At 61.4% G+C, this 88,341-nt stretch carries 69 protein-coding genes and 1 riboswitch; of the genes, 45 read left to right on the top strand and 24 right to left on the bottom strand.

Going from position 1 to position 88,341, the window contains the following annotated elements; all coding sequences use genetic code 11:
* Window positions 1-155: 155 nt before the first annotated feature.
* Window positions 156-959, bottom strand: coding sequence for an alpha/beta fold hydrolase (locus ACIOVD_RS20440; RefSeq protein ID WP_401129925.1), 804 nt, complete (start codon window positions 957-959; stop codon window positions 156-158).
* Between the two features lie 152 nt (window positions 960-1,111).
* Here ACIOVD_RS20440 and ACIOVD_RS20435 point away from each other — a divergent pair, with 152 nt between their 5' ends.
* On the top strand, window positions 1,112-1,615 hold the full coding sequence (locus ACIOVD_RS20435; protein WP_401129923.1) for a GNAT family N-acetyltransferase: 504 nt from the start codon (window positions 1,112-1,114) through the stop codon (window positions 1,613-1,615).
* Between the two features lie 4 nt (window positions 1,616-1,619).
* On the opposite strand, the gene ACIOVD_RS20430 is transcribed toward ACIOVD_RS20435, so the two are convergent.
* Genes ACIOVD_RS20430 through ACIOVD_RS20415 form a run of 4 tightly spaced genes read right to left on the bottom strand, consistent with a single transcriptional unit; the run spans window position 1,620 to window position 4,881 of the window.
* Entirely contained in the window at window positions 1,620-2,045 is a 426-nt protein-coding gene (locus ACIOVD_RS20430) for a pseudoazurin (RefSeq protein WP_401129921.1), read from the bottom strand.
* Window positions 2,046-2,066: 21 nt separating this feature from the next.
* Complete coding sequence (locus tag ACIOVD_RS20425) at window positions 2,067-2,858, bottom strand: ABC transporter ATP-binding protein (RefSeq protein ID WP_401129919.1); 792 nt, start codon at window positions 2,856-2,858, stop codon at window positions 2,067-2,069.
* Window positions 2,855-3,871, bottom strand: coding sequence for an iron ABC transporter permease (locus tag ACIOVD_RS20420; protein ID WP_159996069.1), 1,017 nt, complete (start codon window positions 3,869-3,871; stop codon window positions 2,855-2,857). The genes ACIOVD_RS20425 and ACIOVD_RS20420 overlap by 4 nt, the downstream gene beginning before the upstream one ends.
* Window positions 3,868-4,881, bottom strand: coding sequence for an ABC transporter substrate-binding protein (locus ACIOVD_RS20415; RefSeq protein WP_159996067.1), 1,014 nt, complete (start codon window positions 4,879-4,881; stop codon window positions 3,868-3,870). The genes ACIOVD_RS20420 and ACIOVD_RS20415 overlap by 4 nt, the downstream gene beginning before the upstream one ends.
* A 144-nt stretch (window positions 4,882-5,025) precedes the next feature.
* A riboswitch (cobalamin riboswitch) is annotated at window positions 5,026-5,218 on the bottom strand.
* 184 nt (window positions 5,219-5,402) lie between these two features.
* Here ACIOVD_RS20415 and ACIOVD_RS20410 point away from each other — a divergent pair.
* The 8 genes from ACIOVD_RS20410 (at window position 5,403) to ACIOVD_RS20375 (ending at window position 13,548) form a co-directional block, all read left to right on the top strand.
* Window positions 5,403-6,035 carry a dTMP kinase gene (locus tag ACIOVD_RS20410; protein WP_401129916.1) on the top strand — a complete coding sequence of 211 codons (633 nt, stop codon included), beginning with the start codon at window positions 5,403-5,405 and terminating at the stop codon, window positions 6,033-6,035.
* A gap of 310 nt (window positions 6,036-6,345) precedes the next feature.
* On the top strand, window positions 6,346-7,719 hold the full coding sequence (locus tag ACIOVD_RS20405; RefSeq protein WP_237234912.1) for an MFS transporter: 1,374 nt from the start codon (window positions 6,346-6,348) through the stop codon (window positions 7,717-7,719).
* 3 nt (window positions 7,720-7,722) lie between these two features.
* Window positions 7,723-9,486 (top strand): dihydroxyacetone kinase family protein, encoded by a 1,764-nt coding sequence (locus ACIOVD_RS20400; RefSeq protein ID WP_401129914.1) that lies wholly within the window; start codon window positions 7,723-7,725, stop codon window positions 9,484-9,486.
* Entirely contained in the window at window positions 9,479-9,949 is a 471-nt protein-coding gene (locus ACIOVD_RS20395) for a ribose-5-phosphate isomerase (RefSeq protein WP_095170034.1), read from the top strand. The genes ACIOVD_RS20400 and ACIOVD_RS20395 overlap by 8 nt, the downstream gene beginning before the upstream one ends.
* Window positions 9,946-10,749, top strand: a complete 804-nt coding sequence (locus ACIOVD_RS20390) for a triose-phosphate isomerase family protein (protein WP_401129912.1) — start codon at window positions 9,946-9,948, stop codon at window positions 10,747-10,749. The genes ACIOVD_RS20395 and ACIOVD_RS20390 overlap by 4 nt, the downstream gene beginning before the upstream one ends.
* Window positions 10,734-11,540: a sugar phosphate isomerase/epimerase family protein gene (locus tag ACIOVD_RS20385; RefSeq protein ID WP_401129910.1), complete on the top strand. Its 807-nt coding sequence runs from the start codon at window positions 10,734-10,736 to the stop codon at window positions 11,538-11,540. Before ACIOVD_RS20390 ends, ACIOVD_RS20385 begins: the two co-directional genes overlap by 16 nt.
* 4 nt (window positions 11,541-11,544) lie before the next feature.
* Window positions 11,545-12,414, top strand: a complete 870-nt coding sequence (locus ACIOVD_RS20380) for a phosphogluconate dehydrogenase C-terminal domain-containing protein (RefSeq protein ID WP_159996045.1) — start codon at window positions 11,545-11,547, stop codon at window positions 12,412-12,414.
* Between the two features lie 87 nt (window positions 12,415-12,501).
* Entirely contained in the window at window positions 12,502-13,548 is a 1,047-nt protein-coding gene (locus tag ACIOVD_RS20375) for a Gfo/Idh/MocA family protein (RefSeq protein WP_401129908.1), read from the top strand.
* 40 nt (window positions 13,549-13,588) lie between these two features.
* Here ACIOVD_RS20375 and ACIOVD_RS20370 read toward each other — a convergent pair whose 3' ends face one another.
* From ACIOVD_RS20370 to ACIOVD_RS20355, 4 genes are read right to left on the bottom strand one after another with little or no spacing between them, the layout of a single operon-like run.
* Window positions 13,589-14,554 carry a D-ribose ABC transporter substrate-binding protein gene (locus tag ACIOVD_RS20370; RefSeq protein WP_401129906.1) on the bottom strand — a complete coding sequence of 322 codons (966 nt, stop codon included), beginning with the start codon at window positions 14,552-14,554 and terminating at the stop codon, window positions 13,589-13,591.
* Between the two features lie 31 nt (window positions 14,555-14,585).
* Complete coding sequence (locus ACIOVD_RS20365) at window positions 14,586-15,686, bottom strand: ABC transporter permease (RefSeq protein WP_177440686.1); 1,101 nt, start codon at window positions 15,684-15,686, stop codon at window positions 14,586-14,588.
* Window positions 15,686-17,266, bottom strand: a complete 1,581-nt coding sequence (locus ACIOVD_RS20360) for a sugar ABC transporter ATP-binding protein (protein ID WP_401129903.1) — start codon at window positions 17,264-17,266, stop codon at window positions 15,686-15,688. Before ACIOVD_RS20360 ends, ACIOVD_RS20365 begins: the two co-directional genes overlap by 1 nt.
* A gap of 3 nt (window positions 17,267-17,269) precedes the next feature.
* Window positions 17,270-18,016, bottom strand: coding sequence for a DUF2291 family protein (locus ACIOVD_RS20355; RefSeq protein ID WP_401129901.1), 747 nt, complete (start codon window positions 18,014-18,016; stop codon window positions 17,270-17,272).
* A 162-nt stretch (window positions 18,017-18,178) separates the two neighbouring features.
* On the opposite strand from ACIOVD_RS20355, the gene ACIOVD_RS20350 reads away from it, so the two are divergent.
* The 4 genes from ACIOVD_RS20350 (at window position 18,179) to ACIOVD_RS20335 (ending at window position 21,983) form a co-directional block, all read left to right on the top strand.
* On the top strand, window positions 18,179-18,907 hold the full coding sequence (locus ACIOVD_RS20350; protein WP_401129899.1) for a hypothetical protein: 729 nt from the start codon (window positions 18,179-18,181) through the stop codon (window positions 18,905-18,907).
* A complete protein-coding gene (locus tag ACIOVD_RS20345) occupies window positions 18,904-20,100 on the top strand; it encodes a hypothetical protein (protein ID WP_401129897.1) in 1,197 nt (398 codons plus the stop codon). The genes ACIOVD_RS20350 and ACIOVD_RS20345 overlap by 4 nt, the downstream gene beginning before the upstream one ends.
* A gap of 50 nt (window positions 20,101-20,150) precedes the next feature.
* Window positions 20,151-20,843, top strand: a complete 693-nt coding sequence (gene nanR, locus ACIOVD_RS20340; RefSeq protein ID WP_095170045.1) for a transcriptional regulator NanR — start codon at window positions 20,151-20,153, stop codon at window positions 20,841-20,843.
* A gap of 351 nt (window positions 20,844-21,194) precedes the next feature.
* Entirely contained in the window at window positions 21,195-21,983 is a 789-nt protein-coding gene (locus ACIOVD_RS20335) for an enoyl-CoA hydratase/isomerase family protein (protein WP_159996029.1), read from the top strand.
* Between the two features lie 16 nt (window positions 21,984-21,999).
* On the opposite strand, the gene ACIOVD_RS20330 is transcribed toward ACIOVD_RS20335, so the two are convergent.
* Genes ACIOVD_RS20330 through ACIOVD_RS20320 form a run of 3 tightly spaced genes read right to left on the bottom strand, consistent with a single transcriptional unit; the run spans window position 22,000 to window position 25,260 of the window.
* A complete protein-coding gene (locus ACIOVD_RS20330) occupies window positions 22,000-22,944 on the bottom strand; it encodes a nitronate monooxygenase family protein (RefSeq protein ID WP_159996027.1) in 945 nt (314 codons plus the stop codon).
* A 55-nt stretch (window positions 22,945-22,999) separates the two neighbouring features.
* Window positions 23,000-24,121 carry an acyl-CoA dehydrogenase family protein gene (locus ACIOVD_RS20325; RefSeq protein ID WP_095170048.1) on the bottom strand — a complete coding sequence of 374 codons (1,122 nt, stop codon included), beginning with the start codon at window positions 24,119-24,121 and terminating at the stop codon, window positions 23,000-23,002.
* A complete protein-coding gene (locus ACIOVD_RS20320; protein WP_095170049.1) occupies window positions 24,118-25,260 on the bottom strand; it encodes an acyl-CoA dehydrogenase family protein in 1,143 nt (380 codons plus the stop codon). Before ACIOVD_RS20320 ends, ACIOVD_RS20325 begins: the two co-directional genes overlap by 4 nt.
* Window positions 25,261-25,402: 142 nt before the next feature.
* Here ACIOVD_RS20320 and ACIOVD_RS20315 point away from each other — a divergent pair, with 142 nt between their 5' ends.
* Window positions 25,403-26,188 (top strand): enoyl-CoA hydratase/isomerase family protein, encoded by a 786-nt coding sequence (locus ACIOVD_RS20315; RefSeq protein ID WP_401129893.1) that lies wholly within the window; start codon window positions 25,403-25,405, stop codon window positions 26,186-26,188.
* Between the two features lie 11 nt (window positions 26,189-26,199).
* Window positions 26,200-26,850, top strand: a complete 651-nt coding sequence (locus ACIOVD_RS20310) for a TetR/AcrR family transcriptional regulator (protein ID WP_401129891.1) — start codon at window positions 26,200-26,202, stop codon at window positions 26,848-26,850.
* Between the two features lie 95 nt (window positions 26,851-26,945).
* Here the strand turns inward: ACIOVD_RS20310 and ACIOVD_RS20305 are convergent, their stop codons facing one another.
* Complete coding sequence (locus ACIOVD_RS20305; RefSeq protein ID WP_401129889.1) at window positions 26,946-29,633, bottom strand: LuxR C-terminal-related transcriptional regulator; 2,688 nt, start codon at window positions 29,631-29,633, stop codon at window positions 26,946-26,948.
* A 158-nt stretch (window positions 29,634-29,791) separates the two neighbouring features.
* On the opposite strand from ACIOVD_RS20305, the gene ACIOVD_RS20300 reads away from it, so the two are divergent.
* The 8 genes from ACIOVD_RS20300 to ACIOVD_RS20265 all read left to right on the top strand — a co-directional run bounded on the left by ACIOVD_RS20300 (window position 29,792) and on the right by ACIOVD_RS20265 (window position 39,833).
* Window positions 29,792-31,204 (top strand): coniferyl aldehyde dehydrogenase, encoded by a 1,413-nt coding sequence (locus ACIOVD_RS20300; RefSeq protein ID WP_401129887.1) that lies wholly within the window; start codon window positions 29,792-29,794, stop codon window positions 31,202-31,204.
* Window positions 31,205-31,282: 78 nt separating this feature from the next.
* Window positions 31,283-32,368 carry a Zn-dependent alcohol dehydrogenase gene (locus ACIOVD_RS20295; protein WP_095170054.1) on the top strand — a complete coding sequence of 362 codons (1,086 nt, stop codon included), beginning with the start codon at window positions 31,283-31,285 and terminating at the stop codon, window positions 32,366-32,368.
* A gap of 67 nt (window positions 32,369-32,435) precedes the next feature.
* Window positions 32,436-33,632, top strand: a complete 1,197-nt coding sequence (locus ACIOVD_RS20290) for an acyl-CoA dehydrogenase family protein (RefSeq protein ID WP_401129885.1) — start codon at window positions 32,436-32,438, stop codon at window positions 33,630-33,632.
* Between the two features lie 10 nt (window positions 33,633-33,642).
* Window positions 33,643-34,785 (top strand): acyl-CoA dehydrogenase family protein, encoded by a 1,143-nt coding sequence (locus tag ACIOVD_RS20285; protein ID WP_401129883.1) that lies wholly within the window; start codon window positions 33,643-33,645, stop codon window positions 34,783-34,785.
* Between the two features lie 42 nt (window positions 34,786-34,827).
* Complete coding sequence (locus ACIOVD_RS20280) at window positions 34,828-36,402, top strand: arylsulfatase (protein ID WP_095170057.1); 1,575 nt, start codon at window positions 34,828-34,830, stop codon at window positions 36,400-36,402.
* A gap of 265 nt (window positions 36,403-36,667) precedes the next feature.
* Window positions 36,668-37,417 (top strand): electron transfer flavoprotein subunit beta/FixA family protein, encoded by a 750-nt coding sequence (locus ACIOVD_RS20275; protein ID WP_095170058.1) that lies wholly within the window; start codon window positions 36,668-36,670, stop codon window positions 37,415-37,417.
* Complete coding sequence (locus tag ACIOVD_RS20270; protein WP_159996012.1) at window positions 37,417-38,358, top strand: electron transfer flavoprotein subunit alpha/FixB family protein; 942 nt, start codon at window positions 37,417-37,419, stop codon at window positions 38,356-38,358. The genes ACIOVD_RS20275 and ACIOVD_RS20270 overlap by 1 nt, the downstream gene beginning before the upstream one ends.
* Window positions 38,359-38,510: 152 nt before the next feature.
* On the top strand, window positions 38,511-39,833 hold the full coding sequence (locus tag ACIOVD_RS20265) for an MFS transporter (RefSeq protein ID WP_095170060.1): 1,323 nt from the start codon (window positions 38,511-38,513) through the stop codon (window positions 39,831-39,833).
* 48 nt (window positions 39,834-39,881) lie between these two features.
* On the opposite strand, the gene ACIOVD_RS20260 is transcribed toward ACIOVD_RS20265, so the two are convergent.
* On the bottom strand, window positions 39,882-42,620 hold the full coding sequence (locus ACIOVD_RS20260; protein WP_401129880.1) for a LuxR C-terminal-related transcriptional regulator: 2,739 nt from the start codon (window positions 42,618-42,620) through the stop codon (window positions 39,882-39,884).
* A gap of 321 nt (window positions 42,621-42,941) precedes the next feature.
* Between ACIOVD_RS20260 and ACIOVD_RS20255 the strand changes: the two genes are divergently transcribed.
* The 4 genes from ACIOVD_RS20255 (at window position 42,942) to ACIOVD_RS20240 (ending at window position 49,372) form a co-directional block, all read left to right on the top strand.
* Window positions 42,942-44,048: an acyl-CoA dehydrogenase family protein gene (locus tag ACIOVD_RS20255; protein WP_401129878.1), complete on the top strand. Its 1,107-nt coding sequence runs from the start codon at window positions 42,942-42,944 to the stop codon at window positions 44,046-44,048.
* A 28-nt stretch (window positions 44,049-44,076) separates the two neighbouring features.
* Window positions 44,077-45,264, top strand: a complete 1,188-nt coding sequence (locus tag ACIOVD_RS20250; RefSeq protein ID WP_401129876.1) for a lipid-transfer protein — start codon at window positions 44,077-44,079, stop codon at window positions 45,262-45,264.
* A 72-nt stretch (window positions 45,265-45,336) separates the two neighbouring features.
* On the top strand, window positions 45,337-45,909 hold the full coding sequence (locus ACIOVD_RS20245; protein WP_401129874.1) for a DUF2889 domain-containing protein: 573 nt from the start codon (window positions 45,337-45,339) through the stop codon (window positions 45,907-45,909).
* Between the two features lie 712 nt (window positions 45,910-46,621).
* On the top strand, window positions 46,622-49,372 hold the full coding sequence (locus ACIOVD_RS20240; protein ID WP_401129872.1) for a LuxR C-terminal-related transcriptional regulator: 2,751 nt from the start codon (window positions 46,622-46,624) through the stop codon (window positions 49,370-49,372).
* On the opposite strand, the gene ACIOVD_RS20235 is transcribed toward ACIOVD_RS20240, so the two are convergent.
* Both ACIOVD_RS20235 and ACIOVD_RS20230 read right to left on the bottom strand, forming a co-directional pair.
* Window positions 49,373-49,837, bottom strand: coding sequence for a PaaI family thioesterase (locus tag ACIOVD_RS20235; protein ID WP_159987321.1), 465 nt, complete (start codon window positions 49,835-49,837; stop codon window positions 49,373-49,375).
* Between the two features lie 139 nt (window positions 49,838-49,976).
* A complete protein-coding gene (locus ACIOVD_RS20230) occupies window positions 49,977-51,125 on the bottom strand; it encodes an acyl-CoA dehydrogenase family protein (protein ID WP_095170068.1) in 1,149 nt (382 codons plus the stop codon).
* A 379-nt stretch (window positions 51,126-51,504) separates the two neighbouring features.
* On the opposite strand from ACIOVD_RS20230, the gene ACIOVD_RS20225 reads away from it, so the two are divergent.
* The 9 genes from ACIOVD_RS20225 (at window position 51,505) to ACIOVD_RS20185 (ending at window position 61,944) form a co-directional block, all read left to right on the top strand.
* A complete protein-coding gene (locus ACIOVD_RS20225) occupies window positions 51,505-52,689 on the top strand; it encodes a lipid-transfer protein (RefSeq protein ID WP_095170069.1) in 1,185 nt (394 codons plus the stop codon).
* A 56-nt stretch (window positions 52,690-52,745) separates the two neighbouring features.
* On the top strand, window positions 52,746-53,183 hold the full coding sequence (locus ACIOVD_RS20220) for a MaoC family dehydratase N-terminal domain-containing protein (RefSeq protein WP_095170070.1): 438 nt from the start codon (window positions 52,746-52,748) through the stop codon (window positions 53,181-53,183).
* A 10-nt stretch (window positions 53,184-53,193) separates the two neighbouring features.
* Window positions 53,194-53,628, top strand: a complete 435-nt coding sequence (locus ACIOVD_RS20215; RefSeq protein WP_095170071.1) for a MaoC family dehydratase — start codon at window positions 53,194-53,196, stop codon at window positions 53,626-53,628.
* Between the two features lie 33 nt (window positions 53,629-53,661).
* Window positions 53,662-54,495, top strand: a complete 834-nt coding sequence (locus ACIOVD_RS20210) for an SDR family NAD(P)-dependent oxidoreductase (RefSeq protein ID WP_401129868.1) — start codon at window positions 53,662-53,664, stop codon at window positions 54,493-54,495.
* A gap of 97 nt (window positions 54,496-54,592) precedes the next feature.
* The gene (locus ACIOVD_RS20205) at window positions 54,593-55,735 is read left to right on the top strand and encodes an acyl-CoA dehydrogenase family protein (RefSeq protein WP_159995998.1); all 1,143 of its coding nucleotides are present in this window, start codon (window positions 54,593-54,595) and stop codon (window positions 55,733-55,735) included.
* A gap of 72 nt (window positions 55,736-55,807) precedes the next feature.
* On the top strand, window positions 55,808-57,370 hold the full coding sequence (locus tag ACIOVD_RS20200; RefSeq protein WP_401129866.1) for a long-chain-fatty-acid--CoA ligase: 1,563 nt from the start codon (window positions 55,808-55,810) through the stop codon (window positions 57,368-57,370).
* Between the two features lie 88 nt (window positions 57,371-57,458).
* Window positions 57,459-59,279: a DUF1302 domain-containing protein gene (locus ACIOVD_RS20195; RefSeq protein WP_401129864.1), complete on the top strand. Its 1,821-nt coding sequence runs from the start codon at window positions 57,459-57,461 to the stop codon at window positions 59,277-59,279.
* A 25-nt stretch (window positions 59,280-59,304) separates the two neighbouring features.
* Entirely contained in the window at window positions 59,305-60,672 is a 1,368-nt protein-coding gene (locus tag ACIOVD_RS20190; protein WP_401129862.1) for a DUF1329 domain-containing protein, read from the top strand.
* An 84-nt stretch (window positions 60,673-60,756) separates the two neighbouring features.
* Window positions 60,757-61,944, top strand: coding sequence for a lipid-transfer protein (locus ACIOVD_RS20185; protein ID WP_401129860.1), 1,188 nt, complete (start codon window positions 60,757-60,759; stop codon window positions 61,942-61,944).
* Between the two features lie 839 nt (window positions 61,945-62,783).
* Here the strand turns inward: ACIOVD_RS20185 and ACIOVD_RS20180 are convergent.
* Window positions 62,784-64,496 carry a hypothetical protein gene (locus tag ACIOVD_RS20180; RefSeq protein WP_095170078.1) on the bottom strand — a complete coding sequence of 571 codons (1,713 nt, stop codon included), beginning with the start codon at window positions 64,494-64,496 and terminating at the stop codon, window positions 62,784-62,786.
* Window positions 64,497-64,688: 192 nt separating this feature from the next.
* On the opposite strand from ACIOVD_RS20180, the gene ACIOVD_RS20175 reads away from it, so the two are divergent.
* The 8 genes from ACIOVD_RS20175 (at window position 64,689) to ACIOVD_RS20140 (ending at window position 75,291) form a co-directional block, all read left to right on the top strand.
* On the top strand, window positions 64,689-65,804 hold the full coding sequence (locus ACIOVD_RS20175) for a CaiB/BaiF CoA transferase family protein (RefSeq protein WP_401129858.1): 1,116 nt from the start codon (window positions 64,689-64,691) through the stop codon (window positions 65,802-65,804).
* Window positions 65,805-65,842: 38 nt separating this feature from the next.
* Window positions 65,843-66,706 carry an MBL fold metallo-hydrolase gene (locus ACIOVD_RS20170; protein WP_401129856.1) on the top strand — a complete coding sequence of 288 codons (864 nt, stop codon included), beginning with the start codon at window positions 65,843-65,845 and terminating at the stop codon, window positions 66,704-66,706.
* 133 nt (window positions 66,707-66,839) lie between these two features.
* Window positions 66,840-67,667 carry a MaoC family dehydratase N-terminal domain-containing protein gene (locus ACIOVD_RS20165; RefSeq protein WP_159998824.1) on the top strand — a complete coding sequence of 276 codons (828 nt, stop codon included), beginning with the start codon at window positions 66,840-66,842 and terminating at the stop codon, window positions 67,665-67,667.
* Between the two features lie 48 nt (window positions 67,668-67,715).
* The gene (locus tag ACIOVD_RS20160) at window positions 67,716-68,876 is read left to right on the top strand and encodes an acyl-CoA dehydrogenase family protein (RefSeq protein WP_095170081.1); all 1,161 of its coding nucleotides are present in this window, start codon (window positions 67,716-67,718) and stop codon (window positions 68,874-68,876) included.
* Window positions 68,877-68,887: 11 nt separating this feature from the next.
* Window positions 68,888-70,102, top strand: coding sequence for a CaiB/BaiF CoA transferase family protein (locus tag ACIOVD_RS20155; protein WP_401129854.1), 1,215 nt, complete (start codon window positions 68,888-68,890; stop codon window positions 70,100-70,102).
* Window positions 70,103-70,115: 13 nt separating this feature from the next.
* Window positions 70,116-70,937: an HpcH/HpaI aldolase/citrate lyase family protein gene (locus tag ACIOVD_RS20150; protein ID WP_401129852.1), complete on the top strand. Its 822-nt coding sequence runs from the start codon at window positions 70,116-70,118 to the stop codon at window positions 70,935-70,937.
* Between the two features lie 1,113 nt (window positions 70,938-72,050).
* On the top strand, window positions 72,051-72,863 hold the full coding sequence (gene ppk2, locus ACIOVD_RS20145) for a polyphosphate kinase 2 (RefSeq protein WP_095170084.1): 813 nt from the start codon (window positions 72,051-72,053) through the stop codon (window positions 72,861-72,863).
* Window positions 72,864-72,903: 40 nt separating this feature from the next.
* On the top strand, window positions 72,904-75,291 hold the full coding sequence (locus ACIOVD_RS20140) for a DUF3772 domain-containing protein (RefSeq protein WP_401129850.1): 2,388 nt from the start codon (window positions 72,904-72,906) through the stop codon (window positions 75,289-75,291).
* Between the two features lie 24 nt (window positions 75,292-75,315).
* Here ACIOVD_RS20140 and ACIOVD_RS20135 read toward each other — a convergent pair whose 3' ends face one another.
* The 7 genes from ACIOVD_RS20135 to ACIOVD_RS20105 form a co-directional block, all read right to left on the bottom strand.
* Window positions 75,316-76,959: a fatty acid--CoA ligase gene (locus ACIOVD_RS20135; RefSeq protein ID WP_095170086.1), complete on the bottom strand. Its 1,644-nt coding sequence runs from the start codon at window positions 76,957-76,959 to the stop codon at window positions 75,316-75,318.
* A 23-nt stretch (window positions 76,960-76,982) separates the two neighbouring features.
* Window positions 76,983-78,767: an acyl-CoA dehydrogenase C-terminal domain-containing protein gene (locus ACIOVD_RS20130; RefSeq protein WP_401129848.1), complete on the bottom strand. Its 1,785-nt coding sequence runs from the start codon at window positions 78,765-78,767 to the stop codon at window positions 76,983-76,985.
* Window positions 78,760-81,309 (bottom strand): RND family transporter, encoded by a 2,550-nt coding sequence (locus ACIOVD_RS20125; RefSeq protein WP_401129846.1) that lies wholly within the window; start codon window positions 81,307-81,309, stop codon window positions 78,760-78,762. Before ACIOVD_RS20125 ends, ACIOVD_RS20130 begins: the two co-directional genes overlap by 8 nt.
* A 31-nt stretch (window positions 81,310-81,340) precedes the next feature.
* On the bottom strand, window positions 81,341-82,414 hold the full coding sequence (locus ACIOVD_RS20120; protein WP_401129844.1) for a WD40/YVTN/BNR-like repeat-containing protein: 1,074 nt from the start codon (window positions 82,412-82,414) through the stop codon (window positions 81,341-81,343).
* Between the two features lie 76 nt (window positions 82,415-82,490).
* The gene (locus ACIOVD_RS20115; protein WP_095170090.1) at window positions 82,491-83,849 is read right to left on the bottom strand and encodes a DUF1329 domain-containing protein; all 1,359 of its coding nucleotides are present in this window, start codon (window positions 83,847-83,849) and stop codon (window positions 82,491-82,493) included.
* A 40-nt stretch (window positions 83,850-83,889) separates the two neighbouring features.
* The gene (locus tag ACIOVD_RS20110) at window positions 83,890-85,902 is read right to left on the bottom strand and encodes a DUF1302 domain-containing protein (RefSeq protein WP_095170091.1); all 2,013 of its coding nucleotides are present in this window, start codon (window positions 85,900-85,902) and stop codon (window positions 83,890-83,892) included.
* Window positions 85,903-86,031: 129 nt separating this feature from the next.
* Window positions 86,032-86,598, bottom strand: a complete 567-nt coding sequence (locus tag ACIOVD_RS20105; RefSeq protein ID WP_159995968.1) for an alpha/beta hydrolase — start codon at window positions 86,596-86,598, stop codon at window positions 86,032-86,034.
* A gap of 354 nt (window positions 86,599-86,952) precedes the next feature.
* On the opposite strand from ACIOVD_RS20105, the gene ACIOVD_RS20100 reads away from it, so the two are divergent.
* The gene (locus tag ACIOVD_RS20100; RefSeq protein ID WP_159995966.1) at window positions 86,953-87,999 is read left to right on the top strand and encodes an AraC family transcriptional regulator; all 1,047 of its coding nucleotides are present in this window, start codon (window positions 86,953-86,955) and stop codon (window positions 87,997-87,999) included.
* Window positions 88,000-88,341: the final 342 nt, after the last annotated feature.

The following is an 88,341-nucleotide window of genomic DNA, read 5'->3' as shown; positions in this document are numbered from 1 at the left end:
TGCTTACTTTTGCGCTGTTCAAAAGTGAGCCGCCGTCAGGCGGAACCATAGGAGGCCATTACCGCAAAAATGGATATGTACTCGGTCTAATCCAAAACCCTGGTGCAACGTCGCACACACAGTTGTGTAGATACCTATGCCGCGATGGGGCCGGTCTAGCTCACGCACGACAGCTGACGGCAAACCGCATCAATCACGGTTTGCGGCTGTTCACGGTGGGGCACATGCATGCAATCGCTGATCAGCAGCACCTCACTGCTCCCGCCAGTCAGGCCGGCATATCGATGGGCATGTTGGGTCGAACCAAACTCGTCGTCTGCGCCGTGGATCACCAGGTGCGAGCATCCAATCGCCGGCAGTCCCTGCTCGATGGTCCAGTCAGCGTAAGTCGGACTAAGCCAGGTCTGCGTCCAGGCATTCAGCACCCATTGAGCCTTTTCGCCGTGATATTTGCGCAGACGCTCGATCTGTCCCGGTTGCTCGAACTGCTCTTTAGCAAGCTGCACGCCCAGAACCGTGCGTTCCTCGACAAAGGCCTGGGACGACTCGGTCACCAGCGCCAGGCAGTGCTCGGGAAACAACGCGGCGCAGTGGGTGGCCATGGCACCACCGACGCTATGACCAAAGGCGATAAAACGCTCGATGCCCAGTCCTGCCCGCACGAGCGGCACGTAGCGCTGGGCTTCCTGGCGGATGAAGTCGTTGGACCAATCGCCAGGATGGGGGTCTGAACGACCAAATCCCAAGCGGTCGTAGGCCACGACATTGCGCTGGGTGGCGCTTGCCAGCAGGGCAGGGAAGTCGCGCCACAACGCCACGCAGCCGAGCGAATCATGGAGCAGGATGATCGGGGCCAGTGGCTGAGCCTGGGCTTGCTTGTTGGGGTACCAGCAGCGTGCGAATACCTGACCGTAGGGCGTGGTCAGCGAAAAGTCTTCGTGGTTGATGGACACCGGCATTGATGATCCTCCTTTTGCCCAACAGGGTGCGGTAGCCTGTTGGCCTGTTTATCCTTTGCTGGCGATCCACGCTGGATGTCTCGCGTAAGTGAGCCAAACGCAGTCTATCCCGGTCTTCCGTGGCAATCACCCCCGAAAATTACGGAGCGCATGTGCATCAAACAGCTATCGAGGTTGTGGTGGCCGCAGACATTCCCCAGGTTCTGGGGTTCGTCCTGGCGGCGCGCTCCGAGCTGTTCCCGAAACTGCGGGAAGCCGGCACGCCGGATGACCTGGCGAATTTTGAGCAGGTTTACCTGCGCGGTGCGGGACGCTTCCTGGTGGCCCGTCATGCCGGGCGAATCGTCGCCTCAATCGGCTATCTGCCCTATGACCGGCGCTTTGCGCACATCGATTATCCCGGGCTGAAGGTGGTGGAAGTCGTACGTCTGTTCATCCTCCCGCAGTTTCGCCGCGCGGGCTTGGCCAGCCAGTTGTACCGCGCCTTGGCGGCATCGGCCGTGGAAGCCGGGGTCGAGGTGATCTATCTGCACACCCATCCGTTCTTGCCGGGCGCCATCGACTTCTGGCTCAAGCGCGGTTTCAACGTGATCCAGGTGGACGCCGACCCGGTATGGCAGACCACCCACATGGAATGTCGTTTGCCGACCGGCTGAAAGCTCAGCGCTGCAGGATGCTGTTCAATCGCTCGAGCGCACGTGGGGGCAGGGCGCTTGGCAACTCCGGCGGTTGGGCTGCAGGCTCGCCCACCTGGATCAACATCACCATGCCCATTGCCAGGTGCGGGGTGCACTGGATGCCGTAGAGGCCAGGGACCTGAAATACCTGTTCCACTACCTGGTTGATCTTGCCCTGGAATGCCTGCGCGCCGGCCGGCAGCAATTCGCTGACCGAGGCGGCGTTATGACCACTCTGGGCAGGGATGAACCGGACCGTGTCGCCAGGCGCCACCTGCAGGTAATCCGGCTCATAGACCATGCTGCCCGCAGCGCCTCGGGTGAGCATTTTTACTTCATGGACTTCGGCGTATGCCGTGGGGCACAGCAACACTGCAGCGAGCAGCAAGGAGCGGGAAACTATACGCATGGTGGGCTATCCATAGACGAGTCAGGAGGCGCGTAATCGCAGGATCTGCGTGCCGTCAAAGGGGTCAGTGAGGTAATGCGCGTGGACCCCGAAGGTGTGTAGCAAGCGTTCTGGGGTCAGCACTTCAAGCGGTTTGCCAAGGGCGACCAGGCTTCCGCGTTCGAGCACCGCCAACCGATCACAGCCCAGGGCCTGGTTAAGGTCGTGCAGGGCAATCACGGTGGTCACGGGCAATGCGTGAACCACATTCAGAATCGCCAGTTGATGCTGGATATCCAGGTGATTGGTCGGTTCGTCCAGTAACAGGATCTGCGGGCGTTGCGCCAGGGAGCGGGCGATATGCACGCGCTGGCGTTCGCCGCCGGAGAGACTGCGCCAGGTGCGGCTGCTCAGGTGAGCCGCATCGACGTCACGCAGCGCTTGCTCGACGATCGCCGCGTCCGCCGCCGACCACGGACTCAAGGCCGACAGCCAGGGCGTTCGGCCCAAGGCCACCGCATCGAATACGCTGATTGCATCGAGGGTGTCAGCCTGCTGCTCGACCACCGCCAGGGTTTGCGCGATGGTGCGCCGCGACAGGGTCTTGAGGTTTTGGCCGTTGAGATGGATGGCGCCCTGGCTGGGCGCACGCACCCCCGCCAGCAGCTTGAGCAGGGTGGATTTGCCGGAGCCATTGGGACCGACCAGCCCCAGGGTCTCGCCACGGTGAATGGCCAGGTGAATGTCGTGCAGCAACTGCGCATCGCGAATGGCAAAGCCGATACCGGAACAACTCAATACACAGGGTTGAGAAACAGACACAGGTGCAGTCATCGGGCATTCCTCCTTCCCACCAGGATCAGCGCGAACACCGGCGCCCCGACCAGCGCCGTGACCACGCCGACCGGAATTACCTGGCCCTTGATCAGCGTGCGGGACAGCACATCGGCGGCAATCAGAAACACCGCCCCGCCCAGCGCACTGGCTGGCAGCAGACGGGTATGACCAGTCCCGAGCAACAGCCTGGCGGCGTGGGGAATCACCAGCCCAACAAAACCGATCGAGCCGACAATCGACACCATCACCGCCGTGACCAACGCCGCGCAGCTGATCAACAGCAACTGCACGGGACGCACCGCAATGCCGAGGGAGGCCGCGGAGTCTGCGCCAAAGGTGAAGGCATCCAGCGCGCGGCGGTGCCACAGGCACACCGCAAGACCGGCCAGCGCCACCGGCACGGCCAGCCACACGGATGGCCAGCGCACGCCACTGAGATTGCCCAGCAACCAGAACATGATGCCGCGTGCCTGTTCGGAGCTGGCCGACTTGGTGATCAAAAACGCCGTGAGTGCGTTGAACAGTTGTGACCCGGCGATCCCGGCCAGGATGATCTGCCCGGTAGTGCCCGGTGCGCCACTGGCACGGCCGAGCAAAACCACCACGGCGAAGGCCAGCACTGCGCCGGCAAACGCCCCGGCCGACATTGAGATCGCCCCGGCGCCCAGGCCCAGCAACGCCACCAGCACTGCGCCTGTCGACGCCCCCGCGGAAATCCCCAACAAGTAGGGATCGGCCAATGGGTTGCGCAACAGCGATTGCAGGATCACCCCGCAAGTCGCCAGCCCCGCACCGCACGCCGCCGCCACCAGTGCGCGGGTCAAGCGGTAGTTCCAGACGATGCCTTCGTCGATGGGGTCCAGGGCATAACCGGCGGCCCACAGCTTGTTGGCCAGCACCTGGAACACCACCGTCGGTTCAATGCTGGTTTCGCCGATGGTCACACCGGCAATCAGCGCGATCAGCAGGGTCGCCAGTGCCAATGAGGTACGCAGTAGCATCGCCGTCATTGCGCCAGGTCGTAGCTGTTGAGGGCAGTAGCCAGGGTTTCAAGGCCGTCGAACATCCGCACGCTGGCCTGCATGGCCATGGCGTCGAGGATAATGATGCGGTTGTGTTTGACCGCGTCCATGTTGCGGGTCACCGGGTCGCTGCGCAGGAATTGCAGTTTCTTTTGATAGTCGTCAGCTGGAAAACGCCGACGATCCATGCGCGCGATGACCAGGAAGGTCGGGTTCGCCTTGGCAATGGTTTCCCAGCCGACGCTTGGCCACTCTTCGTCGGACTCCACCACGTTGCGCACGCCCAGGGTATTGAGCATGAAGTCGGGAATACCCTTGTGTCCGGCGACATAGGGATCGATATCCAGGCTGGCGCTGGAGAACCAGACCAGCGCGCTGGTGTGCTTCAGGTCTTGGTTCTGCACCGTGGCCACCGATTTGGCCAGGCTGGCTTTGAGCTGCGCGTTCAATTGCTGCGCACGCTCCTGGACATCAAAAATCTCCCCTAGCTGGCTGATGCTCTTATAGAGACTGTCGACCCGGAACGGCGCCAGGCGAGTACCGTCGGCCCCCACCAGGTTGTCCTTGGACTCACAGTCCGAGGGCATCAGGTAGGTCGCAATCTTCAGCTCGTCAAACTGCTCCCGTGTACCCACCACCCCTTGCGGACCTACCATCCACTCCAGCTCGACGGCGACCAACTCCGGGCGCTTGCCGATTACCGACTCGAAACTCGGGTCGTTATCGGCCAGGCGTTCGATCCCGGCGTTTTGCGCCTGGTACTGGGGCAACACATCGTTGAACCACAGGGAAGTGCCGACCAGTTTGTCTCCCAGCCCCAGGGCAAAGAGCATTTCGGTCCCGGCCTGGCCAATCGTCACGGCCCGAGCCGGGGCGTGGGCGAAGGTCTGTGTGCTGCCACAGTTTTGCAGCGTCAGCGGGTACTGAGTGGGCGCAGCCTGGGCCAGTGAACAAAGACCCAGGCCCGTGGCGAGGGCGACAACGCGGGGCAGCAGCATGATGCAATCTCCATTTGAACCGTACACGGAGCAGGGGTGTAGGGCCTGGAAACACATCAACGAGCGCTGCCGAAAAACCGGGCAGGGGTCGATCACCAAAGTGACGCACGCGCAAGGATGCCCCTCCCGGACACCCCGCCGGTTAGTGATTGTTGCGTCGCCGGCAGGTCTCCTGACTGATGCGTCATGGCGTGCTCCAGCCTTCCCGGGTGATCCCAGTGGCAGTTAAGGAGCAGGCTCAGCACCTACAGTTGCGGGGGCAGTTCCGTTTGATGCGTTGCGCGCATCACGGATTCCCTATTATTCCCAAGTGGAAACCGGCGGCGGCATGGTAGTCGATTGGGGAGTTGGAGGCGAACCTATCAGACACCCTGGATTTTCAGGCCCGTTAGCCAGCAATCAGTTTAGAGTGTTGATCCATGCCAGTTCACAAGCTCCCTCCATTCGATTCCCATAGTCGCGCCAAGCGCTTCCAGCGAACGAACCGGGCAAAACAACCGTATATCAATCGTTAGTGAAGAATGAATCGTCCGCTGTTTGTTTCTCTAGATGGGCCCAAGGGAACCGGTAAAACCACACTGTTGGAGGCCGTTACGAAAGTACTGCGGGCAGACAACAAAAAGGTGATCCGACTTTGCGAGAGTAAAAGCGATCCCTACAGGGGTGAAACCATGGCCCTGGTAAACCAGTTCGTCAGAAATCCCATACGGGATCTGGAATGGGAGATTTGTCAGCGCTTTGCCGATAGTCGCCGCTGGATTTCCCAGCACGTGCTGACCAAACAGCCACTGGACAGCATCATCCTGATCGATCGCTGGTACCCGTCCGATGCCGCGTTTCGCCGGCAGATCCCGTTTGCAGAGATCCTGCAGTTGAACATTGATCGAGGCGTGCAAGTGCCAGACCTGCATGTCGGGGTTGTTACCGACCCAGAGGTTTCATGGGCGAGGGCCGCGGCACGCCAGCGTGGGCTGAGCAGTACCGTGATCCATAAGCTGGAAGAACATGTCGCTTGTACCCAGGCGTTCGAGCGCGCGATTGCAGATCACGGCTGGTTTTTGTGCCGCAATGAAGGAACGATCGAAGTCGCAACGATGCAGGTGGTTGCGCAGATCCAAAGGGTCCTTCGCAGCTCTGTAGACGCCAGTGCTTAGCACCTGGGCAGATGCTTGCTTTGTCAGCGCGAACCCTCGGCGTTGCGTGTTGACTCTGTTCCGATGAATGGCAAAAGGCTCGGAAAATAGCGCTGGCTGCTCACGCTTAGGGCGCCGATGAGGTCTTTTTTTGGTCTGGTATAGAGATCATACCATCATCACAGTATACAAATGAAAATCCCCGTGTTAGAAATTAGCCCAAGCCCTCGAGCTTCGTTGCTGAAGCCAGGCCCAGGTTTGGATCGCCGCCTTTCAGCGGTCCTAATAAGAACGTCATCTCATCACACCAGTCCTGCCAAAGGACCTGTAGATGAGCCGGAGAACCGCAATGCAGAACATCTCCGCATCTCCGGCCGAGCAATCGGCTATCCGTAAGATCTCGCTGCGCCTGGTGCCTTTCGTGGCACTGATGTTTTTCATCAACTTCCTCGACCGCACGGCGATTTCCTTCGCCGGACCCAATGGCATGAATCAGGACCTTGGTCTGAGCGTCATCCAGTACGGCCTGGCATCGGGGATCTTTTTCATCGGTTACATCCTGCTGGAAGTGCCAAGCAACCTCGCACTGCACAAGTTCGGCGCGCGTAAGTGGCTGGCGCGGATCATGGTGTCGTGGGGCATCGTTTCGCTGTTGTTCACCTGGGTGAGCAGTATCGAGGGGTTGTACACCCTGCGCTTTTTACTGGGGATCGCGGAAGCGGGCTTCTTCCCTGGAGCGATCCTGTTCCTCAGCCTGTGGGTGCCTGCCCGCTATCGCAGCAAGATCCTCTCGCTGTTCTATCTCGCCCAGCCGCTGACCATCGTCATCGGCGCACCGTTGGCCGCGTGGTTGATCGGCCATGACGGTCTGTTCGGTCTGTCCGGCTGGCGGGTAATGTTCCTGGGGGTGTCGCTGCCGGCCATCGTGGTGGGCTTGATTGCCTGGTTCTATCTGGTCGATCACCCGTCCCAGGCCAAGTGGCTGAACGCCGATGAAAAAACCTGGCTGGTCGGCGAACTCGACCGCGAGCGCGTCGATGTTCGTCGCAGCCCACACCACATGGGTGTCCGCGCGGCAATGCTCAACGGGCGAGTCTGGATGCTGTGCCTGATCTATTTCGGCTTTATCTACGGGCTGTATGCGCTGTCGTTCTTCCTGCCCACCATCATCGGCGGTTTCCAGGCTCAGTTCGGCACCACGTTCACGGTATTCGAGAAGGGCCTGATCACCGCGATTCCGTATCTGCCGGCGGCTCTGGTGCTCTACCTCTGGTCCCGTGATGCGACCCGTCGTGGCTGCCGCACCTGGCACATCGCGCTGCCCGCATTGACCGGCGCAGTGAGCATTCCGCTGGCCATGGCCATGGGCTCGCCGACAGCCACCGTGGCCGTGGTGACGATTACCGCCTGCTCGATCTTCGCTGCGCTGCCCAACTTCTGGACGCTGCCGACCCAGTTCCTCACCGGGGCCTCGGCTGCGGCTGCTGTGGCACTGATCAACACCGTCGGCAACGTCGCGGGCTTCTCTGCGGGCTTCATCACTGGCGCCCTCAAGGATTACACCGGTACCTACGCGGTTCCGATGATGGTGGTCGGCGCACTGATGCTGATGTCCGCGGTGCTGATGGTGGCGCTCGGCACGCGGCGGCGGGTTGTCGATGCAGCACCGCTGGCCGCTACGCAACAGGTCCTCCAGGGAGAATAAGAAATGACCCGTTTGTTCAATGAACCTTCAGCCTTCGCCAGTGAGCTGGTGGAGGGGTTTGTCGCCGCGCACCGCGACAAAGTACGCCAGGTGCCGGGCGGAGTGATGCGCTGCACCCGATCTCAAGAGGGTTCGGTTGCCGTGGTGATCGGTGGTGGCTCGGGGCATTACCCGGCGTTCGCGGGACTGGTTGGCCAGGGCCTGGCCCACGCGGCAGTGATGGGCAACCTGTTCGCCTCGCCCTCCGCGCAGCAGATCTACGCTGTCGCTCGTGCCGCGCAGACCGGCGGTGGGGTGTTGCTGGGGTATGGCAACTATGCCGGGGACGTGCTGCATTTCGGCCTGGCCAAGGATCGACTTAACGCCGAAGGCATCCGCTGCGAGGTGATCGCGGTCACGGACGATATCTCCAGCGCTTCCAGTGACGAGCTGCACAAGCGTCGTGGCATTGCCGGTGACCTGGTGGTGTTCAAGGCGGCGGCCGCGGCGTCCGAGGCGGGATATGACTTCGATGCTGTGGTGCGTGTTGCACGGCATGCCAATGCTCGCACCCGCTCGCTGGGTGTGGCGTTCTCTGGCTGCACGTTGCCGGGCGCCGACCATCCGTTATTCGACGTGCCGCAGGGCCAGATGGCGCTGGGCATGGGCATTCATGGTGAACCCGGGATTAGCGAAGGCCCGGTGCCAAGTGCCGATGAACTAGCCGAGGTTTTAGTCTCGTCGCTACTCAAGGAGCTGCCGCAAGGTATCGCCGAGGTGGCCGGGCAGCGTGTAGCGGTCATCCTTAACGGCCTTGGCAGCGTCAAGTACGAAGAGCTGTTCGTGCTCTATCGACGGGTCGCGCAACTACTCGAAGCCAGCGGGCTGACCGTGGTCGAGCCTGAAGTGGGTGAACTGGTCACCAGTTTCGACATGGCGGGTTTGTCGCTGACCCTGTGCTGGCTGGACGAGGAGCTGGAAGGCTTTTGGTGCGCACCGACATCGACCCCGGCTTATCGCAAGGGCGTGACCAGCGTTGCCGAACGCTTGAGCGAAGAGCACGCGCCCGTGGTAGCGGTAACGGTGATTCCACCCTCCAGCACCAAGTCTCGGCGCTCGGCGCATTGCGTCATGCAGGCGCTGGAGGCAGCGCAAAAAGTGCTGATCGAACAGGTCGATGAACTCGGCCGTATCGATGCGGTGGCCGGCGACGGTGATCATGGCATCGGCATGCAGCGTGGAATCATCGCCGCCGTCGGCAGGGCGCGCGAAGTCCTGGCCATGGACGCGGGTGCCGGGACCTTGTTGCGCATGGCCGCCGATGCCTGGGCCGATCAGGCCGGTGGGACGTCGGGGGCGATCTGGGGCGTACTGCTGACCGCGCTTGGCACCTCGCTTGGGGATTGCCTGGATCCAGACGCGAGGTTAGTGGCCCAAGGGATTCGCCAGGCGAGCGACGGCATTCAGCACTTTGGCAAGGCGCAGGTGGGCGACAAGACCATGGTCGACGTCCTGGTGCCGTTCAGTTCAGCGCTGAGCGACGCCGCCGCCCGCGGCCTGGAGTTGCATCACGCCTGGCAACTGGCTGCCCAGGTGGCCGCCGAGGCAGCAGCTGCCACCGCCAACTTGCGCCCACGTATCGGCCGCGCCCGCCCTCTGGCGGAAAAAAGCCTCGGCACGCCGGATGCCGGCGCCGTGTCGCTTTCCCTGATCATCAATGCCATCGAGCCCGTCCTGCGGGCCGGCACGCTGGCGCCCCGTCGTATCGAGGAGACAGTTCATGAATAACCCACTGCGCATCGTCATCGGCTCGGATGACGCCGGTTATGAATACAAGGAAGCGCTCAAGCGCGACCTGCTTGCCAACCCGGATGTCGAGTTGATCGAAGACGTCGGCGTCGACAGCCAGAGCCACACCGCGTATCCGCTGGTGGCCATCGCGGCTGCGGAAAAGGTCGCATCCGGTGCGGCTGACCGTGCGCTGCTGATCTGTGGCACCGGGCTGGGCATGGCCATCTCCGCCAACAAGGTGCCGGGGGTTCGCGCAGTGACCGCCCATGACAGTTTTTCGGTGGAGCGCGCGGTGTTGAGCAACAACTCCCAGGTGCTGACGCTCGGTCAACGAGTGATTGGCCTGGAGTTGGCTCGGCGCCTGCTCAAGGAGTGGCTGACCTATCGCTTCGACGAGCATTCGGCGTCTGCGCAGAAGGTCCAGACCCTGACCGATTACGAGCGGGTCAGCGCACGATGAGCACACCCGTCATCACGCTCGGTGTCAGCCTGAAGATGTATTTCGGCTATCGCCAAACCCTGGAATGGTGCCAGGCCATTGCCCGGCAACTGAGCGCCCATGCCGATGTGCGCAGCGCAGCGATCGAGGTATTCGTGATTCCCAGCCACCCGACGTTGGCGCCTGTGCTGGAGATCTTCGACGGGTTGGCCCGGGTTGGTGCGCAGAATCTGTTCTGGGAAGATCAGGGCGCCTACACCGGTGAAGTCAGTCCGCTGATGCTGCGTGAGATGGGCTGCAGCGTCGCCGAGATCGGGCACGCCGAGCGACGTCGGTACTTCGCCGAGACCGATCGGCAGATTGCCGACAAGACCGCCGCGGCCTGGCGCAATGACCTGACCCCGGTGCTGTGTCTGGGCGAGGAACGTCACGGTCGGGTGCAGGATGCGGTGCAGGTGTGTCTGCAACAGCTCGATGCTGCATTGGCCTCGGCCCGCCAGGCCGGTCTGAGCGGCGAGCTGATCCTTGCTTACGAACCGCAATGGGCCATCGGCGCGGCTCAACCAGCGTCCGCCGAGTACATCGGTCAAGTGTGCCAGGCGTTGCGCAATGCCGTGGCCGGGAGCGGCACTCGGGTGATTTATGGCGGCAGCGCCGGCCCCGGATTACTGAGCCAGTTGGGTGGCCAGGTCGACGGCCTGTTCCTGGGGCGCTTCGCCCATGATCCAGGCGCTTTTCAATCGATTCTCGACGAGGCGGCAAAGCTCTGCGGCCCTACGTCTGCCCGTGAAATGGAGGGCGCATCATGGCAATCGGCCTGAGTACCTATTCGTTCTTCTGGCGTGCCAGCGAGCGCGTCCCGCAACCGCTGTATCTGCCACAAATGCTGCAGCAGACCGCTGAGCTGGGCGCCGGGGTATTCCAGATCTGCGACTACAAGGCGCTTGAAGCATTGAGTGCCAGCGAGCTGGGCGACCTCAGGCGCCAGGCCGACGACCTCGGACTGGTGCTGGAACTGGGTACTCGTGGCCTGGACACCGAACACCTGCGCAAGTACCTGAGTATCGCCGAGGCCCTGGATGTGCGCGTGTTGCGCAGTATGTTCAACAGCAACAGCCTGAAACCGACGCCCGAACAGGCCTTCGAACTGCTGCAAAGGGTAATGCCGCAGTTCGTCGAGCAGGACGTCAAGCTGGCCCTGGAGACCTACGAGCAAGTGCCGACGCGCACCGTACAGGATGTCGTCGAACGTATCGACAGCCCGTGGCTGGGTATCTGCCTGGACCCCGGCAATTGCGTGGCAGCGCTGGAAAATCCGCGCGAGGTCATCGACATGACCGCGGAACGGGTACTGAACCTGCACGTCAAGGATTTCGCCTTTTCCCGGCGCGATGGCTGGGTCGGTTTTACCTTCGCAGGATGCCCCATGGGCGAGGGCCTGCTGGACTACGCCTACATGCGCGGCAAGGTTCGACCGAACAGCCGGCATATCAACCAGATCATCGAACACTGGCTCCCCTGGCAACTCGACGCGGCCACCACCTGCGCGCTCGAAGACCAGTGGACCCGACATAACCTGAACTACCTGAATGCAAAGCAAACCGAGGAATGACCCCATGACATACGAACTCAACAAAATTGCGATTGTGGGTGCCGGCGGCAAGATGGGCATGCGCATCTCGCAAAACCTGCAAGGCAGCCATTACAGCGTTGCCTACTGCGAAAACTCGCCCAAGGCTCAGGAGCAGATTGTCGCGGCGGGGCGTAGCCTGTCGGCCACCAACGATGTCGTGCCGCAGGCCGATGTGGTGATTTTGGCCGTGCCCGACGTGGCCCTCGAAGCCGTGTCGGCACAGGTCGTGCCACAGATGAAGAGCGGCGCGATCCTGCTGACCCTCGACCCGGCGGCGTCCTATGCCGGGCTGCTGGCCCAGCGCGATGGCATTCACCAGGCCGTGGCGCACCCTTGCCATCCCTCGGTATTTCTGGAGCGCTACACCAAGGAAGAACACGCCGATGCCTTCGGCGGTAACGCGGCGGTGCAGGATGTCTGCGCCGCGTTTGAAACCGGCAATGACAAGCAGCGCTCGGAACTGGCCAACATCATCGCGGTAATGTACGGCCCGGTTGGCGAAGTGCATTGGGTAACCGTCAAGCAACTGGCCTATCTGGAGCCAACGCTGGTGGAAACCGTCGCCTGCATGGTCGGTAGTTTCATGAAAGAAGCGCTGGACGAGACCATCAACCGCATCGGTGTCCCTGAAGCGGCGGCCAAGGCCATGCTCTATGGCCATATCCAGATTGCGCTGGCGGTGTCCTTCCGCAGCACCAACCCATTCTCCGATGCCTGCATGATTGCCATGGAATATGGCCGCGAGAAGATCATCAAGCCGGACTGGAAGAAGATCTTCGACGAGAAAGAACTCGACCTGATCATTGCCCGCATGTTGAAAATCGATGCAGTGCGCAAAGCCGATGCGGCTTGATCCATACTGAAAACCAAGTACTTTTTGACGTCCGGGCGGTGAACACCTCCGGGCGTCTTTTTTTATCTGCAGCCAAGGAGATGAACAATGGACCGTCCACCGTTGCGTGGTGCGTTGATCGGTTGTGGCTTTTTCGCCCTCAATCAGCTGCGCGCCTGGCAGGACCTCAGTGGCGTGCAGATCGTCGCCCTGTGCGACAGCGACCCGCAACGGCTAGCGGCCTTCGCCGAACATGCGCCGGACGCGGCGACCTATACCGATGCGCAGGCCATGCTGGGCGAGCAGGAACTGGATTTTGTCGACATCGCGACACCGACCTCGGCGCACAAGGCGCTGGTGCTGATGGGCGCCGAGGCGGGTGTCGATATCATCTGCCAGAAGCCGTTTGCGGCAACGCTGGACGATGCCCGGTTGATGATCGACACCTGTGCGGCCCTGGGTGTGAGCTTGACCGTGCATGAGAACTTCCGGTGGCAGGCGCCGGTTCGGGCAGCGATCGAACAGCTGCGCAGCGGGGTGATCGGCACCGCCTTTTTTGGCCGCGTGAGTTTTCGCAGCGGCTTCGATGTCTATCGCTTGCAACCTTACCTGGCGAAGGCACCGCGCTTCATCATCGAGGACCTCGGCGTGCATGTGCTGGACATCGCCCGGGCGTTGTTTGGCGATGTTTCGCGACTGACTTGCGAGACCCGTCGGGTCAATGGCGCAATAGCGGGCGAGGACGTCGCAACGGTGCTTCTGGCGCACGAACAGGGGATGACCAGCGTGGTGGACTTCAGCTATGCGACCCAACTGGCCAGTGACCCGTTCCCGCAGAGTCTGCTCGAGGTGGACGGCGATCGCGGTTCGTTGCGCCTGCTGGCGGACTTTCGCTTGCAGATCCACGACGCCCAGGGGAATGTCGAAACACTGGATGTCTCGCCGGATGCGCCAACCTGGAGTGATGCCCCCTGGCAGCCGATACAGGAAAGCGTGCTGCGCTTGCAGCGTGAGTGGTTGGCTGATCGACGTGGCAACCGGGAGTCGGAGACCTCGGGTGCGGATAACTTCAACACCCAGGCGTTGGTGGAGGCTGCGTATGAATCTGCGAGCACAGGAACGACGGTGGTGCCCGCCAGGTTTGTAGCCGCTTGAACAGGGATGTCCCCACGCACCGCGTGGGGACATTGGCCACTCAGCGCATGCCGAATCCGCCCTCACGCACTTGCTTGCTGTTGTCTCTGGAGACCATTACGCAATCCACCGATTGCTTCTCGGGTTTGTCGGTCTTGCCGGTGCGCAGAAGTTGATCGGCCTGTTCCATGGCCATCGCCGCCATTTGCGTCGCCTGTTGCAGGCCGGTGGCGATGATCGGGCCGTCACCGGCAATCTGCCGGACGACATCGGGGTTGCCATCGATGCCGACGACTTTCACTTCACCCTTGCCGGCGTTCTTCAACGCCGCGGCGGCGCCCAGTGCCATGGTGTCGTTGCCGGCCAGGACGCCGACGATGTTCGGGTGAGCCTGGATGATCGATTGCATGACGTTGTAGCCCTGGGTCTGGTCCCAGTTGGCTGACTGCTGCGAGACCATTTTCAAATCCGGGATCTGGTCGAGCACGCGATGGAAACCTTCCGAGCGGACATGGGCGTTGACATCGGAAGTGCGCCCGATCAGCTCCACATATTCACCCTTGAACCCGACCTGCTCGGCGAAGTATTCCGCAACTGACGTCGCGCATTGTGAGTTGTTGGAAACGATCTGCGCCGTGGCAATGCCGTTGGCGTTGACTTCCCGATCGATCAGGAACACCGGAATCTTCGCTTCCTGTGCGCGCTTCACCGCTGCGATGGAGGCGTCGGAACCGGCGTTGTCGAGAATGATCGCAGAGGCGTTGTCGCCGATGGCGGTCTGCACCAGGCGTAATTGGATGTCCGGATCGTCCTGATGCACCAGCGCGTTGGTGCGATAACCGAGCTTCTTGGCCGCCGCTACGGCAGTATCGGATTCGGCCTTGTAAAACGCATTGCTGTGCGACGGCGTGATGACCACGATCAGATGATCCGAGGTTTTGAATTCTGCGGCGGTGGCCGCCAGCGGCAACATCGACGCGGACAACATGGCCAGGGAAAGCAACTGACGGGAGAAGAGTTTTTTCATTGTTGTAGTCATCCCTTTATGTGATTGAAAGTCACGCAGTGGTGCTCGGCGTACCCCGATCTTCCTGGGCTTTGGCCTGGCGTTCTGCGCTTGATTTTTCGACACGGCGTTGCAATTGGTCGACCACCACGGCCAGTACGATCACCGCGCCGGTAATAACGGTCTGCCAGAAGTCGGAAATACCCACCAGTACCATCCCGTTGCTTAGCACCCCGAGGACAAAGGCGCCGATGATCGTGCCGCCAATGGTACCTACACCCCCGAACAGCGAGGCGCCGCCCAGCACCACCACGGCGATAGCGTTGAGTTCGTAGGAGGTGGCGATGGCCGGGTTGGCGGCGCCCAGGCGCGAGGCAATGATCAGCCCCGCCAGGGCGGCGCAGAAGCCGGAGATAGCGTAGGTGCCAATCTTCACCCGACTGACCCGCACACCCGACAGCTCGGCGGTGCGTTCGTTGCCGCCAATGGCGAACACCTGGCGACCAAAAACGGTCTTGCGGCTGATGTACACGGCCACCAGGGTCAACAGGATCATCAGCCAGATTGACACCGGCACGGACAACAGCCGCGCAGTGCCCAGCAGCAGGAAACCGCTGTTGTTCAGTTCGGCCTGGCCCGTGAGGTCGCCATACGTGGCTCCACCGGACACCAGTTGCGCCGCGCCACGGGCCATGTACAGCATGCCCAGGGTCATGATGAACGGCGTGACTTTCAGGCGCGTGATGAACCAGCCGTTGACCGCGCCCACCAGGGTCCCCAGCGCAAGGCTCAGAATACACACGACCGGAATGCTGAAAAACGCCGAGACGCCCAGCCATGGCAGGCGCAGCCCCTCGGTGATCAAGTAGCCGGCGACCATCGCCGCCAGTCCCGCCACTGCGCCAACGGACAGGTCGATGCCGGCAGCAAGGATGACGAACGTCATGCCGATACCCAGGATTGCGAACACCGCCACCTGCTCGGTCACGATGACCAGGTTACGGGCCGACAGGAACGACGGCGCAATGGAGGAGAACAGCACCACCAGCAGCGCCAGCGCCAGGTAGGCGCGCAGTCGGAGCAGCAACAACGGTAGGGAGCGCATGTTCAACGCGGTAGATTTTCGGGCAGGCATGGAAAGAGAATCGGCCATCATGCAGTTTCCTTTTCAGTGGGCGCCAAGGCTGTCGAGTCCTTGCGCGAGACTTGCGACCAGCCCACCAGTGTGGGTTCGTCCAGTTGCTGGCGGGTTAGATTGGCGGTGATGCGGCCCTGACACATCACCAGTGCCCGGTCTGCGCCACCGATGATTTCGGTCAGGTTGCTGGAGGCATAGAGAATTGTCAGGCCGTTCTTCGCCAGGCTATCCAGCACCTCGAACAGCTCGCGCCGGGCCTTGATGTCGATCCCGCGGGTCGGCTCGTCGAGCAGCAACACATGGGGTTCTGTAAGCAGGTTCTTGCCCACCACGACTTTCTGCTGGTTGCCGCCGGACAGTGAAGAAATCGCGACGTCGGCATGCTCGGCCTTGATGTGCAGTTCGCGAATCATCCGTGCCACGTCGTCGTCCATCGGCTGGCGAGCCAGACCGTCGGCGCGGCTGTAGCGGGTTAGATTGGCCAGCAACAAGTTGTCGCGCACGCTGGCGCTGGCAACCAGCCCGAGCTTCTGCCGGTCCTCGGGCACCAGGGCAATACCGGCGCGTATGCGACCGGCGATATCCTGCGCCAATGGCAGGGTTTGGCCGTTGATCTCGATGCGTCCGCCGATGGCGCGTCGCAGACCGATCAGGGTTTCGAACAGTTCGGTGCGGCCTGCGCCCATCAGCCCATAGAACGCGACGATCTCGCCGCGTCGTATGCTGAACGAAACCTTGTTCAATAACAGCGAACCTTGATCGCTCGCCACTTCCAGGTCGCAAACCCGTAGTACGACAGGTGCCAGTTGATGCACCGCAGGGTCGGTGCCAGTGCGCAATTGGCTGTTCATCTGGCTGCCGATCATGCGTTCCACCAGCCAGTCGATGGTGACGGTGTCGCGCACACCAGTGCCCACCAGATGGCCGTCGCGCAGGACAGTGAAGTGGTCGCCGATCTCGATCAGTTCATCCAGGCGATGGGAGATGTAGATGATCGAGACGCCCTGACGCTTGAGGTCGGTGATCAGCGAAAACAGAATACCGACCTCGGCTTCGCTCAGCGAAGAGGTGGGTTCGTCGAGGATCAGCACCCGCACATCACTTACCAGCACTTTGGCGATCTCGACGATCTGCCGCTTACCGATGCTCAGATCCTGCACCAGCGCATCGACGTCGATGTCTTGGCCCATGCGCTGCAGGGTGGCGTGCGCCAATTGGCGCTGCTCGCCGTGCAAGACCCGACCAAAGCGGGTGCGTCGCTCTTTGCCGATGAACATGTTCTCGGCAACGCTGAGGTTCGGGCACAGGTTGAGCTCCTGATGCACGATACCGATGCCACGGGCCATGGCTTCGCGGGGACTGTTCAGCGTCAATGCCTGTTCGCCGGCGAACATCTGCCCGGAAGTCGGCTGCTCGATCCCCGCGAGGATTTTCATCAACGTCGATTTGCCGGCGCCGTTCTCGCCAATCAGCACATTGACCTTGCCATGCACCACATCAAAATCCACGCCTTTGAGCGCGGTAGTGCCCTGGTACACCTTGCGTATCTGCCGCAGGCGCATGGCTAGCGTGAGGGCGGGGGAGTGCGCGTTCATCGGCTACTCCTCCACCGTCAGGCTGACGGGCACGATGCGGATTGTGGTGGGCGATTGCAGGTTGAACACACCACTGAACGTGACCGTCTTGCCTGCGAGGCTGGCGGCCGGAACTTGCCCGTAGGCACGGGCCAATGCTTGCTTGTTGAGGGCGGCGGCCACGTCGGCGTATTGGGTCTGGTTGGTAAATGCGTTCAACGACATATTGCTGGCGACATCGCGCAGTGCAGTGCTGATGACTAACGGGCCGGTCAGCAGTTGAATCTTTTGCCCGACCAGCTCAGGGTTGTCGGGGAACTCCAGCGTGAGCAGCCCCAAGGGTGACTTCAGGTTGGCCTCGGCAACGCGCGCGGTGCCGCTGATCACGAAGTTTTTTGTCGCGCCTGGATGGGGAACGGCGAAACGTGTGGCTGCATCAGCAGGGTTTGCGGCGATGGCAGCGAGCACGGTTGGCAGGTCGACGGCGTCCTTGTCCAGCACCGGTTGCACGTCGCTGGCCCATTGCTGCTCGACAAACTGCTCGGGATTAAAACTGTTGATCGCGAATTTCTGGTTGAGCCCTTTGGCGTTGGCGCTCTGCGCCGTGTTGAGTACGACTCGGCCGGTGGCCGGATCAAGGGGGCGCAGGCTGACGAGCGGGCCGCCAATCAACGTCGTGGCCACCAGCGCTGCAGCCACGACAGCCACTATCGCAACAGCTGGGACGCCTCGGGAAAACCCCGAAGGTTTACCGGATACAGTCAAGCCCATGCAGATCTCCTCGCCTCAAGGCGATTTTTTTGTACTTGTTAGGAGGTTCAGTCATCACTATATATCATCATCATACCAGTTCAAGGTAGAGTCTTTTTCCTAAGCTTGTGCGCATTGGGTCCTACCTTGATGCCAACCATAACCAGAGCAGGAATCTCGTCGATGAGCTCATCGCAAGCCCAGGATTACCGTCTTTACGGCACTTCGCAGCCGCCTGCCGAAGGGCAGCAAGTAGCGATGCTGGACCTGACCTTTGTTGCCGAAGGTGCGCAGTTACGGCGCTTTTGTGTCGACCAACGGGAGATCATGCGCAGTGTCGGCCTGGTGATACGTGATGAATTCTGGGGGACGCATCACCTGCTCCAGCAACACCTGGAAACCCGCTCGGAGCATCGACAATGGTGGCGAAAGGTCGAGGGGATAGTGGCTTCTAACGACGACAAGCCGGTGCTGGACTGGCGATTGGAGATGGACATCCGTGGCGACAGGCTATCGATCAAGGCCGAGTTGCGCGCGCGCCGGGATTTTTCCACCTGCCGCGCCGGGTTGATGCTGCTGCACCCACTCGACGGAGTCGTCGGAGCACCGGTGTCTGTGATCCATAGCGATAACCAGCAAGAAGAGGGCGTCTTCCCTGACCTGATCAGTGCGAGTCAGCCTTTTTTCGATATCGCCGGCCTGGTGCATTCACCTGCGCCCGGCCTGGTGCTGGACTGGCGCCTGAGTGGCGATGTGTTTGAAATGGAGGACCAGCGCAATTGGTCCGATGCCTCGTTCAAGACTTATAACCGGCCGCTGGCGTTGCCTTGCCCGTACGTCATTGAGGCAGGTCAGCGCGTCGAACAGCGCATCGAACTGACCGTGCTACGCAATCAGGACTACCGGCCATGAGCACCATCCGCATCGCCATCGAAGGTACATCCGCACATCCGTTGCCTGCACTGGGCCATGGTCTGTGGGTCAACCACCTGGAAGACGTGGACGCCGTTCAAACGCTGATCGAGCAACTCGGTGGTGCGCACCTGGAGTTGCTGGTCGATCTTCGCCAACCCGGCAGTCTTGAACAGCTGCGCGACGCTTTATCGGTGTGTCAGCGTACCCAGACCGAGGCCTGGTTGTTGGTGATTGTCAGTGACCAGACGCCAGAGAAACAAATACGCGACCTGGCCCGGATGCTGGCAACCGCGCCCTGTGTCCCGCGAGGCATTCTGGCCACGCCGGCAGCCTATCTGGAGAGTTACCAGCCCAACGGCCAGTGGCCCGACGGCCCAACCCCCGACGATATTGCCGCGCTTACCGCCGAGCTGCTGCCTGGCTACCTGATCGGTGGCGGCGTTCCAACCTACTTCACTGAATTGAATCGCTGTCGCCCGGCTGCCGAGCGATTCGATTATCTGACCCACGCGACTTCACCCATTGTGCATGCAGCCGATGACCTGTCGGTGATGGAGTCCCTGCAATCACTGGGCGATATCGCCCGCTCGGCGCGGCAACTGGCCCACGGCAAACCCTATCGCCTGACCACCACGGCCATCGGTGCCTGGCGTAACCCGTACGGCGGCCAACTGACGCCCAATCCACGGCGCGAGCGTGTGACCCTCAGCGACCAGGATCCACGTCAGCGAGGCCAGTTTGCGGCTGCCTGGACGGTGGCGCACTACGCCGCCGTCCAGCGTGCAGGCGTCGACGCCATCGCGCTGTGGGCCGTCAATCAGCCTTTTGCGGTCGCAGAGTCCGGCGAGTTGTGGCCGATCTTTCATGCCTTGCGAGGGTTGAACCGAGGCCGAGGTAAAACCGCCTTGGATATTGGCGCTTCTTCGGCGGCCGTTTCCGTGCTGGCCTGGCGAGAGGAGAAAGGGATTGAGGTATGGGTGGCCAACCTGACAGGCCGTGAGCAGGCCATCGAGTTGACCGGGATGGGCATTGATGGCATCACTCGCCTGGATGCCGATACCTGTAGCAGCGCACAGAACGATCCGGGCTTCATTCACCGAAGATTCAGCCCTGGCTACGGCCTGCCTGTCATTGCGCCTTATGGCGTGCTCGTTCTGGACTGCCAATGTAATGTTGAGAGTGGCTTATAATCACGTTAACGTTGGCGCTATTTACGCTTTCACGATAGAGATGTCGATTAATGTCAGAGATCAAGAAACGCACTATTCAACGCAAGAAGCTTTCTGACATCGTCTTTGAGCAACTGATCGGACTCATCCAAGAGGAAAACCTGCAGCCCGGCGATCAAATGCCGGCGGAACGCGAGCTGATGGAAACCTTCGGCGTGGGTCGCCCAGTGGTCCGCGAGGCAATGCAGCGGCTGGCGGGCATGGGCATGATCACCATTCAGCACGGGGAACGAGCCAAGGTCGGGCGTGTGGACATGCACTCCATGATCAACCAGATCGACCTGGCCGCTCGCCATCTGCTTTCCAGCTCGGCGAAAAACGTCGACCACCTGCGTCAGGCTCGCGAGTTTTTTGAGACCGGGCTGGTCAAGATCGCCGCGCAGCAGGCCACGCCCGCCGATGTTGTCAGGCTCGAAGCGGCCTTGGCGAAGATGCACAAGTACCGAGACAGCGACGAGTTTATTCCCGCCGACATGGAGTTTCATGCCGAAATCGCACGCATCTCCGGGAACCCGATCTACATTGCGATTTCTCACGCAATCCTGGAGTGGATGGCCGACTACCGCGAGGACATGTTGCGTTTCAAAGGCCGTGAGATGACGCTCAAGGAGCACGGGACCATTCTTGGTTTTATCAAATCAAATGACCCAGCGGGTGCCGAGCGAGCAATGCATCATCATCTGGTGGAGCGCGGTGAGGAATAAGCACCGTTCAATCCATGCTGGATAATCCGCCAGGCCACTAGACCGCTTGGCGCCTTTGTGCGAGGCCAGTTGATTATCCCACCCGTTTATTCAGGTAATACGCGTCATCGTTAGCGTCCATCGCGAGCAAGCTCGCTCCTACAAAGTACTGCGCTCACTTAACTGAACAGCATTACGCCTTGCCCCCCGTTTCAGGGAGTACTGCACGAGGCGTTCTATCCTTACCGTGGGATGGCACTTCATTGGCTGGCATAGCTTCCAATTCTCCCCGGGACCCGTTGCCAGCAGTCCATCCTAATAGCGAAGAGCTCAAGTGCGACCTTCAAGACCGCGCTCACTCAATGGGATCACATGTTCAAGACTATTGATTTATCCATAGCAGATGGCCTCGCGACCCTGACCTTGATGCGACCCGAGCGCAAGAATGCGATCAATCGGCAATTGGCCGATGAGATGCGTGAAGCGCTCGATCAGTTACGCGGCAACCCAGAGGTCAAGGCACTGTTGTTGATCGGTAGCGGTCAGGATTTCTGCTCCGGCGGCGATGTCAGCAGGATGAGCGGCGGAGTCGATGCCAGCGATATTCGCGAGCGCATGGACCATGGCAACCAGTTGCTTGGCGCTTTGGCGGATTTCAGCCGGCCGGTGATTGCTGCGGTGGACGGAGTCGCCTTCGGTGCCGGTTTCAGCCTGGCACTCGCCGCTGACTTTCTGATCGCCTCGGACCGGGCGCGCTTTTGCATGGCGTTTGCCCGTATCGGGTTGGTTCCAGACATGGGCGCGTCGCATCTTTTGCCGCGCATCGTTGGCCTGCAAAAAGCCAAGGAAATCATCTACTCAGCGCGTGAAGTGAGCGCCCAGGAGGCCCTGGCCCTGGGCATCGCCCTGGAGGTACATCCCGCCGAGCAGTTTCGTGCGCGGGCAGAAGAATTGGCACGCAGTATGAGCAACCTGTCGATGGTTGCCTTCGACATGACCAAACGCCTGTTGGCACGGACCTTCCAGACCGATCTGGCGGCGCAACTCGATTGCGAAGCCAGCGCCCAGGCCGTGGCAATGAGTTCCTCGTATGTCGAACAAGCCACCGCGCGGTTCCTGCGCAAAGAACCGGCGCTGTATCAATGGCCGGTCGCAAAGTGAGTTGAATCCGGCCCGATCACACCGCAGCAGCACGCTGTGCGGGCAACCGCACGGCGTGGTACTCGTCTTCGAAACGTGCAATCAACTGCGCCACGGTGGGAATGTCATCGATGTTCCCGACGCCTTGGCCCGCGGCCCAGATGTCTTTCCATAACCTCGCGCCATTGTGTCCGCCCGTACCGCCCTGCGCCGGTGGTGGCGGCAGGTTGTCCGGGTCCAGCCCCGCGCGCGCGATGCTTTGCTTGAGGTAGTTGGCCCGCAGGCCACTGAATAATGCGGTGTTGACGATCTGATCGGCGTTGGACGCGAGCAGCATCTGTTTGTAGGCCTCGTCGATTTCACATTCCTGTGTGGCGAGAAAGCGCGTGCCGACGTAACCCAGGTCAGCGCCCATGATCTGCGCGGCCACCAGGTCCTTGCCGGTGGTCAAGCCGCCGGAGAGCAATACGGTGCCGGTGTAGAAACGGCGGATCTCGTTGACGAACGCCAGTGGATTTAATGTGCCGCCGTGGCCGCCGGCACCCGCGCACACGGCGACAATGCCATCGACCCCGGCTGCAACGGCTTTTTCGGCATGCCGTACGCTGATCACGTCGTGAAAGACAATGCCGCCGTAACCGTGAACGGCATCGACCACTTCCCCCGGGGCCCCGACACTGGTGATCACCACCGGTACCTTGTGCTTGACCAGCAGCGCCAGGTCCTGCTCCTGCCGTCGGTTGGAGCGACTGACAATCTGGTTGATCGCAAACGGCGCCGCGAGGGGAGTGCACAAGCGCTCGCTCAATTGCGCCAGCCAGTCGTCGAGCATCTCGGCACTGCGCGCGTTGAGTGCCGGCATGGAGCCGACGATACCGGCGTGGCATTGCGCTTCTACCAGTCTGGGCGTGGAAGCCAGGAACAGCGGTGCGGCAACCAGCGGTAGCCGCAGGCGGTTGGATAACACAGCAGGTAACGACATTCGAAAGCCCCTTACGAAGGGGCATGAGCCTTTTTGTGGGCTCATGCCTGTGGTGTCAGAATTGGCGTTGCGTCAAACCTGCCCAGAAGCCTTTGCCGCCAGCCGCAATTGCCGCCTGCCCAAGCACTTCGGCCCACTGGGAATCACTGCCGAATTCATCGCGCCACGACCACAAGCGGCGGGTGGTGAAATGCAGGGTGTGTTCGTGGGTGAAGCCGATCGCCCCGTGAACCTGGTGCGCCACCGACGTGGCAAGGGTCGCGGCCTCGCCAGCGCAGATTTTGGCCACGGCTACGTCGAACGCCAGCGTGCTGCGCGCGCCTGCCTCGGCCTGCTGGGCCTCGCAGGCGCTGCGCAATGCGACTTGCGTCGCCATGCGCGCGGCACCGATGGCGCCGGCCATTTGCGCCAGTTGTTGCTGCACCGCCTGGAATTTACCGATTGCCTTGCCGAACTGGGCACGCTCGTTCGCGTAGTTGACGGCCTTGTCCAGGCTCGACTCCAGCGCACCGACCAGCATGCAGGCACGGATCAGCGCCCCGAACAGCCAGACAGGCTCCTGCACATCGGCTATCTGCAGGTGGCCGATGGCGTGAGCACGAGCATTGACGAAGTGCAGGCTGTCGCGTTCCTCGCCAGCAAAATTACTGCCGGCCTCCAGGCTGACAGTGGCCTGGCGCAGATCCACCAACGCCACGTGACCCGTGCCGTCGGCTACCACCGCCCATTGACTGCTGCGCGCCCACGGCACATTGAATGCACGGCCGTGTAGTTGGCCGTCAGCGGTCAACGTAAGGTCACCGAGACGGCCGGCCTGAATCAGCGTAATCGGCTCATCCGGTACCTCCAGGCCGGCGCGTGCCAGCAACAGCGAAGCGAGCATGGTCTCGCTCAACGGCAGCGGTGCACTCCAGTACCCAACGGCGCGCAACACCGGGCTGGCTTCCAGCCAACTGGCCGCACTGCCGCCGGCTTCCTCGGCCATCAGGGCGCCGGGCAGACCTTGCTCGACCACCTGTTGCCACAAGGTTGTCGCGCGATGACCCGCATCGAAATGTGCCAGCAACTGAGGGCTGATCTGTTCGGCGAACAGGCGCTCGACGCTGTCGGCGATGATCGATTGCAATTCGGATGGCGCGCTGTCGTCCATCGCTTGATAGTGGGTGGCCTGGTTCATCGCAGTCCTAATCCTCTGGCAATGATGCCGCGAAGAATTTCGCGGGTGCCGCCACGCAGGGAAAACGACGGGGCGGTCTGGGTCAGGTAACGCATCACCTGGTCGAGTGGGGAGCCAGGCTCGCGGGTGCCGCCAAACAGGTCGTGGGCGAGGTCAGGCAGGGATTGTTCGAGCAGGGCGCCTTGATCCTTGACCAGCGCTGCCGGGGTTGCCGGGTTGTCGCCGCGCGCGAGCATGCCGGCGACACCCAGGGACATCTGGCGCAGCACTGCGTAGCGGGCGGCAACACGACCGAGGCTGACACTGTGACGAGCGTTCTGTGGGTCAGCCGCGTCGAGCATTTCCAGGTACAACTGGGTGCTGCTCAAGTAGCGTTCCGGGCCGCTGCGTTCCAGTGCCAGTTCCGCGCCGACTTGCTTCCAGCCATCACCGGGCTGGCCGATGACAAAGTCGTCGGGAACGAACACGTCGTCGAGGAACACTTCATTGAAGTCGTGCTCGCCGAGCATGTTGTAGATCGGGCGTACCGTGACGCCAGTGGCGTGCATGTCGATCAACAGTTGCGACAGACCGGCGTGGCGGTTGCTGGCGTCCTTCGGCCCGGTGCGCAGCAGGGTGACCATGTAGTGGCAGCGGTGGGCGCCGGTGGTCCAGACCTTGCTGCCATTGACGATCCAGCCGCCCTCGGTCTGCACCGCGCGGGTCTGCACCGACGCCAGGTCAGAACCGACATTCGGCTCGCTCATGCCGATGCAGAACAGCAGCTCACCGCGTGCGATGGCTGGCATCAACCGTGGCGCAAGTACATCGGGAGAGAATTTCATCAGCAGCGGGCCGGATTGACGCTCGGCGATCCAGTGCGCATTGACCGGTGCGCCAGCGGCCAGCAGTTCTTCGAGCACGACGTAGCGCTCCAGGGCGCTGCGCTCGTGTCCGCCGTAGCGCTTGGGCCAGGTCATGCCCAGCCAACCGCGCTCGCCCAGCTTGCGGCTGAATTGCGGGTCGGCGCCGTTCCAGTTTTTCGCACGTTCGTGGGCCGGGTAATCCTTTAATGCCTCGGCGACGAATTCGCGCACTTCGGCCCGTAAAGCCTGGGTCTTGGGGTCCAATTGACAGGGGCGGATATCGAGTGCCTGCATGGCATTTGCTCATGTGAAGAGTGGGTGATTGAGTTGTTTTTCTAACTTGCTGAACGCCCAACAAGTAAATAAGCTACCAGCAACCTTGGCAACGGATCAAGCCGCTGCCACTCTTGAAAAACGCCAAAGCCCCGGAGCTACCATGTCGACCCACACCTCTTTTTCCCCCGGCCGCGGCCTTGCGCTGGGCCTTGAAGGCCATGTCGCGACCCTCGTTTTCAGTCGTCCGCCGCTGAATTTCTTTGATGCCGAACTGATCAAAGACCTGGCTGACGCACTGCAATACCTCGATGACTTGCCGCAGTGCCGCGTGGTCATCCTGCAGGCGGAAGGCAAGGTGTTTTGTGCCGGTGCCGACTTCTCTGGTGACGATCAGCACGACCCGCAATTTCCGCGCCGTGTCTACAAATCAGCGGTACGCCTGTTTCGCAATCGCAAGCCGCTGATCTGTGTGGTGGAAGGTGCCGCGATTGGTGGCGGCCTGGGCTTGGCGCTGGTCGCGGACTTTCGGGTGACCAGTGAAAAAGCGCGGTTTTCGGCCAATTTCAACCGGCTGGGGATTCATCAGGGCTTCGGGATTTCGGTTACCATGCCGCGTTTGGTCGGCCCGCAAATGGCCTCGCTACTGATCGCCACCGGGCGGCGCATCGATGGCCGTGAAGCGGTGCGTATCGGTTTGGCGGATGTACTGGCAGAACCGGGCACGGAGCGCCACAAAGCCCGTGAGTTGGCCGAGGAGATCGCCGCGTCTGCACCCGGCGCGGTCATGTCCAGTCGGGAAACCCTGCGCATGGGGCTGGCCGATGCGGTTGACCGGATCATCGACCGCGAGGCGTCCGAGCAGGAGTGGCAGATCGTCAGCGCCGATTTTGCCGAAGGCACTCGCGCCATGGCTGAACGTCGCACGCCGGTTTTTACAGGACAGTAAGGAATTGCTCGATGGAACCCGTTGAAAAAACCTCCCAGTCGACTTCGCGGCGCACTCAGCTGGAGCGGCGCGCCGAGGCCGAACAACGTCTGTTGATCGCTGCCCGGCAGATCGTCGCACGCAAGGGCTGGGTCGGCATGACGCTATCGGAGGTGGGCGAGGAGGCGGGCTACAGCCGTGGCCTGGCGACGCATCACTTCGGCAACAAGGCCGGTCTGCTGCGTGCCCTGGCAGGTTTCGTCAATGCAACCTTCATGGAGCTGGTGCAAGCCCGGTCGCCGCAATGGCGCCCGGGGATGGACGCACTCAAGGGCTTTGTCAGCGTATACCTGGCGCGTCCTGACGGCGACTGGGTCAATACCCGCGCATTACTGACGCTGATGGCCGAAGCCGTGACCCAGGATTCGGAAACGGTGGAAATCCTTGCCGATTACAATTCTTCGGTGCAAAAGCATCTGGCGCGCTATATCCGCCAGGGGATCGACAGCGGCGAAATCCGCGCGGATGTGGACCCGCTGATGGGCGCGCTGCTATTCCTTGGAACGTTGCGCGGCATGATGTTGCAGGTGCTGCTGAACCCTTCGGCCGTCGACCTGGAGTTGGTGCACACGCAGATGCTGGCCTTCATTGAAAACGCGCTTTCGTCAACACGGAGCTTGTAGGAGCAGCTTGCCCGCGATGGCGGTGGGTCAGGCACTATCGATGTTGAATGGACCGGCCTCATCGCGGGCAAGCCCGCTCCTACAGTGGGGCTCGTTCAGTCCAGTAGACCCTGAGCCCTTGCAATGGACACCGCCTCGGTGCGGCCGCCGGCACCGAGTTTGCTGTTGATCTTGCGCAAGTGTGATTTCACTGTCAGTTCCGAGAGAAACATTTTTTCCGCGATTTCCCGATTGCGGTAACCCAGCGCCAACAAGCGCACCACTTGCAGTTCTCGGGCCGAGAGATTGGTCGGTGCCCCGTCTTCGCGCTTGGGCTCGGCCTTCTTGCTGCTGCTCTCACCACGCAGCAACCGAGCGCTGAATCCTGCGTGAATGCCCAGCGCTTGTTCCTGGCCGTGGAACGTCACCGACCAGCGCTCCAGCACAGGCCTCAGCGGCGCGCCCTCATCGAGGAAGGTGCGGACAAACCCGACGTGGCTGGCAAAGCGCAAAGCCGCCGTCAGGTGTTCCAGGGCTTCTTTGTGCTGCTTCGCACCATCGAGTGCGAGGATCAGCAATAAACGCAGTTTCAAAGCCCGGCGATGCTGATGTTGTTGCAGCGCCTGATCCATGGCCTGACGCAGTGGTTCGACGCAACCTTGTTCACCTTGCGCAATACGCAGGCGCTGGCGAGCGATGAAGGGCGTGTCGACGTCATTGGCGCTCAATGTCACGCCCGGTTGCTCCCAGTCGCTCAGTTGCTCGGCGGCGCGCATCGCGTGATCGGCGGTGTCCAGCCGTTTTTCCAGGGTGGCGACACGCGCTCGCTCCAGCCAGGCGGAGCAGAGGATGCGGGTAGAACCGGACACTTGGCCCAGTTGATCGAGATCCGCCAGGTAACGCATCCAGGCCGGGCGGTCGGCGTGCAGGTAGGCGAGGCGAGCCAATAGCACATGGGTGCTGATCAGCGAGTCCGGTGCCGCGTGCTCCCTGGCATAGGGCAGCAGCTCAGTGAGGCGTCGCCGTGCTTCGTCCACCGCGTCCGTTTCGTAGAGCACCACGCAATGAATGGTCTGCAAAACCGGATAACCTACCGGTGGCGTACCCGCCAATGTCTCGCGGCTGCGGCGCATGGCCGTCTCCGCGCGGGTCAGGGCGCTGTCGAGTTGCCCTTGAGTCAGGTCGAGCATCGCTTCCAGCGCATCGGTGACGTCGCGCAGGTAGGCCGACTCTTGTTGTGCCTCGCGGATTCCGGCGCTGGCAAGTTTTTTCCGCGCTTCGTCGAAGCGGCCGGTATAGAACAGCGAGCTGATTTCTACAAAAGCCGTGACCCGATACTGCATTTTGTCCTGAGGGCCGAGCTGCAACAGCAACTCGGTGGCGGCTACCAGGGCTTCATCGACGCGGTCGCCGATCAGCAGCAACAGCGGATGAACGTAGTGGTGTTCTCCCGCCAACGCCGGGTTTTCCAGTACGTGCAAGGCATCCTTGTGACGACGCGCATGCAGCAGTGCCCACGCATAGGCTATGCCCAGCCGGGGATGCAAATCACGTATCTGCACCGGAATGCGCGAGAGCCAGCGCATCAGCAGGCTGGCATGGCCGTTTTCCACCAACTCGTCGATGTGCAATACCAGTTGCGTGGCGGCATCGTCGACGGCGTGCGCAGCAAACAGGTGCTCAAGGGCCTCGACCGGCTGGGCGTTGGCGAAATACCAGCCCGAAGCCTGTTGATGCTGCTGCTCGAACTGCTCCGGGTGTCGCTTGAGGGTTTGCAGGAGGAAGTCGGCGAACAGCGGGTGATAGCGAAACCATTGGCGCTGGTCGTCCATTGCAATCACGAACAGATTGGCCCGCTCCAGTGCCTCGATCATGGCCTGGCTATCGCTGCGCCCCGTGACGGCATCGCACAAGGCCGGACACAATCGTGACAAGACGCTGGTCTGCAACAGGAATTGCTTGCATTGCGCGGTCTGTCGGGCCAGCACGTCTTCGGCGAAGTACTCCGCCAGCGCCGGGTTGGAACCGTTGAATGAGCCAATGAACGCGGCCGGGTCGCTGTGTCTTTGCAGCGACAGGCTGGCCAGGTAAACCCCGGTAACCCAGCCTTCGGTGCGCTCGTGCAGGCTCTCGATATCGCTCAGGTCCAAAGGCAACTGGCGCTTTTGCAAGATGTAGGTGGCAGTCTCGTCGAGGCTCAGGGCCAGCGATTCGGTATTGATTTCCAACAGTTCGCCACGCGCGCGCAAGCGGCCCAGATTGATATCCGGGGTCGTGCGCGAAGCGATGGCCAGCGTCACACCCATCGGCAACGCCTTGAGCAGGCGCTGGATAAATTCGAGGGCCGGCGACTGATCGATGACTTCAAATTCGTCCATCAGCAGGGTGAACGTCTCATTGCAAGCGGCGATGCGCTCAAACAACCAATCCTCCCATTGCGCGGGACTACTGTGCGCAACGGGGTTATCGCCGGCATCGATCAGGTCGATATCGCGCAAGCCGCTGAGCAGCACCTGAGTCAAGCGCTGCGGATCGTTGTCCAGGACATCGAGGTTGCACCACAACACCCGTCGGCCCTCGGCCAGGCAACGTTCGCGGTACTGCTGCAACAGCGTGGTCTTGCCGTAGCCGGGGCAGGCACTGATCAGGATCAGCCGCAAGCCATCGCGCGGTTGCAGTTGGGCAAGCAAAGGCGAACGTTCCAATTGACCCGGCAGGCTGGCCGGCGCCAGGAATTTACCCGCACGAATGGGCGGCTTTACTCCCTGGGCTGGTTCGTTGGAACTACGTTCGAAACCTTCCATGCATCCTACCTTTGGTTGTCGTCGCGCCGGTGCGGCCCTTTCTAGTATCGCCTGTCATGAGCGACACCCGATTCATGGTTCGAGCCCGCCAGTGTAACGGGCCGACACCGGATTGGCAGCTCCCCGACCGCCAACCCTTGCATGGAAGTCCGAACACCATGAGTGCCAACGAAAATCTGAATGCCGCCGATATTCGCGTGATCCTGGACAAGCAACGTGCCGCGTTCCTCGCCAGCGAGCCATGGACGGCTGAACAGCGCTGCGAACTGATCGACCGGGCCATCGGCCTGCTGGTCGACTATCAGCATGAAATCATCGAAGCCCTGTCGGCGGACTTCGGTCATCGCAGCCATGACTTCTCGCGCATGGTCGATGTCCTGGGGCCATTGGCGTCGTTGAAGTATACCAAGGCGAAAATTGCCGGATGGATGCAGCCTGACCACAGGGCCACCGACCGTGGCGAGGCCTGGGTGCAGTATCAGCCACTGGGCGTGGTGGGCATTCTCACCGCCTGGAATTTCCCCGGCAACATGGTCTTCAATGGTCTGGCGGGGGCTCTGGCGGCAGGCAACCGAGTGATGATCAAGGTGTCTGAATACAACCCGAAAACCTCCGCCTTGCTGGCGCGGATCTTCCGCGAGGTCTATGCCGAGGACGAAGTCGCGATCATCACCGGCGGCCCGGACATCGGCCATGCGTTCAGCCAGCAACCGTTCGACCATCTGTTGTTCACCGGCGCCAGCAGCATCGGCAAGCACGTCATGCGCGCTGCTGCCGAGAACCTGGTGCCGGTGACCCTGGAACTGGGCGGCAAGTCGCCGACCATCATTTCGCGCACCGCCGACCTTAAAGTCGCGGTCACTAAAATCCTCACCGGCAAGTTGCACAACGCTGGGCAGATCTGCCTGGCGCCGGACTATGTGTTCGTCCCCGAGGAGCAACAAGCAGCGTTTGTTGCAGCGGCTCGCGAAGTGGCCGCCACGTTGTACCCGACTCTGCTGGAAAACCCCGACTACACCTCGCTGATCAACGCTCGTCACTTCGAGCGCCTGCACGGTTACCTGAATGAGGCACGCGACGCCGGCGTCGAGCTGATCGAACTGAACCCGGCCGATGAAGATTTCAGCGCTCAGCCACACCATAAAATGGCGCCGACCCTGTTGCGCAATCCCGGTGACGAATTGCAGGTGATGCAGGACGAAATCTTCGGTCCGCTGCTGCCGTTCAAAACCTACCAGTCTTTCGCCGAAGTGGTCAGCTACATCAACTCGCACCCGCGTCCGCTGGGCTTGTACTACTTCGGCAACGATGCCGGGGAAGAGTCGTTCGTGCTCAATCGCACCACGTCCGGCGGGGTCACCCTCAATGACGTGTTGCGCCACGGCGGCGTCGAGACCTTGCCTTTCGGTGGTGTCGGCAACAGCGGCATGGGTTGCTACCACGGGATCGACGGTTTCCGCACCTTCAGCCACGGCAAATCGGTGCTGCGCTCGGTCGACGGACCGGATGCGATGCGCCCGCCGTACAGCGAACAGGTACGCCAGTTCGTCGGTTCGATGATCAAGCGCTGAGATACCCACCGGCATAGCGCACGCGCTGGCTGCGTGCGCCTTCGTCCTCCACATCTTGCTTAACAAGAGAATAACAATATGAAAGCTGCCGTTCTGCACGCCCCTGGCTCGCCAATGACCATTGAAGAAGTCGGTATCAGCAAACCCGGTCCACGGGAAGTGCTGGTGCGCACCGTTGCGGTGGGCGTTTGCCACTCCGACCTGCACTTCGTCGATGGGGCCTATCCGTACCCGATGCCGGTGGTGCTGGGTCACGAAGCGTCCGGCATTGTCGAACAAGTGGGCTCAGAGGTGCGCACGGTCAAACCGGGCGATCACGTGGTGACGTGCCTGTCGGCCTATTGCGGCCACTGCGAGCATTGCGTCACCGGGCACCTGTCGTTGTGCGTGTCACCGGACACCAAGCGTCGCGCGGATGAAGAGTCGCGACTGACCTACGTACAAAAACCGATGACCCAGTTCATCAACCTGTCGGCCTATGCCGAGCAGATGCTGGTGCACGAAAACGCGCTGGTAGCGATTCGTCGTGACATGCCACTCGACCGCGCGGCGCTGCTCGGTTGTGCGGTTACCACCGGCACTGGTGCGGTGTTCAATACCGCCAAGGTGCGTCCGGGTGAAACGGTGGCGGTGATCGGCTGCGGCGGTATCGGCCTGTCGACCATCAACGGCGCGGCGCTGGCCGGTGCCGGGCGGATCATTGCCATCGACATGCTGGATTCGAAGCTGGAACTGGCCAAGCAGTTTGGCGCCACCGACGTAGTCAACGCCAAGGACGGCAGCGCCGTCGCGCAAGTCCTGGAGTTGACCCGAGGCGGTGTGCATCACGCGTTCGAGTGCATCGGCCTCAAGCAAACCGCGGAACAGGCTTTCGGCATGCTGGCTCGCGGCGGTACCGCGACGATCATCGGCATGATCAAGCCCGGGGTAAAACTGGAGCTGGACCCGATGGCCATGCTGCACGAGCGGCGTATCCAGGGCTCGTTCATGGGCTCCAACCGCTTCCCGGTGGACTTGCCGCGCCTGACCGACTTCTACATGCAGGGCCGGCTCAAGCTCGACGAAATGATCTCGCAGCGCATCAAGCTGGAACAGATCAACGAGGCCTTCGACGAACTGCGTCGGGGCGAGCTGGCACGCTCGGTCATTCTCTTCGACCAGTGAGTGGGTTGTGCATGCGGTCCCCAAACAAGACCGGCCACAGGCTGGCGACTCACCATTGAGGTAGCAGATGGATATTCATTTCAATCCTGAGGAAGTGGCATTTCGCGAGGAAGTCCGGGCGTTTCTCAAGGCTCACCTGCCGCAAGACATCGCGGCCAGGATCAATCAGGGCAAGTCGGTGTGCAAAGCCGACCAGGTGCTGTGGATGCGCACCTTGAACGAAAAAGGCTGGCTGGCGGCAAGCTGGCCAGTGGAGCACGGCGGCACAGGCTGGAGTGCCGTGCAAAAGCACATCTTCGATGAAGAGTGCGCGGTTGCCGGCGCCCCACGAATCGTGCCGTTCGGCGTGAACATGGTCGGGCCGGTGATCATCAAGTTCGGCACCGAAGAGCAAAAGGCGCATTACCTGCCGCGCATTCTCAACTGCGACGATTGGTGGTGCCAGGGCTATTCCGAGCCGGGTGCCGGTTCCGACCTGGCGAGCCTGCGCACCCGCGCGGTGCGTGAAGGCGACGAGTACGTGGTCAATGGGCAGAAGACCTGGACCTCCACCGGACACATGGCGGACTGGATGTTCTGCCTGGTGCGCACCGATGCCGAAGCGCAGCAGCAGCGGGGCATCTCTTTCCTGCTGATCGACATGAAGACCCCTGGTATCACCGTACGGCCGATCATCACCCTGGACGGCGGTCACTACGTCAACGAAGTGTTCCTCGATAACGTGCGCGTACCGGTCAGCAACCTGGTCGGCCGTGAAAACGAGGGCTGGACCTGTGCCAAGTACCTGTTGACCCACGAACGTACGACGATCGCCGGGATCGGCATCGCCAAGGCCATGCTCACGCGTCTCAAGCAGGTCGCACGTACTGAACAACGCAACGGCAAGCCGTTGCTTGAAGACCCGCAGTTCCGGGCGCAGATCGCCGACGTGGAAATCCAGTTGATGGCCATCGGCATGAGCAACCTGCGCATCCTTGCCTCTGCCCGTGACGGCGGAGTGCCGGGTTCGGAAAGCTCGATCCTGAAGATCAAGGGCACCGAGATCCGCCAGGCGATTACTTATTTGCTGAGCAAGGCGGTCGGGGCCTATGCCAACCCGTTCCTCAAGGAGGAGTTGGGCTACGACTATGAAGGAGAGCTGCTGCACAGCGAGTTCAGCAACTCGTCGACCTGTCAGTACCTGGATATGCGCAAAGCCTCGGTTTACGGCGGCTCCACTGAAATCCAGAAGAACATCATCGCCAAGATGATTCTCGAACTCTAAGGGGCAGATCATGGACTTCAAACTTTCAGAAGAGCAGCAAATGCTGCAAGACACGGCTGCCCGACTGGTGCGTGATGCCTATGGCTTCGAGCAGCGCGAACAGTTTCGTGACAGCGCCAAGGGTTTCAGTGGCGAGTTCTGGCAACAGCTCGGTGACCTGGGCCTGACGTCGGTGCCGTTTGCCGAGGACTTCGGCGGTTTCGGTGGCAACGGCGTGGAGGTGATGCTGGTAGCCCAGGAGTTCGGCCGTGGTTTGTGCCTGGAGCCTTGGCTGCAATCGGTGATTTTCGCCGGTGGCTTGATCGATCAACTCGGCAGCGCTGCGCAAAAAAGCGAACTGCTGCCGCAAGTGGCCAGTGCCGGCCTGCAACTGGCAGTAGCCGTCGAGGAGCCGCAGAGCCACTACCAATTGCACGATGTGCAGACCCGCGCCCTAGCGCTCAGTGGTGGCTGGTCGCTCAGCGGCCGCAAGTCGATGGTGGTGGGCGGGCAGAGCGCCGGTTTGCTACTGGTTTCGGCGCGGGTGTCCGGTGATGACCGTGCCGAGGCGGGCATCAGTCTGTTCCTGGTCGATCCGGCGACCCCGGGCGTGAGCGTCCGCGAATACCCGACCATGGACGGCCGCCGGGCCTGCGACGTGTTCCTGGACCAGGTGTTTGTCAGCAGCGCCGCGGTGCTCGGCGAACACGGCAAGGCGCTTGGTGCATTGCGCTATCAGCAGGGCCGCGCCATCGCCGCGCAATGCGCAGAAGCGGTCGGTAGCCTGGAAGCGACGTGCGCGTTGACCCTTGATTACCTGAAAACCCGCAAGCAATTCGGCCAGGTCATCGGCAAATTCCAGGCCTTGCAGCACCGCATGGTCGACATGCACATCGAACTCGATCAGGCGACCTCAATGACCCTGCTTGCCGCGTGTGTCGCCGACGAGCCGGACAGCCTGGAACGCAGTCGCACATTGGCCGCCGCCAAGTATGTCGTTTGCCGTGCGGCGCGTTTTGTCGCCGATCAGGGCATCCAGCTACACGGCGGTATCGGCCTGACCTGGGAATACGTGCTGTCGCACCACGCCAAGCACCTGCTGATGATCGCCCGCCAGTTTGGTGACGATGATCATCATTTGCAGGCGTACAGCGAGCTCATGCAGGAAGCCTAGGTTCGTCGAACCTGATCACACAACAATAAGGGAGACAATGTCATGGCTACATCATGGGGTTTGCTATGCCAGCGGCTGCGCGACCTGAGCGTCGCGAGTGCCTTGCTGGCCGTATCACTGTGCAGTTCTGCCGCCGACAAACCGAACGTGCTGGTCATCTTTGGCGATGACATCGGCATCTTCAATATCAGCGCCTACAACCAGGGCATGATGGGGTATGAAACGCCGAGCATCGACCGCATCGCCAAGGAAGGTGTGCTGTTTACCCATGCCTACGGCGAACAGTCCTGTACCGCCGGCCGCGCTGCTTTTGCGTTGGGCGAACACCCGTTTCGCACCGGCCTGCTGACCATCGGCATGCCCGGTTCGGAACACGGGATACCCGATTGGGCACCGACCATCGGCGACGCGATGAAGCAGCAGGGCTATACCACCGGCCAGTTCGGCAAGAACCATTTGGGAGACCGCGACAAGCACCTGCCGACCAACCATGGTTTCGATGAATTCTTCGGCAACCTGTACCACATGAACGCCGAGGAAGAACCGGAAACCTACTACTACCCCAAGGACCCAGCGTTCCGTAAACAGTACGGACCGCGCGGCGTGATCCATTCCTACGCCGACGGCAAGATCGAAGACACCGGTCCGCTGACACGCAAGCGCATGGAAACCATCGATGATGAACTGGTGCAGGCCACCGGCAACTTCATCGACAAGGCGCACAAGGCCGACAAGCCGTTTTTTGTCTGGTTCAACGCCACCCGCATGCACATCTGGACCCACCTCAAGCCTGAGTCCGATGGCAAGACCGGCGTCGGCCTGTATCCGGACGGCATGGTCGAGCATGACGGGCAGGTTGGTCAGTTGCTGAAGAAACTGGATGACCTGGGCATCGCCGACAACACCATCGTGATCTACACCACCGACAACGGCGCGGAGAAATTCTCCTGGCCTGATGGCGGCACGTCACCGTTCGCGGGGGAGAAGGGTACTTCCAATGAAGGCGGGCATCGCGTTCCGTTGCTGGTGAAGTGGCCCAAGGTGCTCAAACCCGGCACTCACGCCAACAACCTGATTGCCCACAACGACTGGATGCCGACACTGGCTGCCGCGGCGGGCGCACCGAATCTGGTGGCGGACCTGGCCAAGGGCACCCAACTCAACGGCAAGCAGTTCCGCGTGCATCTGGATGGCTATAACTTCCTGCCGTTCTTCAAGGGCGAGGTCAAGGAAAGTCCGCGCGAGGAGTATTTCTATTTCAGCATGGGCGGCGATCTCGATGCGATCCGCTGGCGGGAGTGGCGACTGGCGTTTGCGCAAATGACCGGGGATTTCGCCAGCGCCTCACGCAAGGTCACCAATGTGCCGGTGTTGACCAATCTGTTGGCCGACCCGTTCCAGACCGCGCGCAAGGAATCGCCGATGGCCAAGCGCTGGGCCGCTGACCAGGCGTGGTTACTGGTCCCGGTCCAGGACAAGGTCAAGACGTTCCTCGCAACGTTGAGCCAATACCCGTTCCAGGAAGGCGTCAGCCTGAACCCCGGCAACATCAACTACCAGAGCCTGGCAGTGAAAAAAGCGCTGATGGGCTTGCAGAAACCCGCACCGGCGAACTGATTGCCGCTACCCACTGCGGGGGGGCCTGCTTGCGAACGACTCAAGGACAATGCGGTTACACAGGGAGCAAGTGGGCGAGGGGTTCGCAGGTATTGCAGCCATTGCACAAAAAACTGTGGGAGCGAGCCTGCTCCGCGCGGCGTTCCGACGATGGGCGTCAACGATGACGCGTACTGTCTGGATAAACCCGTCGCGCTCAGGTTTTTCGCGAGCAAGCTCGCTCCTACAAAAAACAGCTGATTCCCATATTTTCTGGAGTGCTCTGATGAAAGTCCTCGTAGCCGTCAAGCGCGTGGTCGATTTTAACGTCAAGGTCCGCGTCAAGGCGGACCAATCCGGCATCGACCTGGCCAACGTCAAAATGGCCCTCAACCCCTTCTGCGAAATTGCCGTGGAAGAAGCCGTACGCCTGAAAGAGCAGGGCATTGCCACTGAAGTCGTGGTGGTAAGCGTCGGTCCGAGCACCGCTCAGGAGCAACTGCGCACCGCGCTAGCACTGGGTGCCGACCGCGCCATCCTGATCGAGTGCAATGAAGAGCTGAGCTCGTTGCCGGTGGCCAAGCTGCTCAAGGCCGTGGTCGATCAGGAGCAACCGCAACTGGTGATCCTCGGCAAGCAAGCCATCGACAGTGACAACAACCAGACCGGCCAGATGCTCGCTGCGCTGACCGGGTTCGCGCAGGGCACCTTCGCCTCGAAAGTCGAGATTGCCGGTGACAAGGTGATCGTTGCGCGCGAAGTCGACAGCGGCATGCAGACCGTATCCCTGCAACTGCCGGCCATCGTGACCACTGACCTGCGTTTGAACGAACCGCGTTATGCATCCTTGCCGAACATCATGAAAGCCAAGAAAAAGCCTCTTGAAGTGCTGACTCCGGCCGCGCTGGGCATTGCTACGGGCTCCACCAACAAGATCCTCAACGTACAAGCCCCGGCTACGCGCAGCGCGGGGATCATGGTCAAGTCGGTGGCAGAACTGGTCGACAAACTGAAAAACCAAGCGAAGGTGATCTGATGGCTATTTTGGTAATCGTTGAGCACGACAACCGCTCGCTGGCCACGGCCACGCTGAATACCGTTGCGGCTGCGACGAAAATCGGTGGTGAGATCCACCTGCTGGTCGCAGGTCTTGACGCTGGCGCCGTGGCTGAAGCCGCCACAAAAATCCCAGATGTGGCCAAGGTGCTGCTGGCCGACAACGTCGCCTACGCTCACCAACTGCCGGAAAACGTGGCCCCGTTGGTTACCAACCTGGTAATCGCGCAGCAGACCATCTACAGCCACGTTCTGGCGTCGGCCACGTCCAATGGCAAAAACGTTCTGCCACGCGTTGCCGCTGCGCTGGACGTCGACCAGATCTCCGAGATCATCGCGGTTCAAAGCCCGGATACGTTCAAGCGGCCGATTTATGCCGGGAATGCCATTGCCACCGTTCAGTCGAACGCTGCGGTCAAGGTGATCACCGTGCGCGCCACCGGTTTCGACCCGGTGGCGGCTGTTGGTGGGGTGGCTGTCATTGAAGCCTTGGCCGCTGTTCACGATGGCGGTATTTCCAGTTTCGTCAGCGAAGCACTGGCCAAGTCCGATCGCCCTGAGCTGACCGCTGCGAAAATAGTGGTATCTGGCGGGCGTGGCATGCAGAACGGCGACAACTTCCAATACCTATATTCGCTGGCCGACAAGCTCGGCGCGGGTGTCGGTGCTTCGCGCGCTGCTGTCGATGCCGGTTTTGTACCCAACGACATGCAGGTTGGCCAGACCGGCAAGATCGTCGCACCACAGTTGTACATCGCCGTCGGTATCTCCGGTGCGATCCAGCACCTGGCCGGCATGAAGGACTCGAAAATCATCGTCGCCATCAACAAGGACGAAGAGGCCCCGATCTTCCAGGTGGCGGACTACGGCCTGGTGGCTGACCTGTTCGAGGCAGTCCCGGAACTCGAACGGGCCCTCTAACAAACACCACATCCCCTTGTAGGAGCGAGCTTGCTCGCGATGGACGTCAACGATGACGCGTTTGTTCTGGTTTAACGCGTTGTCCTTGAGTCCATCGCGAGCAAGCTCGCTCCTACAGTGGATGGGGATCACCCATAAGAAAGGAGAGCCGCATGAGTCATGCTGCTGAGCACTACCTGCCGGCGTCCGTCGAACAAACCCGCGCGGTTTATCGCAAGGTCATCCTGCGCTTGTTGCCTTACCTGGTGCTGGCCTATGCCATCAACACCATCGACCGGCTGAACGTGTCTTTCGCCAAGTTGCGCATGGCCGAAGACATCGGGCTGACGGATGCTGCCTATGGCATTGGTGCCGGCATTTTTTACCTGGGTTACATCCTGTTCGAAGTCCCCAGCAATATCTATCTGCAACGCATAGGCGCTCGCGCCACGCTGACTCGCATCATGGTGCTGTGGGGCCTGGTCACGGTGGCCACCGCGTTTGTTACCACGGCGAATCAGTTGATTGTCGCGCGGTTCCTGCTCGGCGTGGCCGAGGCCGGTTTTTTCCCTGGCGTCATCCTGTACCTGACGTACTGGTTTCCAGCCGCCCTGCGTGCACGCATCACCGCTGTGTTCCTGATGTCAGCCATGGTCGCCGGCATCATCAGCGGGCCACTCGCCGGGACCATCATGAGTCACTTCCATGGCTGGCTGGGGCTGCGCGACTGGCAGGTGCTGTTTGTACTGGAAGGCATCCCGGCCATACTGCTGGGGCTGTTCGGCTGGTTCTGGCTGGTGGACAAACCGGACGATGCGCGCTGGCTCACCGCGCAGGAAAAAAGCCTGCTGGCAGCCGGCCTGGCACAGGGGCGCCCGGCGGACACAGCCCATGCAACCCTGGCCCAAGTGCTGCGTAATCCCCGGGTGTACGTGGCCGGCCTGGTGTTTTTTTGCATCTACAGCGGTTCCAATACGGTGTCTTACTGGATGCCGACATTGATTCGCGGATTTGGCGTGCATGATCTTAAAACCATCGGCCTGCTGGCCAGCGTGCCGTATATGTGCGCCTTGATCGGCATGTACTTGCTGGCCCGCAGTTCAGACAAACGCCTGGAAAGGCGCTGGCATGTGAGCCTGACCCTTTTGCTCAGCGCCACCTGCTTCTTGCTGCTGGGGCCGGTTCAGGACCATCTGCTGTTATCCGTGGTGTTCATGAGCATCGGGGCCGCCGCCGCAATGTCCGCGCTCTCGCTGTTCTGGAGCATTCCGCCAGCCTTGCTGTCCCCCTCGGCAGCGGCGGTGGGCATCGCGGTGATCAGTTGCATCGGTGGTATGGCCGGGGTCATCAGCCAGGTCGTAGTGGGTGCGATCAAATCGGCAACCGGGGACTTGTACCTGGCATTCGATGTGATCGCCGGTGTGTTGGTGCTGGGCGCAGTGGTGTTGCTGGTAGCCATTCCGGCCAGTCACTTGAAGGAACGCGCGAAGCCGTAGTCATGTTGGCCAGCTCATCGCGGGGGGATCGCGCGATGAGCGCTGCTTTCAGGTAATCCAACCCCGCGAGCGGGCAATGGCCAGGGTTTCGGTGCGTCCGTTGGTCTCCAGTTTCGCGTAGATCTTTTGCAGGTGGGATTTGACCGTGAACTCGGAGAGGAACACTTTCTCGGCGATTTCGCGGTTACGATGCCCGGCAGCCAGCAGTTGCAGGATCTGATACTCGCGCACGGTCAGCACTTCGTGGGCACCGTTGTCAGTGCGGGCATCTTCCATGTTGCCGTCGCTGACCCCCAAATGTTGCATCAGCGTGTCGACGAATCCGCACTCGATCCCCAGCTCTTTACAGCGTGCCTTGCCGGTCGTGGCCCAGCGTTGCAGGAGGCCCGCCATCCGCTCGCCTTCTTCAATGAACGTGGCCAGAAAGCCGTCCTGGCTGGCCAGGCGCAGTGCTTCGTTGAGTGCCTGAAAGGCCTCTTGCGGCTGCTGAATGCTGTCCAATGCCAATGCCAGAAGTATTTGCAGTTTCAGTTCACGGCGGTGATGTTGCCAGTGCCGCGCCTGCTCGATTGCCGTGCGCAAGGCCTTGGCTGCCGCAGCGCCTTCGCCCTGGAAAATCCGCAAGCGTTGTCGCGCGATGCTGGGGGTGTCTACGTCGTTGGCGAGCCGGATGAAATCGGGGCGGTCCCAATCGCCGGCCAGGTCCGCCGAATGCAGGGCTTGCGTCGCAGTGTCCAGGCGCTGCTCGAGTAGCGCTACGCGGGCTCGCTCAAGCCAGGCAGAACACTCGACGCGCCGCGAGCCAACCTGGCGGCCAATCTGTTCGAGTTCCACCAGGCATCGGGTCCAGGTGGTGCGGTCGCCCTGGCTGTAAGCGATGCGCGCAGTCAGTACGTGAGTGACGATCTGGTTCTCGGGGGAACTGACTTGCTTGGCAAAAAACAGGCAGCGGGAGAGATGACTTTGCGCCTGTTCAAAGTTGCCGTTTTCGTACAACAGCAAGCCATGCAGGATATCCATCGACAGCTTGGCTTCGTGCGGTTTGCGTTGGCCGTTGGTTTGCGGGCGCTCCGGCGTGCTTTGCATACGCACGAGGGCACTGCTCAAGCGGCCCTGGATCAAGTCCAGGGTGCTCTCGTTGACGCGGAAGATGTGGCGCAGAAAACTCGAATGAACCCGTGAATCGCGTTGCAACGCGCTGGACAACAGGTTGCGCGCTTCATCGTAGCGACCGCTGGCAACCATGTTCATCGCGACCGAGTTGGCCAGCACTATGTACAAATTCACTTCGTCGGCAGGCATGCGCGCGAGCAATTCGACGCCCCTGCGGCAACAGTCTTCGGCCTGATCGGTCACCCCAAGGCGCAGGCATTGAACGACCTGGGGAACATAGGCATAGGCGGGTCCCGACTGTTGCTCCAGACGTTCGGCCACCTGCATTGCGTCCTTGAGGCGGGTCGTGCTCGCCAGCAGCCACGCGTAGGCTTGATTGAGCGACGGATAGCGGTCGCGAGTGGCCTCTGGGATTCGGTCCAGCCAACGCAGCAGCAAGCGCGTGCGGCCACTGTCGATCAGGGTATCGAGGTGGCGATTGAGTCCTTCGGCGGCTTCATCGAGAAGCCCGGCGCTGAACAGGTGCTCGACTCCGGGGATCGGTTGCCCAGCGTCGAAAAACCATTGTGCGGCGGTTTCATGGAGCGTTTGCGCCATGCCGGGGTAAAGGCGATCCAGGGCGTGGCGCAAGAAGCTGGCAAACAGGTGGTGATAACGAAACCACTGTTGCTGGCTGTCGACCGGCACCAGGAACAGGTTGGTGCGGTCGAGGTGATCAATCATCGCGCGGCTGTCCTTGCGCCCAGTCACCGTTTCGCAAAGCGGCACGCAAAACTGCTCGAGGATGCTGGTTTGCATCAGAAACACCCGGCAGTCCTCGGTTTGTCGCGCCAGGATGTCTTCGGTGAGGTATTCGGCCAGTTCCAGATTGGAACCGGAAAAAGAAGCAATAAAGGCGCTGTGATCGTCCCGGTCCTTGAGCGACAGGCTGGCCAGGTAGAGCCCGGCGATCCAGCCCTCGGTGCGTCGGTACAGCGTGGCCAGTTCGTCGTCATGCAGCGGGATTTGCCGCTTGCCGCGAATGAATTCCATGGCTTCTTCAGGGGTGAAACGCAGGTCGCCTGGGCGGATTTCCAGCAATTGCCCACGAGCCCGAATACGCCCCAGACCGATACCCGGAGTGGAACGCGAGGCCATCACCACAACGCTGCCCGAAGGCAGTTGTTCTACCAATTGCTGGAGAAAATCGAGCACCTCGGGATTCTGGATGACTTCGACTTCATCGAGCAGGATCGCAAATGGCGAAACGCTGCTGACCAGTTGTTCAAGCATTTCCTCGGCGCTGGGTGGATCGTTGCGCAGCGTCTGCTCGCCAGCCATGGGCAGTAGGCCGCCGATGCCCTTGTCCAACAGGTTGATGAACCGTTGCAGGTCGTTATCGGCGGGTTCCAGGTTGATCCACAGCACTTGCTTGCCGCGGGTCAGGCAATGCTCGCGGTATTGCTGCATGAGCGTGGTTTTACCGAAGCCGGCGGCGGCGCGAATCAGGACCAGGCGGGCCGCATCGGCGTTGGCCATTTGCTCTAGCAGGCGCGAACGCGACAAGTGGCTGTCGGCCGACTTCGGACTGGCGAACTTGATGGAGCCACTTCTTGAGGCTGACGGCTCACCCGAGGCGGCAGAGAGACCAGGGCCGGCAGATCCGACCGTTGAGTAGTCCCAGTGAACTGGCATTGAAAGTACCTCCCTACGGATCACTCGCCTTACGCTAGCGCATGGCAACGTGACCTTTTTATTCTTGTAAATCCGGCCATAGTGCCACGTTTGGCCTTTGCCCGAGACTATGGTCTAACGCAACCCTCAAGGCGCACCGTTGAGCCGCCGTGTCATGCAATGAGCTCGGCCGATTATGGTGCGCGCACCGTGTCTTGCAAACCCGCCCCCCCCTGTGAGGGTGGCTCTCGATCCACCCGGTCCCATGCAACGATTGCCTTGACAAATTGGAGCGGGCTATCCCGTTTCCCTATGCAATCGGGCGATGGCCAAAGGTTCCGAATGGACGTTGAGCGCACTCTCTACCGTGAAGACCATGAAATGTTTCGCAGCGCCGTGCGACGCTTTCTCGAGCGCGAACACCTGCCTCAGCTCAATGGTCGGGAACATGCCGCAGATGTGGAACGGTGGGTCTGGTTGAAGGCCGGCCGTGAAGGGTTGTTGTGTGTAACGCTGCCGGCGCAATTCGGTGGCGGAGGTGACTTTGGCCACGCTGCGGTGCTGCGTGAAGAATTTGCCCGGGTCGGGGTCTGCGACCGGGCGTTATCGTTGCACTCGGACATCATCGCACCGTGCATCGCCCAGTTGGCTACCGATGAGCAGAAGCGTCGCTGGCTACCGGGCATCTGCAGCGGCGGGGTGGTCCTGGCCCTGGCGGTCGACGAACTTGGTGGCGGGCTCAAAAGAATCCAAACCCAGGCCGTGCGCGACGGCGACGGTTACCTGATCAACGGCAGTAAAAGCGCAGTCGGCAATGGCATGACCGGCAACCTGGTCCTGCTCGCTTGCCGCACCGAAGACACTGACGGCGAGACGGGCATCAGCCTGATCATCGTCGAAACCGACCGCCCTGGCGTGCAACGCAGCCGCAGCCCGCAAAGTAGCCTGCAACCGAGTGCCGCTCAATTGTGCTTCGACAATGTACGTGTGCCGGTGAGCAATCTGCTGGGTGAAGCGGGCAGGGGCCTTCACTACCTGAACCGGGCAGGCGACGAGGAGCGCCTGTTGGCGGCTATTTCTGCCGCGAGTCGCCTCGAACACCTGCTGGACCTGACCTTGATTCATCTGCGGCAACCCGATGCCAGCGGCCATTGTTCGTGGGAGCTGGCGCACACCCGCAACAAAATCGCCGACATCAAGGCTCGCGCCGTCGCGTTGCGCGTACTGGTCGATCACTACCTGGACCGGCGCATGCGCCACCCGTTGAGCGCCGAACACGCGGCAATCGCCAATCTGTACGCCAGTAAAGCCCTGCGCAAATGCGCTGACGAACTCTCGCGATTGCGCGCCGCCCAAGGCCGTTTACGCACTCATTCCATTGCCCACGCCACGCTTGATCACGGGGTAACCGGCAAGGCCATGCACGAAATCATCGCGCAAGCGCTGTGACACTCCTCAAACCAGTAAGGACCTAGCCATGAGTCAGAACGCATTAGTAGCCGGGGTCGGCATGATCCCTTTCACCAAGCCAGGCGCGAGCCCAAGCTACATCGACATGGGCGCCCAAGCGGTGCGCCAGGCGCTAGCCGACGCCGGCCTGAGCTATGACAAGGTGCAGATGGCATTCGCCGGTTACGTCTACGGCGACACCACCTGCGGCCAGGCCGTGCTGTATCGGGTCGGGCGCACCGGGATTCCGGTGTTCAACGTCAACAACGCCTGCGCCACCGGCTCCAGCGCCTTGTTCCTGGCGCGTGCTGCAGTGGAAAGCGGGCAGGTCGAATGCGCCCTGGCAGTTGGTTTTGAACAGATGCGCCCAGGCCCGACCCGTTCCAACTTCGATGATCGACCATTGCCCCGTGGCGATTACTTGCCGATTCAGGATGAGCTGTGTGGCGACGCCGGCGACATCCCGCGCAACCTGATCACGTTCGGCGGTGCTGGGCGCGAGCACATGCGCAAGTACGGCACGCAGATGAGCACCTTCGCCGCGATCCGCGCCAAGGCCAGCCGTCACGCGGCCAACAACCCGCTGGCCTTGTTCAAGAAAATCGTCAGCACTGAAGAGGTGATGAACGACCAGTTGATGTGGGACGGGGTGATGACCCGCATGATGGCGTGCCCGCCGACTTGCGGCGCAGCAGCGGCGATCATTTGCTCGCCGGCGTTTGCCAAAAAACATGGTCTGCGCACCGACGTGGCGATCCTCGCCCAGTCACTGGTGACAGATCCCGTGGAGTCGTTCGAACCGAAAACCATGATCGGTTTCGTCGGCGCGCACATGGCCGAACGCGCCGCCGGTGCGGTGTACGAGAAAGCTGGCGTCGGCCCGCAGGACATTCGTGTGGTGGAGCTGCACGACTGCTTCGCCCACAACGAATTGCTGACCTATGAAGCCCTTGGCCTGTGCCCGGTCGGCGAAGCGGAAAAATTCGTCCTCGATGGCGACAACACCTACGGCGGCCGGGTCGTGACCAACCCGTCCGGCGGCCTGTTGTGCAAAGGCCATCCGCTGGGTGCCACGGGATTGGCGCAGTGCTATGAGCTGACCCACCAACTGCGCGGCTCGGCCGGTGCGCGTCAGGTCGACGGCCTGCAACACGCGTTGCAGCACAACCTCGGGCTCGGTGGGGCCTGCGTCGTCACGCTTTATGGCAAAAACTGAGTGATCTGCAGCGCCGCGCCTGGCGCGGTGTTCTCTTGAGCGTATCGAGTAGTTCAAAGAAGGATTTCATCGATGACCACCACGCCCCCTGATTCGCCTACCCGGACTTTGCTGCATACCCGTGAAATCACCTGTAAGGGGTACCAACGCAGCGATGGCCTGTTCGACATCGAAGGGCGCTTGCAGGACTTGACCAACGAGCCCACCGACCTGCCGTTTCACCGGGTTCCCAGCGGTGGCGCGATCCATGACATGCGCCTGGTGATGACCCTTGATGCCGATTTAGTGATCCAGCACATCGCAGCGATAACGGCCACCGGTGCCAGCCAGTTTTGTGGCGAAGCCGCGGCGGCGTATTCGCGGCTGACCGGGTTGAAAATCGCCGCGGGTTTCAAACAGAAAATGAAGGCCATCGTCGGTGGCGTGAACGGTTGCACGCACATGACCGAACTACTCGAACGCATGGCTTCCACCGCCATGCAGACGATGTTTTCAACCTACCGGGCCGAGGCAGCCCGCCGCAGGGCCACAAGCACCGAACAGGTCGTCGCCGTGCGCTCGTGGGTCATTGGCACCTGCCATGCCTATCGCGAAGATGGCGATGCCGTTCGGCTGCTGTGGCCACAGGGCTTGCCCGAGGCCTGATCTGCGATCCTGGATAACTGCGGCGCGCCTGACTTTATTGCTAGCAGGTTCGCCACACAGTGAATCTGGCTGCCCGTAAATTTTGCGTACGGCCAGCACCCCTGTGAACTGGGCTTGCTCTGGATGGCGGTGTGTCAGGGACCATAAATGTTGGCTGTGCCGCCCCCATCGCGAGCAAGCTCGCTCCCACAGGGGAAACTCGTACACCAGGAAAAGCCAGGCCGACTGTCAGGCCGACTGTCAGGCCGCCTCGCCCGCTTTTACCACTCAGGCCGACTGTCAGGTCGCCGTGCTCTTGCTTTTGATCTTGATCCACACGCCCATCGGCAGGCTGAGCGAAGGTATCCATCTGGGGGGAGGCGCGTAGCGCCGTGCGGCGAAGCCGCACACATCGAGAGGAGGTGCAGCGCAGCAAACCGGAGGCGATGCCCCCGGATGGATACCGTAGCGAAGGTACCCCGAGCCTAAGCGAGGGGCCGTACGCCTGGGGAAAGAGCCCTTGGTTACTTGGGGCTTTTCCAAGTGACCCGCCGTAAGGGCGGAACCATTACCCGCCACAACCCCACCAACGGATAAGCCCCCAAACCCAAGATCAAAAGATCGCAGCCAACGCGCTGAAGCCCTACAATGCACTGCGAAATATCATGCAGTCGTGACACCGTCTGTCCCGCATCGTTTGTCGCCTGGCTCGCCATTCCGGAAGCGTTCTCCAATGTCGTTACCTCCTACCCAAGACACCGATCTTCGTTCCTCGATCGACGCCGATCAGTCGATTGCCGACACCAAGCTCGTCCCGCCACGCGGGGCTCGTCGGCTGGTGCCTCGCGAGGGGTTGATGGCGCGACTGCAGGACGTTCGGCGACAGCGCTGCGTGGTGATTCAGGGGCCGGCCGGCAGTGGCAAAACCAGCACCTTGCTGGCCTGGCGCCGGGAACTGCTGGCGATGAATTTCGAGGTCGCCTGGCTGTCACTGGCGGCCGAGGACGACGAAATCGGGCGCTTCTGCCATTGCCTGCAAGCCAGCCTGGCTGAAGTGGTGCCCGAGCAGGTTCGCGACGCAGGTGTGCTGCTCGGTCGCGACAATCAGCAAATGGCCGTGGAACACTGGGTCATCACCCTGGTTCAAGGCATCGCCCAGCACTCGCGTGAAGTGCTGCTGATGCTCGATGACATGCAGCACTTGCAGGCGCCGCGAATTATCCAGGCGTTGCAATGGTTGATCGACTACGCCCCCCCCAACCTGCACCTGGTGTTCGGCACGCGGATCGCCTTGCCGTTTCCGCTGGCACGCTTGCGGGCAAAAGACCAGGTCAGTGAATTCGATCTGCGCGACCTGCGCTTCACACGCGCCGAATCAGAACGCTTCCTCCAGGAGCACCTGGGCGCTATCGACGCCCGTGACGCCGCGACGCTGCATGAACTGACCGATGGCTGGGTCGCTGGTCTACAGCTGTTTGCGGTTGATCTCAAAGCCAAACAGATGACGCGCTTTGACCGGGTACAGATTCGCGATGCGGTCGGGTTTGCCGACTATTTCGAACGTGAAGTGCTGGTGCGCCTTGAGCCTGAAGATTTGCGCCTGCTCACCTGCGTCTCGATCTGTGAACGTTTCTGCGCCTCGTTGTGCGCAACCTTGCTCGGCCAGCCGCACGCCATCGCCGGCATGATGATCCAGCTGGCACGTCTCGATGCCGACAATCTGTTCATCACCCAGGTCAAGAGCCACGACCGCGAAACCTGGTATCGCCTGCACCCGCTGCTGGGCAGCGTATTGCGTGCGCGGCTGGCGGCGCGACCGCAGCAGGAACAGGTCCTGCATGCCGTCGCACGAGGCTGGTTCACCGAGCATGAACACCTTGATGAAGCGGTACGCCACGCGGTGCGCGCGGGTGACTCCGAGGCCGCAGCGGATATCGTTGAAGCCTGCGCCTATGACCTGCTCGCCAAAGGCAACCTCAGCCAGATCTCCGGATTGCTCAAGGGCTTGCCGCCGGAGCAGACCGCCGAGCGTTTCGGGCTGCAGATCGTCATGGCTCACCTGCAACTGTACTCGCGCAATTTTCAGGCACTGGACCAGACCCTGGAGCATCTGCAAGACCATCACGCAAAACTCGACCACAGGCAGCGTCACGCACTGACCGTGCTCAAGGGCAGTCAAGCGATCCATCAGGACGACACGAGCGCGATGCTGGCGATCTTGCCCGAACTGTTGGCAATCCCTGCCAATGCCGACGATTTTGCCTGGTCCGGACGCAGTAACACCCTGGCCTGGCTGTACATGTACCAGGGCGAGTTCGAGAAGGCCCGCGAGATTCTCGAGGGTGGCGAGCGCCTTGGGTCGCCGCGCCGCAGCCTGCTGGGGCGATGCATGAGCGGCATGAGCCTGGCCCTCGAAGGCCGCGCGACCCAGGCCGAGCATCTTTACCGTGAAGTGCTGGAAGAAGCTGAGAAGCACGGGGTGGCTTACCTCGTGGTCAGCACCATGGCCGCAGGTTTGCTCGGCACCGCATTGTATGAACAAGGCGATTTCGACGCTGCCTGCCTGTTACTTGAGCGGCGGATGAAGCTGCTGGAACAGGTGGCGATCCCCGACACGGTGTTGCAGTGCATGCAGACGCTGGCCATGGCGCACTGGCTGGCCGGGCGACAGACCGAAGCACTGAGCTGGCTCGATCGCCTGGAACAATACGCCAGCCGTTATGACCTGGACCGCTTGCTGGTCTGTGCGTTGCTGGTGCGCATGCGTTGGTTGCAACTGACGGCGGATGAGCCCGGCGCTGAAAGTGCACTGCAGCGGATCCTGCAAACGGCGCAGCATCAGAGTGAGCTGCAATCAGGCACACCACTGGAAGTGCGGATCATCGCCCGTCGGGCCGAGATTGAGCGGCACCTGCACCGCGCAGACTTCTCGTCGGCGGCTGAGCGCTTGCCGGACCTTATCGATGTCTCACAGAGCAACCGCCGTTGGCGTCGGGTCGTGGCCATGCGCGTGCAGATGGCCGTGATCGAACAGGGCAGGGGACGGCCAACCGAGGCCCGCGAGCAGCTTATCGAGGCGTTGCGCCAGGGACATCGACTTGGACTGGTTCGCAGCTTGCTGGATGCATGGCCAGGAGTGCCATCGATGCTTGAAGCGTTGATGGCCGATAAGGTCCTGGATCCGGTGCTGACGTTTTACGCACAACGCCTGCTCGACATTGCCAGCGCCAGCGACGGCAACGACCAGCAGGCCCCTGCAGCAGGCACCGCAAACGTACTCAGCGTTCGCGAACTGGATGTGCTCAGCCTGGTAGCCCAGGCACTGCCGAACAAAAAGATCGCCCGGGTACTGAACCTGTCACCGGAAACGGTGAAATGGCACATGAAGAACATCTTCTACAAGCTGGGCGTCACCGGGCGTGACGAGGCCATCGCCAAAGTCCGCGACCTGGAACTGAAACTCCCTGGCAACCCGCAGCCTTGATCAGTCCTGGCGGCGCTTGCCGTGCAGGCTTGGGGTGTTGGCGATAAACGTCGCCTTGCCCCGGGCGACCAGACGCTCGCCATCGAGCAGGTCCAGGCTGGCGTGAGACAGCGAGCGTCCGACCCGATGCACCTGAACGTGGGCCTCGACCCAGGCACCGAGATTGGCCGGGCTCAGGTAGTCCATGCTCAGGTTGATGGTCGCTGGCGGCAGTTCGCTGGCTGAGGCCAGTCTCAGCGCCCGGCCGAATGCCGTGTCTGCCAGGGTAGCGAGGAAACCGCCGTGGGCAATGCCCAGCGGGTTGAGGTGCTCGGGGCGGATGCGTGCGGCCAGCACCGAGCGTTCTTCGTGGACATACAGGCCGGTGCAATGTACGACGAAACCGACGCGGCCCATTGGCAGGAAGCCGGCGGGTGGCCGGTCCTCGTGGGTGGCCGCTGCAAAGGGTTCGGGGATTGAGTTCATGGACATGTGCTCGTTTTCACAGGCGCAAAAAAACCTGTGGGAGCGAGCTTGCTCGCGATAGCGGTGTGTCAGTCAACAGTAATGTCGAATGCGATTCCGTCATCGCGGGCAAGCCCGCTCCCACAGGGATTGGGGATAGTTACAGGGTGCGGGCAATCAGCTCTTTCATGACTTCGTTGGAGCCGCCATAGATGCGCATCGGTCGGGTGTTGACGTACAGGCGGGCGATCGGATACTCCATCATGTAGCCGTACCCGCCATGCAGTTGCAGGCATTCATCGATGATCTGGCAGGCTTGAGTCGAGGACCACCACTTGGCCATGGCGGCAGTGGTCGGGTCGAGTTCGTGCTTGACCATTTTGTCCAGGCAATCGAAGACAAATGTGCGCGCAATGGTCACGGTGGTTTGCATTTCCGCCAGTTTGAAACGAGTGTTCTGCATGTCCAGCAATGGCTTGCCGAACAGCTTGCGGTCATTGGTGTACTTGATGGTCTCCTCGACCGCGCGCTCCATGGACCCCAGGGCGTTCATGGTGATGAACATGCGCTCTTCGGGCAATTGCTGCATCAGCTGGACGAAGCCCTTGCCTTCCTCCGGGCCAAGCAAATTGGCCACCGGCACGCGCACGTCATCAAAGAACAACTCCGAGGTGTCCTGGCCTTTCTGGCCGATCTTGTCGAGGATCCGGCCACGCCGGAAGCCCGGAAGATCGTTGACCTCCAGCACGATGATCGACATGCCCTTGGCACCCAGGCTCGGATCGGTCTTGCACACCAGCAGTACCAGGTCGGCTTGGGATCCGTTGGTGATGAAGGTCTTGGAACCGTTGATCACGTATTGATCACCGTCACGGATGGCCTTGGTCTTGACGCTCTGCAAGTCGGTGCCTGCGCCCGGTTCGGTCATTGCGATGGCGGCAACCATTTCGCCTGTGGCCATCTTAGGCAGCCAACGCAGTTTCTGCTCTTCAGAGGCATAACGCAGGATGTAGTGAGCACAGATCGCGCTGTGCACATTGGTGCCCAGGCTGGTCGCGATCGCGCGGGCCAGCTCATAGCCAATGATTGCGTTATGGGCGTGGCTGCCGCCGCTGCCGCCGTACTCTTCAGGAATGGCGGGGCACAGCAAGCCCATTGCGCCAGCCTTCAGCCACGTCTCTCGGTCGACATGCTTCTGCTGCGCCCAGCGTTCCTCGTGGGGGACCAATTCTTCGGCGGCAAAACGGCGAACCGATTCCTGGAAGATCGCCAGGTCTTCAGTTAGCCACGCGGGTCTGTATTCGCTCATTTCAATCCTCGGTAGGTCAGGGGACAGGGACTCTTGCAATGCTGGGCGTGGTGAAGATTTTCAGCGAGCGCCGAAGGGATGATGCTGCGGAGTAGGTGCGGGATCGTTCGAAAGGATGCCGTGGGGGAGTACACCTGTTTGCCTTTGCTTTTCTGTGGGGGCGAGCTTGCTCGATCCCACAAGGATTTGTGGCTGACCCCGCCTGACTACCTCGGCATTACTCCCTCCAATCGTTCCTTGGAACGCCTCCCACTACCTCCGCAACTTCATCCCTTCGACGGTCGAAGCGTGCCGATGGGCAAACCTAGGATGAATCCCACAAGAACCCGCCGGCCGGCAGGTACGACAACCGAACGTGTATGCCTAAGGAAATTCATCCATGAGTGAAAAAGTCGTCGTCGCCGGGGTCGGGATGATCCCCTTCTCCAAGCCGGGCAAAAGTCCCAGTTACACCGACATGGGCGCCGAAGCTGTACGCCTCGCGCTGAAGGACGCCGGCATCGGCTACGACAAGGTGCAAATGGCGTTCACCGGCTATGTCTACGGCGACTCCACTTGCGGGCAGACCGCCCTCTACGAAGTCGGCCGCACGGGCATCCCGATCGTCAACGTCAATAACAATTGCTCCACCGGTTCCACCGCCTTGTACCTGGCCCGCGCCGCGGTGCAGAGCGGCCAGGCCGAGTGTGTGCTGGCCCTGGGTTTCGAGCAGATGCAGGCCGGCGCCCTCAAGTCGCATTGGGATGACCGTCCGCAAACCCGTGCCAGTGTGGTTCACGTGATGGAAGGCCTGACCCGCGACGTCGACCTGCCGCGCGCGCTGAAAACCTTCGGCGGTGCTGGTCGCGAACACATGCAGAAGTACGGCACCCGCATGGAAACCTTCGCCGCCATCCGCGCCAAGGCCAGCCGCCACGCTGCGAACAACCCACTGGCACTGTTCAAGAACGTCCTGACCACCGAGGACGTGATGAACGACCAGGTGCTGTGGCCGGGTGTGATGACTCGCCTGATGGCCTGCCCGCCGACTTGCGGTGCGGCGGCTGCAATTATCTGTTCGCCAGCCTTCGCCAAGAAGCATGGCCTGCGCAGTGACGTGGTGATTCTTGCCCAATCGATGGTCACCGACCCGGTCGAGTCGTTCGATCCGCCGTCGATGATTGCCTACGCCGGTTTCCACATGACCCAGCGCGCCGCGCAATTGGTCTACGAGCAGGCGGGCGTCGGTCCGCAGGACGTTCGCGCGGTAGAACTGCACGACTGCTTCGCCCACAACGAATTGCTCACCTACGAAGGCCTGGGCTTGTGCGGTGTCGGCGGCGGCGAGCAGTTCGTACTCGATGGTGACAACACCTACGGCGGTCAGGTGGTGACCAATCCGTCCGGCGGCCTGCTTTCCAAGGGCCACCCATTGGGCGCCACCGGTCTGGCGCAGTGCTACGAGCTGACCCAGCAACTGCGCGGCACCGCCGACAAGCGCCAGGTCGAAGGCCTGAACATCGCCCTGCAACACAACCTCGGCCTGGGCGGCGCCTGCGTAGTCACGATGTACGGGCGCAACTGAGTCTTTCCAAGCGCGTGCCTGGACCGGCACGCATAACAACAAGAGGAGTGAGGCAAATGGCAGACAAGAGTCTGATCGGGCACAAGCTCGATAAATTCAGCGTCGATGTGGAGAAGGGCCGTTTGCGCTTCTTCGCCAAGGCAATCGGCGAGACCGACCCGGTCTACACCAACGAAGCGGCTGCTGTTGCCGCTGGCCACAAAACCCTGCCGGTGCCACCGACGTTTCTCAAATGCCTGGAAGGTGAAGGTCGTGACTTGACCACGTTCCTGAAACTGGTCGATTTCGACCTCGGCCGGATCCTGCACGCCGAACAATCCTTCGTCTATCACGCCATGGCCTACGCCGGTGACGTGCTGACGTTCGATGCCGCCATCACCGATGTCTACGAGAAAAAGGGCGGGGCCCTGCAATTCGTGGTCATGGAATCGCGTGTGACCAACCAGGACGGCGTGCATATCGCCGATGTCCGCTCGTCCCTCGTACAGCGCTGAGGAAATCTCGATGACGCTCTCCAACACCACCCACGCGCAGTTCTCCGATATCCAGGTCGGCGATGAGATCCCGTTGTTGAAGCTGCAACCGGTCAACCGCACCACCCTGGCGCTGTACTGCGGCGCTTCGGGCGACCACAACCCGATCCACATCGACATCGATTTCGCCCGCAAGTCACGCATGCCCGACGTGTTTGCCCACGGCATGTTGTCCGCCGCCTACCTCGGTCGCCTGTTGACCCAATGGGTGCCGCAGCAACAAGTGCGCAGCCTGTCGATCCGTTTTACCGGCATCACCCAACTGGGGCATATCCCGACCTGTACCGGAACCATCACCGAAAAGTTCGAAGAACACGGTGAGAAACGCGTGCGCCTGGCGATTCGTTGCGCCAACCAGTACGGCGAAGAAAAGCTGGCTGGCGAAGCCGTCGTGGCCCTGGCCTAACCCCAAAACCTTTATTTCACAGGAAAAACAACAATGAAAAAGCTTGAAGGCAAAGTAGCTCTGGTGACCGGTTCCGGTCGTGGCATCGGTCGTGAAGTCGCCCTGCAGCTGGCAGCCTACGGCGCCAAGATCGTGGTCAACGACCTGGACGCCGAGCCGGCTGAGGCCGTGGTTAGCGAAATCCGTGACGCCGGCGGTGAAGCCGTGGCTTGCGTCGGTAGCGTGACCGCCGCTGATTTTGCCGATCGTTTCGTGCAGACCGCCGTCAGAAACTATGGCGCGATCGACATCATCATCAACAACGCCGGTTTCACCTGGGACAACGTGATCCAGAAGATGAGCGACGAGCAATGGTACGCGGTCATCGACTGCCACCTGACCGCGCCATTCCGCATCCTGCGTGCCGCGCAACCCGTGATCAGTGCCCTGGCCAAGAAAGAGGCCGCAGAAGGCCGCGAAGTACTGCGCAAAGTGGTGAACATTTCCTCCGGCGCCGCTGGCGGCAACGTCGGCCAGTCCAACTATTCCTCGGGCAAGTCGGGGATCCTGGGCCTGACCAAAACCCTGTCCAAGGAGTGGGGCCGTCTGAAGGTCAACGTCAACGCCGTGGCTTTCGGCCTGATCGACACTCGCTTGACCCAGGCCCTGGCCGGTGATGACAGCAAGACCGTGAACATCGAAGGTCGCGAAATCAAGGTCGGCGTGCAACAGGCACGCCTTGATGGTGTCGCTGCCACCATCCCGTTGGGCCGTGTGGGCAAGCCAGAAGAAGCCGCGGGTGCGGTGGTGATGTTCTGCCTGCCGGAATCCAACTTCTGTTCCGGCCAGGTCATCTATTGCGGCGGCGGTCCAGGTTCCAACTTCTAAGGTCGTTGCGGTTTCTGCCCTGAAACGCAGGGCCAATGCGTTGTCGCGCCTGTTGACCCTCGTCGGTCGACAGGCCCCAGAACCCGAGGAATCTTTAATGTTGGAAAACTATCGCTCACCCTGGATGACCGAAGACCTGCAACCGTTCAATGACATGGTCCTGCGCTTCGCCAAGGAATACATGGAGCCCAATGAGCTGAAATGGCGTGAGCAGCACCATGCCGATCGCTCTGCCTGGCTCAAGGCTGGCGAGCTGGGCTTGATCCTGCCTGATGTATCAGAAGAGTACGGCGGCGCCGGTGGCAGCATCGGCCACTACGTGTGCGTGATCAACGCCATGAACGCCAATGGCAGCGGCCTGGGACTGGGCCTGAGCCATATCGTCGCGCACTACATCCTTGAGTCCGGCACCGAAGCGCAGAAGAAGCATTGGCTGCCGAAGATCGGTTCCGGCGAAATCATCTGTGCCATCGCCATGACCGAACCCGGTGCCGGTTCCGACCTGCAATCGGTGCGCACCCGCGCGGTGAAGCAGGGCGACAAGTACGTGATCAACGGCGCCAAGACCTTCATCAGTAACGGCCAGACCAGTGACATGGTGCTGGTGATCGCCAAGACCGACATCAGCCAGGGCGCCAAAGGCGTTTCGCTGTTCATGGTCGATACCAATACTCCGGGTTTCCGTCGCGGCAAACTGCTGAGCAAAGTCGGCATGCACGCCCAGGACACCTCGGAAATGTTCTTCGACGACGTCCAAGTGCCGGCTGACTGCCTGCTCGGTGAAGTGGAGGGGCAGGGGTTCTACACCCTGATGAGCCAGCTGCCGTACGAGCGGGCGCAAATCGGTGTCGGCGCCGTAGCGGTGATGGAGCGCGCGCTGCGCCTGACCGTGGAGTACACCAAGGAGCGCAAGGCGTTCGGCAAACCGGTGATCGAATTCCAGAACAGTCGCTTCGTGTTGGCCGATGTGAAAGCAACCGTGCTCGCGTCACGGACCTTTGTCGACCTGATCATCCAACGCTGGATCGACGGCACCCTCGATACCACGCTGGCCTCGATGGGCAAGTTCTGGCTGACGGAACGCCAGGGCGAGGTGCTCGACCGCTGTCTGCAGCTGTTCGGCGGCTACGGCTACATGAACGAATACCCGATTGGCCGCATGTGGGCCGATGCCCGGGTGGCGCGCATTTACGGTGGTTCCAACGAGATTCAGCGCGAGGTCGTTGCACGGTCGCTGTAACCGGCGAGCCAGCGTACCAGGCGTCGACATTTCCAAATCGATTGAATAATAAAAAAGCAATTTGGAGTTTTCATGTACATCACTCAAGGGCTGCACCGTCATCTGCAGCAACGTCCCAATGCCGTGGCGATCCGCTCCCAGGGTCGGCGCATCACCTACGCCGAGTTCGGTGACCGCGTGGCGCGCCTGGCCAGTGCGCTCAAAGGCCTGGGGGTCGCCACCGGCGATCGCGTGGCGATGCTGTCGTTCAACTCGCAACGGTTCATCGAGTATTACCAGGCTGTGCCGTGGGCTGATGCCGTGGTCAACCCGGTGAACTTTCGCTGGAGTGCAGCGGAGATCATCTACTCGCTGGACGACTCGGAAACCAGCGTGCTGATCGTCGACGATCACCACAAAACCCTGGGCGCCCAGGTGCAGGCACAAGCGAAAACCGTGCGCGTGGTGATCTACGCCGGTGATGGCGAGACCCCGGCAGGAATGCTCAACTATGAAACGCTGATCGAGATCAGCGAGCCGGTGGAAGATGCCCGCCGCAGCGGTGACGCCTTGCTCGGTATTTTCTACACCGGCGGCACCACGGGCGATCCCAAGGGTGTGATGCTCAGCCATAACAACGTCGCATTCTCGGCGTTGAACTCCCTGACGATGGGACGCTGCCAAAAAGGCGCAGTTTTCCTGCACGCGATGCCGATGTTCCACCTCGCCGATTTTGCGGCGATGTCAGCACTGTTCATCTCTGGAGGCACCCACGCGGTGCTGCAGACGTTCTCTGCGCAGGGGGTTCTGCAAGCCATCGAGCGCGAGAAAGCCGATGAAATCCTGCTGGCACCGACGATGATTCAAATGCTGCTGGACTGGCACCAGGAGCACGGACAGGCACTTGATGTCAGTTCCTTGAAACGCATCGTCTATGGGGCGTCGACGATCACCCCGGCCTTGCTTGACCGCGCCTGCAAAGTGTTCACCGGTGCTGAATTCTCCCAGGGCTACGGCATGACCGAATTGTCACCGGCCGCCGCAATCCTCGACACCGAGTACCACAGCGCCGAGCACCAGGCCAGCGGCAAGATGTATTCGGCGGGCCTGCCAGTGCTCTGTGTAGAAATCCGCATCGTCGATACCAACGACAACGAAGTGCCGCGCGGTACGGTCGGCGAAATCATCGTGCGTGGCCCGAACGTGATGCTCGGTTACTGGAAGAAACCCGAAGCCACCGCCGAAGCGTTGCGTGGCGGCTGGATGCACACCGGTGACGGCGGCTACATGGACGAGGACGGTTTCATCTACGTCTGCGACCGTCTCAAGGACATGGTGGTCAGCGGCGGCGAGAACGTTTACTGCGGTGAAGTAGAAGCGGCCATCGGCAGTCATCCTGCTGTGGCGCAAAGCGCGGTAATCGGAATTCCGAGCACCAAGTGGGGCGAGACGGTGCATGCGGTGATCATTCTCAAGCCCGGTGTCCACGCCAGCCAGGAACAGATCATCGCCCACTGCCGCGAGCGGATCGCTGGCTACAAGGTGCCGCGCAGCGTCGAGTTCCGCGAGACGTTGCCGCTGACCAGTGTTGGCAAGGTGCTCAAGACCGAGCTACGCAAGCCGTTCTGGGATAACCGGCAGCGCGGCATCGCCTGATCGACTCTCGCTACCTACAACACCTCAATAAAAGCCGCCCGCTAGTAGGTGGCTAGATCTCCCTACGCCAATGCACCGGAGAAAACGCATGAGTATTTCGAAAATGCGTGGAGTTTGCTATCCACACCTGCTGGCAGTCGCCGTCGCTGCAACCATTGCCCCAGAGGCCTTTGCCAAGGATTTCAGCATCGGTGAGATCGAGGGCAGCTTCGACTCGTCACTGTCCGTTGGCGCCAGTTGGGCGGTTCGCGGACCTGACCCCGATTTCATTTCCAACTTTAATTCGCAAGGCACCAGGGGCAACGCGTCAGCACGCACCAACGATGACAATCGCTTGAACTTCAAGAAGGGCGAGACCTTCTCGAAGATCTTCAAGGGTGTGCATGACCTGGAACTGAAATATGGCGACAGCGGTGCCTTCGTGCGTGGCAAGTACTGGTATGACTTTGAGCTGATGGACGAGAGCCGTCCGTTCTATGACATCGACGATCATGGCCGCCAGCGTGCCGCCAAGTCGTCGGGGGCGATGTTTCTCGACAGCTTTGTCTATCACAACTACACCCTCGACGATTTGCAGGGCAACGTGCGCCTGGGCAAGCAGGTGGTGAGTTGGGGCGAAAGCACCTTCATCGGCAACTCGATCAACAGCATCAACCCGATCGACGTCGCTGCTTTGCGCCGCCCGGGGGCCGAGGTCAAGGAAGGCTTGATCCCGGTGAACATGCTCTATGTATCCCAGGGACTGACTGAGAACGTTACCGCCGAAGCCTTCTACCAGATCGAATGGGCGCCCTCGGTGATCGACAACTGCGGCACCTTTTTCGGCAATGATGTGACGCCTGAAGGCTGTAATGACCGCGCCGTGCTGGCTGGCCTCGATCTGCCGCCCGGTGTGGCCAACAACACCGGCGCACCTGGACTGTTCGACGATGCCTACATTGCGCGCACCAAGACCCAGGATGCCCGCGACAGCGGCCAGTTCGGCCTGGCCCTGCGCTGGTTTGCCGCCGAACTGAACGACACCGAGTTCGGTGCCTATGTCATGAACTACCACAGCCGCAATCCCAGCCTGAGTTTCACCCGCGCTACCAGCAGCGCCAACGCGGTAGCGGCGATTCGCAGCGCTAGCTACAACGTGGTCTATCCCGAGGATGTGCGCCTGTATGGCCTGAGCTTCGCGACCAACGTAATGGGAACTTCGCTGGGGGGCGAGGTGAGTTTCCGGCCGAACATGCCGCTGAACCTCAACGGCGCCGACATCAACCTGGCAGCCGTGGGCAACGCGTCTTCGCCGCTGTTCATCAGTGGCCAGTCCTCCAATGTCGCCGGGGCCAGTGTCGACGGCTACAAACGCATGCCCGTGCTGCAAGCGCAGATGAGCGCTACGCAATTCTTCGACCAGATCCTTGGCTCCTCGCGCCTGACGCTGGTAGGCGAGGTGGGCTACAACCACATCAATGGCCTGGGCGCCAGTGATGGTACTGAAGAGCGTTTTGGCCGTAACACCGTGTTCGGCGCCGGGCAACTGGTCAACCAGGCTGTCTGCGTCGGGCAGAACACGCCGGTGCCAGGTCAGCCCGGCGCCACCCGCCCAAGCAACCCGCAGCAGGAATGCAACAGCCATGGGTTCTACACCAGCGACTCGTGGGGCTATCGCCTGCGCGGCAAGCTGGACTACCCCAACGTGATTGCCGGTATCAACCTCTCGCCCAACCTGGCCTGGTCCCATGACGTCGACGGCGTAGGGCCCAACTTCGAGGAGGGCAACAAGGCCATCAGCCTCGGGCTCGATGCCGACTACTTGAACACCTACACCGCAAGCCTCAGTTACACCGACTACTTCGGCGGAAAGTGGAATACCAACACTGATCGCGACTATGTCGCCCTCAGCTTCGGCGTGAACTTCTGACACTGATCAGACGGAGATAATAAAAATGCAATCCAGCACTCTGATGAAAGCCTGCACCTTGACCCTCAGCCTGATCGCTTCCAGCGTCATGGCGGCCGTTTCCCCACAGGAAGCCGCACAATTGGGCACCACACTGACTCCCCTTGGTGGCGAGAAAGCCGGCAATGCCAGCGGCACCATTCCCGCCTGGACCGGTGGCCTGAAGCCCGACGCCGCGCCGATGACCAATGACTTTCTCGGCAACCCCTTCGAAGGGGAAAAACCGCAGTTCGTGATCACCGCCGCCAACGCCGCGCAGTACAAGGACAAGCTGACGGCCGGGCAACTGGCGATGTTCCAGCGCTATCCCAACACCTACAAGATTCCGGTGTACAAGACCCAGCGCACCGCCTCGGCGCCGCAAGAGGTTTACGATGCGGCGAAGAAAAGCGCGGTGACCACCGAGTCGACCAACGATGGCTACTCGTTGAAGAACTTCGAGCAGTCCCACTATTACGCCTTCCCGATTCCCAAGACTGGCCTTGAGGTGGTGTGGAACCACTTGACCCGTTCTCGCGGCAACAACTACATCAGTCGTCAGATGCAGGCCACGCCACAGGTCAACGGTGACTACACCCCGGTGCAAATTGAGTTTGCCACGGGGCTGCCGTGGAAAATGAGCGACGCCAAGCCCGAGGACAGCGCCAACATCCTGTTCTACACCAAGCAAACCGTAACCGCGCCGTCGCGTCTGGCCGGTGGTGTGCTGCTGATCCATGAAACCCTCGACCAGATCAAGGAACCGCGCATGGCCTGGGCCTACAACGCCGGCCAACGCCGCGTGCGGCGTGCACCGCAAGTGGCCTATGACGGTCCGGGGACTGCGGCGGATGGCATGCGCGTGGCTGATAACGCCGACATGTACAACGGTGCACCGGATCGCTACGACTGGAAGCTGATCGGCAAGAAAGAAGTCTACGTGCCCTACAACAACTACCAGCTGCAATCGCCGAAGTTGAAGTACGCGGACATCGTCAAGCCCGGCCACATCAACCAGGACCTGACCCGCTATGAGCTGCACCGCGTTTGGGAAGTGGAGGGCACCCTCAAGCCTGGCCAGCGCCACATTTACGCCAAGCGTCGCATGTACTTCGACGAAGACACTTGGGCGGCGGTTGAAATCGACCAGTACGACGGTCGCGGTGCGCTGTGGCGTGTGAGCGAAGGGTATCTGGTCAACGATTACAAACAGGGCGTCGCGGTGTACGCCGCGATGGGCGTCTATGACTTGCTGGCCGGTCGGTACCTGGTGTCGAACCTGGGCAACGAGAACAAGCGCGGTCCCGACTACGCCTACCAGCCGTCCATGAACGACTTCACCCCGGCAGCACTGCGCAACGCCGGCATCCGCTAAGCCATTCAGGCCCATTGCTGTTCGTCCTCGCAAGAGGGCGAACGGCTGCCCCTGAGTCACGTTCACTGAATCTGGAGAAGAGTAATGTCGCAAAAACCTTATGTTGTCGGCGTTGGCATGATCCCGTTTGTCAAACCCGGTACCAGCGGTACTTACATTGAAATGGGCTCGCAGGCGATTCGCCTTGCCTTGCAGGATTCCGGTGTGGATTACCGATTGGTCCAGCAAGCCTATGCGGGTTACGTTTACGGCGATTCCACCAGTGGCCAGGCCGCCCTCTATGAAGTAGGTATGAGTGGCATCCCGGTAATCAACGTCAACAACAACTGCGCCACCGGCTCCAGCGCCTTGTTCCTCGCACGGCAGGCAGTGGAAAGCGGTGCAGTCGAATGCGCCCTGGCATTCGGCTTCGAGCAGATGCAACCCGGTGCCCTGAAAGGCAATTGGGACGACCGCCCACGAGCGACCACTCACATGACCCAGTCGGTCATCGATGAGCTGACCGCTGATGTGGAAATCCCCAGTGCCCTGCGGATGTTCGGCGGCGCCGGGCGCGAGCACATGCAAAAGTACGGCACGCAAATGAGCACCTTTGCGGCAATTCGCGCCAAGGCCAGTCGCCATGCCGCCAACAACCCGCTGGCGCTGTTCCGCAAAGTGGTGACCACTGAAGACGTGATGAACGACATGGTGATGTGGCCGGGTGTGATGACCCGCCTGATGGCCTGCCCACCGACTTGCGGTGCGGCGGCGGCAATCATCTGCAGCGAAGCCTTTGCCAAGAAACACAACCTGCGCACTGACGTGGTGATCCTTGCCCAGTCGATGACCACCGACAAGCCGGTGTGCTTTGAATCGCGATCGATGATCGAGGTAGTGGGTTTCGACATGGCGCAACGAGCGGCCAAGGAAGTGTACGAGAAGTCCGGCGTGGATCCGCTGGATATCCGTGTTGCCGAGATGCATGACTGCTTCGCCCACAACGAGCTGCTGACCTACGAATCCCTGGGCCTGTGCGCTGTCGGCGGCGCCGAGAAGTTTGTGCTCGCTGGCGCCAACACTTACGGCGGCCAGGTGGTTACCAACCCGTCTGGAGGGCTGCTGTCCAAAGGGCATCCGCTGGGTGCGACTGGCCTGGCGCAATGCTATGAATTGACCCAGCAGTTGCGCGGTCATGCGGACAAACGCCAGGTCGAAGGTGTGAATGTCGCATTGGCGCACAACCTTGGGTTGGGTGGTGCTTGTGTTGTGACGCTGTACGGTCGCGCTTGATTTGTCCGCCGGGGCATTCTTCAAGGAGTGCGCCGGCGACTGAGCGTTGTCCTTTTTGCCGGGCATTAGGCCTAGTGCCCGGTTTTTTATTGGCCATTTTGCAGCGGGTACTGCCATTTGTGGGAGCTAGCCTGCTAGCGATGAGGCCGGTCAATTCAACATCGATAGTGCCTGACATACCGCTATCGCTGGCAAGCCAGCTCCCACAGGTTGAGTGGGTGTACCCAAAATCTGCGAACACCCAGAACCACTGTGAGAGCAGCTAGCCTGCTAGCGATAGCACCGGTCAATTCAACATCGATAGTGCCTGACATACCGCTATCGCTGGCAAGCCAGCTCCCACAGGTTGAGTGGGTGTACCCAAAATCTGTGAACACCCAGAACCACTGTGGGAGCGGGCTTGCCCGCGATGGGGCCGGCAAAGCCAACATCGATAGTGCCTGACATACCGCTATCGCTGGCAAGCCAGCTCCCACAGGTTGAGTGGGTGTACCCAGAATCTGTGAACACCCAGAACCACTGTGAGAGCGGGCTTGCCCGCGATGGGGCCGGCAAAGCCAACTTCGATAGTGCCTGACATACCGCTATCGCGGGCAGGCCAGCTCCCACAGGTTGAGTGGGTGTACCCAAAATCTGTGAACACCCAGAACCACTGTGGGAGCGGGCCGGGCGGCGCTCCGCTTGCCCGCGATGAGGTCGGCACAGCCAACATCGATGTAGCAGTCATAGAAAACGCCGGCCTTCAACGAAGGCCGGCGTACTTGACGATGCTCTCAAATGCGCGCGTATACCCAGGGAATACGGGGCATCGTTGGCGTTTTTCGCGAGCAGGCTCGCGCCTACTGTTTGGCAACCTGGTCGACTTTCTGCATGCGGTTGGTGTCCATCAACACCATGCCGAAGGCCATGCCGTACATGATCCGGCCTTGTTTATCGACTTTCAGTGGCGCGTACATGCCGTTGAAGATCGGGTCGCTGCCGGTGGCGATTTCCAGGACGGTCTTGCCGGTATCGAGGTCCATGCCGAGGTGGAAGCCTTCGCCCAGGCGGTCAGAGTAGAAGCCGTTGATCAACGCCATGCGGCTGCCACCGCTGATCATTGGCACGATCGAAATCGAGCCGACATCGTTACGCGTCCACAGAGTACTCCACTGGTCCTTGGCGTTGTCCCACTTGAACATGGCCACGCCACTGGGCGCCGGACGGGTCATGCCGTTGAGCATGGTCACGTAGTAGCCGGACTTGGACAGCACCGGTTTTTCCACGGCCGGAATGTTGTTGACCACAAAGGCATGGCCGTCATACACCGCGACCGATTGCTCCGATTGCACGGTAGTAATGTCTGCCCCCAGGTCGACTTCACGCTGATCGGCAACGCGCGGCGACGAGGTGCCGGGTTTTTGCTTCCAGCCAGCCGGGATCTGGTCGCGCCACATGGCGACCAGGTTCATCTTTTTCGCGCCGTCGGTGAACACCACCAGCTTGTCTTCATCCGGGCCGTAACCCATCAGGGTAGGGGTGGCGCCGGTGCCGTCGGCGATCTTGATCGAAGTGAAGCGCGGTCCGCGCTCGTAAGGCGCTTTCCACGCACCGCTGGCTTCGTCGGCGTGGATCTTGCCCTGTTTGTCGACCACCAGGCGATACATGTTCTGGTTGGACGCCACGTACACCGCGCCACCATCGACTTCCGGGCCGGTAGCGAAGGAGTTGAGGAACAGCTCATCGCTACCTTCCACGCGGTAGCTGTCGATCAGTTTCAGGGTGGTGCGATCAAGGGTGGCTACGGTGCCGCCCATGGTGTTGACCACCAGGAAGCCGTTCGGCGTCATGCCCATGCCGAAAGTCGTGTCCACCGGGATATTCATCCCGCGCTTGGTCTTCTCGTTATCGAACAAGGCGTCGGGCAGTTGCACTTCCTGGGTGAGCTTCATGCCCGACTGCGGGTCTTTGTGGTCATTCTGGTCGATGCGGAATACCCGACGGGCGCTGGCGCCGATAAACGCGTCCTCGCGGGTCAGCAATGAGTAGATGGCCCCACCGAGGAGTTGATCGGCGGTGGCGGTCAGCATGCGGTTGGGTTGCGCGCTCATGTAGTCGAGCAAGCCCTTTTCGTCCTTGGCTTCAAGGAACTTGCGGGTCTCGGCGGCCTGCTGCAAGCGCTGTTGCGGGGTGATCGGCTGGTAGTTGGGCAGTTTGACCGGCAGGTCGACGCGGGCCACTTCAGTGAGTTTGAAGTCGTCCTCGATCTTCACCTTGCGCAGCGAAAAACCGGCCCAGAACCAGTACAGGTCAGTGTCGCCAACCTTGTCGGTGTACTGCATCAGGCTCGCCGATTCATTGGGCAATACGCGGTAGGCGTCCGGCGTGATCTTGAAGGTGCCGCGTGGTACGGCAATATCGGTGCTGTCCGAGGCGCCGTCGTTCCAGTGTGTCTGGTTGTTGTAGGACTGTGCCAGATACGGGTTGACCGGCGCGCTCTGGCCGGCCATTGCCAATACCGGGACAGTCATGCAGGTGGCCAGAAGCGCCCAATGAGAACGTAGAGCAAACATGTCGTCTTCCTTTGTCTTGTTGTTATTGCCAGCGGAGGAAGGCCGAGAGTAGCGACGCCTACTTGTACCTGTAGCCACCCATGCCGGGGGGGATGTTCGATAGGGGGGCTCTGTTAGCGTATTGGTGACGTTATTGGCCAATCACGGGCGTTTGATGCCCGGTTGTCAGGTCCCGACAAATAAGGAAAAAACATGCTGTCAGGTATCAAAGTCGTAGAAATCTGTGGCATCGGCCCGGGGCCGTTCTGTGCCATGCACCTGGCCGATCTGGGCGCGGAGGTGATCGCTGTCGAGCGTGCGGAATCCGTCTCGATCACTGGCGAAGCCAACGCGCCGGCCAACCCGCTGAACCGTGGCAAGCGCTCGGTGGTGGCTGACCTGAAAAGCCCTGAAGGGCGCGCAGCGGTGCTGAAACTTATCGAGAGCGCTGACGTTTTGATCGAGGGCATGCGCCCCGGCGTCATGGAACGTCTTGGCCTTGGTCCGCAAGAGTGCCAGGCGCGCAACCCACGGCTGGTTTATGGGCGCATGACCGGCTGGGGCCAGAACGGCCCGATGGCCAGCGCCGCCGGTCACGATAACAACTACATCGCGTTGTCCGGTGCGCTGTACCACAGCGGTACCGCTGGAGAAGCGCCTTCATCGCCGATCACCCTGATCGGTGACATCGGCGGCGGCGCGCTGTACCTGGCGGTCGGTGTATTGGCCGGAGTCCTCAACGCCCGGCAGACCGGCAAGGGCACGGTGGTTGATGCCGCCATCGTCGATGGCTCGGCGCACATGATGCAGTTGATGATGTCGCTGTCGCGTCGTGGCTTGCTCCAGGAGCAGCGCGGCAAGAGCGTTCACGATGGCTCGCACTTCTATGCCACTTATCGCTGTGCCGACGACCAGTACGTCGCGCTGGGCTCGATGGAGCCACAGTTCTACGCGCTGTTGCTGCAAAAACTCGGCCTGCAGGATGATCCGCGCTTCGCCAAGCAGTGGGATGTGAAACGTTGGGACGAACTGCGCGGGTTGCTGGCCGAGACATTTGCCAGCCAGCCACGCGCCCACTGGTGTGACCTGCTTGAAGGCAGTGATGCGTGCTTTGCACCGGTGTTGAGCCCACGTGAAGCCGCGCAACATCCACACATGGTGGAGCGGGGCGTGTACTTCGAGCGCGACGGCATGCTGCAAGCCAGCCCTGCGCCGCGCTTCGATGGGCAGGTCGCGACACCGGGGGCGATTCCGACTCGCGGCGCGCACACGGCCCAGGTAATGGCCGGCCTTGAGGGTGACGACCTCGCGGCTGTCTGGCGCTCGTAAGCATTGGAACGACATCTTCACGCAAGGTACAACACTCAATGAACCGTCGCATTTGCGCATTGGACGGCCCGGGGCGCAGGCTCGATGGCGGGGTGATGTTCGGCAATACTCCGCGCTCGCGCTGGGCCGACTGGGTCCGCCCCGACCACGACAACCAGATCTGCCTCGCCTCACGTGCCTTGCTGGTGCAAGAGAACGGCAACAACATTCTGGTGCTGGCTGGCAGTGAAGCACTGCTGGCACCGTTACCCAGAACGTGTCGCTGCCAACAACACCCCAAGGGCCTGCTCGATTCGCTGGCCCAGCATGGCTTGGGCGAGGCCGATATCGATGTCGTGGTGTTGGTTCACCTGCACGCCCGGCTATCATCCCAGTTGCTGAGCGCCATCGAGGACGGCGACTTGCCGCGACTGTTGTTCCCGAACGCCCGCTACCTGGTGGGTGAGCGCCATTGGGAGCGTGCCCGTCGGCCACATCCTCGAGACCGCGCACTGTTCATCTCGCCACTGCTTCACCGACTGGAAGACAGCGCTCGCCTGACGTTGCTCAATGGCGTCGACAGTGACCTGCTTGGCAGTGGCTGGCAGTTTCACCTCAGTGATGGTTTCACCCCCGGGCAACTGCTGCCGGAAATCGCTATGCCGGGTGGGCCGGTGCTGTTCGCGGGTGACTTGATCCCCGGTAGCCATTGGCTGGAACTGGCGGTCACTAGCGGCTATGACCGCAACCCCGAATGCCTGATCGGCGAGAAAGAGCGCTTGCTCGATCACCTCGTCAGCCAGCGTGGGCGGATTTTTTTCAGTCGCGATCCGGACGTGGCGATGGCCAAGGTCATGCGCGACAGGCAGTCGCGTTACCTGGCTTTCGACCTGTATTGCACGCTCAGCCAATTCGAAAGCTGAGTACCCGTCTATCCCGTAGCCGTTTCAACGACGGCTTGTCGTACCCCCCCCCGAGCAGGGGAGTTCTGCGCGACGCACGAACATCCGAGCATAGGGCATACGCGCCCTGACAGGATTTTTGTGCATGAACTCCATGACCGACTCCCCCTATGCCGCCTTGATCGGGCGCAGCGAACAGACGACTGAGCATCTGAGCGCCAGCCTGGTCAAGCGCATCGCTGCAACGTTGGGCGAAAAACCTCCTGCTGTGGGCCAAGCATTGCCGGCGCTGTGGCATTGGGCATTCTTTCAACCTGCGGTAGATGAGGCTGGTCTTGGTGACGACGGCCATCCGGCCCGGGGTGGAATCCTGCCGCCTGCGCAGAATCGCAACCGGATGTGGGCGGGCGGACGCGTGGAGTTTGTGCAACCACTGCGCGTCGGCGCTGAAGCCACCCGTATCACGACCGTATTGAAGGTCGAGGAAAAGACCGGACGCAGCGGCTCGCTGCTGTTCGCAACCCTGCGTCATGACTACATGCAGGACGGGCAGCTGGCGATTCGCGAAGAGCAGGACATTGTCTATCGTGATCCGACCCCGCCCAAACTCGACAGTGGCGAAGCGTTGCCCCTGGCGGGTTGGCAGGAGTCGGTCACGCCCACGCCGACCTTGTTGTTTCGCTACAGCGCCGTGACGTTCAACGGCCATCGCATCCACTACGACTGGCCTTATGTCACCGAAACCGAAGGCTACCCCAGCCTGGTGGTGCAAGGACCTCTGATCGCCACACTCAACCTGCGCGCCTTTTGCCGGGCCAATCCGCAGGCAAATATCCGTCGCTTTGAATATCGCGGCATCCGACCGCTGATTTCGCCGCAACCCTTCATCGTTGGCGGGCGTCTCTACGCGCCCGGCAAAGCTGAACTGTGGGCCGGCAACGAGGCCGGAATCGCCCAACGCGCCGAACTGACTTTCGACTGATGGGTTGCTTTTGCCTGGCAACCCCCTAACAAGAACCGAGGAAAATCGATGAATCCCCACAGTGATGAACTCAATGCGATCCGAGAAGGTGTGCGTGCGTTGTGCGCTGAATTCGATGCCGCCTACTGGCGTGGAATCGACGAGCAAAAAGGCTTCCCGGAAGACTTCGTCGAGACATTGACCAAGGCCGGTTGGCTGGCGGCGATGATCCCGGTGCAATACGGCGGCTCGGGCCTGGGCCTTGCCGAAGCCTCGGTGATCCTCGAGGAAGTCAACCGTTGCGGTGGTAACTCCGGCACTGTGCACGGGCAGATGTACAACATGTTCACCCTGCTGCGAAACGGCAGCGAGGCGCAGAAAAGCTATTACCTGCCGAAACTCGCCAGCGGCGAATTGCGCTTGCAATCGATGGGCGTCACCGAGCCTACCACCGGGACCGACACCACCAAAATCAAGACCAGCGCCGTGCGCAAGGGCGACAAGTATGTGATCAACGGGCAAAAGGTGTGGATCTCACGCATCCAGCATTCCGACCTGATGATCCTGCTGGCGCGCACTACGCCGCTGGCGCAGGTGAAGAAAAAGTCCGAGGGCATGTCGATTTTCCTGGTCGACCTGCGTGAAGCCATCGGCAACGGCCTGACCGTGCAGCCGATCGCCAACATGGTCAACCACGAGACCAACGAGTTGTTCTTCGACAACCTCCAGATTCCTGCCGACAGCCTGATCGGGGAGGAGGGCAAGGGCTTCAAATACATCCTCGACGGCCTGAACGCCGAGCGCACCCTGATCGCGGCCGAGTGCATCGGCGACGGTCGCTGGTTCGTCGAGAAGGCCAGCGCTTATGCCCGCGACCGCGTGGTGTTTGGTCGTCCCATCGGGCAGAACCAGGGCGTGCAATTCCCGATTGCCGAGGCTCATATCGAAATCGAAGCGGCCGACCTGATGCGCTGGCGTGCTTGTGAAGAGTACGACAGCGGGATCAACGCTGGCGCCAGCGCCAACATGGCCAAGTACCTGGCCGCGAAGGCTTCATGGGAAGCCGCCAATGCGTGCCTGCAAACCCACGGCGGTTTCGGTTTCGCCTGCGAGTACGACGTCGAGCGCAAATTCCGCGAAACACGCCTGTACCAGGTCGCGCCGATCTCGACCAACCTGATCCTGTCCTACGTCGCCGAGCACCTGCTCGAACTGCCGCGCAGCTTTTGAGGGCCCTATTCATGACTGATAAGACCCTGAATCTACGCCCTCTCGATGGCATTACCGTTGTCAGTCTGGAACACGCGATCGCCGCGCCATTCTGCACGCGGCAACTGGCGGATCTCGGTGCACGGGTGATCAAGGTCGAGCGTCCTGGCAGCGGCGACTTCGCCCGTGGCTATGACCAGCGCGTGCGCGGCATGGCCTCGCATTTCGTCTGGACCAATCGCTCGAAAGAAAGCCTCGCGCTTGATCTCAAACAGCAGGAAGCCCAAGTCATTCTCGAGCAACTCTTGCAGCAAGCGGACGTGCTGGTACAGAACCTTGCACCGGGCGCCGCCGCGCGTATGGGCTTATCGTTCGAGGCACTGCACAAGGACTACCCGCAACTGATTGTCTGCGACATTTCCGGCTATGGCGAAGGCGGCACCTACCAGGACAAGAAGGCCTACGACCTGCTGATCCAGAGCGAAAGCGGCTTTCTCTCCGTGACCGGTAACGCCGCGGAGGAGGGCATGGCCAAGGCGGGTTGCTCGATCGCCGACATTTCTGCCGGCATGTACGCCTACAGCGGCATTCTCTCGGCACTGCTGCTGCGGGGCAGGACCGGGCAGGGCAGTCGTGTCGAGATTTCGATGTTGGAAAGCCTGGTGGAATGGATGGGCTTCCCGCTGTACTACGCCTTCGAAGACGCCACGCCGCCGCAGCGCACAGGCGCGTCCCACGCGACGATTTATCCCTATGGACCGTTCCCGTCAGGCGACGGCGGTACGGTGATGATCGGCCTGCAAAACGAGCGCGAATGGGGGCAATTCTGCGAACGAGTGCTTCAACGTCCCGAGCTGCGAGACGACGAACGCTTCAGCGCCAATTTCAAACGCTCGGACAACCGCCAGGCCTTGCGCGCGATCATCTTCGATGTCTTCGCACAGCTGGACGCCGCGACCATTATCGAAAGACTGGATGCCGCGCAAATCGCCAACGCCCAGGTCAACGAGATGTCAGGTGTCTGGGAGCATCCGCAGCTCAAGGCACGAGGCCGCTGGACAGAAGTCGCCAGCCCGGTAGGCAACCTGCCGACGCTGTTGCCGCCGGCCAACAGCAACGCATTTGCACCGCGCATGGCGGCGGTACCGGGGCTGGGTGAGCACAGCGGCGCCGTCCTCGCCGAGCTGGGTTACAGCGCAGTAGACATTCAACGCCTGAGCGAAGCAGGCATTGTCCAGAACGGTTGAGGGAGGCGTATTTATGTCCAGTCTGTTGGTGCGCTCGGCGCTGTTTGTGCCGGGCAACCGTCCTGAGCGTTTTGCCAAGGCGTTGGCCAGTGGTGCCGACGTGGTGATTGTCGATTTCGAAGATGCGGTGGCTCAGGCGGATAAAGCATCGGCCCGTGAGCATCTGGCGGCTTTCTTCCAGCAGCAGCCGGATGCCCGCGTTCTGCTGCGGATCAATGCGGCAGGAACCGCTGAACATGAAGCTGACCTGGAGCTCTGTCGCCAGCAGCCTGGGGTGATCGCAATTGTGCTGCCAAAGGCCGAATCTGCAGCCCAGGTGCACCACGTTGCAAGCAGCGGGAAACTTGTTTGGCCGATCATCGAGAGCGCTCTGGGCGTGCTTTCAATAGGCGCCATTGCATCGTGTGCCGGCGTGCAGCGATTGACGTTCGGGGCGCTCGATCTCGCGCTTGACCTGGGTTTGAAACCTGGCAGCCCAGGCGCTGAAACCGTGTTCGACCAGACCCGTTTTGCGCTGTTGCTGCATTCGCGGGTGAACCACCTGCAACCGCCAATGGACAGCGTCTATCCAGCCTTCGAGGACGACAGCGGACTGGCCGAGTTCATGCGCCGAGGCGGCGACATGGGCATGGCAGGCGCCTTGTGCATCCATCCACGCCAGGTGCCGGTGGTGCATGCTGCGCTGGCACCCAGTGCTGAAGAAATCGCATGGGCGCAACGGGTGGTCAACGCGGCTGAGTCTGGTGAAGCAGCGTTCAAGGTTGATGGAGCAATGGTCGATGCGCCGGTGCTGGGTAGAGCGCGAATGTTGTTGGCCAGGGCTTGTCACGGTTAACGGGGTTGTGTTGAGTAATGCCGATCTGGTCGCGTGGGCGGCTAGGTCGGTTGAGGATCGGCGTGAGGGAAATCGTCCGCAGATTTGTGGAGTTGTATGACGGTTTGCGAAGTGGTGTGCGATGAACATATCCTTCATTTAACATAATATACATTATGCGAAGTGCCGTATGGGGAGCCCAGGGGCTCTGGAGGTCAGATTTGAAGACAGGCACTACCTACTAATCAGTCCCCCGGGTCCAGCTTGCTGCCTTGCGATGTCACTGGCAATCCCAATGCCTCTTGTGCACCACGTTCCTGGTGATGATCCGCTACCTTGACCAACGACGATCTCAGTACTTTCATCAGCACCACGTTGGTTAGTTTCGCGCTGTTGGGCGCTCGTCAGTTCCAGCTGTGGCTGCTTTACCTGCCAGGTTGTGAATTGGTTCATGGCGCTTACGTGCTTAGCCGTCGGCCTGGGTGTTCTGTTGTGTACGCAATGAAAACCTCCCGGGGTCTTACTATTGCCCTGGATCGCCGTGGTTACGGGTTCAACCATCCTGGGGCGTAGATCCGTCTTTGCCATCCGCAACGTCCAGCGTGTGTTGCCGTTCTGTGGCGGTCATGGCGCCGAGCCTGATTGATATGGACCTCGGTTCTTCGTGTGAACGCTTATCCGTATTTGTTCTGCTGGTATACACCTGAAGGCGCTGGAAGCCCTGTATTTCGGCCTTTCGTGGTTTCGGCTGCTGTAGGAAATAGCAGTTTTTCGGCTTTTTTGACGATGTTGGTTATTTCCCTATTCCACAATTTCCGGGTTCGTTGTGCTGGTGATGGATGGGGATTTACTGGATTTGCGCGTTATCGTTGACGTTCTTCGCGAGCGAGCTCGCTCATACATAATAGGGAGCATCTTCAGCGTTCATCCATTAAATGCGGGGTGTACCCTGCCCTTGATATTTCTATAACTTATAACTCAACTAAAGGTCTATTTAGTTGAGTTATATATCGGTGGGCGTTGAGTCGCTTCCGATCACCCTACTCCACAGTTACTGATCTATGTCCGGTGCAGTTAGCGTTGTGCGGTTATCCTGACTACGCTTGAGTTCGGATCCTTATCGGAGTTTGGTTAATGAGCAAGAAGAAACAGGCGCTTGCGAAAGCGCAGCCTCCCGCGCCGCTCGGTCGCAAGGACTACGAGAAGCAACTTGCCGCCCTGCACGTCGAGCTGGTGAAGTTGCAGCAATGGGTGGTTGCCACGGGGGCCAAGGTGGTCATTGTGTTTGAAGGCCGTGATGGTGCGGGCAAAGGCGGCACGATCAAGGCGCTGACTGAGCGCGTGAGCCCGCGGATCTTTCGGGTGGTGGCCTTGCCTGCTCCGTCGGAGCGGGAAAAATCGCAGATGTACCTGCAGCGCTATATGCCGCACATGCCGTCCGCTGGCGAAGTGGTGATTTTCGACCGCAGTTGGTACAACCGCGCGGGTGTGGAACGGGTCATGGGGTTCTGCACCGAGGATCAGGCGCGCGGGTTCCTTGAGCTGACGCCGGGTTACGAGCGGCTGATGGTCAACTCCGGGATCCTGCTGTTCAAGTACTGGCTGGAGGTCAGTCCGGAGGAACAAAGCCGTCGCCTCAAGGAGCGCATCACCGACGGGCGCAAGACCTGGAAACTCTCGCCCATGGATATCAAGTCCTACAACCGTTGGGATGAATACACCCGTGCGCGCGACGAGATGTTCCAGGCTACCGATTCGGGGTGGGCGCCCTGGCATGTGGCCCGCTCGGAGAACAAGAAGTCGGTGCGGCTGAATGTGATCACTCACCTGCTGGAGCACATTCCCTACGAAGCCATCAAGCAACCACGAGTCAGGCTGCCCAAGCGCAAGGTCGGCGAGTACAAGACTATCAACTATCCGTTCAAATACATCGCCGAACGGTTCTGAGCCCCAGGGCAAGTGATTCACCACAGGACCGGGCGCAGCTATGGGCAATGCGTGGAAATCGATGTGGTTGCTGGTGCTCGTCCTGTGCGGGTCGGGGTCCATTGCCTCGGCCGCGGACTCCAGCCCAGCCAGCCTGGTGGCCAAGGCTGATCAGGCGACGTTCGTCGTTGCGCAGAATGAGTTGCCGGGCTTGCAGGCCCGGCTCGATGGCCTCAAGCAGCAGGTGTCGCTGGCCGACACCCTGTCCCAACTGGTCAGCCTGCAGGATTTGATTCAGACCTACCTTAACGACGTCGAGCGGCAGCAGTCGGCGCTGCTGCCGGTGCAGGCCCAGCTCCAGGCCCAATTGGGGGTGCTGGGCCCCGCCTCCGCTGACGAACAGGCGCCGGAAAATACCGACATTGCGATCCAGCGCATCCATATCATCGAGCAGAAAGACAAGCTCGACAGCAGTTTGAAAGCCCTGGCCGGGCTCAAGGCCAGTGCCACCGAGCTGACCACCCAGATTGCCGCCCTGCGCCGCAGTCTGCTGGAAAGCGAAGTGACGCAGCGTATCAACAGTATCCTCAACCCGAATTTCTGGCGGCCGTTGATTGCTCCGCAAGCTACGGACCGGCAACGGCTCAGTGCGGTGCTGCAGGAGATTGGCGCCACCCTGGCCTCGGTGTGGCAGCCGGGCCAGCGCCTGGTCAGCAGTCTGTTGCTGCTGCTGGCACTGGCGGTCTGGACCCTGGGCCGCAGCGTCGCTGAGCGGGGGCTGTTCTGGGTGTGCATTCATCGCATGCCCGAAGGCCGGTTGCGCCGTAGTTCCCTGGCACTGGCGTCGATCCTGGCCACGTTGCTGACCGCTGCCTGCGCCTTGCAGTTGCTGTTTTATGCGGTGACGCGGCAACTGCCATTGACCCCCATGCTGCAAAGCCTGGCCGAAGAAATCGAAAAGCTGGTGTACACCTGCGTGCTGATTACCGGCCTGAGCCGCGCCTTGCTTTCGACCCGCCATCCTTCCTGGCGACTGCCGGCGATTGCCGACCCTGTGGCCCTGGCGATGGAACACTTTCCGCAGATCCTGGCGGGCGTGCTACTGGTCCTGGTAACGCTGTCGCAGATCGCCAACGTCAGCGGCATGAGCCCCCAGGCGGTGATTTTCGGGCGTGGGGTGACTGCGCTGATCGTGACCCTGATCCTTGCGATCCTGCTGTTGCGCACCAGCAAGATCCGCCGGGCCGTGGCCGCCAGCGGTGAGGCCCCGGAGGCCGGCACCACCCTGGCCGGGCTGATGTACGCGTTCGCCAGCCTGGCGATCGTGGTCTCCATGCTGGCGCTGTTGATTGGCTACATCTCGCTGGCCCGGTTCATCACCTATGAAATGGTCTGGATCTTCATTGTGTTCTCCGGTTTCTACCTGCTGATACAGCTGTTCAAGGACCTTTGCGAGTACCTGTTTTCCCCCAGGCAAGCCAGCGGCAAGGCGCTCAAGCAGTTGCTGGGGATTGGCGATGCACGCCTGGAGCAGGTTTCGACTGTGCTGTCGGGGGTTGGCCGCGCGAGCATGCTGTTGTTCGCCTTGATTGCGCTGCTGGTGGGCGGCGTGGGCACCACCTTCGGCCAACTGTTCGCCCAGGCCCTGGAGATTCTCGGCGGTGCGGGCTTGCGCAAACTGAACATCATTCCCGGGCACTTGCTCAACGCGGTGCTGGCGTTGTTGATTGGCATCTACCTGATCCGCTCACTGCGCCGCTGGCTGGACAACGAGTTCCTGCCCAAGACCGCGATGGACCCCGGCATGTGTGCGTCCCTGAGCACGCTGTTTGCCAATATCGGTTACGCCCTGGTGATTCTGCTCACCCTGTCATCGCTGGGCGTGCAGTGGACCAACCTGGCCTGGATCGTCAGCGCCTTGTCGGTGGGCATTGGTTTTGGGCTGCAGGAGATCGTCAAGAACTTCGTCTCCGGCCTGATTCTGCTGACCGAGCGCCCGGTCAAGGTCGGCGACTTGATCAGTATCAGTGGGGTCGAAGGCGACATTCGGCGGATCAATGTCAGGGCCACGGAAATCCAGCTCAGCGACCGCTCCATAGTGATCGTCCCCAATTCTCAGCTGATTTCCCAGAACCTGCGCAACGTGACCCTGGGCGGTAGCGCCCAGGGGGTGGCAACGCTGGAGCTGACCTTCGCACTGGATATCGATCCCGAGCAGGTCAACGACCTGCTGTTCAACACCTACTGCGAACACGAGAACATCCTCGACCACCCTGCCCCCTTCGTGCGCTTCAGCAAGTTGACGCCCGACGGCATCACCCTGACCGTCACCGGCTATGTCAGCAGCCCGAGAGTTGTCGGCAAGATCAAGAGCGACCTGCTGTTCGAGATCCTCAAGCGCCTTTCAGCCGCCGGCATCTCCCTGGCCAAACCGGCGGCAACGGAGTGACCGCCGGCAGCGGCCACCCAGGTTTCAGCTGGTTGCTTGCTCGCGGATCAGCTTCTTGTTGATCTTGCCGACGCTGGTCTTGGGGATCTCGCTGACGAACTTGAATTGCTTGGGGATCGCCCACTTGTTGATCCGCCCGATGTCGACAAAGCTCTGCAAGTGCGCTTCGAGGATCTTGCGGTCGAGGTAATGCCCGGGCTCGCACACCACCAGGGCCATGGGCCGTTCACCCCACTGCTCGTCGACAATGCCCACCACTGCCACCGACATCACTGCCGTGTGCTCGCTGATCAGGCTTTCCAGTTCCAGGGAACTGATCCACTCCCCGCCCGTCTTGATCACATCCTTGATCCGGTCCTTGATTTCCACACCGCCCATGGCATCGATCGATGCCATGTCGCCAGTGTGCAGCCAACCGCCCTGCCACAGTTCGGCGCCCTTTTGCGGCTCCTTCAGATAACCCTGGGTCAACCAGGGTGCGCGCACCACGATTTCGCCCTGGGCTTCGCCGTCGTGGGGCACATCATTGCCTGCGGCATCGATGATTTTCAGGTCGACCATTGGCACCGGCACCCCGGTCTTGATGCGCGTGGCCAGTTGGTCCTGCATCGGTTGCTGCAGATCCTCGGTGCGCAGGTAGGTGGTGCAGAGCACCGGGCAGGTTTCCGACATGCCGTAGCCACTGTGCACCTGGATGCCCCTGGCGCTGGCTTCGCTGGCAATGCCCAGGGTCAGCGCACTGCCGCCGAGGAGCATCTTCCAGCCATCAAAACGACTGTGCTTGCCAGCCTCGCAGTTGAGGATCATCTGCAAAATGGTCGGCACACAGTGGGAAAACGTAACCTTCTCCTCACGGTACAACTGCACCAGGCGATTGGGCTCATAGCGCCCCGGGTACACCTGCTTGAGGCCCATGAGTGTGGCGACATAGGGCACGCCCCAGGCATGCACATGGAACATCGGGGTGATGGGCATGTACACATCATCGGAGCGCAACAGCGGCAGGCCTTGATAGACCCCCAGGGTGCCCACCGCATTGAGGGTGTGCAGCACCAGTTGGCGGTGGGTGAAATACACGCCTTTCGGGTCGCCGGTGGTTCCTGTGGTGTAGAACAGCGTCGCCACCGAGTTTTCATCGAAGTCGGGGAAGTCGTACTGGTCCGCGGCTTCGGCCAGCAGTTGCTCGTACTCCCCCACCACCGGCAGGCAGGTGTCGGCTGCCGTCTCGTCGGTCAGTTGCAGGTAACCTTTGACCGTCGTCAGTTGCCCTTGCAACTGTTCGACCAGGGGCAGGAAGTCGTCATGCACCAGCACCAGGTCATCCTCGGCGTGGTTCATGGTGAAGAGCACCTGCTCCGCCGACAGGCGAATGTTCACGGTGTGCAGTACCGCGCCGATCATCGGCACGGCAAAGAAACACTCCAGGTAGCGGTGGCTGTCCCAGTCGAGCAAGGCCACGGTGTCCCCGGCCTTGACGCCGGCGGCGGTCAAGGCGTTGGCCAGGCGGCGGATCCGCTTATTGAGGGTCTGGTAGCTGTAGCGCAGTTTGTCGGCGTAGACGATTTCCCGCCCTGGCTCGTAGCGCACCCCGGACAGCAGCAACTGCTTGATCAGCAGAGGATAGGCATAGGCGCCGGCGGCCGGAGGAATGATTTTTGTCGCGATCATGCTGGGGTTCCTTGTCCGTTCAATCAGAACTGCGCGGCTGGCAGTTCATACAGGCAGGCGCTACCGGCCCTGACCGAGGCGCTCAACGAATGGATGCGCGGCAACAGGCGGGCGAAATAGAAACGCGCGGTGCAAAGCTTGCTGGCATAGAACTCGTCTTCATGGGCCTTGCCCATGGCCGCCTGGGCCATCAGCGCCCACATATAGGCGTAGGCGGTGTAGCCGAACACTTGCAGGTACTCCACCGAGGCCGCGCCGATTTCATTCGGGTTGTCCTGCGCCCGATCCAGCAGCCAGGCGGTCAGTTCATCGAGATTGTCCACGGCGGCGCCCAGCGGCTTGCAGAACTTGCCCATGTCGGTCCCGGTTCCGGCATTGGCGATGAAGTGGCGTATTTCTGCAGCGAACAGGCGGTACAGCGCCCCGCCGCTGCCGACGATCTTGCGTCCGGCCAGATCCAGGGACTGAATGCCGTTGGTGCCTTCGTAGATCTGGGTGATCCGCACATCACGCACCAGTTGCTCCTGCCCCCACTCGCGGATGTAGCCGTGGCCGCCGAACACCTGCTGGCCGTGCACCGTGGTTTCCAGGCCCATGTCGGTGAGGAACGCCTTGGCCACCGGCGTCAGCAAGGACACCAACTCCTGGGCGCGAGTGCGGGTTGCCGAATCTTCGCTGTACTTGGCAGTGTCCAGTTGCAGCGCGACGTAGCTGGAAAAGGCCCGGCCACCCTCGTTGAGGGCTTTCATGGTCAGCAACATGCGTCGCACATCCGCATGCACGATGATCGGGTCGGCGACCTTGTCGGTAGCCTGCGGCCCCGTTGGTGCGCGGCTCTGCAAGCGATCGCGGGCATACTCGACCGCGTTCTGGTAGGAGCGTTCACCCAACGCCAGGCCCTGGATACCCACGCCCAAGCGCTCGTAGTTCATCATGGTGAACATCGCGGCCAGGCCCTTGTTTGGCGCATCGACGATCCAACCGGTGGCGCCGTCGAAGTTCATCACGCAGGTGGCGGAAGCCTTGATGCCCATCTTGTGCTCGATCGAGCCGCACGACAGCGCATTGCTGGCGCCCAGTGAGCCATCGTCGTTGACCAGCACCTTGGGCACCAGGAACAGGGAAATGCCCTTGGGCCCGGCGGGTGCATCCGGCAGTCGCGCCAGCACCAGGTGGATGATGTTCTCGGTCAGGTCGTGCTCACCGCCGGTGATGAAGATCTTGCTGCCGCTGATCCGGTAACTGCCATCGGCTGCCGGCTCGGCGCGGGTGCGAATCAGCCCCAGGTCGGTGCCCGCATGGGCTTCGGTCAGGCACATCGAACCGGTCCAGGTGCCGGCGTACATGTTCGGCAGGTAGCGTTGCTTGAGCGCCTGGCTGGCATGGGCGTTGATCGACAGGCAAGCGCCGGCAGTCAGCATCGGGTACAGGCCAAACGACAGGCTGGCCGAGTTGACCATCTCCTCGACCTGGGCCGAAATCGCCTTGGGCATGCCCATGCCACCAAACTGCGGATCGCCGCCAACACCCACCCAGCCACCTTCGGCAAATGCCTGGTACGCCTCGGCGAACCCCTGGGGTGCAGTCACCTTGCCGTTGTCCCAACCACAGCCTTGCTCGTCACTGCTGCGGTTGAGTGGCGCGATCACTTGTGCACTGATCTTGCCGGCCTCCTCGAGGATCGCCGCGGCTGTCTCTTGATCGATGACCTCGGCCAGGCCCGGCAATTGCGCCCATAACCTGGAGACCTGGAACACCTCATTGAGGACAAACTGCATGTCACGCAAAGGGGCTTTGTAATCAGACATAGTTGGCTTTCTCACAAGTTGTCAGTGCATCAGGTGTGCCCTGACGTTGGGATGTACCGGTTGCACCGGCGGGGGCCACGGGGTTTTCGGCTGCCAGCCGACGCTCCAGCGCCGGGTCTCGCAGCAGGAAGTACGACAGGGCCGGAATCAGGATCAGCGCACCCAGCATGTTCCACAGGAACATGAAGGTCAGCAGGATGCCCATGTCCGCCTGGAACTTGATCGGCGACCAGACCCAGCACACCACGCCGGCGGCCAGGGTGATGCCGACCAGGCCCACGACCCGGCCGGTGAACGACACGGCATTGCGGTAGGCCTGGGCCAATGGCAGGCCCTGGCGCTGGTACTGCAGTTGCACACTGAGCAGGTACAAGGCGTAGTCCACGCCGATCCCCACACCCAGGGCGATCACCGGCAGCGTTGCGACCTTGACGCCGATGCCCATGACCACCATCAGCGCTTCGCAAAGGATCGAGGTCAGTACCAAAGGCAGCAGCGCCACCAGGGTTGCCCGCCAACTGCGGAAGGTAATCAGGCAGAACAGCGTGACCGCCGCGTAGACATACAGCAGCATGCTGCGATTGGCTTCGCGTACCACGATATTGGTGGCCGCCTCGATCCCGGCGCTGCCGGCGGCCAGCAGGAACTGGCGATCTTCGCTGCTGTTGTCGCGGGCGAATTTATCGGCGATGGCCACCACCTCATCCAGGGTCTGGGCCTTGTGGTCCTTGAGGTAGGCAATCACCGGCATCAGCGAGCAATCGGTGTTGAACAACTCCGGGGAGTTGACCGAGGCCTGCTGGGCCGCATAGTTCAAGACGTCCTGGTTGCGCTGGATGCTGTTGAGCTTGGGGTTGCCCTCATAGGTGCCCGCAGTGATCTGGCGCACGGCATTGACCAGCGAGGTGGTCGCCTGCACGCCCGGTGACTGCTGCAGCTCCCAGGCCAGTCGGTCGGCGAGTACCAGGGTCTTGTAGTTCAGGCAGCCTTCGGGGGCGGTCTTGATCATCACCGCGAACAGGTCGCTGGACAGCGCGTAGTGCTGGGTGATGTAGGCGTTGTCGCGGTTGTAGCGAGAATCGGCGCGCAGCTCCGGGGCCCCACTTTCCAGGTCGCCGATCTGCAGTTGCAGGCTGATCATGAAGCCGCCGATGCCCATCACCAGGGCCACCAGCACTGCGCCCGTGGCCCACTTGGCGCTGGTGAAACGGTCGAGCCAGTCCCACAGCTTGCCAAAGCCCTTGTGGCCGTCGGCCCGGGTGTCGATCTTCAGGGCGCGCTCGGCCGCCTTGCGGCCGACACCGACATAGGACAGCGCCACCGGCATCAACAACAAGGAGGTAAAGATCAACACCGCAACGCCAATGCTGGCGCTGATGGCCAGGTCCTTGATCACCGGGATGTCGATCAGCATCAGCACCGCGAACCCCACGGCGTCCGCCAGCAGTGCGGTGACCCCGGCAATGAACAGGCGGCGAAAGGTGTAGCGCGCGGCGATCAACTTGTGGGTGCCACGGGCGATGTCCTGCATGATCCCGTTCATTTTCTGCGCGGCATGGGACACGCCAATGGCGAAGATCAGGAACGGCACCAGCACTGAATAGGGGTCGATGGCATAACCCAGCCAGGCGACGATGCCCAGTTGCCAGACCACCGCGATCAGCGAGCAGCCAACCACCAGCAAGGTACTGCGCACGCAACGGGTATAGAGGTAGATGATCAGCAGCGAGGTCACTACCGCCAGGCCGAAGAACATCATCACCTGGATCAGGCCATCGATCAGGTCGCCCATCAGCTTGGCGAAACCGATCACCCGGACCTTGTACGGGCCCTTGCCCTCCTCCCCGGACGCGTGGGCGGCCTTGTCGCCGGCATACTCGATCTTGTCGCGCAGTTGCTCTTCGAGCATCTGCGAGAACGCGTGGTAGTTGATCGGCTGGCCACCGGCGGCGGCCTTGTCCAGCAGCGGGATGATCAGCATGCTCGACTTGTAGTCACTGGCCACCAGGCTGCCGACGATGCCGGCCCGGGCGATGTTCTGGCGCAACTGCTCGATCTGCTCGGGCTTGCCCTCATAGGTATCGGGCATCACCGGACCACCCTGGAAGCCTTCCTCGGTGACTTCAGTCCAGCGCACGGCCGGGCTCCACAACGACTTCATCCAGGCGCGGTCGACGCCTTCGGTGAGGAACAACTGATCGTTGACCTGCTTGAGCACGTCCAGGTAGGCCGGGTCGAAGATATCGCCCTGGGTGGTCTCGACCACCACCCGCACCGAGTTGCCCAGGCCGCGCAGGGACTGGCGGTTCTCCAGGTAGTTCTGGATGTAGGGCTGGCTTTGCGGAATCATTCTTTCAAAGCTGGGGCGCAATTCCAGGCGCGTGGCGGCCATATAGCCCAGCACCAGGGTCGCCAGCGCCATCAACAACATGAACAGCGGCCGGTAGTTGAACACCAGGCGCTCCAGGCGGTTGCCGGAGCGTTGGTCGAAGTCACGCACGTCGCGGATGACCGGCATGGTGTCTTGCTTGATATTGCCCATGTCTGGGTTCTCGCTCTAAGGATTCGAGGTCTTATTCGGCGGCCAGCGCCCGTGCACCACGGCTGCCCACTACCACCAGCGCGCCATTGACGGCCTGGGTGGCACCGGTCACCGGTGTGGGCGCGGCTTGCGGCACCAGGTGCAACTGCGCGCCAGGCCCCTGGCTCAGCAGCACCTGCCCGCCCTGGGTGAACAAGTGGTACTGGCCCTTGGTGTCGAGCAGGCCGGCGGTGATGCTGGTGTGCAGGCCCGTGTCCAGCGGCGTCCAGCTCAGGCCGCCATCGACACTGCGCAGCACGTTGCCGCGCAAACCGTAGGCAAGCACCTCGCCGGGTTTGCCGAGCACCCCGAAAAAGCTGCCCTGGTAAGGCGTAGTCAAGGCCACGAAGCGTTGCCCGACCTCATTCCAGCGCAGCATCAAGCCCTGCTCGCCGGCGATGTACAGCGCATCGCCGGTGGAGGCGATGGCGTTCAGGTGGAAGCCCTGGGGGTTGTCGGTGCGGTCCTGGAACGGCGTCCAGGTCAAGCCACCATCCTCGGTGCGCAGGATCAGGTTGAACACGCCGACCACATAACCGAGTTGGTCGTTGGCGAACCAGACGTCGAGCAACGGCTTGTCGGCGCCCTGCTCCACCATGCGCTGGCCTTCGTCTGCCAGTTGCGCCCAGCGCTCGTCACCCGGCTCGGCCCTGGCCAGGTCGCCGTAATGCTTGACCAGCAAGGCGCCGATCTGGCGTCCGTCGAGTTGTCTGGTCCAGCTCGCCCCAGCATCGCTGCTGTGCAACACCACGCCGTCGTTACCCACCGCCCAGCCTTGCTCTGGCGATGGAAAACTCACCGCGTTGAGATCCGCGCTCACCGGCACCACGGCTTGTTGCCAGTGGGTGCCGCTGTCGTCGGAATACAGAATATGGCCACGCTGGCCGACCGCGATCAGTCGCTCGCCGGCCCGCGCCATGCCTGACAACGGGCTGCGCACCGCCAGCGGGCTGACTTTGGCTGGCAGGTCTAGGACATCGACGTAGCCAGCGGCCAATGTCAGGCCCTGGCCAACGGCAAGCACGGCGCCCAGCGCCCATTGCAGGTACTTTTTGTACGAACCCATACCGCGTCCTCTTCGAAAAACTGCGCCAGGCCACACAACCGTGTGGCCTGGCGTTGACACCTGGCGTCCTTGCCGATCAGCGAATGCCCGAACCTGCCAGGGACTCCGGCGACCACTGCGCCTTGGAGAGTGGCTCGATGTACTTGATGCCGCCGTACGGGCCGACCACACCGTTGATGTTGTAGGAGCCACCGACCAGGTCGTAGATCATGAAAGGCGTGGAATCCGGGATCTGCTTGTCATAGCTCTGGCTGAGAAACGCGAAGGAGCCGCGATACAGTTGGCCACGGGCGTCGTACTGGTCTGAGGCCAGAGCGGTCCAGCTGTCTTCATCGAGGTAGAAGCGGCGTTTCTGGTAGATGTGCCGGGCGCCGGCCTTGAGGTTGCCCTCGACCACCCACACCCGGTGTTTTTCCCAGCGTACATAGTCCGGGGCCAGGTGATTGGGGGTCGCCAGCGCCTTCGGATCCTGGGCGTAGGTCAGCTTGTAGGTGTTGTAGGGCACGATCATTTCCTGCTTGCCCACCAGCTTCCAGTCGTAGCGGTCCAGCGCCCCGTTGAACACGAATACATCGTCGTAGGTGCCCGCGCCGGCGGTACCTGGGTTCGGTGTGTCGTAGGCCAGGTTCGGGGCCAGCTTGACGCGACGCTGGCCAGGCAGGTATTGCCAGGCGCGACGTGGTTGTTGCAGCGGGTTGGCGGCGTCCTTGAGCATGATCGCTTCGCCGGCCCGGCGTGCAGGACCGGTGTACGACAGCTTCATCTGGTAGTACACGTCGGCACTGCTGATGGGCTGCGCGAGGTTTTCGTAGATCGGGTAGGAAATCATTGCCTGGCCGGTGATCGCCAGGCTCGCCACGCCGGCGGAGTCGACGTTCCAGGAGTCGTACTTGGAGTTGATGTTGACCCCCTGGTAGCGCAGCAGGAAGTTCCACATCGCCTCATTGCCCGACTGCGGGATCGGGAACGGTACGCCGGGCAGCACGTTGTCGATAGCCAGGCCGCCGTCCAGGGACTTGGCGCCGGTGGCGTTCTTCAGGCCATTGTCCAGCACGGCCTTGGGCAAGGTGACGGTGCGGTGGGTCGGGTAGACGTTGACGTGAAAGGTCGGGAAACGCTTGGCCAGCTCCAGAGTGGTCGCCGTCAGCGCGCCCTTGTACTGCTCGGCATTCTTGCCGTCGATCACCAGCACCGGCTTCTCATCGGCAAAAGGGTCCGGACGCATGCTGTCGCCGGCCTTGAAGCTGGCCGGTGGCGTGGTCAGGCCGCCGCTGTAGGCGGGAATCGAGCCATCGGCATTGCCGGCCTTTTCTGCCCCGACCAGGGTCAGGCTGCTGCCCAGCTTGGCGGCTTCCTGGGCGGAGACGGCGGCTTGGGCCTGGCCGGCTATGACCAGGGCCAGTGAGGCGGCCAACACGGTGTGCACGAATTTCATCTTGTTATTCTCCTGCTGATTCGAGTCAGCGATTCGTGAGTTAAAACGTGGTTTTCATCGTCAGGTACAGGGCACCACGGTCTTGGGTAGTGGCTCCGCCACCGGAAAAGGCTGAGTAGCCCCCGCCATAGCAGGCGTAGTTTTCGTTACCGCTGAAGGCGTTCGGGGTCGAGCCGTCGCCGCTGCCGGCATTGGCTGCGCCGGTGCTCGAACCACTGTTGTCGCACTTGTCGGACTTGCCGAAGGAATCGACGTACTTGAGGTCGACAAAGTATTTGTTGTACGCCACGGCGCCGAAGCCGACTGCGTAGTTGCCGGTGTCCTTGGCGCCCCCGCCGGAGACTGGCGAGACACCGTCCAGACCGACGTTGACCGACAGCGGCATGTTCAGGTCGACGCCCGGGAACACCTGGTACCAGGTCGGCGTGAAGTTGACGGCAATGCCCCAGTTGTCGCGGGTTGGCGCGTCGATCCCGCGATAGCTGCCGTTGCCCTTGTACAGCGCCTCGTTTTTGTCATCGAGCTTGAGCAGGTTGCTGTAGTAGAGCTCGGCGAGCAGGTTGGCCGAGTCGTACAGCGGGCTTTTCGGCAGGCTCACCAGACCGTTGAGGGTCCAGTGCAAGGTGTCGCCCGTGGCGCTCATGCTGTCGCCCCGGCTCGGGGTGTCATAGACCACACCGGTGGCGGCAGTACGGGCCGGCAACAGGCCAAGGCCGGCGCCCAGGCCCAGCGGCCCGGAAGAACTGACAATCGCCGGAATGCTCGCCAGTGGCATGTTGTGACGGATGTTCAGGTCCGAGCCGACGCTCACCCCACCGACGTCCTTGGACAGGCTCAGGCCGAACACCTGGATGTTGTCGGCATAGGCCAGTTGGTAGGTGCTGGTGCTCAACGAGTTGAGGGTGTTGATCACGGCCGGCACTTGCCCGGTCGGCGGGGTGCCGCTGGGGTTGGCCGAGCTCAGCCCGGTGGCGTTCAACCAGGCTTGCGGCAGGATGTCCGAGGTGTTGCGGTAGTAGACGCCGAGGGTGCCGTCCAGCCAGGCCGGAGACCATTTGGCCATCACGCCCCAATCACCGCTGCTGCCCGGCGTCAGGTCATGCCCACGACGCACGTTGGTCAAGCCGTTGCACGGTGCCAGGCCACAGCCCAGCGGGCTGCCCGGGACCACGGAGTTGGTGTTGCCGAGCAGGAAGGATTGCGCGCCGAAGCCCACCAGGTCGGAGCCGCCATAGTAGGTGCCGGCTTCCGGCAGGCGCGCGGCGTCCCAGTCGAGGAAGTACTGGGCGCCGACGGTCAGCTCCGGATTCACGGTGAACGACATCGACAGCTGGTTACGCGGAACGAACAGCTCCTTGGCTTCAGTGCCCGGCGACGCCGCCAGCTTGGCCAGGTCCAGGCCCGATTGGCCGTAGCTGACCGAGTGCACCGGGTTGAGCAGGGTTTCGCCCCAGAACACGTTGTGCTGGCCGGCCTTGACGCTGAGCAACGACTCCTCGCCCACTTCGGTGCTGTAGAACACGAACGCGTCGAGGATTTCCCCGGACGGCCCGGTGTAGTAACGCTGGGCGTAGTTGCTCAGGTGCGGGCTGCCGTTGCCGACATTGTCGCCCGTGACACCCGCCAGGCGTGGGTCATTGGCCACCAGGCCGGAGCGCGCATCGTTGCCGTTGACGAACGGATTGGAGTTCGAGCCAGCGTTCTCATAGGCCTTGTCGTACCAGCTGGCGGCGCTCACCCGAAAGCCCATGCTGTTCTTGTAGACCACGTCCATCTCGGTCAACAGGTCGATACGGTTGCTGATGTTGGTACCGGCCTTGCGAAAGTTGTAGTCGCCATCGTTGTTGTTGGGTGTCGCCAACATGCGTTTGTCGGCGCTTTCAGTGCGTACCCCGTAGTTGTACTTGACGGTGTTGTCCAGGCGCGCGGTCCAGTCCGGGTTCCCCGTGTCGAGTTCAAAACCGTGGGCCACCGGCATGCTGGCGGCGAGGATGGCCGAGGCCAGCAAGGTGTAACGCGATGGGGTGAAACCGTGACTCTTATTGTTGTGCATTAACGTGTCTCCGCCTTTTTGTAGTTGTTTTAAGCGCAGCCGCCCTCTCGTCACCCCTTGTTCCAGGGGTTGACGCTGATCAGCAATGAGGGCAATAGCCGGTTGACTCGGGGTCTTGCGGTGCCTGGACTAACGATCCAGTTCCTGGATCAGGGTGTAGGCCTGTGGCCAGGGGCCGAAGCCCGCGGCCGGGTTGAGATGACCGACCGCGCCGACGTTGCGCAGTTCGGCGCCCCAGCCCTGGGCCATGCGTTGCACGGCTTGTAGGCTGGCCAGGTGATCATTGGTGCTGGCGGCGACCAGGCTGCGGAACGGCAGCGGGCCATTGGGTAGCGGGTCCCAACCTTGGGTGCGCAAGGTTTCAGGGGATGGGTAGCCTTGCGGCCAGGCGGCATCGAGGTCGGGTGGCGCGGCCAACAGGGCGCCCTTGATCGCACGTGTGTGGCGGGCGGCCCAGTGCGCGACCATCAGCACACCGGCACTGTGGGCCACCAGGATCACCGGCCCGTCGATCTGCTCCAGCGCGTGCTGGATCGCCTCGACGCGCTTGGCGCAATCCAGTTTGTCGGTGGTCAGTGGGGGAACGCTGCGCACCTTGCAAAGTTGCTCGGCCAGCAACGTTTGCCAATGCTCGGCAACGTGCTCGCGCAAGCCCGGTACGATCAGAACGGTTGCGGCAGTCTGCAATTTGTCCACTTCAACACCTACGCTTTCTCGATGACTCGACTGGCTCTATCGCCAGAAGCTTTTTGTAGTGCTGACATTAAAGAGCGCCTACCCCCGGTGCTTTTCATTAGACGTCAGTGACTTTTCTTTTGATGACAAATTTGCCGCCGGGGCGTTGGCACGACCGCTGGTCAAAAAACTCGACGGTTACGCGCCAGCCCACTGTAATCAATGGGTGGACGCCGATGGCGGGTGTCAGCGCGCCTGCCCCGGAGCACAATTGGCGGCAGACTAGTGCTGACTTCACAACTGTTCAATTGATCAGGTGCTGGATATAGTCGCCCCGCTCGCTTCCATCGCAATCGGCTCAGGAAAGACTTCCGCATGACCAAGCTTGTTCGCGCCGCCGTCTTGACCAACTACCTGGAAGTCACCCAGTACCTGGGGTTCAACCCACGCGATGTGATGGCCGGGGTCGGCCTCAGTCGCGCCCAGTTGCTCGCCCCGGAACAGCGTATCCCGATCGATGCCGCCGTGCGCCTGCTGGAAGACTCGGCCCTGGCCAGTGGCTGCCAGACCTTCGGCCTGAGCATGGCCGAGTCGCGCCAACTCTCGGATTTCGGTGTGGTCAGCCTGTTGCTCAGCCACCAGCGGACCTTGCGCGATGCCTTGCAGGTGGTGGTGCACTACCGGCACCTGATGAACGATTCGCTGGCGATTTTCATCGAAGAAGCCGGCAAGATGGTGATCATTCGTGAAGAAGTGGTCACCGAGACGCCCATGCCCTCGCGCCAGGCCACTGAGCTGGCAATCGGGGTGATGTTCCGCCTGTGCGCCGCCTTGCTCGGCAGCCATTGGCATCCTTACCGCGTGCATTTCACCCACCAGCCTCCCGATAACCTGCAACTGCATCGGCGGCTGTTTGGCTGCACCCTGGAGTTCGGCAGTGAGTTCAACGGCATTGTCTGTTCCGATGCCAGCCTGGACATGACCAACCCCCATGCCGACCCGGCCATGGCCCGCTATGCACAGAGCTACCTGGACTCGTTGCTGAGCCATGAGGGCGCCTCGATGTTGTTTGAGGTGCGCAAGGCCATCTATCTGTTGCTGCCCATGGGGCGCGCGACCATCGAGCAGATCGCCCAGACCCAGGGCATGAACGTGCGCACCCTGCAGCGCCGGCTCAAGGAAGATGGCTGCGCCTTCAACGACCTGGTCAACGAAGTCCGGCGCGACCTGGTGCTGCGCTACCTGGACAACCCCAACTACACCCTGGGACGCATCGCCGACATGCTTGGCTACTCCATGGCCAGTTCCTTTACCCGCTGGTTCATCACCCAGTTCGGCATGCCCCCGGCGGCATGGCGCAGCGCGCAAAAGCAGGGCAGCAAACAGCCAATCGACCTGCCTCCCCTCCCCGGCGAACTGTAGGCGCCGATACGGGCTGAGTACGCTCTGGACCGTCATCGCGGGCAAGCCCGCTCCCACAGGTATGAGCCCCCGTGGGAGCGGGCTTGCCCGCGATGGGCATAGGTATCTACACAACTTTGTAGCGGCCTGTGGCGAGGAAGCTTGCTCCCGTGGCGGCCTCTGGGGGGGTTGGATTAGGCGGAGTACATATCCATTCTTGCGGTAACGGCCTCCTATGGTTCCGCCCTGACGGCCGGCTCACTTTTGGACAGCGCAAAAGTAAGCAAAACGCTCTTTCCCCACCACTCGGTGCCTCGCTTAGGCTCGGCATGCCCGTACTCCGACATTGATTTGGGGGGCCGC

The sequence above is a fragment of the Pseudomonas sp. NPDC087626 genome (assembly GCF_044743405.1).
Taxonomy (GTDB): domain Bacteria; phylum Pseudomonadota; class Gammaproteobacteria; order Pseudomonadales; family Pseudomonadaceae; genus Aquipseudomonas.
This window is presented reverse-complemented; position numbering and strand designations above follow the sequence as displayed.

Coding starts and splice junctions, on each gene's coding strand:
- ACIOVD_RS20190 (WP_401129862.1), top strand. CDS start 59,305: ATGCAATCCAGCACTCTGATGAAAGCCTGCACCTTGACCCTCAGCCTG.
- ACIOVD_RS20290 (WP_401129885.1), top strand. CDS start 32,436: ATGGATATTCATTTCAATCCTGAGGAAGTGGCATTTCGCGAGGAAGTC.
- ACIOVD_RS20135 (WP_095170086.1), bottom strand. CDS start 76,959: ATGATCGCGACAAAAATCATTCCTCCGGCCGCCGGCGCCTATGCCTAT.
- ACIOVD_RS20230 (WP_095170068.1), bottom strand. CDS start 51,125: ATGAGCGAATACAGACCCGCGTGGCTAACTGAAGACCTGGCGATCTTC.
- ACIOVD_RS20440 (WP_401129925.1), bottom strand. CDS start 959: ATGCCGGTGTCCATCAACCACGAAGACTTTTCGCTGACCACGCCCTAC.
- ACIOVD_RS20410 (WP_401129916.1), top strand. CDS start 5,403: ATGAATCGTCCGCTGTTTGTTTCTCTAGATGGGCCCAAGGGAACCGGT.
- ACIOVD_RS20305 (WP_401129889.1), bottom strand. CDS start 29,633: ATGGAAGGTTTCGAACGTAGTTCCAACGAACCAGCCCAGGGAGTAAAG.
- ACIOVD_RS20430 (WP_401129921.1), bottom strand. CDS start 2,045: ATGCGTATAGTTTCCCGCTCCTTGCTGCTCGCTGCAGTGTTGCTGTGC.
- ACIOVD_RS20170 (WP_401129856.1), top strand. CDS start 65,843: ATGAACCGTCGCATTTGCGCATTGGACGGCCCGGGGCGCAGGCTCGAT.
- ACIOVD_RS20325 (WP_095170048.1), bottom strand. CDS start 24,121: ATGAACCAGGCCACCCACTATCAAGCGATGGACGACAGCGCGCCATCC.
- ACIOVD_RS20295 (WP_095170054.1), top strand. CDS start 31,283: ATGAAAGCTGCCGTTCTGCACGCCCCTGGCTCGCCAATGACCATTGAA.
- ACIOVD_RS20345 (WP_401129897.1), top strand. CDS start 18,904: ATGAGCACCATCCGCATCGCCATCGAAGGTACATCCGCACATCCGTTG.
- ACIOVD_RS20150 (WP_401129852.1), top strand. CDS start 70,116: ATGTCCAGTCTGTTGGTGCGCTCGGCGCTGTTTGTGCCGGGCAACCGT.
- ACIOVD_RS20185 (WP_401129860.1), top strand. CDS start 60,757: ATGTCGCAAAAACCTTATGTTGTCGGCGTTGGCATGATCCCGTTTGTC.
- ACIOVD_RS20370 (WP_401129906.1), bottom strand. CDS start 14,554: ATGAAAAAACTCTTCTCCCGTCAGTTGCTTTCCCTGGCCATGTTGTCC.
- ACIOVD_RS20355 (WP_401129901.1), bottom strand. CDS start 18,016: ATGGGCTTGACTGTATCCGGTAAACCTTCGGGGTTTTCCCGAGGCGTC.
- ACIOVD_RS20285 (WP_401129883.1), top strand. CDS start 33,643: ATGGACTTCAAACTTTCAGAAGAGCAGCAAATGCTGCAAGACACGGCT.
- ACIOVD_RS20160 (WP_095170081.1), top strand. CDS start 67,716: ATGAATCCCCACAGTGATGAACTCAATGCGATCCGAGAAGGTGTGCGT.
- ACIOVD_RS20270 (WP_159996012.1), top strand. CDS start 37,417: ATGGCTATTTTGGTAATCGTTGAGCACGACAACCGCTCGCTGGCCACG.
- ACIOVD_RS20120 (WP_401129844.1), bottom strand. CDS start 82,414: ATGGGTTCGTACAAAAAGTACCTGCAATGGGCGCTGGGCGCCGTGCTT.
- ACIOVD_RS20275 (WP_095170058.1), top strand. CDS start 36,668: ATGAAAGTCCTCGTAGCCGTCAAGCGCGTGGTCGATTTTAACGTCAAG.
- ACIOVD_RS20330 (WP_159996027.1), bottom strand. CDS start 22,944: ATGTCGTTACCTGCTGTGTTATCCAACCGCCTGCGGCTACCGCTGGTT.
- ACIOVD_RS20405 (WP_237234912.1), top strand. CDS start 6,346: ATGAGCCGGAGAACCGCAATGCAGAACATCTCCGCATCTCCGGCCGAG.
- ACIOVD_RS20175 (WP_401129858.1), top strand. CDS start 64,689: ATGCTGTCAGGTATCAAAGTCGTAGAAATCTGTGGCATCGGCCCGGGG.
- ACIOVD_RS20110 (WP_095170091.1), bottom strand. CDS start 85,902: ATGCACAACAATAAGAGTCACGGTTTCACCCCATCGCGTTACACCTTG.
- ACIOVD_RS20390 (WP_401129912.1), top strand. CDS start 9,946: ATGAGCACACCCGTCATCACGCTCGGTGTCAGCCTGAAGATGTATTTC.
- nanR (WP_095170045.1), top strand. CDS start 20,151: ATGTCAGAGATCAAGAAACGCACTATTCAACGCAAGAAGCTTTCTGAC.
- ACIOVD_RS20320 (WP_095170049.1), bottom strand. CDS start 25,260: ATGCAGGCACTCGATATCCGCCCCTGTCAATTGGACCCCAAGACCCAG.
- ACIOVD_RS20125 (WP_401129846.1), bottom strand. CDS start 81,309: ATGGGCAATATCAAGCAAGACACCATGCCGGTCATCCGCGACGTGCGT.
- ACIOVD_RS20380 (WP_159996045.1), top strand. CDS start 11,545: ATGACATACGAACTCAACAAAATTGCGATTGTGGGTGCCGGCGGCAAG.
- ACIOVD_RS20360 (WP_401129903.1), bottom strand. CDS start 17,266: ATGAACGCGCACTCCCCCGCCCTCACGCTAGCCATGCGCCTGCGGCAG.
- ACIOVD_RS20240 (WP_401129872.1), top strand. CDS start 46,622: ATGTCGTTACCTCCTACCCAAGACACCGATCTTCGTTCCTCGATCGAC.
- ACIOVD_RS20335 (WP_159996029.1), top strand. CDS start 21,195: ATGTTCAAGACTATTGATTTATCCATAGCAGATGGCCTCGCGACCCTG.
- ACIOVD_RS20235 (WP_159987321.1), bottom strand. CDS start 49,837: ATGAACTCAATCCCCGAACCCTTTGCAGCGGCCACCCACGAGGACCGG.
- ACIOVD_RS20265 (WP_095170060.1), top strand. CDS start 38,511: ATGAGTCATGCTGCTGAGCACTACCTGCCGGCGTCCGTCGAACAAACC.
- ACIOVD_RS20220 (WP_095170070.1), top strand. CDS start 52,746: ATGGCAGACAAGAGTCTGATCGGGCACAAGCTCGATAAATTCAGCGTC.
- ACIOVD_RS20165 (WP_159998824.1), top strand. CDS start 66,840: ATGACCGACTCCCCCTATGCCGCCTTGATCGGGCGCAGCGAACAGACG.
- ACIOVD_RS20365 (WP_177440686.1), bottom strand. CDS start 15,686: ATGGCCGATTCTCTTTCCATGCCTGCCCGAAAATCTACCGCGTTGAAC.
- ACIOVD_RS20260 (WP_401129880.1), bottom strand. CDS start 42,620: ATGCCAGTTCACTGGGACTACTCAACGGTCGGATCTGCCGGCCCTGGT.
- ppk2 (WP_095170084.1), top strand. CDS start 72,051: ATGAGCAAGAAGAAACAGGCGCTTGCGAAAGCGCAGCCTCCCGCGCCG.
- ACIOVD_RS20415 (WP_159996067.1), bottom strand. CDS start 4,881: ATGCTGCTGCCCCGCGTTGTCGCCCTCGCCACGGGCCTGGGTCTTTGT.
- ACIOVD_RS20200 (WP_401129866.1), top strand. CDS start 55,808: ATGTACATCACTCAAGGGCTGCACCGTCATCTGCAGCAACGTCCCAAT.
- ACIOVD_RS20115 (WP_095170090.1), bottom strand. CDS start 83,849: ATGAAATTCGTGCACACCGTGTTGGCCGCCTCACTGGCCCTGGTCATA.
- ACIOVD_RS20215 (WP_095170071.1), top strand. CDS start 53,194: ATGACGCTCTCCAACACCACCCACGCGCAGTTCTCCGATATCCAGGTC.
- ACIOVD_RS20395 (WP_095170034.1), top strand. CDS start 9,479: ATGAATAACCCACTGCGCATCGTCATCGGCTCGGATGACGCCGGTTAT.
- ACIOVD_RS20280 (WP_095170057.1), top strand. CDS start 34,828: ATGGCTACATCATGGGGTTTGCTATGCCAGCGGCTGCGCGACCTGAGC.
- ACIOVD_RS20350 (WP_401129899.1), top strand. CDS start 18,179: ATGAGCTCATCGCAAGCCCAGGATTACCGTCTTTACGGCACTTCGCAG.
- ACIOVD_RS20210 (WP_401129868.1), top strand. CDS start 53,662: ATGAAAAAGCTTGAAGGCAAAGTAGCTCTGGTGACCGGTTCCGGTCGT.
- ACIOVD_RS20425 (WP_401129919.1), bottom strand. CDS start 2,858: ATGACTGCACCTGTGTCTGTTTCTCAACCCTGTGTATTGAGTTGTTCC.
- ACIOVD_RS20385 (WP_401129910.1), top strand. CDS start 10,734: ATGGCAATCGGCCTGAGTACCTATTCGTTCTTCTGGCGTGCCAGCGAG.
- ACIOVD_RS20250 (WP_401129876.1), top strand. CDS start 44,077: ATGAGTCAGAACGCATTAGTAGCCGGGGTCGGCATGATCCCTTTCACC.
- ACIOVD_RS20225 (WP_095170069.1), top strand. CDS start 51,505: ATGAGTGAAAAAGTCGTCGTCGCCGGGGTCGGGATGATCCCCTTCTCC.
- ACIOVD_RS20400 (WP_401129914.1), top strand. CDS start 7,723: ATGACCCGTTTGTTCAATGAACCTTCAGCCTTCGCCAGTGAGCTGGTG.
- ACIOVD_RS20310 (WP_401129891.1), top strand. CDS start 26,200: ATGGAACCCGTTGAAAAAACCTCCCAGTCGACTTCGCGGCGCACTCAG.
- ACIOVD_RS20195 (WP_401129864.1), top strand. CDS start 57,459: ATGAGTATTTCGAAAATGCGTGGAGTTTGCTATCCACACCTGCTGGCA.
- ACIOVD_RS20245 (WP_401129874.1), top strand. CDS start 45,337: ATGACCACCACGCCCCCTGATTCGCCTACCCGGACTTTGCTGCATACC.
- ACIOVD_RS20420 (WP_159996069.1), bottom strand. CDS start 3,871: ATGACGGCGATGCTACTGCGTACCTCATTGGCACTGGCGACCCTGCTG.
- ACIOVD_RS20130 (WP_401129848.1), bottom strand. CDS start 78,767: ATGTCTGATTACAAAGCCCCTTTGCGTGACATGCAGTTTGTCCTCAAT.
- ACIOVD_RS20375 (WP_401129908.1), top strand. CDS start 12,502: ATGGACCGTCCACCGTTGCGTGGTGCGTTGATCGGTTGTGGCTTTTTC.
- ACIOVD_RS20140 (WP_401129850.1), top strand. CDS start 72,904: ATGGGCAATGCGTGGAAATCGATGTGGTTGCTGGTGCTCGTCCTGTGC.
- ACIOVD_RS20315 (WP_401129893.1), top strand. CDS start 25,403: ATGTCGACCCACACCTCTTTTTCCCCCGGCCGCGGCCTTGCGCTGGGC.
- ACIOVD_RS20100 (WP_159995966.1), top strand. CDS start 86,953: ATGACCAAGCTTGTTCGCGCCGCCGTCTTGACCAACTACCTGGAAGTC.
- ACIOVD_RS20205 (WP_159995998.1), top strand. CDS start 54,593: ATGTTGGAAAACTATCGCTCACCCTGGATGACCGAAGACCTGCAACCG.
- ACIOVD_RS20155 (WP_401129854.1), top strand. CDS start 68,888: ATGACTGATAAGACCCTGAATCTACGCCCTCTCGATGGCATTACCGTT.
- ACIOVD_RS20300 (WP_401129887.1), top strand. CDS start 29,792: ATGAGTGCCAACGAAAATCTGAATGCCGCCGATATTCGCGTGATCCTG.
- ACIOVD_RS20255 (WP_401129878.1), top strand. CDS start 42,942: ATGGACGTTGAGCGCACTCTCTACCGTGAAGACCATGAAATGTTTCGC.
- ACIOVD_RS20180 (WP_095170078.1), bottom strand. CDS start 64,496: ATGTTTGCTCTACGTTCTCATTGGGCGCTTCTGGCCACCTGCATGACT.